At 68.0% G+C, this 85,644-nt stretch carries 69 protein-coding genes and 11 pseudogenes; 42 read left to right on the top strand and 38 right to left on the bottom strand.

The window, feature by feature from the left end; genetic code table 11:
- Window positions 1-185: transposase (locus tag ACFZDJ_RS51395; protein ID WP_391069924.1), on the bottom strand; the 185-nt coding region annotated here is incomplete at its 3' end.
- An 899-nt stretch (window positions 186-1,084) separates the two neighbouring features.
- Here ACFZDJ_RS51395 and ACFZDJ_RS51390 point away from each other — a divergent pair.
- Window positions 1,085-1,609 carry a hypothetical protein gene (locus tag ACFZDJ_RS51390; protein WP_391069913.1) on the top strand — a complete coding sequence of 175 codons (525 nt, stop codon included), beginning with the start codon at window positions 1,085-1,087 and terminating at the stop codon, window positions 1,607-1,609.
- Window positions 1,610-2,036: 427 nt separating this feature from the next.
- On the opposite strand, the gene ACFZDJ_RS51385 is transcribed toward ACFZDJ_RS51390, so the two are convergent.
- The gene (locus ACFZDJ_RS51385; protein WP_391069911.1) at window positions 2,037-2,342 is read right to left on the bottom strand and encodes a hypothetical protein; all 306 of its coding nucleotides are present in this window, start codon (window positions 2,340-2,342) and stop codon (window positions 2,037-2,039) included.
- On the opposite strand from ACFZDJ_RS51385, the gene ACFZDJ_RS51380 reads away from it, so the two are divergent.
- The 3 genes from ACFZDJ_RS51380 (at window position 2,335) to ACFZDJ_RS51370 (ending at window position 7,463) form a co-directional block, all read left to right on the top strand.
- Window positions 2,335-2,760, top strand: a complete 426-nt coding sequence (locus tag ACFZDJ_RS51380; protein WP_391069909.1) for a hypothetical protein — start codon at window positions 2,335-2,337, stop codon at window positions 2,758-2,760. The genes ACFZDJ_RS51385 and ACFZDJ_RS51380 overlap by 8 nt on opposite strands.
- A 1,300-nt stretch (window positions 2,761-4,060) precedes the next feature.
- A complete protein-coding gene (locus tag ACFZDJ_RS51375) occupies window positions 4,061-5,758 on the top strand; it encodes a zinc ribbon domain-containing protein (protein WP_391069908.1) in 1,698 nt (565 codons plus the stop codon).
- Between the two features lie 13 nt (window positions 5,759-5,771).
- Window positions 5,772-7,463: a protein kinase gene (locus tag ACFZDJ_RS51370; protein WP_391069906.1), complete on the top strand. Its 1,692-nt coding sequence runs from the start codon at window positions 5,772-5,774 to the stop codon at window positions 7,461-7,463.
- Between the two features lie 621 nt (window positions 7,464-8,084).
- Here ACFZDJ_RS51370 and ACFZDJ_RS51365 read toward each other — a convergent pair.
- The 3 genes from ACFZDJ_RS51365 to ACFZDJ_RS51355 all read right to left on the bottom strand — a co-directional run bounded on the left by ACFZDJ_RS51365 (window position 8,085) and on the right by ACFZDJ_RS51355 (window position 10,757).
- Window positions 8,085-9,716, bottom strand: coding sequence for an ABC transporter substrate-binding protein (locus tag ACFZDJ_RS51365; protein WP_391069904.1), 1,632 nt, complete (start codon window positions 9,714-9,716; stop codon window positions 8,085-8,087).
- Window positions 9,717-10,050: 334 nt separating this feature from the next.
- Complete coding sequence (locus tag ACFZDJ_RS51360; protein ID WP_224740315.1) at window positions 10,051-10,272, bottom strand: helix-turn-helix transcriptional regulator; 222 nt, start codon at window positions 10,270-10,272, stop codon at window positions 10,051-10,053.
- Entirely contained in the window at window positions 10,272-10,757 is a 486-nt protein-coding gene (locus tag ACFZDJ_RS51355) for a DUF2975 domain-containing protein (protein ID WP_381198414.1), read from the bottom strand. The genes ACFZDJ_RS51360 and ACFZDJ_RS51355 overlap by 1 nt, the downstream gene beginning before the upstream one ends.
- Before the next feature lie 175 nt (window positions 10,758-10,932).
- Here ACFZDJ_RS51355 and ACFZDJ_RS51350 point away from each other — a divergent pair, with 175 nt between their 5' ends.
- Window positions 10,933-11,310 carry a gamma-glutamylcyclotransferase gene (locus ACFZDJ_RS51350; RefSeq protein WP_391069922.1) on the top strand — a complete coding sequence of 126 codons (378 nt, stop codon included), beginning with the start codon at window positions 10,933-10,935 and terminating at the stop codon, window positions 11,308-11,310.
- A gap of 9 nt (window positions 11,311-11,319) precedes the next feature.
- Here ACFZDJ_RS51350 and ACFZDJ_RS51345 read toward each other — a convergent pair whose 3' ends face one another.
- Entirely contained in the window at window positions 11,320-11,448 is a 129-nt protein-coding gene (locus tag ACFZDJ_RS51345) for a hypothetical protein (RefSeq protein WP_257548903.1), read from the bottom strand.
- Window positions 11,449-11,453: 5 nt separating this feature from the next.
- Between ACFZDJ_RS51345 and ACFZDJ_RS51340 the strand changes: the two genes are divergently transcribed.
- Together ACFZDJ_RS51340 and ACFZDJ_RS51335 are read left to right on the top strand one after the other, a co-directional pair.
- The gene (locus tag ACFZDJ_RS51340; protein WP_391069903.1) at window positions 11,454-12,038 is read left to right on the top strand and encodes a DUF664 domain-containing protein; all 585 of its coding nucleotides are present in this window, start codon (window positions 11,454-11,456) and stop codon (window positions 12,036-12,038) included.
- 33 nt (window positions 12,039-12,071) lie between these two features.
- On the top strand, window positions 12,072-12,479 hold the full coding sequence (locus tag ACFZDJ_RS51335; RefSeq protein ID WP_390939034.1) for a transposase: 408 nt from the start codon (window positions 12,072-12,074) through the stop codon (window positions 12,477-12,479).
- On the opposite strand, the pseudogene ACFZDJ_RS51330 reads toward ACFZDJ_RS51335, so the two are convergent.
- Window positions 12,449-13,447 (bottom strand): annotated as a pseudogene (locus ACFZDJ_RS51330) (IS110 family transposase); the annotation flags it as partial. The gene ACFZDJ_RS51335 and the pseudogene ACFZDJ_RS51330 sit on opposite strands and share 31 nt — an antisense overlap.
- Before the next feature lie 925 nt (window positions 13,448-14,372).
- Here ACFZDJ_RS51330 and ACFZDJ_RS51325 point away from each other — a divergent pair.
- The 6 genes from ACFZDJ_RS51325 (at window position 14,373) to ACFZDJ_RS51300 (ending at window position 22,943) form a co-directional block, all read left to right on the top strand.
- Window positions 14,373-15,710, top strand: coding sequence for an enolase C-terminal domain-like protein (locus ACFZDJ_RS51325; RefSeq protein ID WP_391069901.1), 1,338 nt, complete (start codon window positions 14,373-14,375; stop codon window positions 15,708-15,710).
- On the top strand, window positions 15,707-16,489 hold the full coding sequence (locus ACFZDJ_RS51320) for an SDR family oxidoreductase (protein ID WP_390939030.1): 783 nt from the start codon (window positions 15,707-15,709) through the stop codon (window positions 16,487-16,489). Before ACFZDJ_RS51325 ends, ACFZDJ_RS51320 begins: the two co-directional genes overlap by 4 nt.
- A 213-nt stretch (window positions 16,490-16,702) precedes the next feature.
- A complete protein-coding gene (locus ACFZDJ_RS51315; RefSeq protein ID WP_390939028.1) occupies window positions 16,703-17,740 on the top strand; it encodes a substrate-binding domain-containing protein in 1,038 nt (345 codons plus the stop codon).
- A gap of 20 nt (window positions 17,741-17,760) precedes the next feature.
- On the top strand, window positions 17,761-19,350 hold the full coding sequence (locus ACFZDJ_RS51310; protein WP_390939026.1) for an ATP-binding cassette domain-containing protein: 1,590 nt from the start codon (window positions 17,761-17,763) through the stop codon (window positions 19,348-19,350).
- Complete coding sequence (locus ACFZDJ_RS51305; RefSeq protein ID WP_391069899.1) at window positions 19,343-20,344, top strand: ABC transporter permease; 1,002 nt, start codon at window positions 19,343-19,345, stop codon at window positions 20,342-20,344. Before ACFZDJ_RS51310 ends, ACFZDJ_RS51305 begins: the two co-directional genes overlap by 8 nt.
- Before the next feature lie 151 nt (window positions 20,345-20,495).
- A complete protein-coding gene (locus tag ACFZDJ_RS51300) occupies window positions 20,496-22,943 on the top strand; it encodes a SpoIIE family protein phosphatase (protein WP_391069921.1) in 2,448 nt (815 codons plus the stop codon).
- Between the two features lie 244 nt (window positions 22,944-23,187).
- Here ACFZDJ_RS51300 and ACFZDJ_RS51295 read toward each other — a convergent pair.
- From ACFZDJ_RS51295 to ACFZDJ_RS51265, 7 genes and pseudogenes are all read right to left on the bottom strand, one after another.
- Window positions 23,188-23,385: pseudogene (locus ACFZDJ_RS51295) on the bottom strand (alcohol dehydrogenase catalytic domain-containing protein); the annotation flags it as partial.
- 4 nt (window positions 23,386-23,389) lie between these two features.
- Window positions 23,390-24,304: a 3-hydroxybutyryl-CoA dehydrogenase gene (locus ACFZDJ_RS51290; protein WP_391069897.1), complete on the bottom strand. Its 915-nt coding sequence runs from the start codon at window positions 24,302-24,304 to the stop codon at window positions 23,390-23,392.
- Window positions 24,301-25,365, bottom strand: a pseudogene (locus tag ACFZDJ_RS51285) (acyl-CoA dehydrogenase family protein); the annotation flags it as partial. The gene ACFZDJ_RS51290 and the pseudogene ACFZDJ_RS51285, both read right to left, overlap by 4 nt.
- Window positions 25,366-25,424: 59 nt before the next feature.
- Window positions 25,425-26,168 (bottom strand): annotated as a pseudogene (locus ACFZDJ_RS51280) (alcohol dehydrogenase catalytic domain-containing protein); the annotation flags it as partial.
- Between the two features lie 145 nt (window positions 26,169-26,313).
- Window positions 26,314-26,703 (bottom strand): class I adenylate-forming enzyme family protein, encoded by a 390-nt coding sequence (locus ACFZDJ_RS51275; protein WP_391069919.1) that lies wholly within the window; start codon window positions 26,701-26,703, stop codon window positions 26,314-26,316.
- A gap of 33 nt (window positions 26,704-26,736) precedes the next feature.
- Window positions 26,737-27,765 (bottom strand): annotated as a pseudogene (locus ACFZDJ_RS51270) (AMP-binding protein); the annotation flags it as partial.
- Complete coding sequence (locus ACFZDJ_RS51265; protein WP_390939022.1) at window positions 27,762-28,238, bottom strand: oxidoreductase C-terminal domain-containing protein; 477 nt, start codon at window positions 28,236-28,238, stop codon at window positions 27,762-27,764. The gene ACFZDJ_RS51265 and the pseudogene ACFZDJ_RS51270, both read right to left, overlap by 4 nt.
- Before the next feature lie 104 nt (window positions 28,239-28,342).
- On the opposite strand from ACFZDJ_RS51265, the gene ACFZDJ_RS51260 reads away from it, so the two are divergent.
- The 3 genes from ACFZDJ_RS51260 (at window position 28,343) to ACFZDJ_RS51250 (ending at window position 29,956) form a co-directional block, all read left to right on the top strand.
- Window positions 28,343-28,852, top strand: a complete 510-nt coding sequence (locus tag ACFZDJ_RS51260; RefSeq protein WP_391069895.1) for a DNA-binding response regulator — start codon at window positions 28,343-28,345, stop codon at window positions 28,850-28,852.
- Between the two features lie 61 nt (window positions 28,853-28,913).
- Window positions 28,914-29,090, top strand: a complete 177-nt coding sequence (locus ACFZDJ_RS51255) for a hypothetical protein (RefSeq protein WP_390939018.1) — start codon at window positions 28,914-28,916, stop codon at window positions 29,088-29,090.
- 431 nt (window positions 29,091-29,521) lie between these two features.
- On the top strand, window positions 29,522-29,956 hold the full coding sequence (locus ACFZDJ_RS51250) for a shikimate dehydrogenase family protein (protein ID WP_391069893.1): 435 nt from the start codon (window positions 29,522-29,524) through the stop codon (window positions 29,954-29,956).
- Between the two features lie 995 nt (window positions 29,957-30,951).
- Here the strand turns inward: ACFZDJ_RS51250 and ACFZDJ_RS51245 are convergent.
- Together ACFZDJ_RS51245 and sufC are read right to left on the bottom strand one after the other, a co-directional pair.
- Window positions 30,952-31,245, bottom strand: coding sequence for a hypothetical protein (locus tag ACFZDJ_RS51245; protein WP_391069891.1), 294 nt, complete (start codon window positions 31,243-31,245; stop codon window positions 30,952-30,954).
- A gap of 1,040 nt (window positions 31,246-32,285) precedes the next feature.
- Complete coding sequence (sufC, locus tag ACFZDJ_RS51240; protein ID WP_391069890.1) at window positions 32,286-33,050, bottom strand: Fe-S cluster assembly ATPase SufC; 765 nt, start codon at window positions 33,048-33,050, stop codon at window positions 32,286-32,288.
- A 659-nt stretch (window positions 33,051-33,709) separates the two neighbouring features.
- On the opposite strand from sufC, the gene ACFZDJ_RS51235 reads away from it, so the two are divergent.
- Window positions 33,710-34,840, top strand: coding sequence for a site-2 protease family protein (locus ACFZDJ_RS51235; protein ID WP_391069888.1), 1,131 nt, complete (start codon window positions 33,710-33,712; stop codon window positions 34,838-34,840).
- A 1,181-nt stretch (window positions 34,841-36,021) separates the two neighbouring features.
- Window positions 36,022-36,657 (top strand): site-2 protease family protein, encoded by a 636-nt coding sequence (locus ACFZDJ_RS51230; protein WP_391069886.1) that lies wholly within the window; start codon window positions 36,022-36,024, stop codon window positions 36,655-36,657.
- Here the strand turns inward: ACFZDJ_RS51230 and ACFZDJ_RS51225 are convergent.
- Complete coding sequence (locus tag ACFZDJ_RS51225) at window positions 36,645-37,562, bottom strand: endo-beta-N-acetylglucosaminidase H (protein ID WP_391069884.1); 918 nt, start codon at window positions 37,560-37,562, stop codon at window positions 36,645-36,647. The genes ACFZDJ_RS51230 and ACFZDJ_RS51225 overlap by 13 nt on opposite strands.
- A 589-nt stretch (window positions 37,563-38,151) precedes the next feature.
- On the opposite strand from ACFZDJ_RS51225, the gene ACFZDJ_RS51220 reads away from it, so the two are divergent.
- Window positions 38,152-38,649, top strand: a complete 498-nt coding sequence (locus ACFZDJ_RS51220) for a hypothetical protein (RefSeq protein WP_391069882.1) — start codon at window positions 38,152-38,154, stop codon at window positions 38,647-38,649.
- A 253-nt stretch (window positions 38,650-38,902) separates the two neighbouring features.
- Here the strand turns inward: ACFZDJ_RS51220 and ACFZDJ_RS51215 are convergent, their stop codons facing one another.
- Complete coding sequence (locus ACFZDJ_RS51215) at window positions 38,903-39,550, bottom strand: dihydrofolate reductase family protein (RefSeq protein WP_391069880.1); 648 nt, start codon at window positions 39,548-39,550, stop codon at window positions 38,903-38,905.
- Window positions 39,551-39,769: 219 nt separating this feature from the next.
- Window positions 39,770-40,409: pseudogene (locus tag ACFZDJ_RS51210) on the bottom strand (transposase); the annotation flags it as partial.
- Window positions 40,410-40,450: 41 nt separating this feature from the next.
- Between ACFZDJ_RS51210 and ACFZDJ_RS51205 the strand changes: the two are divergent.
- The 3 genes from ACFZDJ_RS51205 (at window position 40,451) to ACFZDJ_RS51195 (ending at window position 41,309) form a co-directional block, all read left to right on the top strand.
- The gene (locus ACFZDJ_RS51205) at window positions 40,451-40,660 is read left to right on the top strand and encodes a hypothetical protein (protein ID WP_391069879.1); all 210 of its coding nucleotides are present in this window, start codon (window positions 40,451-40,453) and stop codon (window positions 40,658-40,660) included.
- On the top strand, window positions 40,650-40,811 hold the full coding sequence (locus tag ACFZDJ_RS51200) for a hypothetical protein (RefSeq protein WP_391069877.1): 162 nt from the start codon (window positions 40,650-40,652) through the stop codon (window positions 40,809-40,811). Before ACFZDJ_RS51205 ends, ACFZDJ_RS51200 begins: the two co-directional genes overlap by 11 nt.
- Before the next feature lie 171 nt (window positions 40,812-40,982).
- Window positions 40,983-41,309 (top strand): hypothetical protein, encoded by a 327-nt coding sequence (locus ACFZDJ_RS51195; protein ID WP_391069875.1) that lies wholly within the window; start codon window positions 40,983-40,985, stop codon window positions 41,307-41,309.
- 679 nt (window positions 41,310-41,988) lie between these two features.
- On the opposite strand, the gene ACFZDJ_RS51190 is transcribed toward ACFZDJ_RS51195, so the two are convergent.
- The gene (locus ACFZDJ_RS51190; protein ID WP_391069873.1) at window positions 41,989-42,444 is read right to left on the bottom strand and encodes a hypothetical protein; all 456 of its coding nucleotides are present in this window, start codon (window positions 42,442-42,444) and stop codon (window positions 41,989-41,991) included.
- 107 nt (window positions 42,445-42,551) lie between these two features.
- On the opposite strand from ACFZDJ_RS51190, the pseudogene ACFZDJ_RS51185 reads away from it, so the two are divergent.
- The 3 genes and pseudogenes from ACFZDJ_RS51185 to ACFZDJ_RS51175 form a co-directional block, all read left to right on the top strand.
- Window positions 42,552-42,828 (top strand): annotated as a pseudogene (locus ACFZDJ_RS51185) (transposase family protein); the annotation flags it as partial.
- A gap of 798 nt (window positions 42,829-43,626) precedes the next feature.
- Entirely contained in the window at window positions 43,627-43,839 is a 213-nt protein-coding gene (locus ACFZDJ_RS51180) for a hypothetical protein (protein ID WP_390939119.1), read from the top strand.
- 426 nt (window positions 43,840-44,265) lie between these two features.
- A complete protein-coding gene (locus ACFZDJ_RS51175; RefSeq protein WP_390938992.1) occupies window positions 44,266-44,748 on the top strand; it encodes an amidase family protein in 483 nt (160 codons plus the stop codon).
- A gap of 105 nt (window positions 44,749-44,853) precedes the next feature.
- Here the strand turns inward: ACFZDJ_RS51175 and ACFZDJ_RS51170 are convergent, their stop codons facing one another.
- The 9 genes from ACFZDJ_RS51170 to ACFZDJ_RS51130 all read right to left on the bottom strand — a co-directional run bounded on the left by ACFZDJ_RS51170 (window position 44,854) and on the right by ACFZDJ_RS51130 (window position 55,909).
- Window positions 44,854-45,369, bottom strand: coding sequence for an AAA family ATPase (locus ACFZDJ_RS51170; protein WP_390938990.1), 516 nt, complete (start codon window positions 45,367-45,369; stop codon window positions 44,854-44,856).
- Window positions 45,370-45,414: 45 nt separating this feature from the next.
- Window positions 45,415-45,963, bottom strand: a complete 549-nt coding sequence (locus ACFZDJ_RS51165) for a hypothetical protein (RefSeq protein ID WP_391069871.1) — start codon at window positions 45,961-45,963, stop codon at window positions 45,415-45,417.
- 397 nt (window positions 45,964-46,360) lie between these two features.
- Window positions 46,361-47,587: an MFS transporter gene (locus ACFZDJ_RS51160; RefSeq protein WP_391069869.1), complete on the bottom strand. Its 1,227-nt coding sequence runs from the start codon at window positions 47,585-47,587 to the stop codon at window positions 46,361-46,363.
- Window positions 47,584-48,786, bottom strand: coding sequence for an NUDIX domain-containing protein (locus tag ACFZDJ_RS51155; protein WP_391069868.1), 1,203 nt, complete (start codon window positions 48,784-48,786; stop codon window positions 47,584-47,586). Before ACFZDJ_RS51155 ends, ACFZDJ_RS51160 begins: the two co-directional genes overlap by 4 nt.
- A 30-nt stretch (window positions 48,787-48,816) precedes the next feature.
- Entirely contained in the window at window positions 48,817-50,289 is a 1,473-nt protein-coding gene (locus ACFZDJ_RS51150; protein WP_391069866.1) for a methyltransferase domain-containing protein, read from the bottom strand.
- 97 nt (window positions 50,290-50,386) lie between these two features.
- Complete coding sequence (gene fxlM, locus ACFZDJ_RS51145; protein ID WP_391069864.1) at window positions 50,387-52,585, bottom strand: methyltransferase, FxLD system; 2,199 nt, start codon at window positions 52,583-52,585, stop codon at window positions 50,387-50,389.
- Window positions 52,582-54,573, bottom strand: coding sequence for an ATP-binding cassette domain-containing protein (locus tag ACFZDJ_RS51140; RefSeq protein WP_391069862.1), 1,992 nt, complete (start codon window positions 54,571-54,573; stop codon window positions 52,582-52,584). The genes fxlM and ACFZDJ_RS51140 overlap by 4 nt, the downstream gene beginning before the upstream one ends.
- A complete protein-coding gene (locus tag ACFZDJ_RS51135; protein ID WP_391069860.1) occupies window positions 54,570-55,037 on the bottom strand; it encodes an NUDIX domain-containing protein in 468 nt (155 codons plus the stop codon). The genes ACFZDJ_RS51140 and ACFZDJ_RS51135 overlap by 4 nt, the downstream gene beginning before the upstream one ends.
- A complete protein-coding gene (locus ACFZDJ_RS51130) occupies window positions 55,034-55,909 on the bottom strand; it encodes a phosphotransferase (RefSeq protein WP_391069858.1) in 876 nt (291 codons plus the stop codon). Before ACFZDJ_RS51130 ends, ACFZDJ_RS51135 begins: the two co-directional genes overlap by 4 nt.
- 1,197 nt (window positions 55,910-57,106) lie before the next feature.
- Between ACFZDJ_RS51130 and ACFZDJ_RS51125 the strand changes: the two are divergent.
- Window positions 57,107-58,132: pseudogene (locus ACFZDJ_RS51125) on the top strand (ISAs1 family transposase); the annotation flags it as partial.
- A 210-nt stretch (window positions 58,133-58,342) separates the two neighbouring features.
- Here ACFZDJ_RS51125 and ACFZDJ_RS51120 read toward each other — a convergent pair.
- From ACFZDJ_RS51120 to ACFZDJ_RS51110, 3 genes and pseudogenes are all read right to left on the bottom strand, one after another.
- A complete protein-coding gene (locus tag ACFZDJ_RS51120; protein WP_391069856.1) occupies window positions 58,343-59,989 on the bottom strand; it encodes a PQQ-binding-like beta-propeller repeat protein in 1,647 nt (548 codons plus the stop codon).
- A 38-nt stretch (window positions 59,990-60,027) separates the two neighbouring features.
- Window positions 60,028-60,669, bottom strand: a complete 642-nt coding sequence (locus ACFZDJ_RS51115; protein WP_391069854.1) for a hypothetical protein — start codon at window positions 60,667-60,669, stop codon at window positions 60,028-60,030.
- Between the two features lie 910 nt (window positions 60,670-61,579).
- Window positions 61,580-62,953: pseudogene (locus ACFZDJ_RS51110) on the bottom strand (IS1380 family transposase); the annotation flags it as partial.
- Between the two features lie 637 nt (window positions 62,954-63,590).
- Here ACFZDJ_RS51110 and ACFZDJ_RS51105 point away from each other — a divergent pair.
- Window positions 63,591-66,020, top strand: coding sequence for an FAD-binding protein (locus ACFZDJ_RS51105; protein ID WP_391069852.1), 2,430 nt, complete (start codon window positions 63,591-63,593; stop codon window positions 66,018-66,020).
- 161 nt (window positions 66,021-66,181) lie between these two features.
- On the opposite strand, the gene ACFZDJ_RS51100 is transcribed toward ACFZDJ_RS51105, so the two are convergent.
- Entirely contained in the window at window positions 66,182-67,558 is a 1,377-nt protein-coding gene (locus tag ACFZDJ_RS51100; RefSeq protein WP_391069850.1) for an IS1380 family transposase, read from the bottom strand.
- Between the two features lie 1,157 nt (window positions 67,559-68,715).
- Window positions 68,716-68,943, bottom strand: a pseudogene (locus ACFZDJ_RS51095) (DUF2809 domain-containing protein); the annotation flags it as partial.
- A 46-nt stretch (window positions 68,944-68,989) separates the two neighbouring features.
- On the opposite strand from ACFZDJ_RS51095, the gene ACFZDJ_RS51090 reads away from it, so the two are divergent.
- Both ACFZDJ_RS51090 and ACFZDJ_RS51085 read left to right on the top strand, forming a co-directional pair.
- On the top strand, window positions 68,990-69,646 hold the full coding sequence (locus ACFZDJ_RS51090) for a hypothetical protein (RefSeq protein WP_391069849.1): 657 nt from the start codon (window positions 68,990-68,992) through the stop codon (window positions 69,644-69,646).
- Window positions 69,647-69,774: 128 nt separating this feature from the next.
- The gene (locus ACFZDJ_RS51085; protein WP_391069847.1) at window positions 69,775-70,755 is read left to right on the top strand and encodes a CHAT domain-containing protein; all 981 of its coding nucleotides are present in this window, start codon (window positions 69,775-69,777) and stop codon (window positions 70,753-70,755) included.
- Between the two features lie 71 nt (window positions 70,756-70,826).
- Here the strand turns inward: ACFZDJ_RS51085 and ACFZDJ_RS51080 are convergent, their stop codons facing one another.
- Both ACFZDJ_RS51080 and ACFZDJ_RS51075 read right to left on the bottom strand, forming a co-directional pair.
- Window positions 70,827-71,189, bottom strand: coding sequence for an Imm21 family immunity protein (locus ACFZDJ_RS51080; RefSeq protein WP_391069845.1), 363 nt, complete (start codon window positions 71,187-71,189; stop codon window positions 70,827-70,829).
- 826 nt (window positions 71,190-72,015) lie between these two features.
- A complete protein-coding gene (locus ACFZDJ_RS51075) occupies window positions 72,016-72,525 on the bottom strand; it encodes a MarR family transcriptional regulator (protein WP_391069917.1) in 510 nt (169 codons plus the stop codon).
- 103 nt (window positions 72,526-72,628) lie between these two features.
- On the opposite strand from ACFZDJ_RS51075, the gene ACFZDJ_RS51070 reads away from it, so the two are divergent.
- From ACFZDJ_RS51070 to ACFZDJ_RS51040, 7 genes are all read left to right on the top strand, one after another.
- Window positions 72,629-74,107: an MFS transporter gene (locus ACFZDJ_RS51070; protein ID WP_391069843.1), complete on the top strand. Its 1,479-nt coding sequence runs from the start codon at window positions 72,629-72,631 to the stop codon at window positions 74,105-74,107.
- A 132-nt stretch (window positions 74,108-74,239) separates the two neighbouring features.
- A complete protein-coding gene (locus ACFZDJ_RS51065; protein WP_391069841.1) occupies window positions 74,240-75,667 on the top strand; it encodes a cytochrome ubiquinol oxidase subunit I in 1,428 nt (475 codons plus the stop codon).
- Complete coding sequence (locus tag ACFZDJ_RS51060) at window positions 75,664-76,710, top strand: cytochrome d ubiquinol oxidase subunit II (protein WP_391069839.1); 1,047 nt, start codon at window positions 75,664-75,666, stop codon at window positions 76,708-76,710. Before ACFZDJ_RS51065 ends, ACFZDJ_RS51060 begins: the two co-directional genes overlap by 4 nt.
- On the top strand, window positions 76,707-76,952 hold the full coding sequence (locus ACFZDJ_RS51055; RefSeq protein WP_391069837.1) for a hypothetical protein: 246 nt from the start codon (window positions 76,707-76,709) through the stop codon (window positions 76,950-76,952). Before ACFZDJ_RS51060 ends, ACFZDJ_RS51055 begins: the two co-directional genes overlap by 4 nt.
- Window positions 76,939-78,666 carry an ATP-binding cassette domain-containing protein gene (locus tag ACFZDJ_RS51050; protein ID WP_391069835.1) on the top strand — a complete coding sequence of 576 codons (1,728 nt, stop codon included), beginning with the start codon at window positions 76,939-76,941 and terminating at the stop codon, window positions 78,664-78,666. Before ACFZDJ_RS51055 ends, ACFZDJ_RS51050 begins: the two co-directional genes overlap by 14 nt.
- On the top strand, window positions 78,663-80,243 hold the full coding sequence (locus tag ACFZDJ_RS51045; protein WP_391069834.1) for an ATP-binding cassette domain-containing protein: 1,581 nt from the start codon (window positions 78,663-78,665) through the stop codon (window positions 80,241-80,243). Before ACFZDJ_RS51050 ends, ACFZDJ_RS51045 begins: the two co-directional genes overlap by 4 nt.
- A 110-nt stretch (window positions 80,244-80,353) precedes the next feature.
- The gene (locus ACFZDJ_RS51040; protein ID WP_391069832.1) at window positions 80,354-81,082 is read left to right on the top strand and encodes a sigma-70 family RNA polymerase sigma factor; all 729 of its coding nucleotides are present in this window, start codon (window positions 80,354-80,356) and stop codon (window positions 81,080-81,082) included.
- Window positions 81,083-81,146: 64 nt separating this feature from the next.
- On the opposite strand, the pseudogene ACFZDJ_RS51035 reads toward ACFZDJ_RS51040, so the two are convergent.
- Window positions 81,147-81,256: pseudogene (locus tag ACFZDJ_RS51035) on the bottom strand (cobalt ECF transporter T component CbiQ); the annotation flags it as partial.
- 271 nt (window positions 81,257-81,527) lie between these two features.
- Here ACFZDJ_RS51035 and ACFZDJ_RS51030 point away from each other — a divergent pair.
- The 3 genes from ACFZDJ_RS51030 (at window position 81,528) to ACFZDJ_RS51020 (ending at window position 82,804) form a co-directional block, all read left to right on the top strand.
- The gene (locus ACFZDJ_RS51030) at window positions 81,528-81,704 is read left to right on the top strand and encodes a hypothetical protein (protein WP_391069830.1); all 177 of its coding nucleotides are present in this window, start codon (window positions 81,528-81,530) and stop codon (window positions 81,702-81,704) included.
- 4 nt (window positions 81,705-81,708) lie between these two features.
- The gene (locus ACFZDJ_RS51025; RefSeq protein ID WP_391069828.1) at window positions 81,709-81,876 is read left to right on the top strand and encodes a hypothetical protein; all 168 of its coding nucleotides are present in this window, start codon (window positions 81,709-81,711) and stop codon (window positions 81,874-81,876) included.
- Window positions 81,877-82,582: 706 nt separating this feature from the next.
- Window positions 82,583-82,804, top strand: a complete 222-nt coding sequence (locus ACFZDJ_RS51020) for a hypothetical protein (protein WP_391069826.1) — start codon at window positions 82,583-82,585, stop codon at window positions 82,802-82,804.
- Window positions 82,805-83,579: 775 nt separating this feature from the next.
- Here the strand turns inward: ACFZDJ_RS51020 and ACFZDJ_RS51015 are convergent.
- Complete coding sequence (locus ACFZDJ_RS51015) at window positions 83,580-84,542, bottom strand: hypothetical protein (protein ID WP_391069824.1); 963 nt, start codon at window positions 84,540-84,542, stop codon at window positions 83,580-83,582.
- 59 nt (window positions 84,543-84,601) lie between these two features.
- Here ACFZDJ_RS51015 and ACFZDJ_RS51010 point away from each other — a divergent pair, with 59 nt between their 5' ends.
- The 3 genes from ACFZDJ_RS51010 to ACFZDJ_RS51000 form a co-directional block, all read left to right on the top strand.
- Entirely contained in the window at window positions 84,602-85,132 is a 531-nt protein-coding gene (locus ACFZDJ_RS51010) for a cupin domain-containing protein (RefSeq protein ID WP_391069822.1), read from the top strand.
- Between the two features lie 148 nt (window positions 85,133-85,280).
- Window positions 85,281-85,427 carry a hypothetical protein gene (locus ACFZDJ_RS51005; RefSeq protein ID WP_391069926.1) on the top strand — a complete coding sequence of 49 codons (147 nt, stop codon included), beginning with the start codon at window positions 85,281-85,283 and terminating at the stop codon, window positions 85,425-85,427.
- Between the two features lie 49 nt (window positions 85,428-85,476).
- A partial coding sequence (locus ACFZDJ_RS51000; protein ID WP_391069915.1) for a transposase occupies window positions 85,477-85,644 on the top strand: 168 nt, incomplete at its 3' end.

Genomic DNA, 85,644 nt, shown 5'->3' with positions numbered 1-85,644 from the left:
ATCCTCTCCCACAGGCCGCCGCGTCGCCACTGCCGCCAGTAGTGATACGTGGTCTGCCAGGGCGGCAGATCGTGCGGCAGCAGCCGCCAGGCACACCCGGCCCGCAGCCAGTACGCGAGGGCATTGACGATCTCCCGCCGCGTGTGTCTGGCCGGCCGTCCACCTGGCTTCACCGCCGGTACCAGCGGTCACAGGATTTCCCACTCGGCGTCGGGCAGATCCGTCGAGTATCGGGAGCGCGGCTCGCCCACCCCAGCCCCCGAAAGTGCGCCACCACCCCGCTACCTGCCCGTATGCCCCGCTGACCGGCTTTTCAGACGCCCTCTATCGAACCGACTCGTTGCCCGCCCTTCCGCGTTGTTCGTCTACGGCACTCTCCAGTTCGACGCCGTGCTCTCCGGGCGCGTGCCTCAAGGGCAGGGCTTCGGCGAAGTCCTCTGATGCCCGTTTCGTGATCATGCGACGCCGAGCACAGGACGGTGCGGGTCGCGGGCGTTATGGCGAAGACCGGCGGCGATGTAGGCGGCTCCGGTGATGCGGAGGGCTCCGACGGCGAGGCTGCGCTAGCGGCCATGGGGCTGGGTGCGTTGCCGGTCCGCAGCCGTCCTCTGCTCACGTAGTGCAGAGCCGCGACTTTCCAGTGAACACGGATCCGTTCCCCGAGTCGGGCTGGGGTGGCCTGCCCGGCGGTCAGGCTGGTGACTGCGTAGATGCTCACTCCGGTCCACCTGGTGAATGCATGGCGCCCTCGCCTCGATAGCGACGGCGGGCCGGGCATCGCCGGGCTGTGTCGCCACATCTAGGCGAAGGAACAGGCGGTGGGCGCCGTCGGCCGATGCCTCGTCTCGGCCCCGACCAACTCCCACCCAGCTGACCGACCTGATCGACCGGATGACGCAGTTCGCACACGGCCGCGACCGTGAGGGCTGCCGCCAGCGCCGAGGTCCGAGGTCAAGTCGACTCACGGTTATTCGAGCCAACTGGCAGAGTGTCCGACATGGAGCAGCATGAGCAGCGCACGTTAGTTCGCCTCGTTGTCGTGGACCCGGACCTCGATGCTTAGTGCGACCGAGTAGAGGAACACTTGCTGGCGCCCTTGGCCGAATCTGCTGGTGGAGCGCGTGATCACGCGCTGTTCGCGGACGGGCTCGCGGCCGTCCGGCATATCCGGGAGACACTGGCCGAAGCGGTGGCGCGGGGACCGCGGGTGTGGACGCCGAATGGTCGTTGGGAACACGAGGGCCTGCGCATCGCCAACTTGCCTACCAAAGAAACAGACTTGCTGTACGCGCTGTTGCGTGAGCTGTCCGGGACCCTCGTGGCACCGCCGGATCTTCCCGACTCGTCAGGCGTCGACGCCGCGCTCCGCGGCAGCGTCCTTTCGGCTGAGGAGACGGCGGTCGGCCTGGTCGGTGCGTTGGCGCGCGTGCTCTCGATGGTGGACCTCACTCCCGACGCTGATACCGCCACCCTCTTCGCGGTGCTGGAGGCAGCCGACGGCGAGGATGTGAGGCTGACATACGCGCAGGATGAGGCGTGGCAGCGTCTCGCCCACCGGGGCACCATGCTGCTGACCGAGTCCGCTCCGCTGCACCGCTTCCTGTACTGATCCCGCCTCGCACGCGTAGGTCCACGGACGAAAAGAACCAGGAGAAAGGGCAGGATCGCCCAGCGGGCTGATCCCTTGCAGCACACGACGCGTCGGCAGGCTGGTTCATCACTATTTCGGAGGGCATTCAGGGATTTGGCGTGATAGTGCCCGGTTTACAGTCATCACCCGAGGCCGAGGTGTGCGAGGGGGCGACGGGGGTCGCGGCCATTGCGGCGGAGGCCGGCCGCGACGTTCTTCACTCCGGTCGCCCGGAGGACTCCGACGGCGAGGTTGCACCAGGTGGTCATCGCGCGGGGCGCGTTACCGGTCCGCACCTGCGAGGCGTCCTCGGCGAAGGTGGTGTCGCGGACGTGGTGCAGGCCTTCGATCGTCCAGTGGTCGCGGACGAGTCGGGTGAGCCGAGGCGGAGCGGTCTACTCGGCGGTCAGGCTGGTGACGGCGTAGACGGTCTTGACGGTGGTCTTGCCGGTCTTGCGGTCAGTGTGGCGGCGTTTGATCTGGATGGCCGGCGGGCTCCGGGGAAGAGGAGGTAGTTCACGGTGACGACCTTGATCCGGCGGATCTCCGAGCGGCCGTGGCCGACACTGTTGGTGCGGTCCTGAAGCGGGATGTCCTTCCAGGGAAGGGACTTGAGCTGTCTGCGCAGCTTCTTCTGGTTGCCCTTGACGATCACGATGTAGGGCGCTGCACGACTGAGAAGGTAGTCGGCGTGCTCGCGCTGGGTGTGCATCGCGTCGCTGCCGACCACGACTGGCCAGGTCGGTCACGGTGTCCAGCAGCGGCTGGAAGCAGGTGATCTCGCTGGTCTTCTCGCCAACGCCCAACTGGGCAAGGACCAAGCCGGTGGTGTGCTCCAGTGCGGCAAGCAGACGGATCTTGTGGCCCTTCGCTTTGTCCGCACCCCGCAGGCTCTCGCCGTCAACCGCCAGGCCGCGCAGCCCGACGGCCCCAGTTGTCTTCGGCCGACGGTCCGCGAGCCGCCTTCCAACCGCTCGGTCCAGCGCGTCGCCGTCGACACCGGCCAGCAGCCGGCCGACGGTTGTCCCGGCGAACAGGACCCACCCGGGCGGGAGCGGATCGGGACGGACGCCGACCTGTTGGAGCACATACGTCGGGGCGTCGGCGAACCACTCGTCGACCCCCAGTAGCGAGATCGCTCCGGCCGGCACCGCACACGCGCTTGAAAGGTAGGACTCCATGATCTTGGAAGCCGTGCCTCTCACGTTCTGGGGGCACCGCTGAGCTGGCAGATCGCTATGAACTGGGTGTCACACCACTACGCCGAAGGCTTGGGGCGTGGGGGTCAGGAAATCCGTCCGCCACGCTGAAGCTCATCCTTCCGCATAATTATAGGCGCCGTCCGCCTACGTCAGCACCCGCGATCATCATCCGAAGGCAGGCTGGGCGCGTGCATGCTGTGGCTGCCGACCAGGCTCACGGCCGACGTGCGGGGCATGGGGGCCGCCACCGCAGCGGAAGCCGGAACGATGATGCCCCCGGCCCCCATGGCCGAGGCGACAACCGGCGCAGGGCGAAGGCCCCGTCGCTTGGGGCGGGTGTCGTCGTGGCTGTGCTTATTGCGAATCATGGGTTTTCTCCCCATTGATACCGAGGAATTCTGTGGTGTGCCGCAGAAAATTCGGCGTGATGGTTGGTGGATCAGTTACGACCGCTGAGCGCCAAGTCGGATAACCGCGGTTCGGTGAAATGGAGAATCCTTGGAGGGATTCTTCCTCACTGTGCTGCCTCATTTGCTCTTCGGTGAGACTGCACTTCAAGTAGGCCTGACCGGCACAGTATGGTCATGTTCCGAGGATTCGGGACTTGACGGAGCCGGAGGCGTCGGGTATCTGCCCTACCGAAGCCGCCAGGCAGCCTCTGACCGTTCCGAAGCCTGGCTCGGCCGCCCCTGGGCGGCCGGGCCGCAACAGTCGCATACCAGTGACCGAGTACGCCGACCGCCGGCCCCGGGTACGGCACACCACCGCTCACCCGACCGCCTGGTCGGCAGCACTCGCCGAAGGCCGCCTCCGTCCAGCGAAGGGGCCTGACATCTCCGCGTGAATTAGCCAGTCCAACCGCCTTCGTAAGGACGTCGTCGGGGCCGCGACCACAGCGGAAGCCGGAGCGGCCACCAACCGCCAGTCCTGCACGTGGCAGCGCAGGCAGGACAAGGGAAGCACCTGACGCCACAGCTCTGCCGGGCTGGGCGAAGCGTTGGTGGTTGGCGTTTCCAGCGCAGGGGTCCAACGGGCCGCATGCGGTTCGCGTCCGAAGCGCTGCCGTCTCGCCGTAGCGGCTGCTCAGGCGGCACCAAACGGAGGTTGTGCGCCGTCGCTGACCACCGCGCCGACCTCGCCTTGACCCAAGCGGCATCCAGGTCCAGCGTGGAGGTAGAGGGCCATCACGATGGGGGACGCCGGGGGAAGCGCACGAGCGGAGTTCGCTATGACCACCGCATCCACGCACCGCCGCCACAGTCGCTGCCATCCGGTGGTCCGCGCATGCGTCACCGCATCGCTGTTCGTCTGGGCAAGCGCCTGCGCAGGCGCGGCGCCGACGGCGAACCTCGCCAATGATTCGCGGCTTGCGCCCACGTCACAGGACCATGAGGTCTCTCCCGGCTCGCCGGATCCCAGCGGCCGCGCAGCGCCCTTGCGGCAGGGATTGCCCGGCGACGAGACTCCGCCGCCGACCCCCCATTCGCACGGCGGGCATGCCACGATGCAGCCCGATACCATCCCGCCGGAGGACTACGCTGTCGATGGCATCGCTCGTGTCGAGGTCGCGGCCAATGTGGATGTCGCCGTTCACTGGGTCGCGATGAAGCAGTACCACTTCCCATCAATCGTCGACACGACAGCCGGCGGCACGGGCGCCTTCATCAACCCGAGCGGCACCCTGGTCAGCTCCCCCGAAGCCGTCCGACTGGACCGTGAACGCATCACCGTCTACGCGGTCAACCAGGCATGGCACCAGGCCCTGGGGGTCCCACTGCCCGCGGACCCCTACGAGCACATGCACGTGCCCGGCAGACCCAAGCTCGAAGCGGCCGTCAACGCCTGTTACCGGCTGGACAAGCCAGGGAAGCACTGTGCCGTCACCATCACACCCGAGATCAAAGTCCATCCCTACACCGCGGCCGACAAGCCGCCGACACTGACGGCGGCCCTTCTGTCGAGCTCGGGCTCGGTGGCGGTCCTCTCTGTCGCCATTCCCGGCAAGACGGCCACCGTCGCGCTCGGACCGGCCCCCCAGGCCGGCAAACCCTGGACGGCGATCAGCTGGCCCACCACTCCCGCCGCGACAGCCAAACCGGCCACTGTGCAAGGCCGGTACGACGCGAAGGGATCGGTATCGGCCCAGGACATCGCCACACTGCGCACGCGCCTGGGAACCGGGATGTCCGGATCGGTTCTCGTGAACGCCCGCGGTGCGGTGACCGGCATGCTGAGCCCCACCGGCCACTCGGTGGAGGTGGTGCCCCCCGACCGGATCACCGAGGCGTTGGACAAAGGCGGCGTACAGTCCGCACGCGGACCTGGCGACTCCAGCATGGCCAACGGGCTGAGTCTGTACGCCAAGCACGAGTACCGCCACGCCGCGACGTGGCTCCACAGCGCTGCGGACGACACGGGACAAGGCGCGGTGGCCGTCCGCTATCACGAGGCCGCGCATGCCAATTCCGGCACGCCCGCCGACATGAGCGACGCAGTCGACGCGCACACGGGCCACAACCCCGCCGCCTCCGGCACTGACTGGACCCTGATCGGGCCGATCATCGGACTTGTCGTCCTGGCGGTCGGCGTGCTGGCGTTCGCCCTGAGGCACCGTCGACTGCGTCTGGTCGAGGAGACGGCTGCGGCTGGTCCGTCGCTCGCCGATGCCAGGGCCACGTTGGTTTCCACACTGCTCCGGGGATTCAGAGCGGCAAAAAACGAGCCGGCCACGGCTCCAATCGGCTCCGTACCCTCCGCCGGGGAGGATCGCGAGCGTCCGGCGCCCGACCAACCGGAGCCGTACCAGGAAGAGGACGCCGCAACGCCGTCGAAGGCCCAGGGCACCTACTGCGCACGGTGCGGCGCCTTCCTCTCGCCCGGCGACCGTTTCTGTTTCGCTTGCGGCGCCGCCTCCCCCAGACGCTGAGGACCCGATCGCGATGCCCATCCAACCGCGTATCACGCTGGAACCCGGCGAGGAACTGGCCGGCTACCGCATCGAGTCCTACATCGCCCGCGGCGGCATGGCCGTCGTGTACCTGGCCAGGGACATCTCCCTGGGGCGGCCGGTCGCCCTGAAACTCCTCGCCCCCGAACTCAGCTCCAATGCGAACTTTCGTGCCCGCTTCATACGGGAATCGGAGCTGGCCGCCTCAGTGGACCACCCCAACATCCTGCCGATCTACCAGGCAGGCGAGGTGGACAGCCTTCTCTACATCGCCATGCGGTACGTCGACGGTGAGGACCTGGCCGCACTTCTCGACAGCCGCGCCCACGCGCCGGAAGGACACGGCCAGCTGACGGTGGCGGAGGTTATGTCCCTGTTCACCCAGGTCGCCGGTGCGCTGGACGCCGCCCACGACGTAGGGCTGGTGCACAGGGACGTCAAACCCGGCAACATCCTTCTCTCCGACGCCACCCTGCCGCTCTCGCAGCGTCACGTCTACCTCACCGACTTCGGACTGACCAAGCGCTCGACCAGCCTGAACGGCCTGACCACCACCGGCCACTTCCTCGGCACGCTCGCCTACGTCGCCCCGGAACAAATAGCCGGCCGCCCTCTCGACGGGCGAACTGACATCTACTCGCTGGGCTGCGGCATGTTCCAGGCGCTCACCGGCCAGGTGCCCTTCCCCTGCGACGACGACGCCGCCGTCCTGTGGGCCCACATGTCCGAGCCCAGACCGAACGTGTCCGACTACCGCAACGACCTTCCACCGGGCGTCGATGCGGTACTCAAGCGTGCCATGGCATGCGCGCCGGAAGATCGGCAGCAATCCTGTCGGGCGATCATCGAGGAGCTACGACGGACGTTCCGCGCCGCACCAGTACCAGTACCGGAAGCGGAAGCGGCGCAAGACCAAACGGTCAGCGCCACATCACCTACCCCCGCACCGCCCAACTCCCCACCCCCGCGCCGCCACGCTCCGAAACGGCCGGGGCCGGCCCCGAAGGCTGCGGTAGGGCAACGGCGGCCCCGAGAACCGGCCCCACCGCTCGCCCCGCGCACCCGAACCAGACGCCGGATACTCGGGCTGCTGGCCGCCCTGGCCGTCGTTGTGGCCGGTGTGCTCACCGCGGTGTTCACCTCACGGCCCGACAACTCCTGGGTGGACACGGGGACGCAGGCGGCTCCCTTCCGGCTCGAGCGCCCACCGAACTGGCAGTTCCATCCGGCCACCGACGCGGTGATGTACGCCGACACGCCCAGTCATCTCATCGGCCTCTTCACCGACGGTGATACGGAGGCATGGCAGCGCGCCGGGAAGATCGTGGACGCCGATCCGGCCAACCTCACCGGCATCATGCTCCGCCATACCGGGGAAACGCAGAAGCTCAACACCTCCGCCGAAGCAGCCGACGTGATCCGCGCCAGCCCCGCTTTCCGTCACGACGCCCTCGGTAAGCCGGCGCCTGCGCGCGTGGACGGCGTCAAGGGCTGGCACCTGAACGGAACACTCACCAATCCGAACAGCCGCGGCACACCCGACAAGATCGCCTACAGCTACTACGTGCTCAACATCCCCAGCGGCACAGCACATCTCGTCTTCTTCGCACTGCCCAACCGAATGGCCGATCAAGACCACACCTTCGCCCGGGTACGCGACGCCATCCAGCTGCCCAAGAACTGACCCAGGCCCTTACGTATGCCTTCCGGCAATGCGGCATGCGGAACCGGCACATCCCACCCCAGCCAGGGCAGCGCCTGTGGCGTGACGCCCAGGTCCGGCATCGGCGCGCTCGATCACCGCCACTGATGACCCTCCCTGATAGCGGCCCTTGGGCGGCGGCGCCGGGGTCCCGCAACGGCAGGGGTTTCCCGGCGGCGCCTCCACGGGCTTGTACCCGATGTACCCGGATCCGTCGAGTGCCGAGTTTTCGGAACATGACCACACTGTGCCGGTCATGCCTACTTGGAGTGCAGTCTCACCAACAAGCAAATGAGACAGCAGGGTGAGACGGGACTCCTCGAGGGGCTCTCCCTCTCACCAATCCGCGGGTCATCCTGGCACCTCAGCCACGGTTCTCACTGATCCACGAGCCAATGCGCCGAACGCTCACGACGCATCAAAGAAATCATCGATCCGGCTTCTGCCGCGGAGGCGGCCCCGATGCCCGCCTCGCCGGGCGTGAGCCACGTCGACAGCCACGGCAAGCACAGCTATCCCGACACCTTCCAGGAAATGAACGCCCGGCCAGGCCGCCGCGGGCAGTTGGCTTCAGGCAGACGGCCGGCCGCGACGGAGGCTCGATCAGCCGACCTTGATTTCTTCGTACACCGGAACGCCGAACTGGTTCAGCGCCACATTGGAGAGCTTCTTCGAATAGCCGGCGGTACCGTGCACGTACCAGAGGGGAATGCCGGCCATGTCGTCCCGGACCATCTCCTCGGCCTGCTGGAAGATACCGACAGCCTTGGCTCTGTCGCTCTCGGCGTTGGCCCTGTCTACCAGGTCGTCGAATTCCTTGTTCGACCATTTTCCGTCGTTCGATGAGGCGCCGGTGTAGTAGAGCGGCTGCAGGAAGTTCTGGATCAGCGGATAGTCCATCTGCCAGCCGGCCCGGAAAGGCCCCGTCATCTTGTACTGGGTGATCTGGTTGCGGAAGTCGGCGAACGTGCCGATCGGGTTTCCGACACAGGCTCTGTCGTTGCCGAGCGCGTTGTTGATGGAGTTGCAGGCCGCGTCCACCCACTCCTTGGCAGAGGCGTCCGCGTTGTATGAGATCTTCACCTGACCGCCGGGGAGGCCGCCGCCCTCCTGGACCAGCTTCTTCGCCTCGTCCGGGTGGTACTCGCAGGCTTCACCGCACAGGCCCGCCTTGAAGCCGCCGCCCTCACCGAGAACCGGCGAGGTCCAGTCACTCGCAGGGGTGCGATTCTTCTGCAAGATGGTGTCGATGATCTGGTTCCGGTCGATGGCCATGGACAGGCCCTTGCGCACCTTCTCCGTCCCCGGCTCGGACCACGCCTTGTCATAGAACGGGAAGGCCAGAGTCTCGATGCCGCCGGCCGGGGTGTTGATGTACCGGCCATCGAGGTCGGCCTGCACGTTTCTGAGCTGTGACAACGGCACCGCGGTGACGAGGCTGAGATTTCCCGCCAAGAGATCGGTGTAGGCGGTGGTGCTGTCGGTGTAGACCTTCAGGTCAACTCCGCCGTTCTGCGCCTTGTCGTCTCCCGAATAGCCGTCCCATCTGCGCAGGGACATCCCCGAGGCACGGGTGTACGACTCGACGGCGTACGGGCCGTTGCCGATCGGTTTCTTCAGCCAGGCGTCGTGGTCGTCGAAGAACGCCCGGGGAAGCGGGGCGAAGGTCGCATAGCCGAGGGTCTGGGGGAAGGTCGAGAACTTCTGGTTGAGCCGGACGATGAAGGTGTGGTCGTCGACGATCACGAGGCCCGACAGCGTGTCGGCGGTCTGGCTGCCGGATGCCGGATGGACCTTGTCGTATCCGTCGATGTAGCCGAAGAAATAGGCGTTCCGCTGGTTGTTCTTCAGGCTTGCGCCGTAGTTCCAGGCGTCCACGAAGGATTTCGCGGTGACCTTCTCGCCGTTGCTGAAGGTCCAGCCGTTCTTGATGGTGATCGTGAAGTTCTGCGAGTCGGAGGTCTCGATCTTCTCGGCGAGCATGTTCTCGGCCTTGCCGGTCTTCGCGTCGTACCGCTTCAGGTTGCGGAAGATCATGTCCAGGACCGTGGTACCCAGCGTCTCGCCTGTGTTCGCCGGTTCGAGCGGCTTCTGCGGGTCGCCCCAGGAAGCGCTGAGGATTCCGGAGCCGTGGCTGCCGCGGGTGCCGCCGTCGCTCCCGCCTCCGCAGGCTGCCGCCGCGAGAGCGACCGCCACCGCGCTCACGACCCATCGGGCGTACGTGGCTCCACGCATGGACTTCCTCCTCGGAGTGCTCGGCCCCATGCCTGGTCCCCTGCTCGGCACCGCGCCCGGTCCCGCTGCTCTGTCTCAGCCCTGGGTTACGTACGGCCCAATATCGCCCCATACGCCATGAACCACACATTCACCCCGCCCATGACGGCCGAGGGTCATCCGGATACATGCATGCGGGAGTTTCAACGAAGCCGGCACGACTGGCTCGGGCACGGCCCCGGGATGCTCGCGGAGTTGGTCAAAGGCAGGCGGGATCGGCGATGTTGCGTCGGCAGGCACGGTCTTCCACTCGGATCACGGGGCGTCGAGAACTTCTCGATCTTGGAAGGGCGCGTCATCCGTCTGCGGCGTCCTCGGCCTCCCAGCGCAGCAGGTCGCCCGGCTGGCACTTGAGCACCTCGCAGAGCGCGGCGAGCGTCGCGAAGCGCACCGCCTTGGCGCGGCCGTTCTTGAGTACCGCCAAGTTGGCGGGCGTGATCCCTACGCGGTCCGCGAGCTCGCCCACGGACATCTTCCGCCTGGCCAGCATCACGTCGATGTCGACGGCGATCGGCATCAGATCACCTCGTCCAACTCGGCCTGCATCTGCGCCGCTTCGACGTCGCGCGCGACGGCCTGGGCGAGCAGCATCCGCAGCACGAGCACGATGAGCGCGACCCCCAGGATGGCCACGCCAACCCCGCCCATGATGACGGTGACGCCCGGGTCGTCCCGCTGGCCCGGCGCATTGATGACCGTGACCGCGAACCACACGAGGGCAGCCGCCACGATCGCGCCGATCACGCCGTCCACGTACCGGAAGGCGGCGTGGGAGAACACGGTTCCGCGTCGCACCATCGCCACCAGCCGCCATACGCAGACCAAGGCGACCTGGACCGACGCCATGCCCAGGATCGTGATCACGCGCAGCGGGGTCAGCGGGAGCGACCCGTCCTCCGGGTCGGTGGCCAACGCCCACACCATCAATGCCTGTACGAACACGGTGCCGGCGAGCACCACCACGAGCACGGCGCGCAGCGCACGCACTGTCAGCTTTCCCATGACCCGTCCTTCCATCGAGTTGCGATGGGAATCTATCGAAATTCGATAGGTGAAACAAGGACTGGGACGGAGGGTGGGTGGCAGCCGCACCATGACGGGACGCCGCCGCCTCCGATGGCATGGCGGTTGCGCGAACCGTCTTGATCTTGTCGAAGTCGGCCTCACTTGAACACAAATCGGACGCCACCCGACTACGCCGAAGCCCTGGCCTGAAGGGACGTCTGCCATCGCCAACGGGTGGCGGGCAGCGGCCCTCGAAGGACGCGTCTATCCGGGGCTGGTGCTCGCCGCCGACTCCGCCGCAGCCGGCTTGTTGTTGACCGACCTGAGTCAGCGTGAATGGGGGATCCTCGACGCGTTCGAAGATGACCGCTACGACCTACATAAGCTCTGCCTTACATCCGGCGCCCCTGGCTGGGCCTACGTGTGGCCGGGTGGCGAGGTACGAGACGAGGACTGGGACGCGGAGCACTTCGTGACCCGTCACCTTCAGGAGTACGCCACCAGGTGCGCGCGCATCGCGCCGGACCTGGCCGCCGACGCCGTCCAGTAAGAGGTTGTCTCACGTGGCAAGTTTCGCGAGCTTCTTGTAGCAGGTCAGGGCGGCGGCCATGGCCAGGCCTCGGCTCTGCCAGTCGTTGCGGACCACGTACGGGATCTTGAGACCACGAGCAGCCCATGGCAGGCTCATGCCGCATGATCGATGAGTTCGCGAAAGACAGCCTGCACGGGAGACTGCGGCGGGACCGCAAGGCGCTGCTCTGGAAACTCGACGGCTTGTCCGAATACGACGCCCGCCGACCTTTGACAGCGACCGGGACCAACCTCCTCGGCTTGGTCAAACACGTGGCCACCGTCGAGGCCAGGTACTTCGGCGAGGTCTTCGACCGCCCTTCCCCGGAACCGCTGCCCCGGTGGCAGGACTACAACGGCAGCGATCTGTGGGCGACCGAGGACGAGACCCGCGATCAGATCATCGGGTTCTACCGGCGCACGTGGGAACACTCGGACGCGACGATCAACGAGCTTCCCCTCGACGCCCCCGGCCACGTGCCGTGGTGGCCGGAGCCTTATGCCGACACGAACCTGTTCGCCGTCATGGTCCATGTCCTCGGCGAGTCCATCCGGCATGCCGGGCACGCCGATATCCTGCGCGAGGGCCTCGACGGCCGGACCGGGTTGCGCGCCGAACTCGAGAAGCAGATCGACGAGGAAGCCCGTGCAGCCTACTGCGCGAAGATCGAGCAGGCCGCCAGGTCGGCCGCACCAATCAAGGCTTAGAGGTTGTCTCACGTGACTTGATGTTCGTGCGGCATGATGCCGGTCGTGGGTGCTGATCCATCGAAGCGTCTGGTTCCTGATGAACTCTGGGAGCTGGCCGCCCCGTTGCTGCCGTCGTTCGCTGCTCGTCCGCAAGGTGGTGGGACCGCTCCGTGTGACGAGCGGGCCGTGTTCACGGCAGTGGTGTACGCGCTGACCAGCGGCTGTGCCTGGCGGCATCTGCCGCCGACGTTCGGCACGTCGCCCGCCACCGCGCATCGCCGCTTCACGGTATGGACCGAGGCCGGCCTGTGGCGTCGGCTGCACCGGGCGATGCTGGACGAACTCGGGGCCCGGGGCGAGGTGGACTGGACCTCGGCGATCGTCGACGCGGCCTCCGTTCGCGCCAAAAGGTGCCTCTATGGCTTTCGTCAAGCCGTAGCCGGTGTGGACGGTTGGTAGAAGGTGCCGTCGCGGAGCATGGCGAAGAGGACGTCGATGCGGCGTCGGGCGAGCGCGATGAGGGCGGCGATGTGGTGTTTGCCTTCTCGTCGTTTGCGGTTGTAGTAGGCGCGTGACTCGGGTTGGGAGAGCGAGGCGAACGCGGCGAGGTAGAAGGCCCGCTTGAGTTGCTTGTTGCCGCGCGTGGAGGGGTGTTCGCCGCGGATGGAGGAGCCGGATTTCCGGGTGACCGGTGCGAGGCCGGCGTAGGCGGCGAGGTGGCCGGCGGTGGCAAAGCCGGATCCGTCGCCGACGTCGATGAGGATGCGGGCCGCGGTCCTGATCCCGATGCCGGGCATCGAGATCAGGACATGGGAAAGAGGGTGGGCCTCCAGGAGTTCTTCGATCCTCGCGGCGAGAACTTTGCGCTGGTCAAGCACGGACTGGAGCGAACGGGCGAGGCTAGGGACGATCAAAGCCGCGGCGTCGGTGCCCGGGACCACGACGGTCTGTTCCTCGAGTGCGGTGAAGATGTCCTCGACCAGCCGCTCGGCCATCCGCGGTGCCTTGGGACGTATCAAGGTCACGAGGCGACGGCGTCCGGCCTTTCGGATCTGAGCCGGGGAGCCGAACTGGTCCAGCAGCTTGAGCACGGCCGGGTGCTGGATGCGTGGGCCTAACACCCGTTCCAGGGAAGGGTGGATCTGGGTGAGCAGGCCACGGAGCCGGTTGGCGATCCGGGTTGACTCACCTGCGAGGTCGTCGTCGAACCCGGCGATCATCGCAAGCTCGGCAACGGTCTCGTCCGCGGGGTCGATCGTCCGCAGAGTGTGGGGCATCGCTCTGGCGGCGTCCGCGATGATGAACGCGTCGCGGGCGTCTGTTTTCGCTTCGCCGGGATAAAGATCGGCGATCCTGAACCACCCACCAGCCAAACCCTCAGGCCAGCACACCCCATAATCAATCGCGGGACAGCCCGTTAGCGGGACCTCGGCCCGGAAATGCCCCGGAACTGCTGGTCAGAGCTGGGATACCAGGGGGAGATTCGGGAGTAAAGGCGCATCTCGGCTCACCGCTTAGCCGTGCGCTGCGGAGGGCGCCTGAGGGGCATCTCACCTGGTCAGGCGCCCTTTTTCTGTGCCTAGAAGAAGCCCAGCTTCTTCGGCGAGTACGACACCAGGAGGTTCTTGGTCTCATGGTGGTACACGTGCCGTACCGCTGTTGACCGGCAGGAATGGTGGCTGCGGCGTCATCAGTGGGACCGCCGGTCCGTGAATGGCCCGGATCTTGGTCGCTGCGCCGCGGATCGAAGCGGTGCGCGGGCCACGCACTCGTACAGCGAAGCCCAGCATTTGTGGGCCAAGTCCCGCACCGGAGGCACCATCTCGGACCACGCGTCCACGCCGCTCGTGTGGCACGACGGCACCGTCTGTCGCCGGCGACGTGTCGCCCGGCCGGCGGACCGCAGGCCTCGTCGACTGCCACCGCAGGCGACGACACCGCACCACGCCCCCCGGCCCACACGCGTCCATCGGCCCCGACCCTGGCCCTTCGCGACCTCCAGCCCAACCGCGCGGGGACCGTCACCGGCTGGTGCGCCCTGGCCACCGTCATCGGCTTCGCTTCCCGCAGTCGTAGGCTCGGCCACCGCCGACCGCCTACGCACCGCACCGGCAGCTGACGCCCTGCGGGCCGCCTGCCGCGGTTCTCCTTGCTTCGTCGGGTTCTTCAGGTGCTGGCGTCGCGGCCGGGCGACCGGCCCTCGCGGCTGAGCACCCGCGCGAAGTGCGAGGCCGGCGCCGGAGAGCTTCACCTGGAAAGAGCCACTTTCCAGGGCAGAAATGCGGATATCACCTGCTGAAGGTATGAAGATGGGTATTGCGGTCGAAGGGTGGGGTGGAGGCGGAGCCGGGCATGAGTCAGCACAGGGCGCGGGCCCGGATCACGGCACTCGACACGTACGACATCCGCTTTCCCACCTCTCGACGTCTTGAGGGCTCGGACGCGACACACCCTGACCCGGACTACTCCGCGGCGTATGTGATCCTCCGCTCCGACGCCCAGGACGGCCTGGAAGGGCACGGCTTCTGCTTCACCATCGGCCGGGGCAATGAGGTCGAGGTGGCGGCGATCGAGGCGCTGCGGTCGTATGTGGTCGGCCTGCCGCTGGTTGAGCTCTTCACCGGGCTGGGCGACTTCCAGCAGGCGCTTGTCGGTGACAGCCAGCTGCGTTGGCTGGGCCCTGAGAAGGGTGTCATGCAGATGGCCGTCGCGGCCGTTGTGAACGCCGTATGGGACCTCTACGCCAAGCACGAGGGCAAGCCGCTGTGGAAACTGCTCGCCGACCTCGCTCCCGAGCAGATCGTGACGCTGATCGACTTCCACTACCTCACCGACGCACTGACGCATGAGGACGCGCTGCGGATCCTGCGTCGCGCCCGGGCGGGCAAGGCGGAACGCGAGGTCCGGTTGCTCGCCGAGGGCTATCCCGGCTATGCCACCTCGCCCGGCTGGCTCGGCTACCCCGACGGCAAGCTCACCCGGCTGGCCCGCCAGGCCGTGGCAGATGGCTTCACCCAGATCAAGCTCAAGGTCGGAGCCGACCTTGAGGACGACATCCGGCGCTGCCGGACCGCCCGTGCCGCGATCGGTCCGGATATCCGGCTGGCCCTGGACGCCAATCAGCGCTGGGACATCGAGCAGGCCGTCGCCTGGATTCGTCGGCTTGCCGAGTTCGACCCTTACTGGATCGAGGAGCCGACCAGCCCGGATGACATCCTGGGCCATGCCGAGATCCGCCGGGCCGTCGCCCCGGTGAAGGTCGCGACTGGCGAGCACGTCCCCAACCGGGTGGTCTTCAAACAGCTGCTCAAGGCGCAGGCCATCGACGTTCTGCAACTGGACGCCTGCCGGGTCGGCGGGGTCAACGAGAACATCGCCATACTGCTCCTCGCCGCGAAGTTCGGGATCCCTGTCTGCCCGCACGCGGGCGGCGTGGGACTGTGCGAGCTCGTACAGCACCTGGCGATGTTCGACTGGCTGGCAGTCTCCGGCACGCTTCAGGACCGCGTCATCGAGTACGTCGACCATTTGCACGAGCACTTCCTCGATCCAGTGGTCGTCTCCCGGGGGCACTACGCGGCTCCCACCACCCCCGGATTCAGCTCCGCCATGCGTCCCGGGACGCTGCGCACCTACGCGTTCCCCGACGGTGTCGGCTGGCTCGCCGCGATGGAGGAGCCTTCCAAATGACCACATCAATCACCCAGGGTGCCCAGGAGTTCCAGGGGCTGGCCGCGATCGTCACGGGCGGGGCGTCGGGCATCGGGCTCGCCACCGCCGAGACACTCGCCGCGCGCGGCGCCCGTGTCGTGGTCCTCGACCGCGCCCCGGAGCAGATGCCCGGCCATCTGCGTGCCCTGACGGCCGACCTGGGGAACGGTGAGTCGGTGGCCCACGCCATGAGCCGGGCGATCGAGGAGCTCGGCGGTCTGGATGTTCTGGTCAACAACGCGGGTATCGGCAGCCAGGGCTCCGTCGAGGACAACTCCGACGACGAGTGGCACCACGTCCTGGAGGTCAATGTGCTCGGCGTCGTGCGAACCAGCAGGGCGGCACTGCCGTATCTGCGCAGGTCCCGCAACGCCGCCATTGTCAACACCTGCTCGATCGCCGCGACCGTCGGGCTTCCGCAACGCGCGCTGTACTCCGCCAGCAAGGGAGCGGTCCTCTCGCTGACTCTGGCGATGGCCGCCGACCACATACACGAGGGCATCCGGGTCAACTGCGTCAACCCCGGCACTGTGGACACGCCCTGGGTGGCGCGGCTGCTCGCGGCTTCCGCGGACCCCGAAGCCGAGCGGATCGCCCTGGCCGCCCGCCAGCCGAGCGGTCGCCTGGTCACCGCGCGGGAGGTGGCTGACGCCATCGCCTACCTCGCCGGACCCCTGGCCGGAGCCACCACTGGGACGGTATTGGCCGTCGACGGCGGCATATCGGGGCTCTGGATGGGCCCCGGGACCGCGCCTTGAGCCCAACGAGAGCGGCCAAGGGCGGCCGGCTCGCCCTCGGCCACCGGTCCTCGTCCGGGAACCGCCGCCACCGGTCCTCGTCCGGGAACCGCCGCCACCGGTCCAGTCCCGGGAACCGCCGCCACCGGTCCCGTCCCCGGAACCTCCGCCCCCGCGTCTTTCCCGCATCGACTGGACCCGTTCTCGGGCAGTCAGATTCAGGAGCTGAGCACGATGAAGCGCGTAACCTTCGTCGCGGCGGCACTCGCCCTCGTGGCCGGTCTCGCCACCGGCTGCGGCGGCAAGGGGAGCGGGGAAGCGGGCGGTGGTTCGACCGCCTCGGGCGAGGTCGGTGTGGTACTCCCGTTCCTCACCTCGCCGTTCTGGCAGGCGTACAACCACTACGTCCCGCAGCAGGCCGCAGCTCAGGGCGTCGACGCGCTCCCCACGGTGAACTCCGACTCCGACCCGAGCAAACAGATCCGGGACATCCAGAATTTGCTCACCCGGGATGTGAAGGGCCTGGTCGTCTCGCCCCTGGACTCAGGAGCGATCGGTGGCGGTCTCAACGCTGCGGCTCGCAAAGGCGTGCCGGTGATCGCTGTCGACGTGGCGCCCGACAAGGGCAAAGTCGCCATGGTCGTCAGGGCCGACAATCGAGCCTACGGAGAAAAGGCATGCCGGCGGCTCGGCCAGGCGGTGAAGACCGGCAAGGTGGTACAGATCCAGGGCGATCTCGCTTCGATCAACGGCCGGGACCGCTCGGAGTCGTTCACCGAATGCATCCGGAAGAACTACCCGGACATTCGGATCCTGAATGTGGCCGCCTCGTGGCAGGCGGACAAGGCGGCGACCGGGCTGGAAGCGCTGTACACCGCCAACCCCGATGTCAAGGGCATCTACATGCAGGCAGGAGGCGTCTATCTCGCGCCCACTCTGCAAACGCTCAAACGCCACAACGCACTCGTTCCGGTCGGGAACCCACGACACATCGTGATCGTCTCCAACGACGGCATTTTGCAAGAGCTGGACGCCATCCGCCGAGGCGAGATCGACGCCACCGTCTCTCAGCCCGCCGACCTGTACGCCAAATACGGCATGTACTACATCAAACGGGCCATGGAGGGTGAAACCTTCAAGGTGGGACCGACCGACCACAACAGCACCATCGTCAGACTGCCCAGCGGCAGCCTCGAGGACGAGCTTCCGGCTCCGCTGGTGACCAGGGAGAACGTCGACGACAAGAACCTGTGGGGCAACCGGGTCGGCTGAGTGAGGAAGCGAGAACCGGGATGAAGCAGACCCCGCCTCCCATGGCGGCCGACGGGCCTCCGGGGGTCCACCCGCTGGCCGAGGCCCACGGCGTCACCAAACGCTTCGGGCCGACCGTCGCCCTCGACGATGTCGAGATCACGGTCCTTCCCGGTGCGTCGCACGCTCTCGTCGGCCGCAACGGGGCGGGCAAGTCCACCCTGGTGAACATCCTCACCGGACTCCAGCGGCCGGACCGCGGGACCGTTCTCTACGGCGGTGAGCCCGCTCCCTCCGCCGCCGACCGGGAGGGGTGGCGGCGTCGGGTCGCCTGCGTCTACCAGGCGTCCACCGTCGTCGGCGGCCTCAGTGTCGCGGAGAACCTGTTCATCAACCGCCATCCCACTACCCGCGGCTCGGTCATCAGCTGGCGGCGGATGCGCCGCGCGGCCCGCGCCCTGCTGGACGAGTGGGGAGTAGAGGTGGACGAGAGCGTGCCGGCCGACAGGCTCAGCGTTGAGGACACCAAGATGGTGGAGATCGCCCGCTCACTCTCCCACGGCGCCCGGTTCATCATCCTGGACGAGCCGACCGCCCTGCTGGACAGCCTGGCGATCGACCGACTGTTCCGCCATGTGCGACGACTTCAGGCCGCCGGAGTCACCTTCCTGTACATCTCGCACCACCTGGAGGAGATCTACGAGGTCTGCCAGGTCGTCACCGTGCTCCGCGACGCCCGCCGGATCACCACCGCGCCCGTGGGCGAGCTGTCCAGACGGAAGCTGATCGAGGCCATGACAGGCGACTGGGGACTCCGGACCGGTGAGCGCGACCCGCTCCTCGACACCGGTGAACGCCCGGCCGCGGGGCTCGGCTCCGTACCCCGGCCGACGGCGGACGCGCCTGTCGTGGTGCGGGTGGACGGCCTCAGCGGCCCGCACTTTCGCGACGTCAGCATTACCATCCGGGCCGGAGAGGTGGTGGGCCTGGCCGGCCTCGCCGGGTCCGGCAGCCATCAGCTCGCCGAGACGCTGGCCGGGTTCTACCGGCCGACGGGCGGACGGATCAGCATTCTCGGCCGTCCGCTGCGGGCGGGCGATGTCCCTTCAGCGCTGGCCGCGGGTGTCGGATGCGTACCGCGTGACCGGTACTCCCAGGGCTTCGTCCCGGAGCTGTCGGTGGCCGACAACGTCTCGATGACGATCAGCGACCGGCTCGGCCCGTTGGGGTTGATCTCCCCCAAGGCCCGCGATGCCTTCACCCGCCGGACGATCTCCGACCTCGACATCACGACCGAAGGGCCCCACCAGCCGGTCATCGGCTTGTCCGGCGGCAACCAGCAGAAGATCGTCATGGGCCGGGCACTTGCCACCGACCCGGCGGCGCTGGTGCTCATCAACCCGACGGCCGGTGTCGATGTGAAGTCCAAGCGCGCTCTGCTCTCCGTCGTCGATCGGGTCAGCGCCCAGGGGCAGGCGGTGCTCATCGTCTCCGACCAGATGGAGGATCTACGCGCCTGTGAACGTGTCCTGGTGATGTTCAACGGATCGCTGACCTCAGAGCACGCCGCCGGCTGGACCGACCACGAGCTGGTCGCGTCGATCGAAGGGGTCACTCCCGCTCATGAATGAGATCACCCGGCCCCGGGCCGTCCCCGCCCACAGGCCGGCCCTCAGCAGGATCAGCGACCTCGCACTGCTGCCGGCGCTGATCCTGCTCCTGATCGTCGGCGCTGCCAGCAACGAACACTTTCTCGAACGGGACAATCTGACAAACATCCTGGCGGCCTCGTCGGCCCTCGGTCTGCTCGTGCTCGCCGAGGCGATGATCCTCATCAGCGGAAAGATGGACCTCTCCCTGGAGTCCATCGCCGGTCTCGCCCCCGCCCTGGGATTCATGGTCGTCATCCCCGTTGCGTCGGCAGGCTTCGGCACAGAGCTTCCCACCTGGCTGGGCCTGGCGATCATCCCCCTCGTCGGGGCGTTCATCGGGGCGGTGAACGGCATCCTGATCTGGGGACTCCGGCTCAACGGCTTCATCGTCACCCTGGCGATGAACATCGTGCTGCGCGGGCTCCTGGTCGGCATGGTCTCGGGCAAGACCCTCTTCGATGCCCCCGAGGCGTTCTTCGCGCTCGGATCCGAGACCTGGCTCGGACTCGCCAAATCCGTATGGCTGACCGCCTTGTGCTTCGCCGTCGCGGGATTCGTACTCCGCTACCACCGGCTCGGTCGCGCGGTCTACGCGATCGGCGGCAACGCCCCCGCCGCCCGGGCCGCGGGAATCCGGGTCGAGCGGGTGGGTTGGAACGTCCTGGTCATCGGCGGAGCGCTCTCCGCCGTAGCGGGCCTGGTCATTGCCGGACGCGTCGGCGCCGTCAACGCCAACCAGGGCAGCGGCCTCATCTTCACCGTTTTCGCTGCCGCGGTCATCGGCGGCATCAGCCTCCGTGGCGGCAAGGGCTCCCTGCTCGGTGCCCTGCTCGGGGCGCTGCTTCTGGGAATGCTGGAGAACCTTCTCGTCCTGGAGCAGGTGTCGTCGTTCTGGATCCAGGCGATCTACGGCGGCATCATCCTCGTCGCGCTGATTGTCGCCCGGCTCACCAGCGGGGAGGCGCAGGAGTAGCCGGGACGGCCTCGGCAGGCCGGATGCCCGGGTTCAGGAGGACCAGGACGACAACGCGGCGACGACCGCGGCACAGCGATGGCAGACGATGATGGGCGGCCATATTGTTAGGTATATGTAATCCGCAGATGGGACAGCTGCGATGACCGCCATGGAGGGTGGGACGTCGGCAGGCCTCGTAGGGCCGACCGATCTGTCCCACGCCGCGACGGCTGTGATCGACAAGCATGGGATCATCGTGGGCTGGACCGGTGCCGCCGAGCGGCTTCTCGGCCACCCCGGCGCAGATGTACTGGGTCGGCCCGCCTCCGACCTGCTCGCGTCGTCCGAGGACGTGTCGAGGGTCGCGGAAGTCGTGGAGCGGTGCCGGGCTGCGGGCTGCTGGTCCGGTTTCCTGGATGTCCGCCGCAGTGACGGCCAGTACCTCACAGTCGGCCTTCAGATCTCGCCGATGGCCGACTCGGAAGGGTGCGAATGCTGGCTGGTCTTCGCCATCGATCTGGCGAAAACCCCCTCGTGGGCTGTCAGCTCGGTGCTTGAGGGATTCCTCACCCGCTCCCCGATCGGCATGGCAGTTCTCAGCCCCGATCTGCGGTACGTCTGGATGAACGACACCCTGGAGCGCTACGGCGGGATTCCGCGCGAGGAGCGACTGGGGCGCCGGATGTCCGATTCCCTGCCCGGCCTGGACACCGCCGCGTTGGAGGCGCAGATGCGGCGGGTCCTGGAGACCGGCGAGCCGGTGATCGACTACGAATACCAGGGATGGACCTGGGCGGAGCCGCACCGCCAACATGCCTACTCGACATCCTTCTTCCGCCTGCTCGGTGCCGACGGGGACGTGCTGGGCGTGTGCTACATGGGCATGGACGTCACCGACCGGTGGAAGGCCCGGGAGCGGCTGAACCTGCTGAACGAGGCGGGCGCCCGCATCGGCAGAACGCTGGATGTCATGCGGACGGCCCAGGAGTTGGCCGAGGCGGCTGTGCCGCGTCTTGCCGACTGCGTCTTGGTCGACCTGCTGGAGCCGGTGCTGCACGGTGAGGAACCCACCCCCGGACCGGTAGGGTCCAAACCCGTTCTGCTGCGCGCCGGCATGCACTCGATACGTGCAGGCACCCCTGAGTCGATCGTACGGCGGGGAGAGCCGGTCGATCTGCTCCCCTCCTTGCCCGGCGGCCAGTTCCTTGTCGACGGAAAAGCGTTCCTCACCCCGCGCCTGGACCCCGACAGCGCATGGGTCGTCGAGGATCCGTCCCGGGCGGAGAAGATCCGGGAGTTCGGACTCCACTCGGTGATGGTGGTGCCCCTCCGGGCACGGGGCAACCCCCTCGGTGTGGCCGCGTTCGTCCGGTCCCGGCATCCGGATCCCTTTGAGGAGGACGACCTGCTGCTCGCCGAGGAACTGGTCGCCCGCGCGGCGGTGTCCGTGGACAACGCCCGCCGCTACGCGCGCGAGCACGCGGCGGCACTGGCCCTGCAGCGCAGCCTCCTTCCGCATGCCCTGACCGGCGGCAGCGCCCTGGAAGTGGCCTCGCGCTATCTCCCCACCGATGTTCAAGGCGGCGTGGGCGGTGACTGGTTCGATGTGATCCCCCTGTCCGGCGCCCGGGTCGCACTGGTTGTCGGCGATGTGGTCGGTCACGGCATCAACGCCGCGGTGACCATGGGCAGGCTCCGCACCGCCGTGCACACGCTCGCCGACATGGACCTGCCGCCCGAAGAACTGCTGGCCCACCTCGACGACCTGGTGATCCGCCTCGCCGAGGAGGAGGACCAGAACGACGAGGCCATCGCCACCGCGGTGCTGGGCGCCACCTGTCTGTACGCCGTCTATGACCCGGTCACCCGGCGGTGCACCATGGCCCGTGCCGGGCACCCACCGCCCGCAATCGCCGTACCCGGCGGCTCCGTCACCTTCCCCGACCTCCCCGCAGGCCCACCGCTCGGCCTCGGTGCCCTCCCCTTCGAGTCCGCCGAGCTGGAACTCCCCGAGGGCAGCTTGATCGCCCTCTACACCGACGGGCTCATCGAAACCTGCGACCAGGACATCGACGTCGGTCTGACCCGCCTCAGCGATGTCCTCCCCAAGCCCGGCCTCGTACTGGAAGACCTGTGCACCTTGGTGGTCGACGCCCTGCTGACCGGCCCGCAAACCGACGACGTCGCCCTCCTCCTCGCCCGCACCCGCGCTCTGAGCCCGAACCAGGTCGCCTCGTGGGACCTGCCCACCGACCCGGCGATCGTCGCGAGCGCCAGATCCCTGACCGTCCGCCAGCTCACCGAATGGGGCCTCGAAGAGCTCGAGATGACCACTGAATTGGTCGTCAGCGAGCTGGTCACCAACGCCATCCGCCACGCCACCGGCCCCATACGCCTGCGCCTGATCCGACAGGACGTCCTGATCTGCGAGGTCTCCGACACCAGCAACACCTCGCCGCGCCTGCGCCACGCCCGGACCACGGACGAGGGCGGTCGGGGCCTTTTCCTCGTCGCGCAGATGACGCGCCGTTGGGGCACTCGCTACATCGCGGCCGGCAAGCTGATCTGGGCCGAACAGGACCTCCCCCGCGGACGGTCCGCCATCAAGATCCAGTGAAGCCTGGACACACGTCAGGCCGGTAGTCGGAGCGGGGGACGATGGCCGACCGCGAGGTCATGGTGGCCCCGCCTTAACGGACGCTGCCGCGGTCATCACTCGCCCGCCGGAGCCGTGAGCCGAGCCCGGCTGGAAGGTGCGAATCCTTTATGAAGCACTCGTGGTTGCCACGCCCCAGTTGGCGGGGACGGACTCGGCGAAAGGCGCCTGACGGGCAAAAGCCCAGTTCAGGCGGCCTTTCTTGTGCCTCTAGAAGAAGCCGAGCATCTGCGGCGAGTACGAAGATGCCGCCCTGCTTGTAGTGCAGGTCGGTGTGACACACCCCGCACGCCTGGACTCGTACCACCGCTTCCCCGGGGCCCGGGTCGGGCACGACGATCGTCTCCACACGCACCGGCTCGCCCCTGCCCGGTGCGATCACACCGCGTACCTCCTGTGCCATGGGGTCAACTGCCTTTCTGTGAAAGCGGGTAGGGGGAATCCGAGTAGTCGTGGAACCCGCGCCCCGACTTCCGCCCGAGCAGGCCGGCCTCCATCATGCGGAGCAGCAAGGGAGGCGCGGCGTGCAGTGGCTCCTTGAAGTCGGCGTACATCGAGTCGGCGATCGCCGCGAGGGTGTCCAGACCGATCAGGTCGGCCAGGCTGAGCGGGCCCAGGGGATGGGCGCAGCCGAGGACCATGCCGTTGTCGATGTCCTCGGCGGAGGCGAAGCCGGACTCCAGCATCCGGATCGCGGAGAGCAGGTACGGCACCAGGAGGGCGTTCACCACGAAGCCGGCCCGGTCCTGGGAGCGGATCACCTGTTTGCCCAGCCTGCCGGTGACGAACTCCTCTGCACGGGCTTGGGTCTGAGGGCTTGTCAGCAGTGAGGGCACGATCTCGACGAGGCCGAGCACGGGCACCGGATTGAAGAAGTGCACCCCGATCACCTGGTGCGGCCGGGCGGTGGCCATGCCCAGTTTCATGACGGGCAGCGAGGAGGTGTTCGACGCGAGCAGGGCGTCTTCCCGTGCGACGATCCGGTTCAGGGCGGCGAAGAGCTCGAGTTTCACAGCCTCGTTCTCCGTCGCCGCCTCCAGCACCGCGTCCCGGTCGGCGAGGTCCGCGAGATGGGCGGTGACCCGCAGCCGGCCGAGGGCGGCGTCGCGTTCCTCGCCGCTGAGCTTGCCGCGGCCGACCGCGCGCTCCAGCGAGGCAGCGATGCGTGACCGGCCGGCCTTGGCCGCGTCCGCGTTCACCTCGTGGACCACCACGTCCAGCCCGGCGCGGGCGCAGACCTCGGCGATGCCCGCGCCCATCAGACCGCAGCCGACGACGCCGACCCGGCGGATGTCCGGTGTTGGTGGTCGTGTGTCCGTCACCGGAAGGCCGCCTGGCCGGTCAGGGCCTGGCCGATCATGAGGGTGTGCATCTCGACGGTGCCCTCGTAGGTGAGGATCGATTCGAGGTTGTTGGCGTGCCGGATGACCGGGTACTTCAGGGAGATGCCGTTCGCGCCCAGGACAGTGCGGGCGGTGCGGCAGATCTCCAGGGCCGTACGGGTGTTGTTGAGCTTGCCGTAGCTGACCTGCTCGGGCCGCAGGCCCCGGTCGTCCTTGGCCCGACCGAGGTGGAAGGCCAGCAGCGTGCCCTTGGCCAGCTCCAGGGCCATATCGGTGAGCTTGGCCTGGGTGAGCTGGAAGGCGCTGATCGGGCGGCCGAACTGGACCCGGTCGTTCGCATACGCCAGGGCGGTCCGGAAGGCCGACCGTGCGGCGCCCATCGCGCCCCATGCGATGCCGTAGCGTGCCTCGTTGAGGCAGGACAGGGGGCCGCGAAGCCCCCGTACCTCCGGCAGGACGGCGGATCCGGGCAGCCGTACGGAGTCCAGTACCAGCTCGCTGGTCACCGATGCCCTCAGCGACATCGTGTGCTTGATCGCGGGCGCCGAGAAGCCGGGAGTGTCGGTGGGGACGACGAAGCCTCGGATGCCGTCGTCGGTGTGGGCCCGGACGACGGCCACGTCGGCGACCGAGCCGTTGGTGATCCACATCTTGCGGCCGTCGAGGATCCAGTCGTCGCCGTTCCGGCGGGCCGCCGTACGCATGCTGCCCGGGTCGGAGTCGGAGTCGGGCTCGGTGAGGCCGAAGCAGCCGATGGCGGTGCCCGCGGCGAGGCGGGGCAGCCACTCCTCCTTCTGCTCCTCGGAGCCGAAGGCGTGGATCGCGTACATGGCCAGCGAACCCTGCACCGAGACCAGGGAGCGCAACCCCGAGTCGGTCGCCTCCAGTTCGAGACAGGCGAGCCCGTAGTCCACGGCGCTCATGCCCGCCCTGCCGTAGCCCTCCAAGTGCATGCCCAGCAGGCCGAGTACGCCGAGTTCCTTGGTGAGGCCGCGGATGTCCTCGATTGCCCCCTGCTCGAACCACTCGGCGATGTGCGGTTGCCACCGCGTGCCATCGCCCGCATGCCCGCCCGGAACGTCTCGTGAGGGGCGCCCGGGCCGAGCGCGTCGATGTAGATGTCGACGCCGTAGCCGTCGGTCTGCTCGTGGATCCACTCGTCGACAGGGCCGTCGTCGAGGGAGTGCAGGTGCAGCCGGCCGCCCGCCAGCTTGCCGACCTGGTCGAGCAGGCCCTTGTCCCGGTCGGTGCCGTACACGTGGGTGAGGCCCATGGCGGGCGCGAGGAGCGCGGCGGCGATGCCCAGGGTGCCGCTGATGCCGTTGATGAGGATCGTCTTACCCGGACCGGCCTCGGCCTTGCGCAGCGCCGAGTACATGGTGCCGATGTAGCCGAAGCGGGCGGCGGCCTCGAAGGAGAGCGAGTCCCGTAGCTTCACCAGGCTGTACGCCGGGGCCACCATGTACTCGGCGAGGCCTCCCTGGTAGCGGTCGAGCAGGTCGATGGCGGTCGGGGAGAGGCCGAAGTAGCCGGCGAAGGCGTAGCTGGCGCAGTTGATCGAGTCGCCGCTCCGGCACGAACGACAAGACCCGCAGGAGCGGCCCGGGTTGACGTACACGCGATCGCCCGGCTTGAACGCCTGCACGCCTTCGCCGACGGCCTCCACCACTCCCGCCGGGTCCAGGCCGAAGATCGCCGGGAGGGTCGGCAGGGGGCTGTGTGGGAACCAAGTCGTCCACATGTTCAGGATGTTGGCGAGGTTCGGAACGATGTTGACGGCGTGGACGGCCACGCGGACGTCACCGGGGCCGGGCTCGGGAACGGGGAGTTCCTCAATCCTCATCGGCTCGCCGACGGCGTGCATCCGCGCGGCTCGCATGGTCGCACTCATGGCGTCTCCCTCGGGTTCGGCTCGGGTTCGGCTTCGGGTACGGCTGGGGGAGACGGCGCCAACTGCGGTGCGGTCTCTGGTAGTTGTCGAGGGTGGGTCAGTTGTCCAGCAGCGTCGTCAGCCGCGCGCGCTGCAGCTTTCCGGTGGCCCCGCGGGGGAGTTCGGGTACGACGCACAGGCGCCGGGGCCACTTGTGCCGGGCGAGCCGGCCGTCGAGATGGGTACGGACCTCGTCCAGGGTCGGCGTGCCGGACACGGTGACGAGGAAAGTGGTCACGACCTCGCCCCAGACCGGATCCGGCGCACCGGACACGGCGACCTCGACTACGCCGGGGAAGTCGGCGAGGGCGTTCTCGACCTCGGCGGGATCGTTGTTCTCTCCGCCGGTGATGACGGTGTCCTTGAGCCGGCCGACGACAGACAGACGGCCCTCAGCGTCGAACAGCCCGCGGTCCCCGGTGTGGAACCACCCTTCGCCGTCGGTCACGGGCACCGTCCCGGCGGCCGTCCAGTACGCGTCCGCCACCGACGGCCCCCGCACCCAGATCTCACCGGGGGAACCGACCTCGGCCGACGCCCCGGTCCCGTCCACGACCCTCAACTCGACCTGAGGGACGGGGGATCCGGTGGAGGCCGCCGTATCGTCCCCAGCGGAGTACGTCACCCCGGCCGCGGTCTCCGTCAGCCCGTAGGAGTTGACCACCCCGACCCCGCGAGCCCGGAACTGCTCGCGGGTGGCGGTCTGGGCCGGTGACCCGCCGGACAGGATCCACCGCAGCGTGTCCAGGTCACCGCCGCCGAAGCGGGGGCGCCGAGCCAGCAGGGCGGACATGGCCGGTACGGCGAAGGCGCAGGTGACCTAGTGGTCGCGGACCAGGTCGATGAACAGGTCCGGCTCGAAGCGCGGGGCCAGGATCACCGTCCCGCGCCGCGCCCAGGTGTACTGCGGAAGCCCGCCGAGCACGGCGACATGCGCCAGTGGGGTGGAGACGAGCGCGGTGTCGTCCTGGCCGACGGGCAGCCGAGACAGGCCGTTGGCCATGCTCCAGTACAGGTTGTCGTGGGTCAGCGCGACGCCCTTGGGGCGGCCGGAGGTGCCGGACGTGAACGCGATGATCGCGATGTCCGGGCCGGCCGGAGGCTCCCCGACGACGGGCGCGGACGGCTCGTCGTCGACGTGCAGGTCGTCCCACGTCAGGCGGTTCCCCGTCCCCTCCGGGAACCGTTCGTCGCCGACGACCGTACGCGGCGCGGTCTCTTCGCACACGACGGTGAGCTCGCCCTCGGTCACCTGCGGGTGCAGCGGCACGAGCACCGCCCCCATCCGCGTCACCGCGAACAGCGTGATCAGGGCCTCGGGCCGGGCCGCCCCCTGCATCACCACGCGATCGCCCTTGCGCACCCCGTACTTGTCGAGGCGGGCGACGGTCCGCCTTACGGCCAGATCCAGTTGGGCATAGGTCCAGGTCCGGCCATCGAAGACGAGGGCGGTACGGGAGCCGGCCTCGGCCGCACTGACGACGAGGTGGGCGCCGAATGTACTCGTCATGTCCTCACCTCCGCCGCGCGTCTGGCGCGGGCGAGCGCGCCGAGGGTCGTCCCCGCCAGGTCGTCGACGCAGACCGGCGTCCGCCGCTCCAGCAGCCGGCGGGCGGCCAGGTGCTCGGCGGGCCAGTTCAGGGTCTCCACGGCCACCAGCCGGTCGGCGCGGAAGGCATAGGCGGCCAGACGCTCCGGGGAGTCGCCGGGCACGAGGCGCACCTCGTCGGAGGCCGAACGCAGCCCGGCGATCTGCAACTTGATGTCGCCCTGGTCGCTCCAGAACCACGGCAGACTCACGTACGGCGCGGACGCACCGGCGATACGACGGCCCACCGACGCCCCCTGGTCGGTGGCGTTCTGCACCGACTCCAGCCGGACCAGCCCCTCCGCGTGCGGATGCGGATGGCGGGCGCAGTCACCGACGGCGGAGATCCGCGGGTCGGAGACCGACCGTCCACGGCGAGCAGGAACTGGCGGCACGCGCCGGCCACCTGTTCGCCGAGCCGAAGTCCGAGTTCGTCTGCGCCGCGACCGATCTGAACACGTGGTCGCACCGTGCGGCCCGCGACGCGGCGGTCGGTCAGATGGGGACGCGGATCACTGGCGGCCTGACAGTCCGCAAGCTGTACAGCGCGGCCGTCCTCGCCGACGAGGACCAGCGTCTGCACCTGCTCGAGCTCCGCACGGTCGGCGCGCAGGTCCGCATCTGCGCCACCGGCCTGCCGCACGAGACGATCATCAGCGACCGCAAGGCGATGATCCTCGCCGGTGCGAAGGTGCGCGGCGAGCGGGAGTTCACGGCCACGACGTCCAGCACGCTCATCGACGCGGTCTGCGCGATGTTCGACGCGGCCTGGGAAGGCGCCGTCGATCTGGAGGACTACCTGAGCCAGGACCTGCCGGTGATCGACGAAGATGGCAGGGCACTGCTTCGCATGCTGACGACCGGGCTGACGGACGAGGCGGCGGCGCGGCGCATGGGGCTGTCGCTGCGGACGTATCGCCGCCGGGTGGCGGAGATGATGCGGTTGTTGGAGGCGGAGTCGCGGTTCCAGGCCGGGGTGCGTGCTGGGGAGTTGGGGATCGCCGGGTGACAAGCAAACGCTTTACAGGTCCCGTCGCGGTCGACGAGTAGTCGTCCGGCAGCGCGGCCTCGTGATCCTCAAGCTCGTCTCCGCAAGGAGCGAGCCGGTGCAGGCCAAGGACATCTCCGTCGCGCTGGGCAAGGGGGTGCGCCTGCGCAGGTGGAGCCGGTACGCGGGAAGCTGGCCCAACGCGGCTGGCTGGACCGCACCCCCACTGGCCGATACCTGCCGCGGTAAGTCGGCCTGACCAGCCCACACGGGCCGGTTTAGGGCGTAACGCACGGTTCCCCGACGGAGTTGGGGACTGCATGCCCGCAGATTCCCCGCCCGCCGAGGGTCCTGACGGACTGGTCTACCAGTGCCGCCTTCAGCTGTCGAGCGCCACTCTGAACTGGTGGCCGACCCGATCCGCGGCCACCTGAAGACGATCCGCTCGCGCTGGCGCAAGCTGCCGCCAGGGAAGCATCGGGGCCGCCGGCATCGCGCCACTGCGCGTCACCGAGCACGCCGAGCCCGGCGGGAAGACCAAGCGGCAGGAGGAGACCCTGACCGACATGGTGGCGGCAGCAGCGGCCTGATCCTCGGACAGCGCGGACGCGGCGCCCCCGTCGCCGTGCTGCGGGGTATTGCCTACGTGCCCAGTGACGAAGGAGTGGCCGCGATGCTCCAGCAGGTGCCGTGACACGGCTGGCTCTGCTCGGCTTCCCCGTCGACGGTGCGCTGTCGCCCGTCCTACACCGGGCGGCCTACGCAGCGATGGGCCTGCCTTGGACGTACCACGCCATCGAATGCCGCTCCCAGGACCTGCCACGCTTCCTGGGCACCCTCGACGACAGTTGGCACGGCTTCTCGCTGACCATGACGCTCAAGCGCACCGTTGTCCCGGTCCTGGACGAGGCGTCGGAGACGGTCTCGCGGATCGGTGCGGCGAACACCATCGTCGTGACACCCAGCGGCCGACTCGTCGGGGAGAACACGTGGTGGGAGGGCTGCCGATGCTCGTACACCAAGCCGCGCGACAAGTCGTCCTGCAGACGGGACACTCCCCGGCGCCGGTCACCGAGATGCTGCTGGCCGGTCAGTCCGAGATCCACTAGGGCGTGTGGGGACTGACCAAGCCAAGCGGTGAGCGTGAACCCCCGGCTCCCGTCGTGGCCCTACGCGGCGGCAACGTGGTCCCGGGACTGCTACGAGGCCGCCGGCATGGGGCGCGGCGTTCGGGTTGCCACCTCTGAGCTCAACGGTGATCCGGTGCTCGTAGCTGGCTGCGATGGGGTGGAAGGCAGAGTGAGGCCGCAGTGCTCCAGCAGGCCCTCGGGGGTAAGGGGTGGCCGGGTTCGCTGTCGAACAGCGCCCCAGGGCGGTAGGCCCCGAGCTTGCGCGCATCCACACCAACGACTGCCCCGGGATCACGCGCCCGATCAGCACCCAAGACGCGCGGGATGCACTACTCGGAGCGAAAGGCCGACCGGCCGCCACCATGGCCCGCCGGAATCGGGCGCCTGGCATAAATTCGGATACATGGACGAGGCGCCCAGGCGTATCGATCCCACGACGGACCGAGTGTCCGCCGCGCTCATGCTGGGCTGCTTCCCCGAGCAGGTCGGCCCATGCTCCCGCTGCCAGGGGCTGACCTGCCGATACGGACGCGACGCCCAGCTCGTGTGCCTCGCCTGCCGGGCGAGCGAGGAACGGGCCGCCGGGGACGCACCCGCTTCGGGTACTCGTGCGCCCCGGTCTCCGAGCCCTCGCCGCGAGAAGCCTGCGCCTTCACCCACTGAATGCTGAAAAATTTACCCAAATCCTATTGACTCTTGGTGTATCTCGTGCAGGGTGATTACTAGACCACAACACCGAAAGAGCCACAAAGTCGGCGAGGACGTCTAGTCGGCGGAGTGACTTGGACAGGATGTGGTTCAGGCCCCCGGCAAGCCGGCGCGATACCGAGGCGACAGTGACGACTGAAGCTTCAGGACACGTGCAGCACTACCGGGGACTGTTTTGCCCTCGGAGCCTTCGCGCGGGCCTGACCGCGGCGCGAAGGCTCCGCCGCGCCTGTGCTCTGCGGAACCGAAGAGCACCGAGCCTGGTCCCTGCGGCCGGATCGGTCAGTCCGCATCGATGTCGGGCTGGATCTCCACGGTGAAGGCCGCGTCCTCGGGGCCGTCGCCTTCCTCGTCCTCCCAGACGGTCACGCGCACGTGCCGATGCCCGGTGCCGCGCACCTCCCACTCGGTCACCAGGTCGGTGACGACGAGGGCGGCGACGTATTCGGCGTCCTCTTTGGGCTCGTCGGTGATGACAGTCCCCTGCCACCGCTCGGGATGGCCGCCGTAGGGGCGCCAGCCCTGCGAGCCGTGCGGCTCGTCGACCCGGTACACCCAGACCTTCTCGGTGCCCATGGCACCGATCCTTCCACTCAAGGAGCACCACGCGCCGGATCGGACCGACGCCCGCCGAGCGCCGGTCGACCGGCTACAACAACTGCCCCGGCGGCATCGAGCTGGAGGACACAGGGCGACGCGGGGGACTTCCTCGTGACCCGGGCAGCCCGCTGGGGGTGGCCGCGACCGGGATACGCGCCAGGTGCTGTGGGCTGACGCTGGATGTATGAAGGCCACGTGGTCCGGGATGATCCGGTTTGGGTTGGTCGCCGTGGTTATCTAGGTCCGGCGCCTATCTGCCCAGGTCAGATGAGCGGGATCAGCTAAGGGACGTAAGGTCAGTCTCGTCAACGCAGGTCGTCAACCGAGAACTGGTCGCGGGAGCGTTGAAGCGGGCTCCCAGGCCTCCGACGGTCAGCAGCCCGCCAGCGAGGAAGGTGCCCAGCAGCGACTGAACGGCGCACAGGCGCGCTTGAGAGCGGGACAGCGCGGCCCGCAGCATCGCGAACTCGGTCAAAGCCCTGTGACCTCACGTACCACCTTCTGACGCCTGCTCACCGTTCGCCGCCCGGAGCACCGACAGCGATCTCCCTTCTGGGGTGGGGCATCGCCGTCGGTCCTGTAGCCGGAATGCCAGGGGGCGGACCGACTGCCACTCTTGGCTCGCTCGCTGCTGGCCGGGGTCGCCCACTGTGACTTGGATTGGCGTGCTGATGCACATCACCTGACGGGCAGAAACTGCGCCGGTCACCTCTGCCGGTCGGTTAGGGGCGCCCGCCCGGCCAGACCGATGGACTGCATGTAGACAGCTCGGCGTCGTCACTTCCACCGGCGCGGGATACGACCTCAACACCCGTACGGCGACGGCGCCGTACCTACGACCGTGATGTTCGACCGCAGCTGGACCACCGCACATTGCCCGCCCCTCTGCCGGCACGCGCCACTGGTGAGTCGACGGTTCCGTAGTGACCGGCGCGGCAGGGCCCCGCGTCCCCGTTCCCGGTGCCCCAACGGCCTCCTTGACGCAGCCGACGTCCGGCCTGCACGAGGTGGGACGCTCAGCCGTCGCCGACGCCCTTGACGTATGCCTCGTATCCCTCCTCCTCCAGTTTGTCCGCGAGCTCTGGGCCGCCGGATTCGACGATCCGGCCCTCGGCGAAGACGTGGACGTGGTCGGGGTGGACGTAGCGCAGGATGCGCGTGTAGTGGGTGATCAGCAGTGTGGCGGTCTGCCCGGTGGCGCGGACCCGGTTGACGCCTTCGGACACGATGCGCAGCGCGTCGATGTCCAACCCGGAGTCGGTCTCATCAAGGATCGCGATGCGCGGATGGAGCAACTCCAGCTGGAGGATCTCGTGGCGCTTCTTCTCTCCGCCGGAGAAGCCCTCGTTGACGTTGCGCTCGGCGAAGGACGGGTCGATCTGGAGCCTCTCCATCGCCTGGCGGACCTCTTTCAACCAGATGCGCAAGCGAGGGGCCTCGCCGCGGACAGCGGTGGCGGCGGAGCGCAGGAAATTGGACACGGAGACGCCGGGGACCTCGACCGGGTACTGCATGGCGAGGAACATCCCGGCGCGGGCCCTCTCGTCGACCTTCATCGCCAACACGTCCTTCCCGTCCAAGGTGACCGTGCCGGAAGTGACCTTGTACTTGGGATGGCCGGCGAGGGCGTAGGCAAGGGTCGTCTTGCCGGACCCGTTCGGCCCCATGATCGCGTGAGTGTCACCTTGCTGCACGGTCAGGTCGACCCCGCGCAGGATCTCGCGCGGACCGGTGTCGGTCTGGACCGAACAGTGCAGGCCGTGGATCTCCAACGTTGCCATGGCGCACCTCACCGCCTTCAAATGCACGGAATGTGGCTGACGCATCAGCCCGGCTCCCGAGCGGGGCGGGGCTGAGCCACGCGTTGCCCGTCGGCCTCCTCGCCAGGACGGTTCCACGGGCCGGCGACACGGGCGCCTTGTCCGCACCGGCCGGTGCAGCATGGTCCTGCTCGCCGGACCCCGGACACCCGCACCGCGATTCACCGCCGCTCAGCGGGCCACCGCCCGGGATACCTGTTCATCGCCTCGCCTTCCCTCCGCGCAGAGCATCCTGGCGCTGGCCGGCGTCACTTCCAGCATGCCGCGCCGCCCGGCCAGGTGCGCATTGCGCGACGGCGGCCAACCCGTTGACGATCGTGTACTGAGCCTCGGTTTTCGCGGGCACTTCCGCGACGGGCGTGACGGGCAGTGCTGGGCAATGCGGCGAGGCTCCTCGGCAGGATCAGGGCGGACCCCTGAACCTGGGCGACGGCCGTCGCCGCCCGGCCCTACTCGGCAGAAATCTCGTCTATGCCCTCGATCACCACGTCCCCGGTTACGCCGCTCCACGGAGCAAGACTGTAAGTGAGGAGACACCGCGCAGGCCCGGTCGCGCGGAAGCCGCCGTGGCCCACCGGCACGCGTGGACGGACGCACGCTCAGTCGTGCAGGAGACAGCGATGAACAACGCGCCGCAGATCGGGCGAGTTCTTGGGGTGCCCCTGCGCCTCCACTGGAGCGTGCCCGTGATGGTGGTCCTCTTCGGCTACAGCCTGGGCGGCCAGACCCTTCCCGCCTGGGCCCCGGGACATTCCCAGGCCGCCTACACACTCGGCGGACTCATCGGCGCCCTGCTGCTCCTGCTGAGCCTGCTGGCTCACGAGTCCGCGCACGCCGTCACAGCCCGGCGCAAAGGCATTCCCGTCCACGATGTCACCCTCTGGGCCCTCGGAGGCATGACCAAAATGGGCAGGCCCCCCGCACCCGGCGCAGCCTTCGTCGTGGCCGTGATCGGACCGCTCACCAGCCTGATCATCGGCGGAGTGGCGCTCGGCGCAGGGATCGGACTCGACACGGGACTCGGCTGGAAGGTGCCCGCAGCCGTCCTGGTGTGGCTCGGCTGGACGAACGTCCTGCTGGGAGTGTTCAACCTCCTGCCCGCCGCACCGCTCGACGGCGGCCGGGTGGTGCAGGCCGCGATGTGGTGGCGCACCGGAGACCGGGAGCGGGCCGAACGAGCAGCCGGCCGCAGCGGCCAGGTGCTCGGCACGCTGATGATCGCCCTCGGTTTGATCTCACTCCTGCGCGGCGCGGCGGGCGGTTTGTGGCTGGCGTTCGTCGGCTTCTTCATCCTGATCGTCGCCAACCTCGAGCGGCAGCAGGCCGCCCTGGCCGAAGCCGTGGCCGGACTGCGGGCCGCCGACGCCATGTCCACCCCCGTGGAGACCGCCCCCGACTGGGTAACGGTGCAGAGCTTCATCGACGGGCCGGCGTTGAATACACGCCACTCGGCGCTGCCGCTGCTCGACTTCGAGGGCCGCCCCAGCGGCCTGCTTCATCTGCCGCAGCTCGCGAAGATCCCCACGGCGCAGCGGGAGACGCTGCGGCTGCGCGACGCGGCGACCCCCCTGTCGCAGTGCAGCACCTGCGCCCCGGTCGACCTCCTGGAAAACACACTCAGGAATCTCCGACCGGGCGGCGGCGTACGCATTCTCGTTATCGACGGCCAACGCCTCACCGGCATCATCACCGCACGCGACGTCGTCCGCCTCGCCCAGCGCCACCGGCTGCGCAGCGGCGGGTCCGGCTGAGGACCGTCCGTGCCATCCTCGAGTCGGCGCTCCCGCGGCTCCTGCACGGACAGTGAGATTGTTACCGGGATGTGGGGCGTCCCGTGCCTGGCACGCGGCGGTGACGGATCATGGTCCAAGGAGGCTCTGTGATGGACAGCTGCCGCGACCAGCGTCGCCGAATTCGTCACCGACCAGGTGCCCGAACCGCGCAGCGCCCTGGTCCTCGCCTGCGTCCTGCAGCTGACCGACACGGACGACGGGGCTCGCTACTGGTGGCAGTACGCCGCCGGCGCCGGACAGCCCGCAGCCGCATACTGCCTCTACCTGCACCACCTGGCCCTGGGCGAGAGAGCGACCGCCGCGTGGTGGCACCGCCAGACCGACGACGTCCAGCCCCCGCCCGAAGCACCCGTGCGCGCGCACCCCTCCACGACGCAGCCTGTCCGATCCTGGTTCGGCACGGAAGCAGGGGTCTCCGCCACCTCGATCCTGCGCGCCCTGCTCGCCGTCACCCGGGAGGCGGCCCGGCCACGGACGGTGGCGGTCACGGAACTCATGGCCTACGTTCCCCTGGCGGTCGCTGCCAGCTACCTGCGCCAGCCCGATGTGGAACTCCCGCTTCCCGGGGCCGGGTTCGCCCGCAAGATCCGCGCCCTGCTCGCTGCCGCCGCCAACAAACCGTGCCCCCCGGTACTGTCCCAGCCCGCCCCGACACCCACGACCGCACAGAACGGGGTTTCCACCAGCCCCTGTCCGCGACACACACCGCTGGAAACTCAACAGCAGTCCCCTCCCAGATGGGAAAGACCGCACCGCATTGAGCAGGTTCTCCCCGGGGGCCCGGCCGCTCGGCGGGGCCCCGACCGCCGCATTCGCGTTGCTCTCCGTTCCTTTCGTGTAACTCGCTGGAGGGAGCGCCCGATCACCGTGTGCCGGCTTCGCCGTACCCGTCCGCATGCCTTCTGCGCAGCGGTCTCATCCGCACGCGGCACTTGTTGGACGCCGCGAGGCATCGCCCGTACGGCGCCGAACCGAGGACGCGCCAGCCGCTTCCAGCCGTTCCGCCTGACGGCCTCGTTCGCCACCGCTACAACTGCCGAGCGGTGAGTTCACGGCCGCGGTAGAAGGCTTCCCGCTCCTCGACGACCCCGTGTGCCCAACAGTGGACGCTTCCGGTCGCGGGAACCGGAGGCGGACAATTGAAGACTGCGGCGGAGTGCGGTCGCCGGGTGCGGCTGTCGGCGGTGATGGCGATGAAGGGTGCGGTCCGGCTCGCAAGTGTCCGTGGGGTGGCGGTGGAGGCGCACTGGAGCGTGCCGCTGATCATGCTGTTCCTCGCGTATGGCCTGGCCGACCGGACACTGCCTGCCTACACGCTGGGCCTGGCGCCGGTGGTGTATGCGGTCGCCGGGGTGGCCGGTGCCGTGCTGTTGCTGGCGAGTCTGGTGGTGCACGAGGGGGCACATGCGTTGACGGCCCGCCGAGCGGGGTTGCCCGTGCGGGACGTGACGCTGTGGGCTCTCGGTGGGCTGACCCGCATGGACCGGCCGACGACAGCCCGGGCGGCCTTCGCGGTCGCCGTCAGCGGGCCGCTCGCTAGCCTGCTGCTCGGCGGCATCGGATGGGGTGCGGCGGTCGCCGTTCAAGCGACTCTGGGCTGGCGGATTGCGGCTTCCGTGCTGGGCTGGTTCGGTGGCATGAACCTCCTGCTGGGCGACCGCGCCTCCGACATCGTTGTCGAAAGCGCGGCCTGCCCGAGGCGCGGCCCTACGGGATGCGGCACGCCCCGAGGGGACACCGGACACCGGGGAGTGTGGTCGGCCTACGGCGTGTAGTGGGCGTCACTGCCGTACAGCTCCCTCGTGAACGCGGAGACATCGGCGCTGCGATCGGCGCCGTCGAGGTTGTACGTCAGATAGACGCCGTACCCCTCACTGACCGTGCGGCGGGCGAGGTTGGCGGCCGTGCTTTGTGAGGTTCCGCCGATCTCGACGGCCGCCGGCGACAGCTTCGACTTGGGCAGTGCGATGGCGGGGACCTGCCAGGTGCCGTAGTACGGGTTCCAGGCGTAGTCGAACTTGGACGAGACGTCGACGCCGCCGTAGGACAGGCGCGACGCGGCCGGGCCGATGTTGTAGAGGCTGATGATCTTGTCCGGCATGTTGGCGCGCAGTGCCGACACCAGGTACACGAACGAGCTGGCGTTGGGCTGGCCGGTGCCGTTGTTGCCGTAATCGGCGTACTCGTCGTCGAAGTCGATGCCGTCGAGGCCGTATTTGGCCACGGTGTCCGACAGTTGTTTCGCGTACGTCGAAGCCGCCTGCCGGGACGGGAAGTTGGCGAAGCCCGCGCCCTGGTGGTTGCCGAGCACCGAGAGGACGACCTTGATGCCCTTCTGCTGCAACGGCCGTATCTGCGTGGCGGCGTTGTCGAGGACGCGTTGCACGTTCTCGTTGAAGTACAGGGTCGCCGCCTTCGTGCCCGTGTTGTAGTTGATGTTCGCCGCGAAGATCACTGCGACGTCGAAGACGTTGCCGCCGCCGTTGGCGAGGGTGTACTTGCCGACGTTCAGCATGCTGTTGTTGTTCACCTCGACGTACGCCACCGAGGTTGGTCCCTGTTTCGCGGGAGCGGGGGTTGCTGCCGCGCCGGTCGTGGCGGTCGCGCCTAAGGCGAGGGCTGTAATGGCCGAGAGCGCGAGCGCGGCCGTCCGTATTCTGCTCCGCACCGGAGTGAACATCGTTGATCGGTCTCCCATCGTATGGAGCGGCGCCCGACCTGTCCGCGAGCGCCGAGTGAGCCCCCCGATCTTTCCGTTCCCGTGACCGAATCCCCAGAACCGTGCGGGAACTCTTCACGACTCCCACGCACGCACGTCGCACCGTAACCCCGAGCCCCGGCAAGGGAGTTACTACAACGCTGCGCTGCCGCGCCGGCCCAGGCCGGCGACCAACAGAACCCGTGGAGATCGGCATCGACGCGATCACCGTCGGCGCGGACGAACCAGGCATGCACGCCGCGGATCCGCAGCACTGGAGCAAACGGTCAGCCGCTCCTCTCCAGCGAACCTCAGGTTCCGCTCCTCGCGGATCGAACGTCTGACCGGTGTCAACCATCCCTCTTTTGTGCCAACCAAGAATCCTCGTCACAGCCGTCGGCGCAGTGCAACGGCTACCGCGCCACCGCCCGTCCACGAGAGAACGCCGGCGAGTTCTGAGAACCAGCCCAGACCGGCCTCACTCTCGACAGACCTTGCTGACCCCGCGATACCCGGAGGGAGGCAGTAATGGAGGTGCACGGGACACTTCGGACAGGATGTACTGCAGCCCATGGCGGAATACCTTCAACGGCACAGTGACGACTGGCTTGCGTACTTTGCCGCGCGGGGCCACCGCGCCCCGCAACCGCTGGCCGCGGGCGTCGAAGGCGCGGTCTACCGGCTCGGCGAGGGCTTGGTCGCCAAGGTGTGGAGCGGGCGACCGCCGGCCGGTTTCGGCCTGATCCGTGAGGTCTACCAGGACATCGCCGCACACCCGCTGCCTTTTGCCACTCCGCAGATCCTGGCCACCGAGGAGCGTGACGGCGTGCTTGTCACCTACGAGCGCGAGCTGCCCGGGGCTCCGCTACGAGGCGGCGCCGGGAACACGCCTGCGGCCCGGGACCTGCCCGCGCACGAGACCGATGCCCTGCTCACTGTGCTGCGCGGCCTGGCGTCTGTGCCGGGATCGCCCGCGATGCAGCGGCTGACCATCCAGGGCGACGACCGCCCACTGTGGGACGGCCACCCCCGCTTCCCCGACGCGCTCGCCGATCTGGTCGTGCTGTGACCGGAAAGGTTCGCCGAGTTGGCGGCGACGTCTGGCTGCAGCAGGTCGCGGTTCGTGTTGGGCCGTATGCGGGCCTGTTCAGTTGGAGGCTGGCCTTGAGGCGCACAACAGCCGGCAGGTCTGCAGCGCGTGTGGTTGGTTGCTGGTTGTGGGCGAGTACCGGGGTCTGCAGTGGTAACTCGCCCACAACTACGCGTTCATCTGCTGGAACGCTCGCGTCGGCCGTGCTGAGGTTCCCGCGTTGTCTCTCTTGTCATTTGCGCCAGAAGAGGTGGTGCGTCACGCCGCTCGGGCTGGGCACGACCTCCATGTGGAACCGGTCCAGCAGCTGTTCGGGCGAGTCCCAGAGGCGTAGCCCGGACCCGAGCTTCACCGGTGAGACGGCCACATGCATGGTGTCGACGAGGTCGGCGTCGAGGAACTCCCGGATGGTGGTCACGCCGCCGCCGAGCCGGACGTCCTTGCCCTGCGCGGCCTCCCGTGCCTGCGCGAGAACGGTGGCGGGGTCGCCGTCCACGAAATGGAACGTGGTGTCGGAGAGCGTGAACGATGGACGCTTGTGGTGGGTCAGGATGAACACCGGCGTGTGGAAGGGCGGCTCGTCACCCCACCAGCCGCGCCACTCGTGGTCGTGCCATGGGCCGCGCTGGGGTCCGAACTTGTTGCGGCCCATGATCTCGGCGCCGATGTTGTGGCTGAAGTCCCGGGTGAAGTAGTCGTCGAGGCCCCGGTTTCCCCCTGGCTCGGTGCGGTTGGGCCAGCTCGCCGTGGCGCCGGCCCAGGCGAAGAGCCTTCCCGGATCGATGTTGTGGCCGAAAGGTCGCTCCAGGCTCTGGTCCTCGCCGGCGGCGACGCCGTCGCTCGAGATGGTGAAGTTCTGCACTCGCAGCAGCTGATCCATGTGTTCCCTCATCAGGTCCTGTTGCCTCCTGGCGATGCGTCCTACATCAGGATGTCGAACGGGACGTGGCTGGATCGACAGCGGCGCCTAAGTTCTTCCAAAGCGTGTCCCGCGCGACCGTTCACCTGCGTCGTTCGGCGGCATCCTGGTGCCCACTGTGCGGTGCCGAGTCACCAAGAGGCGCGCGGACGGCGGCATTGCCTGCGCGGGGGCAGCCCATCAGGCTGCGACTTGAAGGGGGCGTCCGCCCCAGCGGATACCTTTCTCGCTGCGGATGCGGGCGCGTTCCTTGCGTTGCGCGGCGAGTACGTCGGGGTGGCGGGCGTGGGCGTTGCGCCACCGCAGGTAGCGGTGCAGGGCCTGGGGTCTGTGCCGGGTGGCTGCGGTGATGGGAGTTGGCCAGGGTGAACTGCCGCAGCGGGCCGAAGTGTGCCTCGATCGGGTTGGCCCAGGAGGCGTAGGTCGGGGTGAAGCACAGTTGGACTTTGTTCTCCTTCGCCCAGCGGCGAATCGTCGCGCCGGTGTGGGCGGAGAGGTTATTTAAAATGATGTAGATCGGGGCGCCGTCGGGTCGGGCGGCGCGGATCGACTTCAGCGCAGCCAGCGTGTTGGCGGTGCCCTTGCGGTGGCGATTGACGCCCCACAGGCGATCGTCGCCGACGGAGTAGCAGCCGTGGAAGTAGGTGACGCCGTGGGTGCGGCGGTAGGTCGCCGGGAGCCGGTTGGGCTTGCCATGCTTCGCCCAGCAGGAGCCTGCGGTGGGCCTGATCCCCAGCGGACCGAACTCGTCGAATGCGAAGACCCGGTCCGGGAAGCGTTCGAGCACCTCCTCGATCCCGTCAAGCTTGGCGTCGCGGTCTGCTGCCCGGATACGCGCCCGAACTCAATCCGGTCGAGGGCATGTGGGCACATATCAAACGGAGCCTGGCCAACCTGGCCGCCCGCACCCTCAGCAAGCTCGAGACTCTGCTCCGCAGACGACTCAAGGCACTGCAGTACTGGCACTCCATCCTCGACGGATTCCTCGCCGCAACGGGGCTCGCTCTCGACAGACCGGACGGACCTCATACGCCGAAGTCAGTAACGAGCGTCGAACCAAGTGACAAGTAGCTCGCCAGGGTTCTCGATCTCGGCCTACGACAGCGCCTGGACGGTGGACTTCAGCGCCCTCAGTGCGGTCCGTCGGCTCCACGTGCGCGAGGCCGTCATTCCGGTCGTATCCGTCGGTGCCGTCGTCGGCAGGGCGGGCTCGTTCGGGTGAACGGACCGCGCCCCCGGCGGTGCATGTACGCAGGAAAGCGACGAGTGCATGACCATCGAACCAGCCGGCCCGAGCCGCGGTGCGAGGCCGGATACAGGGTGCATCCTTGGCGGGCCTCGCCGATGGGACCGGATGCACATCTAATGATCACCGCGACATCGGAGGGACAGTGTGAACAAGCGAGACTTGACCCGCCGGACGGCCTCCGGCCTGATGGCAGCCGGAATGCTCGTCGCGCTCCTGGCCGTCACGCCCACCGCCTCGGCCACGCCCGACGCGCGCACGACACGGGCCGAGCCCACCTACATCTGCCAGCAGATCGACTACGACGCGAATACCACCCATCTCACCGCGTTGGGCTGTCAGCCGCGACCGCCGGAGGGGAGGATCGACCGGTTCATCGTCCAAGACTCGGACCAAAAGTTCGAATGCGAGGTGGGGAGCCGGCTCGGGGACTCCAACGACATCGAAGCCTATAACTGCCACTGGGTCCCGTAACCGCGTCGCGGTGATCGACCCCACTACCGCCCATCCTGGCCCACGATGCCCGTGCGGCCCTGCGACCGGAGCCGGCCACCGGCGACCCCGTGCACACAGGCCGACTAGACAGAGCGTCGGTCACGACCCGGGCATCGCCCGCTGATGGTGCCGGCAGGTCGACGGCTGCCCCGCGGCGGCCGTCGGCCGGTCGTCGTCGTGCGGCATGGCTGCCCACCGCGGCAGAACCGGCATCAGCCCACTGACGGACTATCAGCCCAGACCGCCCAGGTCGCCGGCATCGATTGTGGCTTCCGCACCTGACGTAGGCCGGGGCAATAGCCCTTGCCGATCTCGCGGCTCTCCTCGAATGGGAATGCCTGCAGGAGCCAGGGGCTGGGTCCGAGCTTCAGTGACGGCCCGCTGCTGGCCGCCAACCCCGGCCCGGCCCGGGCACTGGTGGTCGAGTCGGTCGTCTGCCCCGCGATCCGCAAGGTACGGGCCGAGTGCCTCACGGCGTGGGCCCAGCTGATGGAGGGCGCTGGTGGCCGAGCGCCGCCCCGACCGGCCGGTACCGCCGATGGCCAGTACCGCCGCGATCGGGGCGGTTGTGCATCTGCCGGCCACTGCCATCGCGGCTGTCCTCGATGAGCGGCATCCTGCATCCGTACCTCTTCGCGGCGCTTGCGCTGCTCGGCGGTCAGCCCGCCCCCATCTGAGCACCGCATGCCTCCGGAGTACCAGCCAACGCGGACACCGTCACCAGGTCCGACGAAGCCTCAGACCCTACGACGCCGAAGTCAGTAAAAGCGTCGGTCATGCAGTCCACCCGGCAGTCGGCGGCCTCGTAGCGCTGGCGGAGGGCGGCTGCTGCCTCTTCGCGCTCCACGAAGAGGTGCCCGTAGTGCTGGCACGCCACCCTGGTCACGTCCCCGACCGTGACGATGGCCGGTTCGCCGCGTGCGGCCCGGCGGCGCGCTTCGGCGATCGCCATGTCCGCAGAACGCAGCAGGTTTCTGGAACGGTCCCGGATCACGGCCGCCTGGGCCCGTTTCGCCGAGAGGAGGCGCAGGACACGTCCCCGCCAGACGAAGCCGGCGGCGACAAGTACGAGACCGAGCGCTACGAACAGAAGTCCGCCGGGGTCGTGAGGCATCTATCCAGCCTTCACCACTCGCGTGGTAATCGTCATGCCCGCGACGGCGGCCGATTGTCGGAGCGACTTGGTGTCAGTAAGCCTTTGCGCAACGGCACGAGGCTCTCATGCCGTTGGGGAGGCGTTCGAAGTCTCAACCCACAGGCACAGGGGCTGCGTTGGGTTTCTATCCTGCCGCACTCGACCTGCCCCACGCCCTGGTCAAGTGGGTCAGCGTGCTCATCGTCACCCCGCGAGGGTGACCGCCGCTGCAAGCTCCCGCCGCACCGGCGCGCCCTGGCCGGATTGGTGTACCTGAGCAGGTGTTACACCCGCACGCTGACCGCGGCTGGCTTCGGTATCTCCGAAGGCACCACCCACGCCTGTGCGGCAGCCGTCACGGGGGGGCATCGTTCAGGAATTCCTTGGGAGCCTTACGGTGCATAGCCTCTCATCCGGAAGCGTTACGCCGTACGTCATCAGGTTCCGGTTCATAGCGGCGGCCTGACCAGCGCAAACGAGAAGACTCCTGCTTGGGTAGTGGCCTTGTCGTGGGAGGACGAGACTGGCGGTCCGTTTTCAATGGGCCATTGACGTCTGGGGCGTGGGTGGCCGGGTCATCAGGCAGAGAGCCAGCGGGGCCCTTCGCGTCGGTGCACACGGTCGAGCGGTGATCGTTTGCCCGCCCGGCCACGCAGTACTGGGGGAGCGCATTGGCCCCAGGGGTGCTGCGCGGCCGGGTCGGAGATCCTCATCGGCGGAGGGCACGAGGTGCGCCAGGTCGTTCGGGAACCGGTAACCCACTTCAGCTATGCCGGGGTCGGGACTGCCCTGCCGGGATAAAGCGCCTGTCCGCACAGGCACGCGAGGGCACGGTCCGGCCGCACAGCGACGCCGACTCCCGGCGGGGTACAACGGAAGTCCCGCCCCCAGAGGAGGGGGCGGGACGGTGGGGCTCGCGGGACGGGGGCCGGAAGGCGTTAGCGAACGAGCGCCACGATGATCCCCCCGAGCGCGGCGATCACGCCCAAGGCTTCGAGCGCCGCCATCGAGACCCTCCCCGGAGCTCGGCGCGCGCCGCGTCGAAGTCGTTGACACGCTCATCGCCGCCGCCGTCGGCTGCGGGCGGGTAGAGGCAGGATCGATACCACCCACGACACGGCGGCGCGCTCGCTCTGCCTGTTGGGCGGGGTCTCGCGGCTCATGCTGTACGCCTGCAACGATTTCGACGACCTGCTGGCCATCAGCGAACGGCACACTCAGTACCCGCAGCCGGACTACGGCCGCATCGCAGACGTTGTGCCGGACGCATACTCAAATCCGCAGGTCATGGCCATTGTCGTGCGGGTGAACAGGCTCGCGGACAAGGGAGTGTTGGATGTGGTCACACTCCTGCCTCGTTGGGCGACTTGGTGAGCTGATGTCGGCACCACCCGAGACAATGTTCCCGGCGGCCTTTCGGCGCCGTCGCCAGCATGGCGGCGGCCCCCTGCTCGCAACAGGAGGCCACCGACTCGACAGCAAGAACCGCCAACCCGACGGAGGTAACGATTCCTACCGAGAACGAGCCTACGGGCTCCCACCGTCAAAGCAACTCCGACCAGCACCTCGACGGCCCGCCGCTCGGTGCGAAGCCGCAGGGCAGGCGCCTGAGTCCGGGTCGGTCACAGGCCCGTCGGCTGCTGGAGACCGCGAGTGACGAGCTCGTGCGACTGACGGTGAAGGCGTCGACGACTGGTCTGGCCGCGGTGGCGGTCTACTGGTTCGAGCGCCGATGATCCGGGCCGGCTGGGAGCGCGAGGTACTCCCAGCCGGTCCGCCCTGCCAGGGGAACACGAGGAGATGGGGCACCGAGCAGAGCACGAGGTCGACATCTCCTCGTTCACCGGGGCGAGGCCGTCGTCAAGGGCGACTACGTCGGGAACGACTGCTCGTCCCGGATTCCTCCGCCACCGGACCCAGACCCATCGCACCTGGCTCCGTGCGGACGAAGACCGAGCCAGGCTCCGACAGACCTGGCAGCAGTTCTTCACGGAGCACGACGTCCTCCTCACGCCAGCCGCCCCCACCCCCGCGATCCCCGCTGGCAGCCGTTCGCTCGTGGTCGATGGCACGGAGCGCAGCTTCTTCGACCAGACCGGGTGGGCCAACCTCACCAGCCACGTTGGCCTGCCCAGCTTGGTCATACCGGTGACCACGACCGAGGAGGGGCTGCCGATCGGCGTCCAGATCATCGGACCGGCGTACGCAGACCGTGTCCTCCTCGCCTTGGCGGAGGAGCTGACGCCGCTGCTTCGGGCTGTCGCCTCAGGCGCGTCGAGTTGAGGGCCGGGGGTTCAGCAGAGCAGCGGCACCGAGAATCGGACCAGTTCCCCCGCGCCAAGCCGAGCAGGGGGCTTCCCGTCTCCCGGCCGGCGTCGCGTGCGGGTCTCACTGCGTCATCGAGTAGACCGCGTCGATGTCGCCGTGGTACTCCGTGGCGTCCTCGTCGTCGGCCGGGGGCTCGAAGCGGGCGAAGAAGTCGTCCAGGGCTTCGGGGGTGACGGCGAGCGCGTTGGCATCCTTGCGTTCGTTGCGCTTCGCGAGGCGCAGCAGCAGCTCCTCTTTGCCGACCGGCAAATACACCAGCTGGGGCCGCCCGCCCGCGGCGCGCACGGTCTTTTTCCACTCGTCACGGTCGGAGCGGAGCCACAGACCGTGGTCGAGGACGACGGACCGGCCGGCCCGGAGATGCCTCACGAGCTGGGCGCGTACGGCGTCGATGACGGGAGCTTCCCGCTCGAAGTATCCGTGCTCGGGGTAGTCGACGCCGTACCGGCCGCGGAGCCGGTGGACCTCCTCATCAACGCTGAGACGGATCAGACCGCACTCTGCCAGGGCCTGGGCGAGGCGCGTCTTGCCCGATCCAGTGATCCCGATGAGTAGGACGGCGGCCGGCTGGCTCATGGCGGTCCTTCGCTGCTCGCATTGGTGGGTGTCATGGAGCGCTGATCACGGCCGGGTGGCAATGATCGCTTCGGTGCGGATCACTTCGTCGAATTGCCCGGACGGGGTGAAGGCGAGCAGCGCTTTGCGCAGGTCCTGCTCGAAGGCGTCCTTGTGCTTGCCGAGCTTGGCGGGACTGCTGTAGCTGTAGGAGAACTGGAGGCCGATCACGGAGTCCAGGTCGCGGGCGACGGTGCGGTCCCAACGGGCGACTTCGATGCGGGAGAACGGAGAGCGGGCGAGTACTTCCTTGTGGCTCTCCTCGGGGTGGGTGTAGGCGCCTGATCCGGCCCGCCGCTCGGGCCCGAGGTAGCGGGTGCGGACCTCGGCGACGACGTCCAGCCAGGCGGGCGGTTCGATGGCGCCGGGGGCCGGCCCGCCGACCACCACGACGGCTCCACCCGCTGCGACGAGCTTGTCCAGGGCGGACAGGAGGGCGTCGCGGTCGGTCCAATGGAAGGCTTGGCCGAGTGTGACGAGCTGGAGCGGGCTGAGGCGGAGTTCGTCGAGATGGTGGGAGTCGCCGAGGCGCCAGTCGATGTTGGTTCGCGTCACGCAGCTCTTCGGCGTACTGCTCGAAGTAGGCGTGCTGGAGAGCGGGGGGCCGGTAGCCCTCGACGATCAGCAGGCGAAGTTTCGGCGGCAGCAGCTGCTGGGCGTGCTGGAGGCGGTCGAGTACTCCATGCCGCAGGTGCGCGTAGTGGCCGTCCGGATCGCGTTTGCGTCCATCGACAATGAACAGGCCGGATGCGCGGGTGTCGACGAGTTCCTCGCCGCAGTCCTGGACAGGGATGGCGGCGACACGGGGGTCAGACATCAGCACGATCGTCAACTGCGGCTCCTGGAGGGCGAGATGGCGGGCGGTGAGGGGGCGAGTCGGAGGGCGCCGAGGGGTGTCGTACATGCGGGCACGCTCCGGCTGTGCGGAAAGCCTTCGGTGTGGTGGTTTGGGTCAGGTGGCGGCCAGGCGCAGGGTGCGGATCGGGGTCAGGGCGAGCCGGAGCGGTGGCAGGATGAGCAGGCAGGCGCCGAGTGCCAGGGTGGTGCGCAGGCCCAGGGTGGTGCCGGCGTAGCCCGCAAGGAGCGCGGCGAACGCGGTCCACTGGCCGGTTGCCTGCATGCGACCCTGCATGTCGGGCGCGCAGGCCCGCTGGCGCACGGTGCGCTGCGTCAGACCGTGAGTGACCGCGCCGAACAGCTGCGCGAACAGTCCGCATCCGATGCCGAGTTGTCCGGCGAGCCCGGGGCCGGCGAGTAGGAGGGGCAGTTGGCTGGCGGGGGCCAGGGTCAGCGCGGTGATCATGACGGGGCCCGCTCCGTGGCGCGCGGCGAGGCGGGGCGTGGTGAGGGAGGCGAGGAATCCTCCGCTCGCCCCGATGCTCATGACGATGGCGAACGCCTGGGGTGACCAGTTCAGTTCGCGGATCAGATACACGACCCAGATCGCATTGGTGCCGGCCAGGACGGTGGAGGTGATGGCGTTTGTGGTCACGAGCGGGCCGATGACGGGATGGCGCCAGGTGTAGGCGAGGCCGGCCCGGATTTCGCTGCGCAGGCTGGGTCTTGCGGTGCGCGGACTGGGAGCGGTCTCGGGGCTGCGAATGCGCAGGGTGCACCAGGCGGTGACCAGGTAGGAGACCGCGTCCGCGGCCACTGCGCGGGCGGCGCTGATCAGGCCGATGAGCGCTCCGGCGAGGGCCGGGCCGCCGATGTCGGCCAGCGTGTTGGCGCTGGCCAGTTTGGCGTTGGCCTCCAGAAGCCGGTGCGGCGGCAGAAGGTGTGGGATGTAGGACAGGCTTGCCGCCATGCCCACCACGTGGCAGGAGCCGACCACGAAGGCGGCCACCCACAGCTGCATCAGGGTCAGCCTGTCATAGGAGGCCGCCAGCGGGATGGACGCCATCGCCGCCGCGCTGATCAGACTCGTCGCCATCATCAGGGGCCGTTTGCGGACGCGGTCGCACCAGGCGCCGGCGGGCAGCGAGAACAGCAGGGGCGGGGTCTTCTGCACGGCCGCGAGGACGGCGGCTTCCCACGTCGTGGCGTGAAGGCTCACGACCGCGACCAGGGGGATCGCCACTGAACTGAGCGAGGAGCCCAGGACGTCGCTGGCCTGACCTGCCCAGTAGAGGCGGAAGTCGCGGTGGCGCCAAAGACTCGAGTCTGCGCTGGATTTCATGCCAGGCCGTCCACCGACGTCGCGGGCGGTGTGCCGTAGGCGAAGGGCGTGAAGTGCGCGGGGGTGTGGTCGACGGGCAGGTCGGGACGCCAGGCCGTGAGGATCTGTGCACTGCAGACGAACAGGCCGTCGGGAAGCTGATCGAGGGGATACCACGCCCAGTCGCCGACGCTCTCGTTCGGCTGCGTGGCCGGCTGTCCCTGCCAGGCGTGAACGAGCGCGCCCACCGTGACCCGCAGGATGCCTTCGATGTGGTCGACGAGCGTTCCCAGGAGCCTGACGTCGGCAGGGCGGGCGATCAGACCGGTCTCCTCGCGGAGTTCGCGGACTACCGTGGCTTCGAAGGACTCCCCGGCCTCGACGGTTCCGCCGGGCAGTTCGAGGGTGCCGCGACGATGGCGGCCCAGAAGCAGCCCCTGCTCGCTGAGGAGGATCGCGCCGACACCCACGGCCGCGTGCGCCAGCGGGGGCTTGGCGCTGCGGAGGCGGCTGGAAACCCGCGCCGACCGGTCGGGCAGGCGGCGGGCCCGGATGAGCTGCTGGATGACCGGGGCACTCACCTCGGGGTGGTGCAGCAGATCGACGACCTCGACGCGAAAGCCGTACTCGGTGAGCAGGTCCTCCCACAGCTGCGGTGCAAGGACCCACATCTGGGTCGGCAGGGGCGGGTCGTCACGCAGGAAGATCATCTGTTCGCGTGGTGCCACCTCCGTGGACGGGCCGCGGCCGTGCAGGTCGGTGTGCAGGAGCGACAGGATCAGCGGCGCGCCGGGGCGCAGGCCGTCGCGCAGTGCGGGCAGCACGCGGTGCGGGTCGATGAATGCCAGGGTGCCGATGGCGTACGCGGCATCGAACGGCTCAGCCTCGGCGAGGTACTCGGCCACATCCCCCTGTGCGAATTCCACGTCCGGAACATCCGCGTGCGTGGAGGCGGCGCGTTCGTGCTGGGTCGGCGACAGCTCGATCCCGGTGACGCGAGCGCCGTGGGCCTTGGCGAGATGCACGGCGTGGTGGCCGGCCCCCGAGCCGATGTCAAGGACACGCCGGCCGGTGATGTCGCCGAGGACTTCCGCACCCGGTCCGGCCCCCTCCCAGGGCGTCCAGGTCAGGCGGTCGGGGATGGGCGGCATGTAGGCGCGGGCCAGCTGGCGCTTGCCGTAGACGTTCCAGGCTTGGGTGTTGATGTCCTCGACGGGCACGGTGTCTCCTCGGTGGGCTGCGCGACGCGGTCAGGTGTGCGTGATGAGGTAGGCCGGGCCTTCGCCGCGCCGGGCCCGCTCGACGGCGTCGAGACGGGCGAAGGCCCGAGGCGCCATCAACTCCTGCCAGCAGGTGAGGTCGTGGACGGCCCACATGTCGTGCTCCGCGGGATCGAGGCGGATCCGGCGGAGCTGGTCCGCGCTGAGCCGGCCTCCCTCGAAGATGAGACCCACCTTGTTCAAGGGCATCCGGGGCCCGGCGTGCAGGAAGTGCGTCAGGAGCAGCCTCGGCGTCTCCAGGCCGAGTTCGAGGCCGGTCTCTTCTACGGCTTCGCGCCGGGCGGTCTGGAGTGGGTCCTCTCCTTGCGCGTCGAGGTTGCCGCCCGGGAACTGCCAGAGCCGGGATCCGTAGACCGAGCGCAGCTGTACCGGCCGATCGTGCTCGTCACGGACGTACAGGCAGCCGTACACGGTGTGATGGGGGACGGTCTGCGCGTACTGCGAGGGTGTCATCGGCATGAGGCGGCCGGGCCGTGCGGGACGGTGGTCGAACTCGAAGGCGATGGGGCCGAGCGCCTCCTTGGCTGGCGGGTAGATGCTGCGGAGGTTGACTAGCAGTTCCTCGCGCCGACCGTCCGGCTCGATGCGGGCGGGGTCCTCCGCGCTGAGCAGGTCATCGAACGAGGCGTACGTGGTGATCCGCTTCACGATGATGTCGAGTTCCCGGTTGCTGTCCCGGTCGTGGAAGACGATGGCGTCCCCGACTTCGACGGCCGCCTTCTCGCGGGTGGCGACGCGGACCTCGATCGTCTTGTGTCCCGACTCCACCTGCCGGTAGTAGCGCCCCAAGAGGTGGAAGTGATGTTCGCGCCGGGAGGCACTTTCCCCGTTGTGGGCACTCGACGGCGTGCGCTGCGCTGCGATGTGCGGTGCGGCCTCGTCCTGGCGCGGCCCCCGCAGGACGAGGAAGACCAACCCGTCGGCATCGTGCCGCTCCGCAGCCGCCCACCGGTTCTGCAGGCGTGCGAGTTCGTTCTCGTCCAGGGCGATACCGCGTCGTTCGGCCGGTGTGTCGGCGGAGAGCGGGGTGATGAGCACGAGGGCGCCGCCCGGCCGTAGTCGGTCGCCCAGCGCGTCCAGGGTGCGGTCGCGGGAGCTGAGGAACGGAGCGACGAACCGCAGGGTGATCAGGTCGTAGCCGTCGGCGTGCAGCGATGCCCCGTCGTCCCCCTCGACGTCGAGACGGAGCCAGCGAGCGGCGTCGCCGTGGCGGGTGCCGGCTTCGGCGAGGGCGGTCTCGGACCAGTCGATGGCGTCCACGGTGTAGCCGGATGAGGACAGGTGTGCGGCGAGTTCGCCGGTGCCGCATCCCACATCGAGAGCCCGTCCCCCGGCAGCAGGCGGCAGATGCGTGGCGAGCAGCGAGCGTTCGGTGTCGGTGAGTGGCCGGTAGCGGCGGCCTTGGGTGTAGCCGCGGTCCCATTCGTCCTGCGTGGTGAACATGTGCGGAATCACACCCTTCTTGGTAGCGGTACTGGCGACGGCAGGGCAGCGGAGCCCGCTGGTAGCCGCCTGGGCCGGTCGGTTGCGTGCGGCCCCGTCAGGACCAGCCCATGGGGGTGTAGAGCGTGCCGCGGGAGATGGCCTCCAACGCAACGCGCGTGTACGCCACGATGGGCTCGGGCAACGCGTCCAGCGGCCACCAGCGCCATTCGGCGCAGTACTCCGGTTCGCGTACGAGGGGCTCGCCCTCCCAGTGGGAGGGAGCGAAGAACAACCCCACACGCGGGATCGTGCTCCCGGGGTCGAGCAGGTCCAGGACGTGGACGAGCGACAAGTCACGCTCAGCGATGCGGAGTCCGGCCTCTTCCTGCGCTTCCCGGACCATGCAGGTGACGGCGGATTCCATGTCTTCGCGGTGGCCGGCGGGCAGGTGCCAGGTCGACGGGGCGAAGGCGCTGCTCGGGTGGCGTTTGCCCAAGAGGACGGCCCCGTCCCGGATGAGGACGAGGTGGGTGCCGATGACGCTGCGCCTGCGGCTGCGGCTGCGGCTGCGGCTGCGGCTGCGGTGATCGCGGGGCTCGCGGACCTCCACCACGGGAAGCGTTCCGCCGCGGCGGCCACGGGGCTGGTGCGCGTTGCGGTGTGCGTGGAGGACCGCGGCGGTGCCGGGGTCCATGGTCATCTCCGCTGTTTCCTCGATGCGAGTCCAGCGCAGTTGGATGCCCTCGCGCAGTTCGATCTCGTGCACGGGGGTGTTCAGCGTGCCGTGGTAGACGCGCACGCGGTCCTTGAATGACCGGTTTGCGCTCAGCGTGTCCAGCGTGACGAAGCCGGTCAGGTCCGGGATGGCGAGCCCGATCTCCTCGTCGAGTTCGCGCACGATGGCCTGGTCGCAGGTCTCGCCCTTTTCGGTGTTGCCGCCGAGCAGGGCCCACTGCCCAGGGCGCCAGATTGGTTTGTTCGCCGAGCGCAGGTGGAGCAGGTAGCGGCCTTTGTCGTCGGTGAGCAGGGCCGCCGTGCCGGGAATGATCGGCCAGTCGATCGTGACGCGGGTGTGCTTCTTGACGAAGACGTGGGGATCGTCGGTCGCGGGCGCGGGACCGTCGTCGGCCAGGGGGTGGATGGTGATCCGCGGACAGAGTGCGGCGCGGTGAACGCGCTGCCAGTGCTGGACCTGTTCGGCCATCTCCTGGGCGGCCAGGTGGCCGTGGGGACCGTAGCCGTGGACGACCAGCTCGTACACGCCGTTGCCGTCGTCTCCGTCGGAGATGCGCTCGGTGGCCAGCCGCGCGAGGGAGGCGCCGCGTACGATCGCGGCACCGGGCCAGTGCTCGGGTGGCGGGTTCAGGACCGCGTTGTCGCCGTCGGGGTCCACCGACAGGCGGCAGAAGCCGGGCAGGGCGCCTGCCAGGTAGAGGGTGAGGGCGTCGAAGGGCTCCTGGCCGCCGACGGTGACGTGGCTGTGCGCCACGAACGGCTCGCGGGCGAGGGCCGGTGCGAGCTGGTCGACGGGCAGTGGGGTGCCGTCCTCCCAGGACAGGTGGACGCCGGTGCCCGGGACGGTGCGCCGGCTCGCGTCCCATGCGCCGGCTTCCTGCATGGCGACGAATCCGCAGACGATGAGCGGCTCGTCGCTGTGGAGGGCCCCGTCGTGCTTGGTGAAGCCGATGGCCCAGGTGTACTGGTGCAGGCGCAGGGGCGCGACGAGGCGTCCGCCGTCGGCGAGGGCGTCGATCCAGGGGAGGTCCCAGGCGTCGACGGTGACCAGGATGGTGTCGAAGCCGCCGTCCGGCACGATGCTGACGGGCAGGTGCTCGGCGTCGGCGGTGACCACGCGGACGCGGTCGTATCCGGTCTGGGCCAGGTAGCGGGTGGCGCGGTCGGTGACGGCCGGGTCGATGTCGAGGGTGGTGACGCCGCCAGTGCGGCCGACGAGTTCGGCGATCAGGGCGGCGTTGTAGCCGCCGGAGCCGATCTCCAGGACGCGGTGGCCGGGCTGGAGGCGGGCGGCTTCCAGCATGTCGGCCTGCAGCCAGGGGGCCGAGATGGAGCTGGTGATGCGGCCGTCGTCGCTGTGGCAGGTGGCGACGATGTCGTTCGCGTACGCCTTCTGGGGAGGTATTTCGGGGGCGAAGGCGTGCCGGGGCACGGTGCGCAGGGCCTTGTCGACCGCGGGGGTGCGGATGTGGCCGGCGTCGGCGAGCTGGTCGGCCAGCTGGTGGCGCAGTGCGCCCGCCTCGTCGAGGCCGGTGGTGGGAGGTGTCGTCACGGCGGGCCTTTCGGTTGAGCGGGTCATGCGGGATCCGCGACGGTGGGTGCGGCGGGGTTCGGGATGCTGGCGTTGGGGGCGTACTGGGCGGCCTGCGCGTCGAACATGGCGGCGTACCGCCCCTGTGCGGCGATGAGTTCTTCGTGGGTGCCGTGTTCGGCGAGGCGCCCGTGAGTGAGGACGTAGATGCGGTCGGCGTGGCGGACGCCGGACATGCGGTGAGTGACCAGGACGACGGCCCTGTTCGGAGCGGCGAGACGGCGGATACGGTCGAAGGCTTCGATCTCGGCTTCGGGGTCGAGGGCAGAGGTGGGCTCGTCGACGATGAGGACGCTGTCCGCCTGCGATGTTGAGCTACGCCAGTGCGTGCGGGCGAGACCCACTTTCTGCCATTCCCCGCCGGACAGTTCGATGGCGCCGCGGAACATGCGGGCCAGCAGACTCCGCAGGCCGTCGGGGAGTTTGGCGATGACTGGGCCTGCTCCGGCATAGTCGACGGAGGGCTGCAGATCCTGCGGTGTGGCGGCGTGGGCGGGGCGGCCGAGGCGGATGTTCAGCGCGGCGGTCACGGGCCAGCGCTGGAAATCCTGGGTGAGCAGGGAGACGCGCTCGAAGACCTGGGAGCGGTCGAGGTCGCTGATGTCTGCCTCACCCCAGCGCAGAGTGCCGGCCTGGGGCAGCAGCATGCCCGACAGGATCTTCATCAGTGTGCTTTTGCCGGAGCCGTTCTCGCCCACCACGGCGGTGACCGAGCCCATCGGCAGGGTGAGCGACACCTGGTCCAGGGCAGCTGTGTCACGGTCTGGGTAGCGGTAGGTGACGCGGTCGAGCACGATCTCCTTGATCTCTTCGGGGACCGGATTGCCGCCCTCGGGGATGGTGCGCTGTGCTGCCTGGGCCAGGAACCGGCCGTGGTCGCGGACGTACAGGGACTCCTCGTGCAACTGATTGATGTTCATCACCAGCGCGCCCAGGCTCGCCGATCCGGTCCGCACCGCGATCACGGCGGTGCCGGCGATGGCGAGGCTCATGTGACCGGCCAGGATCAGCCAGAACATGGCCCCGTATGTCGCGGCCATGGCTAGGCCGGACAGCGCGGAGGCGACCCACTCCGTCAGGGCCTTGCTGGAGGCGAGGCGTTCCTGTTCGGCCTCGGCGCTCTCGGCCATGCGCTGGTAGCGGCTGAGGAGGAAGGCGCCGACGGCGTGAAGGCGGACCTCCTGGGCGGCGCTGCGCTCGGTGAGCAGGTTGCCGATGAGTCGGCTGGCCCGCACATGCTCGATCCAGCTCATCACCGACACGTACCGCTCCTGGGCCACGCGCATGGCGCCCCAGCCGCGCGGGGCGGCGATGAGGATCAGCATGGGCAGCAGGACGGGGTGGAGGACGGCGAGGACGCCGGCGGTGGCGATCAGGGAGATGAGGCCGTTCAGCGCGGCGACGCAGGCACCGATCATGCGGCGGGCGGAGCCCGGACCGTACTGGGCAACGTCGACGAGCCGCCGGAAGTCGGGGTCGTCGATGGCTTCCAACTCGACACTTGCGGCGGCGGCCAGGTACTGGGTGGTGGCGATCCGCTCGACCATCGGCTCCAGGCGCCCGGCGCGGGAGGTCGACCACGCGGAGAGGGCGGAGTTGACCACACCGATGGCGGCGGCGGCCAGCAGGCCGGGCAGCAGCGCGTGCAGCCGCTGGGCGGCGTCGCCGCTCCCGGCGAGCAGGGCATGCATGACGGCGTTGATGGCGAGCAGGCCGACAGCCGAGGCGATGCCCTGGCCGATCTCGCTGACCGCCACGGCGAGCAGCGCCCGCCGGTCGGCGCTCCACGCCATGCGCAGGGTGGCGCCGACGAGGGCCGGCATGGAGCGCAGCGCGGACATCATGGTCAGGTCCAGGCCCGCGTGCTCGTGGTGGGACCAGCCCATGTCATAGCGCAGCGGTCCGCCGAACAGCTCCTGTTCGGCGTCAGAGACCTGGGGTTCGGCCATCTTCACCGGTCCGAAGAACCTCTTCACCGGGCGCCTCCCGAGGTGGGCCAGTTCAGTGCCCGGTACGACGGGCCGTGGGTGAGCATGTGGAAGATGGCGACGGTGTACGGGTGGCAGTCCGGCGGGGGTTTCTCCATCGGCACCCAGAACAGCCTTTCGTGCTTGTCCGGCTCGGCGTTGTGCGGTGCGCCGGTCCAGGACTGGGCCACGAACACGGCGGTGATCCGGTCCATGCCCTCAGGCTTGTGGTGGTGGACGAGGCCGCCGAACTCTTGCTGGTCGGCGCTGATGCGGACGCCGGTCTCTTCCTTCGCTTCGCGCCGTGCCACGCGGTCCAGCGGTTCGCTTCTCTCCAAATGGCCTCCGACAACGGTGAGCTGTCCCGGTGCCAGGTCCGTGTTGGGTTTGCGGCGCACGCACAGGACGGCGCCGTTCGCCTGGAGCAGGATCTGGGCCACGTCCGCGATCAGCGGGTGAGGAGCTTTGCTCAACGCCGTCCCTCCTGCATCAGTCGCTTGACGGTGGCCCGGCCGTGCGCGGTCACGAGTGCGTCGCCGTACCGGGGGCCGTACGCGAGAGCACTGGCCGCGTCGGCTGCGGCGAACGCCACGAGCGCGCACTCCTCGGCATCGGACAGAGACCGGCCATACCCCTCGAACAGGGCGGTGCGCAGCTCAGGGTGGTCCGGCCATAGGGAGGTGGCGAGCTTGACGAAGTCGGAGACCAGCGGGCCCGGTTCGCTGCGCTCGAAGTCGATCAGCGCGCAGCGGCGGCCGTTCCACAGCAGGTTGTGCTCCCAGAAGTCCCCGTGGCGCCACCCGGCGGGAAGGGGGCCGAGGCCCGGCAGCGTGCTCACGAGGCGGCGCAGCGTGTCGGCTTCGGCGGTGGACAGTTGGTCACTGGCCTCCGCGATGTGCTTGTCCAGCCCGGACTGTGCGCTCTCGACAACGTGCGCGGCCTCGTCCTGCGCCTGGTGGCCGGGCAGAGCCTCGTGAAAGCGGCGCAGGAGCTGGCCGTCTTGCCGGTGGGCGGCGCGGCGGCGCGCGAGCGACTCCTCTCCCTTCAGCGGTTCGCCGTCCACCGCGGTGAGGATCAGGGCGAGCAGGTCGGAGGAGTTGTCTTTCAGGGCGGGGGCGTTGCCGTGACCGAGATGAGGGACGGCTTCGCGGTAGGCGCGGGTCTCCCGGGTATACAGGACCGGCTGGGGCGCCACCTTCACGTAGTGTTCGCCGGTGCGTCCGGTCACCTTCCACACCTGGGAGTTCTCCCGGGGGCGCGAGGTGTCCTGCACGGCCTTCAGGGGGCCCAGGACCGGTTCCACCCAGGAGGCGAGGGGCTCCGGGAGGCGTGTGGAGTCCGTCATGCCAGGTACCTCGTATCCGGTCGTGCCCCGTTGGCGAGGAAGACGGTGCTGCCAGCGGCAGGGCGGGCGGTGGTGTCCGAGGAGGCAGCGGTGCTTTCGAACGCAGGATGAACGAGCGCAGGGCGGCGTACGGGATGCATGGGGGCTCCTCGGGGCGAGATGCGGACAGGTGATCGGGTAACGGGGGGTTTCCTGTCGCCGTCACGGGTGCGCGAGGGCGAAATCTAGAACCTAATTTCGAATATTCGGGCCTCTCCGTGCGCGGCCGGGGGCGGTCTGCAGTGACGCTGTGTTCGATCACTCGTGTGGGTTCCCGTACCTCCTGTGGGGGATTGCCAGGCGTGGGCGTGGCCATCGCAGGGGCCAGTTCCGGGCGGAGATCGACGGCGTGACGCAGGAAGCTGCGCTTCGAGTAATAGGTGTGCTCGGTCGCCCACCCGCGGGAGGAGAGCTGGCCGCGGAGCCAGTCGTTGATGCGTTCCATTTCGTGCAGGACCTCGTCCTGGTCATGGCCGGGGACGCTGCGCGAGCGGAGGTACTCCAGCTCGCACTGGGAGAGCACCACTTCGGAGGCTGCCAGGAGCGAGCAACGGTCGAGGAAGATGCCGTAGATGTGGCCGGTGCGCATCGACTCGCACTGGATGTCGTAGCGGACGCGTTGGAAGGGCGGCATGGCCCGGACCAGGGCCTCGGCGTAGTCGCATGATGTCCGGTTCGTGATCATGTAACTACGTCGAAGCCCTGCCGCGTGCGGGCGTGGACCGGCTGCCATTGATGAGTCGCGTCGGGACCGGTACAAGTGACGGGTGACAGAACCTCTTGCCCCCCGCCCAGATGGCCGCGTCGCCTCAAAGACGGCAGGGTGGACCAAGCAGTCAGCGGGTGCGACGTTCGCCGCCGTCGCAGCATTCTTCATCGCTCGCGACGTCACGTTCGGGTTCTTCAGGCAGGCGCTGCCCGACTGGGCGTACACGGCTACGTTCCTCGCGGGATTTGCTGTGTCGGCTGTCGCCTACGGCCTTGCCGTGCTGTGGCTCAGGCGATTGCCCTAGGAAGGCTCACGACAGGCTTCAGCGTCGTTGCAGGAGTCTCACGGTTCGTGACGATCCGCCAGCCCGGCGGTCATCCGGGAACGTGACAAGCACGGGCTCCCAAGATCATGGAGTTCTCTACACCCCGTGATCCGAGTGGAAGTCCGTGCCTGCCGACGCATCATCGCCGATCCCACCCGCTCTTGACCAACTCCGCGATCAGTCACGGCTCGCACCCGCAGAAGTGCCGGGCCTGCTGGAGCGGCTGGCTGAGGTGCCCGACCCGCGTGATCCGCGCGGGGTACAGCACGCCTTGGTCGTCGTGCTCGCCCTCACCGCGTGCGCGGTCCTGGCCGGGGCAAGGTCGCTGCTGGCGGTCGGCGAATGGATCGCCGACGCGCCGCCGCCGGTGCTCCAGGCCATCGGCGCATCTCCCGATCCGCTCTTCCCCAAACGGCTGCTGCCTGCGGAATCGACGGTGCGCAGGCTCCTGGCCCGGATCGACGGCGACGCCCTGGACCGGGCTGTGGGCCGCTGGCTCGCCGACCACCGCCCGCCCACCGCGGGCGGGCTGCGCGCACTGGCGGTGGACGGCAAGAGCCTGCGCGGAGCCGCGAAGGCACACGGCCGGAAGATCCACCTGCTCGCCGCCCTCGACCACACCATCGGCCTGGTCCTGGCCCAGCTGGACGTACACGAGAAGACGAACGAGATCACCTGCTTTCAGCCGCTGCTGGAAGGCATCCCCGACCTGGCCGACACCGTGGTCACCAGCGACGCGCTGCACACCCAGCGCGAGCACGCCACCTACCTCCTGGACCGCAACGCGCACTACATCGTGATCGTCAAGGGCAATCAGAAGAAGCTGCGCGGGCAACTGAAGTGCCTGCCCTGGAAACAGATCCCGCTTCAGGGACGCACTCGCAGCGCCGGCCACGGACGCTCCGAGATCCGCCGGATCAAGGCGTGCACCGTGAACAACCTGCTCTTCCCCGGCGCCCGCCAAGCCCTCCAGATCAAGCGCCGCCGCACCGACCACACCACCGGCAAGACCACCGTGAAGACCGTCTACGCCGTCACCAGCCTCACCGCCGAGCAGGCCACACCCGCGCAACTCGCGTCCCTCGTGCGTGACCACTGGAAGGTGGAAGCCCTGCACCACATCCGGGACACCACCTTCACCGAGGACGCCTCCCAACTGCGCACCGGCAACGCACCCCGCGCGATGGCGACCTGGCGCAACCTGGCCGTCGGAGCACTGCGACTGACCGGCGTCACCAACATCGCGGCTGGCCTGCGCCGCAACACCCGCGACGCCCAACGCCCGCTCGTCCTCCTGCGACTCGCGTGATCACGAACAGGACATCATGTGACTATGCCGAAGCCCTGCCCAGCGTGCCTTTCAGCGAGCTCCATTCGCAACAGTTGCGGCGGCGTCCTCGGTGAGAGCGTGATCGGTCGGTGTCGTAGTGACACGCAAGACAGCGGTACCGAGGCGAACGTAGACTGGATAAACATCACCACTTGGCAGTTGCTCCGTGTAAGCGATGCGATTTGAGGAGAGCTTCTTTATCTCTCCCCCCTGACTCCGGGCCAGAGCAGTACGCGAGCGCATCATTTGCTCAGCCCCTCTCTCCGTCGGTGCAACCCATTCGATCGACAGGCGAATCAATGGCCCGACACCCTGGGTAGGGACATAGGTACAAGTCGCAGGGTGGGGGAGTTCGACCCCAAACACGCTTCGGTGACGGGGAACCGATTTGTAGTCAACCTTACGGGAAAGGTCCCCTGCTGGCAGTAAGCTGCACGCGTCGGGCCAGCTAGTCGGCCGCAACCCCGCCAGTGCAGGATATCGGCTTTCTCGTGGAGGAGTGGCGCGGTAAGCGGTGATAACACTTACGTTCTCGTCAGTTCCGTTTGGGCGGTACTTGTATTCCACTGATTCCTGCGTAACTAGATACTCACCGTCGACCCCGATCAGATCTGTATGGAAAAGGCTTCCAGGCAAAGGGATTTGCGAATTCTGACCATCTTGGGTCGCGATCTGCTCTACGAATGCCGGCATGGGCCAGTCCTGGTCAGCCTGACCAATCAAATAACTTCCCCACGGCTCCAATGAGCGCGCATAAGTCTCCTTGGTCCATATAGTTTCCCCGCTGGCGGTATTGATCGCAAGCAGCGGATGGGGGTCGTATTCATCAAGGCTTAGATCCCACATTTTCGCATAGAGGATAGTGCCCTGCCGCAAGAGTGTCCAAACCATACCCGCTCCGGATCCTATTTGGCGCCCCGTTGCAGAGTACAAGTGATGCGCCCCCGTGAGATTCACAGCAACGTCTCCGGCGCGTGATGCCACCAGGTCCAGGGAGTTCTGATCTCCAAGAGGGTCATAATCGGTCGGATCGGTTGACGTGCGCACTTGGCGATGCCAGCGCGTGGTGCCATGAACGGCATCCACTGCATTCAGTGTCGCAATGCCTCGCAGTTTCCGGTCCCACGTGAGGACAAAGAAGGTTCGATCGCCATGCGCGAACTTGGCGGAGGTCGACGCACCGCTCCGTGGCACCCGCAGGCTCCACAAGGGAGCTCCCGTATGCACTTCGTAAGCGAACGCTTCCACTGGAAATGAGCCGTAGAAAATTACGGCCTGATTCGTGAGGGCTATGGCTGGCGTTAGTCCTTGATTGTGTCGAATGCTTCTCTGCCAGACTCTCTTACCGGTTCCTACCTCGTAACCGCTTAGAACAATAAGGTCATGGGCCTTCCACGACACGACCAGTGTCGAGCCCACGATTCCTACCTGCTCGGCTTCTGATTCTTGCTGATCGCCATCCGGGTGGATCTCCGCCGCTTGTCGGCCTGTCTCAAGCTTGCGTATTGTCAGACCTCTCCCGCGCGGACTGGGAGTCACAAGGTATCCATTCGATGCATGGATTGGAGCGACTTTCTCGTGCTTCACCGTTATATGCCATGCCTCACGCAAGCCAGGAATGATCTGACGATGCGCAGTAGAGAGATCTCCTTGCAATGCCCAGGACAGCAGGGCCAAGGATATGAGTAACGCCCAAGCGCCTATCCAACGAGTCATTACGAGCAATTCTTCAGGAGTGATAACTTTACACACCATTGACCCGGTGGCGCCTGGACCCAGGCGCCACCAACTTCTTCAAAAACCTGCCGGTAGTTACTTGCCTTACTCTCACGGCCGGTCAGGCGAAATGCACTCTCTCCTTCCGGGTGGATAATTACCTCTTTAGCCTTATCGTCGGCCATTACAGTTACAAGAATGTCAAATTCATACGACGCCTTCTGGGCCGTTAAGGTCATGGAGATGGTTGTGATTTCACCACGTGACAATTCGATCTGGCGTTGGCGAAAGTAATTTTCACTCGTTTTACCTGTCGTGGAGAAGGCGGGGCGTCGCCGATCCAGATCGGCTGTGAGTGGAATTGTTTCGACCTCTCCGGCTGTTGCTGGAGTAAAGTAGGCTCCGGTCCATTTTTCACGCTTTTCGCGAATGCGGGGCCGCATATCCACCACGCGCACCTTGCTGCGTCCCCCCTCCAAAACCGCACTGATCGTCACCTGGTTTACCGGAGCGGCTCGCTTTTTTCCCAGAAAGTCCATCCACTCCTCCTCGGAAGCGGCATTCGCCAGCACCGCTCTTTCATCGACAGCGGTTACGGCCGACCTCATCGCAACCGGACCTTCATCGATGCTGGTGGTCACGTGCAAGATTTTCAGCGGTGGTGCCCCGATACCCCGGTCGATTAGGTCTGGTGCGCTGTTTGTAAACCAGCCACCCAGCAGAGCTGCGATGACTGTCCCCGCCACGGCTGCGGATACGCCAGCCAGCCACAGCTTCACCGCGCCCCTTGCTACCGGAACCGGCTCGTTGGGAGGGGCAGGCGGATTGTTGGGAGAGGCGTCCGGCCCCGCTGCAGCAGGTTGAGGATCGGTAGGCGCCGCTGAGGACACGTCCCGGTCCGGCTCGCGACGAGGCGCGCTTCGATCACCTACCGGAACCGGCTCGTTGGGAGGGGCAGGCGGATTGTTGGGAGAGGCGTCCGGCCCCGCTGCAGCAGGTTGAGGATCGGTAGGCGCCGCTGAGGACACGTCCCCGTCCGGCTCGCGACGAGGTAAATGTTGATCACTTGCCGCTGAAGGATCTTGCACACGCCCCCCTGAGAGCATGGCGATTGCTCGTTCCCGAGATCCCAGGGTAGGCCACATTCAGCGCCGTGGACCTGTCTAGGGGTGGCGATAGGAGCAGGCGGTCCAAACTGATCATAATCTGCAAGAGATTGCTCAAGGTCGACCGCATTTCGACTGGCTGAAAAGCCTCGGTGCCTGCGCGAGCTATATGCCTTGTCCCCGGCAAGAGCACTCGGGTCGGGTGTGCGGTCGTCCGACTTCAGGTCTGGTATTCCGGATGCGTTTCAGCAGCAGTATGAGCTGTGGGCCAATCACCCGCTAACCTCGATCTTGCATGACGGTCCGTCGGTTTCTCCGGCGGGCCGTTTCTCTGTCGCGGGCTGGTCGTGAGAATGGTGGTGGCCCGGCTGTCGCGTCGGGTGGGCGCCGGGTTCCACTGCTCCGGTGGGGTGATGCTGTCCGCAGGGACTCGAAAGTGCTGGTCAGCCGGGGTTCGGCAGGGCTGGAGCCGGTCGGCCGCTGCGGTGATCACGTCGGTCCAGGGCCAGTGCGCCGCGAGGCGGAGGTAGCGGCGGCGGCCGGTGGTGACGAGTTGCGCGGCGGCTGAGAACAGGCGGAAGCGAAGCTGCTTGGGTTCCCAGCGGCGAGTCTTGCCGGTCAGGGCGAGCATCGGCATCCAGGCCAGCAGGTCCAGGGCGAGCTGGACGATCTCCAGCCAGATCTGGTTCTGGGCGAGGCCGTGGAGCGGGAGGTTGCGCAGGCCGGTGGAGCGGGCGTCCCGGATGCGGTCCTCGCAGCGGGCGCGCTGGCGGTGGCGCAGTTCGAGCCCGGCGATCGCGGTGCCGGGGGTATTGGTGGCGAAGCAGGTCAGGCGCATGCCGTCGGCGTCGGTGAAGCGGAGTTGGGCTCCGGGGTGCGGGCGTTCCTTGCGGACGATCAGCCGCATCCCCTTCGGCCACCCTTTCAGGCAGTCCCCGCCGATCTCGGCCACCCAGGCGCCGTCGCGGACCTCGCCGCCGGGCTCGACAGCCGGGGTCCAGGCCGATGCCGGGACCTGCAGCACGGTCTGGTGAATGGTGTCGGTGATGGTCATGCCGACCGAGTACGACAGCCACCGGCCCCGCGCCGCGAGCCAGTTGACGAACTCGTGGGTACCGCCGCCGGAGTCGGTGCGGATCAGTGTGCGGCGCCCGCGCCGGAACCTCTTCGGGAGCTGAGCCAAGGCCAGTTGGGTGGCGGTGATGTGGTCGGCGGCGGTGTTGCTGCCGGCGTTCCCCGCTCTGAGCAGGCCCGCCACCGGCTCACCGGTGCCGCCCGCCCCGTGGTCGACGAACCCCATGATCGGATGGTGGCCGAACGTCCGCTTCCAGGTCGCCGCGGCGTCCTGCTTGTCCGAGTGCGCGATCACCAGCACCCCGTCCAGGTCCACGATCACCTGTCCGCCCTGGTTGGGGGCGGCTTCCCCGGCCAACGCCCAGACATGTTCGCGGACCTGGGCGCGGGCCCGGCGGATCGCGGCCAGCACGTGCTTCCCGCTGCCGGCAAGCGTGTCGACCAGACGGGAGATGGTCGGGTCGGAGGCCACCGGCCCGAACACTGCCGGCTCGGCCCGCAGCATGGCGACACCGGACAGACAGTCCCCGCCCAGCGCCACCGCGAGCGCCACATCCAGAAGGATCTTGCCCGGATCGTGCACGGCCCGCTGCTTGCGCCATGGCGCCAACGCCGCTGATATCGCGCTGTCCAGCCCGGTCTTGCGGACCGTCTCCGCCAGCAGCACGGAGCCGGTCTGAGAAACCACTCCCCGGGCATCGCCCTCGACACGGACACGGGGGTACGACCCGGTAGTCTTCTTCACCTGAGGAGTGCAGCTTTCCTGACGACGACATGGACCCTAGACAAGTCCCATCGTCCCAGGCCAGATGCGCTCCTCACTTATTTGATCAAGCATCGGACACCCGCAGTCGCGAAAGCGCGAGGCTAGATCCTGGATGCCGGGACCGAGCCCAAGCACCGCGAGGGCATGCGCCAACGGCTCAAACAGCAGGGTCTTGATCTGGGCTTCCAGGGCGCGGCGCTGGTCCAGGATGGCGGCGAGCTGGCGGTCGAGGGAAGGTCCGATAGTGTGGTAATGACGGTGCAGCGCACTACCACGGTCTGTTCGTCGAGCGCGGTGCAGATGTCCTGGACGAGGCGTTCTGCCATGCGGGGCGCCAGCGGTCTGAGCAGGTTGAGGAGCTGGCGTCTGCCGGCTTTGCAGATGGCGGCGAGTCGAAGCGCTCCAGCAGGGCCAGCACGGCCGGATGGTGGACGCGCAGGCCCGACTTCGTATCGCGCTGCAAGCTCATCAGTCGATGTCCCGCTGACGGATCGTGCACGGGCCATTCCGCTTCACCTCGCTTCGTTCAGACGATGGCGGAAGCGCCCCTGCTACTCAGCCCGTCCCACGGCGACCAGAACGCCAAACGACATGCGATCTCCAACGGGAGTACGCCATGACGCTCAACCAAGGCCTGAGTATGCAAATAGATACCCCATCGCCGGACGAGGAAATCCCTGTCGGTGTTGACTTCATGGTGAGCGGGACAGCCGTCGGCGCCGAGCCGGACTCCCTCAGGTCCGTGACCGTGCAAGTGGACACACAGCCGCTGGTGACCGCGCTCCTGTCGCACCTCCCTCCGCAATTTCCTGGTGCCTTCGCTTTCAGGGCCACCGTGCGCCTGAGCAGCCCCGGTGAGCACCAGGTCAAGGCGACCGCAACGAGCTCCTCGGGTAGCTCGGTCACTGGACAGGTCGCAGTGGCCGCACCTGACACCAGCCACTGCCGGGCTGGCGTGGAGTGGGACAACTACCCCGCGACGCAGAGTCTCGTACCCTACTCGACCTGCACGCCGCAGACTCTCGCTGGCGTCGTGGCCGTCGTTCGGGAAGCCGAAATGACTGGCAAGCACGTTCACGCCTTCGGTAGCAAGTGGTCTTTCTCGGACTGCGCGTTCAGTTTTGACTACGTTCTGGACACCAGGCGGCTTAATCAGCCACTACAAACGGTGAAGCGCGCGCTACGACCGGGCCAGTCGTCGCTGCTCTACCACGTGGAAGCGGGGATCACTGTCCGAGACCTCTACACCAGCCTGGACCGGGAGGGTTTCGCGCTGGAGACGATGGGCGGCGCCAGCGGACAAACCCTGGCTGGCGCGGTCAGTACAGGAACGCATGGCGGCGACAAATTCATGCCACCCCTTGCCGACAGCGTTCTCGCCATGCACATGGTCGGTGCTGGCGGTGTCCAGTACTGGATCGAACCATCGTCCGGCATCACGGATCCGGCCCGGCTACAGGCACATGTCGTGCCGGATGTCGCCGCTGAGAATATCGTCTACGACGACGAGACATTCAATGCATGCCTGGTCTCGCTCGGCTGCATGGGTGTCATCTACGCGCTGGTGTTGCAGGTTCGCCCGAAATACGACCTTGTGGAAACGACGACCGAAACGACGTGGCAAGCATTCCGGGACAGTGCCGCCGCCGAGCTGGCCAATACGAAGAACCGCTTTCTACAGGTGCTCGTGAGCCCCTATCCCGACGCCAGCAGCGGCAACAATCTATGCCTCGTGACGACACGATACGAAGAGGCCGTCACCAAGCAGGCTGAGCGCCCGCAGGGAAACGTTGAGGCCGCAGTCAGACGCATGATCAACGATCTCAGCAAACCCGCGAAGCTCATACTCCACTACCATGACGTCTTCAAAAACGGCGGGCTGCCCAACGAGCAGCGCCTGGCAATGATAGTCCACGGAATCCTCACCTACACCCCGGATCAGCGTCCCGTGCTAGTCGCGCATTACGATAACCTCCTGCGAGCATTCTGGCCGGCTGGGGAGTGGAGGGGCACCAGCTACTCGGTGATGGACATCGGCTACTCGAATCCCATTCCAGCGACCCAGCCCGGGTACTCCATCGAACTGTTCTTCCCATCGATGGACTTGATCAGCCGGTTTGTAACTAGCGCTATGGAGGTCATCAACGGCGCCACGGCAACGTTCTTGACTGGCTATGTCTCCCTGCGATTCACCGCAGCGACCCGCGCCGCCCTCGGTATGCAGCAGTGGCCCACCACCTGCGCGGTGGAGATCACGATGATCCAGGGAGTCCCGGGCGACCTCCAACTGATGACTGAGCTCTACCGGTTGGGCATGGATTGGGGAGCGCTCCCGCACTGGGGCCAACTTATCGATCTTGGCATCCAAGGCGCCGGGCGAGTCCATCCGCAGTATCCGCAGTATCCGCAGTGGCGGCATGTCTACGCGAAGATGTCGAACAACTTCGCCGCGCGAACCTTCGAGAACGGACTATCGGCCCGCTGGAACCTGACTACACCGAACGACGCGATGTTTATCGCGCAGGCCGTGCCCAAAACCATGAGGGCAGGTGAGTCACAGCAGGTCACCGTGACGATGCAGAACAGTGGTATTTCCACGTGGAGGGCATCACAGAACCCGTTCCGTCTCGGTTCGCAGCGCCCACAGGACAACAACGTGTGGGGGCTGAACAGGCGAGACGTACCCACGGAAGCGGCGCCCGGCGCGACGGTGGACTTTTCGTTCGACATCATCGCCCCGCAGGTGCCGGGATATTACGAGTTCCAGTGGCGCATGGTCGAGGAGTGGATCGGATGGTTTGGCGAATACACCCCTAGGGTGACCATCGGCATTTCCCCGCCAGCGGGACGCACGATGGTGCCTGACGTCATAGGGCTGAGCTCGGATGCGGCCAGCCATTGGATAGTCGATGCTGGCCTAAGGCCGACGTTCACCGGGTCCGACTACCCGGGCGCATGGGTATTCGCCCAGACCCCCGGCGGCGACACGGTGGCGGATGTCGACAGCACCGTCAGCATGGCCCTGCGCACTGGCCCGGTGCCCTAGCCTCGAAGTTTCGTGACGGTCCGCCGACGGCGTCGGTGGACCGTTTTCGTGCCGTGGGCTGAGGCTGTGGAGGCCGAAGACCCGAGCGTCGCCTCGGGATGGCGCCGGATTCCACTGCTCCGGGTGTTGGGGTGCTGTCGAAGGGACGGGGAATCCGCTGGTCAGCCAGGGGCGGGCAGTCGGGTGAGCCGGTCGAGGGCTGCGGTGAGGTGACCGGTCCAGGGCCAGTGCCGGGCCAGGCGGAGGATTCGCCGACGGCCGGTGGTCACGAGCTGTCCGGCCGCGGTGAACAGGCGGAGCCGTAGTCGGCGGGGCTCCCAGAGCCTGGCCTTGCCGGTCAGGGCGAGCATCGGCATCCAGGCCAGCAGGTCGAGAGCGATCTGCACGATCTCCAGCCAGATCCGGTTCTGGGCCGTGCGGTGCAGGGGCAGGTTGCGCAGGCCGGTGGACCGGGCGGCGCGGATGGGGTCCTCGGCCCGGGCCCGCAGCCGGTGACGGAGCTCGAGCTCGGCAATCGGCCGGCCCAAGGTGTTGGTGGCGAAGCAGGTCAGCCGCATGCCGTCCGCATCCGTGAGCCGCAACTGGGCCCCGGGGTGCGGTCGTTCCTTCCTGACGATCAGCCGCATGCCCTCCGGCCAGCCGTCCAGAACGTCGCCGGTGAGTTCAGCGACCCAGGCGCCGTCGCGGATCTCGCCGTCCGCGTCGACGGCCGCCGTCCAGGCCGATGCCGGAACCTTCAGCACATGCTGGTGGATCGCCTCGGTGATCACCATGCCGACCGAGTAGGACAGCCATCGTCCCCGCAGAGCGAGCCAGGCGACGAAGTCGTGGGTGCCACCCGCGGAGTCGGTCCGGATCAACGTCCGGCGCCCGCGCCGGTACTTCTTCGGCAGCTGGGCCAAGGCCAGTTGAGCGGCGGCGATGTGGTCGGTGGCCGTGTTCGATCCCGCGTTGCCTGGTCTGAGCAGGGCCGCGACCGGTTCACCCGTGCCGCCTGGTCCGTGGTCGACGAACCCCATCAGCGGGTGGTGGCCATAGGTTCGCTTCCACGTGGGCGCGGCGTCCTCCTTGTCCGAGTGTGCGATCACCAGCACCCCGTCGAGGTCCACGGTAACCGTCCCGCCCGCATCAGGCGCTTTCCGGTCGGCCAACCGCCAGACACGTCGGCGCACTTCAGCCCGCGCGGCACGAATGGCCCGCAGGGCCTTCTCCCCGGAGACCGAGAGGGTGTCGATGAGCCGGGAGACCGTCGGGTCGGAGGCCACCGGCCCGAACACGGCCGGCTCGGCCCGCAGCATGGCGACATCCGCGAGGCAGTCCCCGCCCAGCGCGACCGCCAGAGCCACGTCCAGCAGGATCTTGCCCGGATCGTGCACCGCGCGAGGCTTCCGCCACGGCGTCAACGCCGCTGATATCGCGGTGTCCAAGCCGGCCTTACGGACGGTCTCGACCAGCAGCACGCCCCCGGCCTGCGAGACCACCGTCCGGCCGCCGCCCTCGATGCGGACACCCGGGTACGACCCGATACGCTTCTTCACCTGGAGAGTGCTTCTTTCCGTGCAGCCAACAGGACCCTAGACAAGTCCCATCATTGCAGGTCAGGAGCACTCTCGGCTTATTTGATCAAGCCTCGGACACCCCAACTCGTGAAAGCGCGAGGCTAAGGGCTCGCAGCCCCGGCAGCAACCGGCCGACCTCACAAAAAAACGACGGCGATACCGGGCGCGGCTGTCCCGCGTCGGCAACCTTCGCGGTGAGCGTATCGCTGCCGGGGCCGTGGCCAATGACGCCGAACTCCGCAGTGTGCCGCCCTCGGGGGTCTTCTGAAGGGTTACGTGGGTGAGGCGTGGGTTCCGTGGCAGTACTGGACATGGAGCCTCTGCGCGTTGGAAGGGGAATCCGCTGCGGGCGGGTTCGCATCCTGTCCTTGATCTGGCGCGAGTCGTCCTCCAGGTCTTCAGTGCGATCCTGCCGGGCCTCATTGAGGCCGAGTTGAGGCCGCAAGGACAGGAACAGACTGACAAGGGCTGAGGAGCACCCACATGGATAGCCCCATCTGACCTGCGAAAACGTCAAGGATGAGCGTTGATCGGCAAGGGCCGCCAAGATCCTCGAAGGACTCATAATCCGTCAGCCGCGGGCTCGAGTCCCACCCGCCCCACCCTGGCAGGGCTGTGACCTGCGGAAATTCCCCTCGTGAGGTGTCGGACCGTCAACTTTGGCTCAGCGGACTGAATCCGCTGCTCATGACTTTGGAGTCCGGCGACGCTCGGGGGAGCTCCAACCCCTCTGACCTGCGGCGCAGTAGATGATCAAGGCTGCTGCCGAGCTCCGGGATGGCTGCCCTGAGGCTCGATACAAAAATCCAGGTGTCGAGCAGGGGTCGGGACGGCGCAGGCGTGTCGACGCCGACGGTGTCTCCGGGCCGGTTCGTTGTCCCATGTGCTTGTTGCGCGGGTATGGGGCTGCCATCCGCAGCGTGGCCGGTCGAGTACCGGGTTGACAGTTGAGGTGGTGCAGATACCGGCATGTCTGGTGCGCAGACCGGGGTAGGACGACGCCGATTGCTGCCTGCGCTGTGGAGGGACTGTCACCTTCGTGCCGCTCGATCCTCGATGTTGGAGCTACCCCCGCGTGTGCGGGGCCGACGACGCCAAGAACCGCAAGCACTGGTCCGCGAACCCTGGCAGCGGCGCTATGTGCGCCGTTTCGCTGGTTGACCTCGGCCTGCGGCGCGGAGGAACCAGCCAAGTGCGGCTCCGACGGCGTACCAGAACAGGTCGGGCGTTTGGAAAGTGGAGCCCAGAACGAGGCGGGCGACGACGCTCCGCCGGGACAGCTCCGCGGGCACCCCGCTGAGCTGGAGGAACTCGACCGCCCAGCTGATCCCCAGCGCGACCCCGGCAGCCGTCTGGGGCCGGGCCTCGGTCACCGCACTGGCCGCGTGCCTTGCGTCAGGCGGAGACACAGTGGGCCGCGAGGACCTCCCGCCCTCGCCTGACGAGCGTGATCCGCTCCTGGCCGGGCAGAAGCATGACTCCCGGTTCCGCTTCACCGCCTACACGATGTTCCGCGCAGCCCAACAGCGCGTAGTACGCGGCGCCTTTCCCACAGACCCTGAGGTTCAGACGCTCCTGGAGCAGGCCGTCGGCATCATGGAAGTGGGACGCGCCACCACGCTACGAGCCGCCTCCGGAGCCGACGTGCGCGAATTGCAACGCCTCCGCACCGTCGACCCCTCACTGGCCGAGGCATATCTGTCGGCCTTCGACAGGGCACGCAGCGCGGCACATGCCGATGCCGTCCTGTTCAGCCAGGGGTACCGCGTGGGCAGCACACCCCGCGCGGCCGAGCCCCCGATCGGTACACCCGTGGCCGACGCCGGGCCGCCGCTGCAGCAACTTCTGGCAACCATCCGAAGTCTGCCTGGCCTTTCTGATTTCGCCCAGGGGCAACAGCCGTCCCTGCCCGAGCTCAGGGCGGCACTCAAGCCGGGTCAAGCCGTCATCTACCTCATCGCACCCCGGTCGGCTGCTGCGTCCTGGTCGTCACGCCGAATCCGCATCCTGCCCCGGTCATGGCTGTCGGTCTCCCATCCGTCAACGGCGGCCGACTCTTCACGCTGACTTTCGGATTTGGGACGCGTGAGGACGGCAGCATCGACGGCCTCACGCCGGGAAAACCACGGCTCGGTGAAGCTCTCTTGGTCGGGTCAGCCTTTAGCCCCCTGCGATACCGACGTGTGCTGCGCAAAGTGCTCGCCGAGATCGGCACCACCATCGCCCAGCCTCTCGCGCAGGCCCTCACGGACGTCGGCATCACCAACGCCGTCTTCGTACCGTGCGGTCTTCTGCCAATCTTCGCTTGGCATGCCGCAACCTGGCGCGAACAGAGCACGACCATATGCCTGTCTGACGTGCTCGACACCCTTTCCTATGCCCCGTCGGCCGGCGCATGGCTGGCTGCGCGCATGCGGGCCGCACGTCTCGCTGAGAGGCCCGCGTTCCTGGGCGGCCTCGCGAACCCCAGTCACTCACAGCTTCCGCTGCCCGCAGCGGAAGCCGAGCTGCGTCACATCGCTACCCGCTTTCCTGCGGAGCACGGTGCGGTTGCCTACAGGGGCGAGGCCACCGGCCGGTTCCTGCTCGGCCAACTTCCTCATGCAACTCATCTACATTTGGGCTGTCACGGCACCATGCGCTACGACTCGGTGGACGGGGCGTCTTTGGCACTGGCGGACGCTGAGCAGCTGGACATCGCCAGGATCCGCCGCCTCGCGGGAGACGGCCTGCGGTTGGTGGTGGTCGCCGCGTGTGTGTCCGGCGCCGTGAACGTGTTCCTGCAACCTGAGGAGTCGCATGCGTTGACTATCGGTTACATGCACGCCGGAGCAGCGGGCGTGCTCGGTACCCTGTGGTCGATCCAGGACTTCCCGAGCGCTTTGTTCATCACCCAGTTCTACGAAGAGCTCACCGCACAGCCGGGCGTCGAACCTGCTCTCGCTTGGGCCCGAACCCAGCAGTGGATGCGCAGCCTCACCGTAACCGAACGCCGCCAGTACGTGGCCCAGCGTCCCGCCCTGGCCGCTTTCGATGGGTGGAAGCGCCTGAGGGGTTCATCCCTGCGGGCGGCCGAACGCCGCCGTGCAGGTCTTCCCTCCCTGCGGTCAACCCTGCGCAGAGGCCCGTTCACGGCACCTGAATTTTGGGCGGCGTTCGTGCTGAACGGCTGCTGACGGACGCCCCTTCGCCGGTTGACTGGCCAGCGTCGGGCACTGGCGCGACACTTGAACCGCCGCGTTGCCCATCAGGCCACCGCAACGAGCTGGACCAGGCAAAACGTGGTGCGCGGTCTGGGCGTCACCTGCGCGGCTTGCACCTGGTAACGTCCCGCTGCGATCTCGACCCGCAAGCGTTCGTCCTCATACGCCCCGTCCCCCGGACAGGCTGAGTCGAGCAGCACCGGATCGAAGCCAAGCACCAAGGCACGCGACTGCCCCACGGCAATCAGGCCCACATGGCCGTCGACATCACACGCTCTGTCGTAATCCTCCCAGTCATCCCCGCCAGCTCCCCTCCACGCGGACAGTGACGCCTCGGGAATAACGATCAGAGGCCCACCACCGGACTCGATCCACTCAACGGCCCCCGGATCTGCGTATCGCACCATGCCGCGACGCTACAAGGCACTACTGACAGCCTCGTTGACACAACTCAGGCCTCCATTGCGAGACCAAACAGAACTAACAGGACCAAACGCAACGGCCTCCCTCGGCATCCGGACGTCCACCAGAAGCCGCTCACCGACTGTCGAACCGTTCGCGCCCGTGGTTCCTCTGGTGGCCACGGGCGTATTCCGCAGGATCATCGACAGTGTCCATCCCCTCGCCGACATCGTGGCCGCGCACACCCTGCGAACAGAGCCGCTCCCGCCGCCAGTACGGGTAAGCCTGGCCCCTTCCACGCGTGCGCGATGCGTGAGCGGACTGTCCGGCACGGGCCGTCATGAGCCAGATGCGGTATGAAGCCGCGTGGTACTGACCAGGGGAATCAGCAGCACGCGGCAGCACTGCACGCCCGGGCCTCTCAAGGCATCCGTTCGGCGCCCGCGAGACCGCCACCACCGCAAACATCAGAACCACGCACCGCCCTATAGCGAGGCGATCATCACCGGGCTGAGCCAAGGTGTCACGGTCTCCTACTCGAATATCCCGACCGAGCGCCAGCCCCTTCGGAACGTCCTTAAGAACGAATTAGATTCTCCCCAGGAGAGGCCCGCGGCCAGGGCGCGTGTGACGTGATGTGCAGGCTCGTCTGATGGGTGGCGGGAGTCACGATCAGTGACTTCTGTTGCGGATCACGACAGTTAGGCCGCGGGCGTCGGCCGCGATGACTGCTGCTGGAGTGGCCGACTGCCTGCGAGGTCATCGCAGATGTCGACCACTCTGTCGCACGCGACGCCCTCCGGGCCCGGTTGCGGCGCGGATGTCAGAAGGTCAGGTTTCCGCTGCCGGACGTGTGGCGCGGTTCCGCGGACGCATCCTGGCCAGCCCGGTTTCCACGGCGGTGAGCAGGGTGAGGGCCGCGTCGAGGTGTTCGGTGTCGTGGTCGGCGGCCTCGGAGACGGCTGCGGCCCATTCCTGGCGGACGAGGGCGTAGTTGGCGCGCCCGCGTTCGGTGGTGTGGACGGTCACACCGCGGCCGTCGCCCGGGTCGGCGCGTCGCTCGACAAGGCCCTTGCGCTCCAGCCCGCCCAGGATGGTGGAGAGATTGGTGCGCTGCAGCCCGGTCGCGTCGGCGATGCGGCTGGGCGGGGCGGCGGGCTCGCGCTGCAGGTAGCGCATCACCATGCCCTCGGACGGGGACAGCGGAACGGCCCGCTCGTCGGTGTAGCCGCGGAACTGGATCTCGCGGCTGATGATCAGCACGAGGTCGGCCAGCTCGGCCCACCGCTGCTCGTGGCCCGGTCCTGCTGTCGGGCCTGTCTGATGCGCTTGGTCCTCCATCACGGCTCCAGGGTACGGGGTTGCCAGGAAGTAGTTATAGACACATACTCCTTATGTGCTCATAGTTATGAGCACATAACATCCGCGCTCTCTGGGAGCTGCCATGACGACAACCACTTCCTCCCGGCATGCCGGGGCGACAGCACTCTCGCCCCATGCCACGGCCCGCGCCGGCGGCCTGCACCCTGTGGGGGTGTTCATCCTGCTGGCCGGCGCGTTCCTGCCGATCATGGACTTCTTCATCACCAACGTGGCCCTGCCCAGCATTGACGCCTCGCTGCACGCCTCCGCGTCGTCCCTCGAGCTGGTGATCGCCGGGTACGGCGTCGCGTACGCGACCCTGCTGGTCCTCGGAGGCCGGCTGGGGGACCGCTACGGCCGCCGCCGCATCTTCCTCGGGGCACTTGTGGGCTTCGTCCTGGCCTCCTTGGCCTGCGGTGTCGCCCCGAGCGTGGGCGCGCTGATCGCGGCCCGCATCGTCCAGGGCGCCACCGCCGCCCTGCTCATCCCGCAGGTACTGGCGACCTTCCACCATGTCCTCGAAGGAGAGCGCAAGGCCCGCGCCGTGGCCCTGTACGGGGCGACCTCCGGCATCGCCGCCGTGGTCGGGCAGCTGGTGGGCGGCCTGCTGGTCAGCGCCGACATCGCCGGCACTTCCTGGCGGCCGATCTTCCTGGTCAACGTGCCCATCGGCGTGGTCGTGCTGATCGTGGCGGCCCGCATCGTGCCGGACACCCGCTCGCACCACCCGGTCGGCATCGACCTGCCCGGCACCGTCCTGTTCGCCGCCACCCTGACCGCCCTGCTCGTCCCGCTGACCGAGGGACACTCCCTGGGCTGGCCGTGGTGGACCTGGCTGCTGCTCGCCGTCGCGGTCGTCCTGGGCGCCGCCACCTACGTCGTGGAGAAGCGCACCGAGCAGCGCGGTGAGGTCCCGCTGCTGCCGCCGTCCCTGCTGCGCCTGCCGTCGATGTCCCGCGGCCTGGCCATGGTGTTCGCCTTCAGCATCGGCTTCGGCGCGTTCATGTTCGTCTTCGCCCTCACCGTCCAGAACGGCCTGCACGCCGACGCCCTGCACAGCGGCCTGGCGATCCTGCCCATGGCCCTGCTCTTCTTCGCCGGTTCACTGGTCGCGCCCCGCGTGATCACACGGTTCGGCCGGGCGGCACTGACTGCCGGAGCTGTCGTCCAACTCGCCGGACTGGTCTCGCTGGTGACGGTCCTGCTCGGGAACTGGCCGCACGTCAGCCTGTGGGCGATGGCCGTTCCGCTGGCCCTGGTCGGCGCCGGACAGTCGATGCTGTTCGCCGGACTGTTCCGCAGCGTGCTCGCCGACGTCCCCACCCACCTCGGCGGCATCGGCAGCGGCGTGCTGATCACCCTGCAGCAGAGCGGTCTCGCCCTTGGCGTGGCCACCCTCGGCACCCTCTACCTGACCATGGCGCCGCACAACGTCGCCCACGCGTTCGCCGGCGTCGAGTACGTGCAGATGGGCATCGTCGCCCTGCTCGCGGTCGGCGCTGCCGCCCTGCCGCGCTTCACCAAGGCCGCGTCGGCCGCCACTCCGGTCGTCGACGCCTGAACCCGCCGCCCCGCGAGCGTGGACGCCTGAACCCGCCGCCCCGCGAGCGTGGACGCGGACGCACCCATGCCCACCACCGCACATGCGTGAGCCCGCACCCGCCCCCGGGGCGCTGCGCGAAAGGAAGCAGCGATGAGTCTCCTGGACCTGTCGCGATGGCAGTTCGCCATCACCGTCATGTTCCACATGACCTTTCCGGCGATCACCGTCGGACTCTCGATCTTCCTGTCGGTCGTCTACGGCCTGTACTGGCGTACCGGCAGGGCGGTCTACCTGCAGATGTTCCGGTTCTGGCGGCGCATCTTCGCCGTCGGCTTCGCGATCGGCGTGGTCGCCGGAGCCGTCATCACGTTCCAGATGGGTCTCAACTGGGGCGTGTACGGAGCGAAGACGGGACCGATCATCGGGCCGATCATCGGCATGGAGGTCGTGACGGCCTTCTTCGTCGAGGCCGGCTTCATCGGCGTCCTGCTCTACGGCGACGGCCGCGTTCGCAAGGGCACGATGTTCGTGTCCACCGTGATGGTGTCGGTGGGCACCGTCCTGTCATCCACGTGGATCATCGCGGCGAACTCGTGGATGCAGACGCCCGCCGGATTCAAGGTCGTCCACGGCCGGTTCGAGCCCACGGACTGGATGCGTGTCATCTTCAACCCGTCGTTCATCTGGCGCTGGCCGCACATGTTGGCCGCCGTGCTGATCTCGGCGAGCTTCTTCGTCGCCGGGATCTCGGCCTGGTACCTGGTCAAGGGGCGCGCGAAGGGCTTCGCCCGCCGCTCGATGTCGATCGCGCTCGGGATCGCCGCGCTGCTGATGCCCGTCCAGCTCTACCTCGGTGACAGCGTGGCCGGGCATGAACTGCCCCATCAGCTTTCGAAGTTGGAGGCGATCGAAGGTAACTGGGACAACGGTGACACCGGCTTCGTCCTGTTCTCCATCCCGGACCAGCAAGCCGCGCGGAACATCGCCGAGCTCGACATTCCCTGCCTCGGCAGCTACATCGCCAAGGACCTGACCTGCAAGACGGCCATGCCCGGCCTCAAGCTCACCCCGGCAGCCGACCGGCCGGACATGGCCGCGACCTTCTGGGGCTTCCGCGTCATGTTCCTGGCAGCCGTGCTGATGTTCGGCACGGCGTTCGCCGCCACGATCCTGCGCATGCGCAACCGCCTGTGGACCGCGCGCCGCTTCCACCGGTTCGTCCTCTGGACGACACCGGTGGGGATCCTGGCCATCCTCGGGGGCTGGGTCACCGCCGAAGCGGGACGGCAACCGTGGATCGTGTTCGGGCAACTGCGCACCTCGGCCGCAGTGTCCCAGCTGGCCCCCGGCGAAGTCCTGTTCTCCGTGATCGGCTTCTCCGCGCTCTACCTGATCATGCTCGTGGCCTACGTCACCTACATCGTCCGCACCATGCGCATCGGCCCGGAACGTGACGATCCCGGGCAGGAACCTCCACCGGAGGACCTGCCGGACACGGGACGGAGCCGATCCGCCGAGGACATCGCGCCCCAGGAGCCTCCCGTACCGCTCGGCTCCCGGGAGGTGGCGGCGCGATGACCACCACCCTCTGGTCGGCGACCATACTCATCTGTCTCCTGATGTACGTCGTGCTGGACGGCTATGACCTCGGCGTTGGCGTGGCCACCCTCCTCGAACGCGACCCCGCACACCGGCGGCACATGCTGGAGTCCGTCGCGGTGGGCTGGGACGGCAACGAGACCTGGCTCATCCTGCTCGGCGTCGCGCTCTGGGCCGGCTTCCCCCTGGCCTTCGGCACGATCCTGCCGCACGCCTACCTGCCGTTGACCGTGGTGCTCTTCTCCCTCATCGTGCGCGGCGTGAGTGTCGAGATGGCGTCCCAGGCGCCGCCGGCTCCCCGCTGGACCACCGCCTTCGGCGTGGCGTCGCTGCTGGCTTCGTTCGGGCAGGGCTTTGCCCTGGGGACGCTGACCTCGGCAGTACATCTGCGAGGTGACGTGTACACCGGGTCGGCCTTCGGGGCCTTCAGCTGGTTCTGCGTGCTGTCGGGGCTCACTGTCACGGTCGCGTACACCGCTCTCGGCTACGCCTACAGCAAGTACAAGTCGTCTGGACGGCTGCGCGAGTCGGCGGCACGACGGGGTGCGGTCGCCACGGCGGTCGCAGGAGCGCTGCTGGTCGTCGTCCTCGTCACTGTCGACATGACCGCGGCACCGCTGAACCTCGACAGCCCGGGGCGCGCCTTGGCGTTCGCCGGGCTGCTGCTGTTCGCCGCCGGGGGAGCGGCCGCCTCGCTCGTCACGTTCCCGTGGAAGCGGCAGTCCCGGGCGGCGGACACGCTGCCGCTCGGCGGGCTCGTGATCGCCACGGCGTCCGTGTTCCTCGCACTGGGCGTGGCCCGCTACCCGGTACTCGTACCCGCGGGTCTCACCGTCGACAGCGCGGCCGGCCCGCACTCCACGATGGTCTTCATCCTCGTGGGCATCGGCCTGAACCTGCCGCTGGTGCTGGCCTACAACGTGTTCGCCCACCGGGCCTTCGCAGGAAAGTTCCCCACCGAACTCCCGGTCGACGAACCCCCGGCACCCCAAAGTCCCCTGGCCACAGGAGCACGCTCATGACCACCCGAGACACAGGCCACGAGTCGTCGCTGCCCATGCCGTTCCGTGTCGTGCTGCGCCTGCTCGCCGTGGTCGTCTGGACCGTGCTGGGCCTGCTCGCCTACTTCGTCTGCCAGGGGATGTTCGGTGGCTACCGGCAGATCCACTCGCAGCTGCTGACCACCCTGGGCATGATCGCCATCGCTCTGACCGGTGGCATCGTGTGGATCGTCGACGAGCGGCGCCCTCATGACGACGAATGAGATGTACGAGACGAGTGAGCCGGGCACGGCCGGGAAGCGGCGGGACGACGATGCATGGCTCATCGCATGCGCCGCGCCGGGGCGGCACTGGTTCGGCCTGTCGGGCACCTTTCAGACACTGGAGACGCTGTTCACGATCACCCGCTGGGGCGCCCTGGCATGGACGGCCCAGGCGGTGATGGACCGGGCCACGGCGCACGAGACGTGGGGCCTCGTGGCCTTCGCCGTCACGAGCGTGCTGGCGCTGTGCGCCGGCTGGACGGCCGGTACGCTCGCCGATCGGGGCGCACGTGCCGTCGCGACCGGCCTGCGGCAGCAGTTGACGGGGGCTCTGTTGCCGACCGCCGGGCGGATCAGCGAGACGGGCCCGGCCGAGGCCGCGTGGGCGATGGTCGATCTGGCCGAAGACGTCGCCAACTTCCACGCGCAGGCCGCGCCCCTGCGCCGGTCGGCACCGCTGTCCATGGTCGCTGTACTGGCGGTCACGGCCGCGGTGCACTGGCCGGCTGCCATCGTGCTCGTCCTGACCACGGCGCTGCTGCCCCTCAACATGCGCCTGGCGGGACTGTTCGCCCAGCATGGCGCGGACCGGCAGTCGGCCGCGACCCGTCACCTGAACGCCGTCGTGCTCGACAGCTTCCGCGGCATGCGGACGCTGCGCGAGCTCGGCGCGGTCGGCCGGCGCGGTCGAACCCTGACCGCGGCAGCCGAGCGGCTGAACAAGGCGACGATGAGCGTGCTTCGGCGCGCCTTCCTGTCCGGGATGATCATGGACGTCGTCATCACGTTCTCCATAGCGGTGAACGCCACGTACATCGGCCTGTCGCTGCTCGGCTACGTGCAGGTGCCGCACGCACCACGGCTCGCCCTGTTCACCGGACTGCTGGTGCTGCTCGTGTGTCCGATGTACTTCGCTCCGATGCGCGCCAGGGCCTCCGCCTTCCATCAGCGGGAACGCGCCATGCTCGCGGCCGGCGTCATTGGTGACATCGTGAAGGACACCCCCGCCGAGGTGATCCGGGCGGCCGGTCCGCAGCTGACCGAGCCGATCGGTGTGTCGCTGACAGCAGTCCGGTTCCGCCATGGCGGCGCCGACCACGACACCATCAATGCCGACGCCGATTTCGCACCGGGCACCTGGACCGCGATCACCGGTGCCTCCGGTTCCGGAAAGAGCACGCTGTTGTCGTTGATTGCCGGTTTGCGTCGGCCGTCGGCCGGAGCGGTCCGGTGGCAGACCTCGTCCGTACGGCAGGCGCCGGCACTCGGCGGATCCGCCTGGGTCGGACAGCAGACGGTGCTGCTCGACGCGACCGTGCGCGACAACATCCGCCTCGGCCGTCCGGAGGCCACCGAGCAGCAGATCCGGCGGGCCGTCGACGCCGCCGGGCTGAGCACCGTGATCGAGGGCCTCCCCGAGGGACTGAACACCCGGCTCGGTGAGGGCGGCCTGGGTGTGTCGTCCGGCGAAGCCCGCCGGATCGCCATCGCACGTGCCTTCCTGCGCGGAGCCCGGCTCTGGCTGCTCGACGAGCCGACCGCCCACCTCGACGCGGACAGCGAACGCGAGGTCGTCGAGGCCCTGCGGCGAGCCACCGACGGCTGCACCGTCATCGTGGCCACCCACTCCTTCCCGCTGGCCGCCGCGGCCGACACCGTGCTCGCGATCGACGACGGCCTCCTGCACGACGCGAGGCCGGTGAACGCGCGATGAGCAGCAGCCGTCGCCCGATCGTCCGTGGTCGGCGGGCGCGTTCCCTTGCGGCAGGCGGGCTGGTGCTCGCGGTCGTCGCCGAACTGGCCTCCGCCGGACTGCTCGGTCTGTCGGGCTGGTTCATCAGTGCCTGCGCCGTCGCCGGGGCGGCCACCTTCAGCTCCTTCTCCTACATCGCCCCCAGCGGTGGTGTGCGTGCCTTCGCCATGGCCCGCGTCGCCGGGAACTACAGCAAGCGTCTGGTGCTGCACGCGGCCGCCCTGCGCCGGGTCGCCACCGCTCGGGCCGGTCTCTTCGACCGTGCCGCGGCCACCGACCGGGCACAGATGGACGGCCTGTGGTCGGGTGAACTGCTCGACCACAGCATGGCCGACGCCGATAGCGCCGGGATGGCACTGATCGAGTGCACAACCCCTGTCGCCGTCACCGCCGCGCTGACCGTCGGTGCCGTCCTCGCCGTCGCGGCGTCCACGTCCATCGTGCCGGCAGCCGTACTCGCGGCCGGCGTCGTCCTCATGGCGGTGATCGCCCATCGTACGCCCGGCACCGCCCGCGAAGCCGAGCAGTACACCCGCAAGGCGCTGCGCGCCGAACTCGTCACCGCCGTCGACGCATGGACGGAGCTGGCATCGCTCGGCGCCGCCGAGCAGCTCGCGGCGCGTACGACGACGAGGTTCACCCGACTCGACACCGCACGGGAAGCGGCCGGTCAGCGCAGGCACCGGACCACGCTGACCGTCGGCCTGATCGGCACGGCCACTCTGACCGCCACGGCTGCCACCGGCAGCGCACCGGATGCCGCCACGTTCGTGTTCGTCGCCCTGCTGTCTCTCGGCGTGCTGACCCAGGCCGAGCAGCTGGCGAACGCCGCCGAAGCCCGAGCCACCGCGAAGGCCGCACACCGCGGGCTCACGACAAGCGTGCCGCTCACCGCGAGCGACACCACCGTTCCGGAGATGCGGTCATGGTCCACCGAGCAGGGCATCGGCTTCGCCGACTACCTCCTTCCGCCGATGGCCCTCCGGCCGGGGCGCGTCCTCGGTGTCACCGTCGCCCGAGGCGCGACCCTTGTCGTCACCGGCCGCTCCGGCAGTGGCAAGAGCACCCTGCTCCGAGCCCTCGCCTCGTCGCTGCGGCAAGCAACCGAAGGCCGCGACGGCCGGCCCGCCGTCGTGGCCGTTGCCGCCGACGACTACCTCTTCAGCGGCACACTCGGATCCAACTGGCGCCTCGCCGACGCCGCCTTGACCGACGACGAGATCGACGAACTCCTCGCCGAACTGTGGCTGAACGACAGCGGACTGGCCGCCAGAACTTCCGTCGGCCCCGGCGGGAGGCAGCTCTCAGGTGGTGAGCTCCGCCGGGTCTACCTGGGCCGGGCCCTGGCCCGCCACCCGCACGTCCTGATCGTCGACGAACCGACCACGGGCCTGGACGACCGAACCGCCCGACACGTACTCGGCATCCTCAAGAACCTGCCCGACACCACCGTCGTCATCGCCCTGCACGACGTACCTGCGTGTCTCGAGTCGGCCGGACACGTGACGCAGCTGCCGCTCGATCACAGGGGACCGTAAATCCTCCGGTGCGGCCGACTGCTCGCGAAGACGGGCAGATGAGCCGCAGACGAGAGCTCCCTTGATCGACGGCTGAAGCCAGGCCGTCGCCGTATCTCTGAGGAGGCACCATGACCACAACACAACCCCACTCCGCAGTCGCCCAGGGCACGGCGGTCGATCCCGTGGCGAGCAGGACGACGACGGAACGCACTGGTGACGACGACCGGCCGTTGACCGCCAGCGACGTGCTCGGCGGTCCCGGTAGCGGACGGCAGGACGCGACGCAGTCCGAGGCGGAGCTCCAGGCCCGCTTCGAACCGGCCCTGATGTTTCTCGACCGGCTCTACTCGGCCGCCCTGCGCATGACCGACCGTCCGGCCGACGCCGAGGACCTCGTCCAGGAGACTTACGCCAGGGCCTACGCCTCGTTCCACCAGTTCCGTGAGGGCACGAACCTCAAGGCATGGCTGTACCGCATCCTCACGACCACCTTCCTCAACTCCCGCCGCAGCCGACGGCGCCGGCCGCAGTACGACGGCACGGCGGAGGTGGAGGACTGGCAGCTGGCCCGTGCCGAGTCGCACATGTCCACGGGCATGCGTACGGCCGAATCCGAGGCGCTCGACCACTTGCCCGACGCGGACGTCAAAGCGGCACTGCAGGCCATCCCCGAGAACTTCCGGATCGTCGTGTACCTCTTCGACGTAGAGGGCTTCACCGTTCGGGAGATCGCCGACATCATGCGGACTCCCGTCGGCACGGTGCTGTCCCGGCTGCACCGGGGGCGCCGACAGTTGCGCTCGCTGCTGGAGGGCTACGCCCGTGAGCACCGGCTCGTCCCCGTACGTCAGGCTTGAGTTGAGCAACGGGAAACGCTCAGGCTCTATGGCGACCACAAGCCGGACGGACGCAGCCCAGTGGGTACGTCACCAGGGCGACGTCCACGGCCGGCGCCGGCACCCGGCCGTCACCTGGCGGGGCAGAAGGTCGGGCAGCGGGGTCGTGAACGCGAACTGCAGGACGCCGAGGGAGCGCTGGTTATCGGTAGGTGCGGCTATTCGAACCTGCGGAGTAGACATGGCTGAGGGCGGACAAGCCTGCCCACGGGGCACACGGGCCCCTGGCTCCTATCCGCACGGTTGTGGTCTTTTCGTGAACAACTCGCCAGTGATACTTCTAGTGAGTCCCTCAGCGGGATGTGGCGGCGGCATTCAGGGGGAGATGTTGGATCCGAGTCAGGGCCCGCAAGGAGCAGGAAGCCGAGCAGGTACCTCGTCGCTCATTCTCAACTATCCAACAGCCATGCAGTTCCCGGCCATGCCGTCGCCTGAGAAGATCGTCTTTACCTACGATCCCGACGAGTTCGAGAAGTTCGTCGAGGAGTGGGTTCCCGCACTGGACAGCCTGTACGTGCGGGTGGAGCGCCAGGGTGGTGCTGGCGACCACGGCATCGACGTGGCCGCATTCCTCACTCGCTGACCGCTTGCAGATCATCGTGACGGACAACGACTCGCCTCCCATCGACGGCATCCACCGCGCCCTGGACCTTTCAGACACCGATCGTCTCGTGCCAGCAGCCTCGGCGGACGAGCACCCTTCAGACAGCGCTGAAACCATCTCCATTGAGGGAGACACAAGCACCTCGATGTGAGACCAGATCGCGATCCGGCGCGTCGGACAGGTTCACAGACCGTCCGACGCGCAGGGAGCTTACGGAGCCATGATCGGTCCCCAAAGCAGCTCCTAGCCGGAGTGGTGGAGCCACTCAGGCGGACATGCGCCAGCCAGGGACGGCGCAGGCTCCCACCATGGTCAGACAGAGTTCCGCAAGGATTCCAGGTCGGTTCGCATAGCGATGGTGAGTGCGTCTCGCGCATTGTTGAATGCGTACTTGGCGGCCTCCAACTCCGCATCGTCATCGTCCTCAATGACGGCGTCTCTATACGCGGTCAACCTCCTGACGATCTCGTAAGACAGCTCGCCTAACGCTGGCGGTCCCACCAATAGGATTTGATCTCGCAACGGGTAGACCCGAAAGTCCCGAAGGGAGTTCCGCGCCATTGCAATGCGCTCGCCCCTCGGCAGCTCGCGCCATCGGCTCGCATGCCATATCTGCTCGCGCGCAGAGAGTATGGCGGCGAGGTAGTCGGCGTAGAGACTCGTGCGTCGGTCTCTCTCCCGCCGTACCTCTTCACGCTTCCAGCGGCTCCGTCCAGCCAGAAGCAACGGCGATCCCTCCGCCGATCACTGCACTCACCGGGGCAAGCCAGTCCACTCGGCGACCTTATAGCTCGACGCGCAGCTTGTCGCCAGGGCGTACGCCACCGCGGCATTACGGGGACGGGCAATCGGCTGCCGTGGGCGAGGGATCGAGACCATCGCTGATCACTGGATCCGGGCTCTCGCTCGTCGTTGAGTACGAACTCTTCCTCGCCGCCCTGCGCCGCCCCGCCCTGGCCCAGTCGCCGACAGCTCCATCACGCTCGGCCGCAGCCGTCTCCGGACTCATGGCCGGCCTGATCTTCCAGGGCCTGGCCGGCACCACCCCACCCGACCACGCCCTCCTCGCCGACGCCTGACATGTCAACGCGGACGCTGACGCCGACCTCACCCTGCCCCACAAATGACAGCGGGACGTGCGGGGCCCCGCCATCCCCTTGCAACGCGCCACTTGTCGCGCCGTCGTGCGCGATTACCCGACCTTGCGCGAGGCCCTCTTCGGGCGCCGCCCGCGTAACAGGTGGCCGACGAAAGCCCGCAAACCCGGGCAGGTGTCCCCTTCGCCCGGGACGCGAACACTTCACACACCGGCAGGCCCTGGCCGAGGCGTCCGCCGTGGCCAGATGAACCCGGCTCCTGCCATCCTCGAGCCGCTCGACCCGGATGACGGACACCCCGTCGAGGTCCAGCAGCAACGTCATATCGTTGACCAAGCCCGTGGCTCCTCGGTGATCCTTCTGCGTAGAGAACAGAAATAATCAACCAGGACCACGGGCGTCCTGCATCCAGGGTCCAACCAACCCACTAAGCACAGACCGTGACGACTGGTCAGTGTAAGAGCCGACCCGCACCGCTCAAATTCGAATACCGCGGAAACGTACGCGGGGCAACGGCGCATGGACGGCGGTGAACGATGCCGGAAAGCCGGGTGCGGGAGAACCGCCTGCCCGGTTTGAAGCGGCGGGGACTGAAAACGGAGCATCAGCCACCGCGCCAGTCCCCAACCCTACTAACAACGTCCGTTCATCGCCCAGACGTGCCCTCTGAAGCCGCCCTGTGCTCCCACGTGGGCACGCACAAAGAAACCCCGCCAGGAATTACCTGGCGGGGTTCGACCTCATCGATCTGGCGAGATCACTCTTCGTTCAAGGCAGCTCGCAGGTAGGCGATCAGATCACCGGCCGGCACCTCGACCCAGCTGGCCCCTGGCACCCCTACGCGCATGACCTCATAGAGTTCCCCGTTCACCTCGTCCACCAAAACCTGACGGCTCCTTCCGTCCATCGCATCCACGCACAGGCGCACGGCACCGTGCGAGATGGTCGGGAACATGTCCCGCAGTACCTCATCCGCACGGAGGCGGCGCAGGAGGTTCCATTGGCGCCGGTTGAAGTCGGACGACAGGAGTTCAGCCCACTGCGAAGAGGTGGGCTCTCCGCGTTCGAGCGCCCCGACGAATTCGTCGAGCTCCATGAACTCGAATCTCTCCTCCAGCTCGTCGAGCGGTATGCCTTCCCGCCATGCGGCGACCGCTTCCACAAGCAATCCAAGATCCCCCGTGGAGCCGATCTCCCAGTCGAACCCGGGAATGCCGACACTCAACCGGAAAAGGCGTTTCTCGGTCGCAGGATCGACCGACAGGAAACCCCTCGCCGTTTGGATGCTGACGACGTCGACGGCCCACGGTCCCAGCCCGGTGTCGCACCCGCGCAGCTGTGCTGCCTCTCGCATGGCTGGCCCAAGGCCACCCGAAGCAGTCACGTCCGGGTACAGGTCTTTCCGGTGGGCGTCCATATTCATCGGATTCCTTAACAGTGGTGGCAGTACCCGAATTTGCCCCCCGTCTACGGGCTTAAGTTTCCCCAACTTTGACAGATCCGGCATATCCATCGGCTTGAACTGCATGGTGCCATCGGAACGCGAATAATAGAACTTTACCGAACTCCACGCGCGTTGACCATTGGCGACGGCTCTCGCGATCAAGGACATCTCGTAGTCTGTGGAATGGCCGGCTTCACCAGCCAGCAGGCCGCGCTTGGCAGCGTCCATGAAGTCTCCAAATCGTTCCAGTCCCGTCATGTTGACGTGCAGCTCCACGTTCGGGTCGGCGATGGCCTTCCTCGCCAGCGAAGCGAAATCCTGCGCGCGCGAGGGAGATGCGCAGAGTCGTCACAGGCCACGACGAGAACGGCAGGTCGGTTGTCGTCAGCGACGGCCCCGTCCCGCGCAGCCGGGAGTTCACCAGTCTGCCGGATTGGGTGTCCCGTCTGCCGTGGGCCTCCGAACCGGGTGAGCAGGTCAGCCGGACCGGGGAGGACCCCACGCCGAAGGTCACCAGCCTGCTCCCGGCGCCCGGCGGCACACGATTCATCGTCCTGACCTTCCCGCCGGAATCCGCGATGGCCGACCCGGCGTTCGACCCCGTCGCCTTCGACCGCGAGCAGCGTGCCGACTCGCCCGGCATCGCCGACCTCATCGAGCCCGACGGCATGCACACGACGCCGACCGTGGACTACGCCATCGTGCTCGAGGGCGAGATCGTGCTCGAACTCGACGACGGCCACTGCACCCACCTTTCGGCAGGGGACATCGTGATCCAGAACGGAACCCGCCACGGCTGGCGCAACCGCAACGACCAACCGGTCACGATGGCCTTCGTCCTCGTCGGCGCGGAACGCGACGGCTGACGCAGACGACGCGGCAGCCGGTTCACGGCCCCTGGGCTTCGCCGGTCCGCCGCCGGACGAACAGGGTTGGCGCCATGCGGAGTCACGTGGATAGCGCTCCAGCCGGCGCCGATTCCGAACTCGAGCCGCCCGTCGGAATCCGGAACGAGTGCTCGCCCTCGGCGCACTGGCGCAACCGTTCATCCTGCACGCCATTCCCGAGAGCGCCGTGGGCGCCTTCGCCGAGAACTCGCTGCTCCAAGTCCTCGTCCTGGCCTGCCTGGTGGGCGCGGCCCTGCTGGGCCCTCCACCTTGATCGTGGACACCTCGAGACTGGATCTTGAGTCCAGGGAGAGGAGTCCCAGGTGGGGACCTACAAGTACTCGGCGGAGTTCCGGGCCGACGCTGTGGCGTTGGCCCGTTCGTCGGGCCGGCCCGTCTCGCGCGTTGCCGCCGAGCTGGGTGTGAACCACGAGACGCTGCGGCAGTGGATCAAGACGGCGGAGAAGGCCGAGCGGCCCGAGGCGGTTGCG

It is taken from the genome of Streptomyces sp. NPDC007896, assembly GCF_042959425.1.
Taxonomy (GTDB): Bacteria; Actinomycetota; Actinomycetes; order Streptomycetales; family Streptomycetaceae; genus Streptomyces.
This window is presented reverse-complemented; position numbering and strand designations above follow the sequence as displayed.

Bases quoted from the DNA above. Each gene is read 5' to 3' on its own strand.
- ACFZDJ_RS51065 (WP_391069841.1), top strand. From the start codon at position 74,240: ATGAGTCTCCTGGACCTGTCGCGATGGCAGTTCGCCATCACCGTCATG.
- ACFZDJ_RS51360 (WP_224740315.1), bottom strand. From the start codon at position 10,272: ATGCCGATCGCCGTCGACATCGACGTGATGCTGGCCAGGCGGAAGATG.
- ACFZDJ_RS51010 (WP_391069822.1), top strand. From the start codon at position 84,602: ATGCGCAGAGTCGTCACAGGCCACGACGAGAACGGCAGGTCGGTTGTC.
- ACFZDJ_RS51225 (WP_391069884.1), bottom strand. From the start codon at position 37,562: ATGTTCACTCCGGTGCGGAGCAGAATACGGACGGCCGCGCTCGCGCTC.
- ACFZDJ_RS51260 (WP_391069895.1), top strand. From the start codon at position 28,343: ATGGGGACGCGGATCACTGGCGGCCTGACAGTCCGCAAGCTGTACAGC.
- ACFZDJ_RS51345 (WP_257548903.1), bottom strand. From the start codon at position 11,448: ATGAGCCTGCCATGGGCTGCTCGTGGTCTCAAGATCCCGTACGTGGTC.
- ACFZDJ_RS51040 (WP_391069832.1), top strand. From the start codon at position 80,354: ATGACCACAACACAACCCCACTCCGCAGTCGCCCAGGGCACGGCGGTC.
- ACFZDJ_RS51060 (WP_391069839.1), top strand. From the start codon at position 75,664: ATGACCACCACCCTCTGGTCGGCGACCATACTCATCTGTCTCCTGATG.
- ACFZDJ_RS51075 (WP_391069917.1), bottom strand. From the start codon at position 72,525: ATGGAGGACCAAGCGCATCAGACAGGCCCGACAGCAGGACCGGGCCAC.
- ACFZDJ_RS51080 (WP_391069845.1), bottom strand. From the start codon at position 71,189: ATGGTGCGATACGCAGATCCGGGGGCCGTTGAGTGGATCGAGTCCGGT.
- ACFZDJ_RS51385 (WP_391069911.1), bottom strand. From the start codon at position 2,342: ATGCACACCCAGCGCGAGCACGCCGACTACCTTCTCAGTCGTGCAGCG.
- ACFZDJ_RS51070 (WP_391069843.1), top strand. From the start codon at position 72,629: ATGACGACAACCACTTCCTCCCGGCATGCCGGGGCGACAGCACTCTCG.
- ACFZDJ_RS51355 (WP_381198414.1), bottom strand. From the start codon at position 10,757: ATGGGAAAGCTGACAGTGCGTGCGCTGCGCGCCGTGCTCGTGGTGGTG.
- ACFZDJ_RS51175 (WP_390938992.1), top strand. From the start codon at position 44,266: ATGGGGCACCGAGCAGAGCACGAGGTCGACATCTCCTCGTTCACCGGG.
- ACFZDJ_RS51320 (WP_390939030.1), top strand. From the start codon at position 15,707: ATGACCACATCAATCACCCAGGGTGCCCAGGAGTTCCAGGGGCTGGCC.
- ACFZDJ_RS51215 (WP_391069880.1), bottom strand. From the start codon at position 39,550: ATGGATCAGCTGCTGCGAGTGCAGAACTTCACCATCTCGAGCGACGGC.
- ACFZDJ_RS51370 (WP_391069906.1), top strand. From the start codon at position 5,772: ATGCCCATCCAACCGCGTATCACGCTGGAACCCGGCGAGGAACTGGCC.
- ACFZDJ_RS51105 (WP_391069852.1), top strand. From the start codon at position 63,591: ATGACGCTCAACCAAGGCCTGAGTATGCAAATAGATACCCCATCGCCG.
- ACFZDJ_RS51055 (WP_391069837.1), top strand. From the start codon at position 76,707: ATGACCACCCGAGACACAGGCCACGAGTCGTCGCTGCCCATGCCGTTC.
- ACFZDJ_RS51300 (WP_391069921.1), top strand. From the start codon at position 20,496: ATGGAGGGTGGGACGTCGGCAGGCCTCGTAGGGCCGACCGATCTGTCC.
- ACFZDJ_RS51235 (WP_391069888.1), top strand. From the start codon at position 33,710: ATGAACAACGCGCCGCAGATCGGGCGAGTTCTTGGGGTGCCCCTGCGC.
- ACFZDJ_RS51205 (WP_391069879.1), top strand. From the start codon at position 40,451: ATGTGGGCACATATCAAACGGAGCCTGGCCAACCTGGCCGCCCGCACC.
- sufC (WP_391069890.1), bottom strand. From the start codon at position 33,050: ATGGCAACGTTGGAGATCCACGGCCTGCACTGTTCGGTCCAGACCGAC.
- ACFZDJ_RS51340 (WP_391069903.1), top strand. From the start codon at position 11,454: ATGATCGATGAGTTCGCGAAAGACAGCCTGCACGGGAGACTGCGGCGG.
- ACFZDJ_RS51190 (WP_391069873.1), bottom strand. From the start codon at position 42,444: ATGCCTCACGACCCCGGCGGACTTCTGTTCGTAGCGCTCGGTCTCGTA.
- fxlM (WP_391069864.1), bottom strand. From the start codon at position 52,585: ATGACCCGCTCAACCGAAAGGCCCGCCGTGACGACACCTCCCACCACC.
- ACFZDJ_RS51305 (WP_391069899.1), top strand. From the start codon at position 19,343: ATGAATGAGATCACCCGGCCCCGGGCCGTCCCCGCCCACAGGCCGGCC.
- ACFZDJ_RS51130 (WP_391069858.1), bottom strand. From the start codon at position 55,909: ATGACGGACTCCACACGCCTCCCGGAGCCCCTCGCCTCCTGGGTGGAA.
- ACFZDJ_RS51365 (WP_391069904.1), bottom strand. From the start codon at position 9,716: ATGCGTGGAGCCACGTACGCCCGATGGGTCGTGAGCGCGGTGGCGGTC.
- ACFZDJ_RS51160 (WP_391069869.1), bottom strand. From the start codon at position 47,587: ATGAAATCCAGCGCAGACTCGAGTCTTTGGCGCCACCGCGACTTCCGC.
- ACFZDJ_RS51045 (WP_391069834.1), top strand. From the start codon at position 78,663: ATGAGCAGCAGCCGTCGCCCGATCGTCCGTGGTCGGCGGGCGCGTTCC.
- ACFZDJ_RS51170 (WP_390938990.1), bottom strand. From the start codon at position 45,369: ATGAGCCAGCCGGCCGCCGTCCTACTCATCGGGATCACTGGATCGGGC.
- ACFZDJ_RS51325 (WP_391069901.1), top strand. From the start codon at position 14,373: ATGAGTCAGCACAGGGCGCGGGCCCGGATCACGGCACTCGACACGTAC.
- ACFZDJ_RS51245 (WP_391069891.1), bottom strand. From the start codon at position 31,245: ATGGGCACCGAGAAGGTCTGGGTGTACCGGGTCGACGAGCCGCACGGC.
- ACFZDJ_RS51150 (WP_391069866.1), bottom strand. From the start codon at position 50,289: ATGTTCACCACGCAGGACGAATGGGACCGCGGCTACACCCAAGGCCGC.
- ACFZDJ_RS51375 (WP_391069908.1), top strand. From the start codon at position 4,061: ATGACCACCGCATCCACGCACCGCCGCCACAGTCGCTGCCATCCGGTG.
- ACFZDJ_RS51315 (WP_390939028.1), top strand. From the start codon at position 16,703: ATGAAGCGCGTAACCTTCGTCGCGGCGGCACTCGCCCTCGTGGCCGGT.
- ACFZDJ_RS51030 (WP_391069830.1), top strand. From the start codon at position 81,528: ATGCAGTTCCCGGCCATGCCGTCGCCTGAGAAGATCGTCTTTACCTAC.
- ACFZDJ_RS51335 (WP_390939034.1), top strand. From the start codon at position 12,072: ATGATGCCGGTCGTGGGTGCTGATCCATCGAAGCGTCTGGTTCCTGAT.
- ACFZDJ_RS51310 (WP_390939026.1), top strand. From the start codon at position 17,761: ATGAAGCAGACCCCGCCTCCCATGGCGGCCGACGGGCCTCCGGGGGTC.
- ACFZDJ_RS51050 (WP_391069835.1), top strand. From the start codon at position 76,939: ATGACGACGAATGAGATGTACGAGACGAGTGAGCCGGGCACGGCCGGG.
- ACFZDJ_RS51180 (WP_390939119.1), top strand. From the start codon at position 43,627: ATGCTGTACGCCTGCAACGATTTCGACGACCTGCTGGCCATCAGCGAA.
- ACFZDJ_RS51220 (WP_391069882.1), top strand. From the start codon at position 38,152: ATGGCGGAATACCTTCAACGGCACAGTGACGACTGGCTTGCGTACTTT.